A 115,097-nucleotide genomic window follows, 5' to 3' on the forward strand; every position below is an offset into this window, starting at 1 on the left:
TCTCCATGTCGACCAACCAGCCGTTACTCGCTTTCCAGAGCAGCGGGCAGCGCATTCTGGCGCTGTACTTCCCACATCTTTCGACCGACAGGATCGCCCGAAAGCGGTGGGGCCTCTCGTGGCGTTCGAAAGGGCGTCCTGAGGCGGCTCCGATCGTCTGCTCTGGTCGCTCCGACAATACGATGCGGCTGACGGCGCTGGACGAGAAGGCGGAGAAACTCGGCCTCAAGAAGGGTCTCGGCGTCGCCGAAGCCCGCGCCATCCACCCGATCATCGATGTCGTGGAAGAAGATGCGCCAGCCGACAAACGCCTGCTCGAGGCCGTCGCCGACTGGTGTGACCGCTATACGCCTCTGGTCGCTCTCGACGGCAAGGACGGGCTCTTCCTCGACATAACCGGCTGCTCGCATCTCTTCGGTGGCGAGCGGGCGATGCTGAAGGATATCCTGTCGCGCCTTGCCGGCATGGGCTTCGATATCCGCGGCGCGATTTCCTCGTCACCGGGACTATCCTGGGCCGTCAGCCGTTTCGGCGAAGGCGGTGTGATTGCGGAGGACGAGGCGGAAGCGGTTCTCGAGCCCCTGCCGGTCACGGCGCTGCGGCTGGATGTATCTGTCATAGAGGCATTGCAAAAGCTCGGCCTGCGCTATGTCGGCGATCTCATGCAGGCGCCGCGCGCGCCGCTCACCCGCCGCTTTGGCGGCAGTGTTCTTTTGCGGCTCGATCAGGCATTGGGACACGATGAAGAACCGGTCTCTCCCCGTCTGCCGGTCGCCAGCCTGTCGGCCGAGCGCCGGCTTGTTGATCCCATTACCGCCGAAGAAGAGATCATTTCTCTTGCCAGCCAGGTCGCGCATTGTCTGAAGCCCTCCTTTGAAACCCAGGGCGTCGGAGGCCGGGTCTTCGAGCTGGTCCTGTTCCGGGTGGATGGATGCGTCTTTCGAATTGCGGCCGGGGCGTCCCGGCCTTTGCGGGATCCGCAGCGTATTGCCGGTCTGTTTTCCGAACGCCTGACAGCAATCCATGAGGATATCGATGCGGGATACGGTTTCGAAATCCTGCGGATCAATGTTCTCCGGCATGAGAACTTCCATAATATTCAGGACGATTTTGAAGGGGGCAGGCAATCACAGGTCTCGCTTGCCGTCTTCGTCGATAAGGTATCGGCCCGTCTCGGCGAGGAATGCCTGACCCGTTTTGAATTGCGCGAAAGCCATATCCCGGAGCGGGCAACCTTTGCCGTTCCGGCCATTCAAGTCCTCGACAGAGCGCCGGTGGAGGTAACGCCACCCACGGCAAAGAGCGAGCGGCCTGCTCGCCTGCTTCCGGCGCCTGAATTGATGGAAGCGTTTGCCGCCGAGGTTCCGGATGGCGCGCCGGCACATTTCCGCTGGCGACGCATCCGTCACCGTGTCCTGAAGAGCGAAGGGCCGGAGCGGATCGCCATGGAGTGGTGGATCGATGGCGTCGGCGCCAAGGAGCGCGACTATTTCAGCGTCGAGGACGAGCAGGGCTATCGTTTCTGGATCTATCGCGAAGGTCACTATGGGCCGGATACCCCGCAATGGTTCATGCATGGAATTTTCGCATGAACCCGGCCTTCTTCGAGATAGGAGCGAAAACCAACTTCTCCTTTCTGGAGGGTGCCTCCAAGCCTGAGGAGATCGTCACCCAGGCGGCCCTTCTCGGTCTCTCCGGCATCGGGATCGCCGACAGAAATTCCGTGGCCGGCGTCGTGCGCGCCTATGCCCAGACGAAGGTCCTCCGCGGCAAGTATGAGCGAAAGCTGGCGGGCCGGTTGGAAAAGGGAGAGGAGGAAGAAGAGATACTGGATCCCGTGCCGTTTCAGCCGGGAGCGCGGCTCGTCTTCTGCGATCAGACGCCTGAGATTCTGGCTTATCCGAAAGACCGAAAGGGCTGGGGTCATCTCTGCCGATTGCTGAGTGCCGGAAATCTGAAGGAGGGTGCGGTAAAGGGGACCTGTCTTCTGGAGGAAGCGGATCTCATGGAATGGGGCGATGACATTATGCTTGCTGTCGTGCCCGATCCCAAGCTCATCAAGGATAGCGATCGGCGTGGCGTCTTCCTGGATTGTCTCCGCCGCCTCAAGGACCGCTTCCGTTCCAATCTCTTTTTGGCATTGACCCCATCCTACAACGGTCACGATGCGCTGACATTTGCGGCCTTTGCCAATATGGCGGCAGACATCGGCGTGCCGCTGATGGCGACCAATCAGCCGCTCTACCACGCAAGAACACGCAGGCCGCTATCCGATGTGGTGACGTCCATACGCGAGCATGTATCGATCCCCCGGGCTGGTTTTCTTCTGGCGCCGAATGCGGAACGCTATCTCAAGGAAGGCCGGGAAATGGCGCGGCTCTTCAGGAACTACCCGGAGGCGATTGAGAATACCGGCCATTTTTTTGCTCAGCTGAAATTCTCCCTGGACGAGATCAGTCACAACTATCCGGAGGAGAACGCGTCCGGCGAAACGGCTTATGAGACACTCGACCGGCTGACGCGGGCCGGTGCGGTGAAGCGGTATCATCCCGGTGAAGTTCCGAAGAAGATCCAGGATCAGATCGACTATGAACTCGATCTGGTCAGGCAGAAAAACTATGCATCCTATTTCCTGACGGTTCATCGGATCGTCCAGCATGCGCGCTACGACAAGAAGATACTCTGCCAAGGGCGTGGCTCGGCAGCCAACTCCGTCATCTGCTATTGCCTTGAGATAACCGAAGTCGATCCTGCAAAAAGTACCTTGCTCTTCGACCGGTTCATTTCCATGGACCGCGATGAGCCGCCGGATATCGATGTCGACTTTGAGCATGACCGGCGCGAGGAAGTCATCCAGTTCATCTACGAGACCTACGGCATCAATCATGCCGGCCTCACGGCAGGGGTGACCACCTACCGGACGCGCTCGGCGGGGCGCGAAGTGGCCAAGGCCTTCGGTCTTTCCGAAGATATTCAGTCGGCGATCGGCAGTCTGGTCTGGGGATGGTCGGACGATAGCCTGTCCGAGCGCGAGGCACGGGCGGCGGGTCTCGACATGTTCGATCCGATGACGAGAAACGTGCTGCAATATGCGTCCGAGCTCCTCTCCTTTCCGCGGCACCTGACGCAACATGTCGGTGGCTTCGTCATCACCCGCGACCGGCTCGACGAAATCGTGCCGATCATGAAGACGGCGATGCCTGGCCGCTACATGATCGAGTGGGACAAGGATGATCTGGATAATGTCCGGATCCTGAAAGTCGATGTTCTCGCACTCGGTATGCTGACCTGTCTGCGCAAGGCTTTTGCGCTGCTCGAGGATCACTATGGGGTCCGCAAGACGCTGGCCGATCTCGGCAACAGGGAGCATGGCGAAGAGGGGCGGCCTGTCTATGCGATGATGTGCCGGGCCGATACGCTTGGCGTCTTCCAGATCGAAAGCCGGGCGCAGATGAGCATGCTGCCGCGTCTCAGGCCCGACCGGTTCTATGATCTTGTTATCGAGGTGGCGATCGTGCGCCCAGGCCCGATCCAGGGCAACATGGTGCATCCCTATCTGAAGCGGCGAGAACAGTTCAAAAGCGGCGCCAAGATCGACTACCCGAGCCCGGAACTGGAATCCGTGCTGGAGAGAACACTTGGCGTTCCGCTCTTCCAGGAACAGGCAATGCAGATCGCCATCACGGCGGCAGGCTTCAAACCGGCCGAGGCCGACAAGCTGCGGCGCGCCATGGCGACTTTCAAGCGAACGGGCACGATCGGAAATTTCGAAAGCCGTTTTATCGAGGGGATGGTCGCCAAGGAATATGACCGCGAGTTCGCCCAGCAGTGTTTCAATCAAATCAAGGGTTTCGGCGAGTATGGCTTTCCGGAAAGCCACGCGGCTTCCTTCGCGCTGCTCGTCTATGCCTCATCCTGGATGAAGGCCTATTATCCCGACGTTTTCTGTGCGGCGATGCTGAACTCGCAGCCCATGGGTTTCTATGCGCCGGCGCAGCTGGTGCGCGACGCGCGTGAGCATGGCGTCGAGATCCGCGAGGTCGATATCAACAGTTCGGATTGGGACTGCCTGCTGGAGAAGGCGACCTTCGATAAGAGCAAGGTCGATTTCCGGCATGCCGGGATGCGCGATGTCATCCAATCAAAGCGCGCTGTTCGGCTCGGTTTCCGGCAGGTGAAGGGGCTCTCGGAAGAAAGCATGCGGCGACTGGTTGACATGCGCGAAGGCGGTTATCGCTCGATCCACGATCTCTGGCTGCGCTCCGGCCTCAAGAAGTCCGATATCGAAAGACTGGCCGATGCCGATGTCTTCGGCTCCATCGGGCTTTCCCGGCGCGAGGCTCTATGGGCTGTGCGAGCTCTGGATGTGCAGAGTGCGGCCGAGAAGCTGCCGCTATTCGAATGTGCGGGTAAGGATGACCTGCAGATCGAGCCGCAGACGCAGCTGCCGGAAATGCTGCCCGGTGAGCAGGTGATCGAGGATTATCGCTATCTTTCGCTGTCGCTGAAAGCGCACCCTGTCTCGTTCCTGCGTGAGGACTTCCGCAGGGCCGGCATAACCCGCAATGTCGATCTGCTGCAGGTCGCCAATGGCAGGCGGGTGACGATTGCCGGGCTTGTCCTGGTCCGGCAGCGGCCGGGTTCGGCCAAGGGTGTCATCTTCATGACCCTAGAAGACGAAACCGGTGTCGCCAATGCGATCGTCTGGCCGGCGGTGTTCGAAAAATATCGCTCCATCGTCATGGGCGCCCGGCTGGTGAAAATCCGCGGCAAGCTGCAAAGCCACAGCGGCGTGATCCACACGGTTGTCGAGCATATCGAGGACATGACCCCGGCGCTGGGCATTCTCCAGCAGGAAGCGCGGCGGTTCGGGGCGAGCGACCGCTCGGACGAAGCCATGCGGCCAACGGTCGATCACCGGCAGAAGAAGATCATGACGGCGCTGGAACGTGCAGGTCTGGAGAAACGCATGGCCGGAGAGAAGAGCGATACGGAAGTGGCAGAAACCGTGAAAGTGATGCCGAGAGGGCGCAATTTCCATTGATCCCGCGAAAATGCAGTAAGATCAGATCGATAGGTTTTACCGTGCAGGGTGCTCACCTTGATGTGAGCATGCCCGGGCATCTGGTGATGTTTTTTCATCTCGATTTTTTCTTGACACTCACCATCTTCTTTAGCAGAAAACACGATAGTGAATGTCATGTTTGGAATGATGACGTGCTGGTTTGCAGCTGCAATTATATAACCGACAAGGAAATCCGTGAGGTTATCAACAGCCTTCTCGATGAGGACTGTTGGCAGCTGATCGTTCCTGCGAAGGTCTATCATGCCATGGAGAAGCGCGGCCGTTGCTGCGGTTGCTTCCCCAACGTCGTCGATATCATCATCCAGACCACTGAAGACTATCATGCCCGTCGCCACTCGACGGAAGCCGAAATATTTGATTTCATGTCCCGCCTAAAAGAATTCCATGAGGAAAACAGGAGAGCGGACATTGAAAGGCGACAAAAAAGTCATCGAGCGGCTTAACGAGGCGCTGTTTCTCGAACTCGGTGCAGTCAATCAGTATTGGGTCCACTACCGCCTTCTCGAAGATTGGGGCTACACCAAGCTTGCGAAGAAGGAACGCGCTGAATCCATCGAAGAGATGCACCACGCCGACCGTCTCGTCGCCCGCATCATCTTCCTTGAAGGCCATCCGAACCTGCAGACGCTGGCGCCACTGCGCATCGGCCAGAACGTCAAGGAAGTCCTGGAAGCCGATCTTGCCGGCGAATATGACGCCCGCACGGCTTACAAGAAATCCCGCGATATCTGTCACGATGCCGGAGACTACGTGTCCATGAAGCTGTTCGAAGAGCTGCTGATGGACGAGGAAGGCCATATCGACTTCCTGGAAACGCAGCTCGAGCTGCTGGAGAAGATCGGCGAAGCCAAGTATGGCCAGCTGAATGCCGATCCCGCCAACGAGGCGGAAGGTCACTAAGATCAAACAAAACGGCCGCGAAAGCGGCCGTTTTCATATCCTGCTTTGGGTGCCCATCCGCCGCCGTCGTAGACCGCGTCTCTTATGGAGACATACCGCTGAGGCAACACGGCAGCGGTTACGCCGGTAGTTTGGTCTCTGGCTCTGTGATCACCCTGCCCACGGAGCGTGATCGACGACCTTGAACGTGGCGATCCGCTTGCCGTCTCAGTCCGCCGCCTTCAGCCCGGCGAGATGCGAGAACTCAGCGACAACCTGGTCGTAGACGGCGCGCTTGAATGGCACGATGAGGCCGGGTAGCTCGGCCATCGGCTTCCATTCCCAGGCGTCGAATTCGGGCTCGTGGTCGCCGGGTGGCGGGTTGATGGCGATCTCGTTTTCGTTGCCTTCGAAGCGGAAGGCGAACCAGCGTTGCGTCTGGCCGCGGAACTTGCCCTTCAGGCCGATGCCGATCAGCTGCGGCGGCAGGTCGTAGTTGATCCAGTCCTTCGCTTCGGCAAGCAGAGACACGGTCTTCATACCGGTCTCTTCGTAGAGCTCGCGATAGGCAGCCTCCAGCGGGTCCTCGCCCTTGTCGATGCCGCCCTGCGGCATCTGCCAAAGCTGCGGCGAGCCATCATATTCGGAATTGCCGACCGGGATGCGGCGGCCGGCCCAAACCAGTCCTTCGCGGTTCAAGATCATCACGCCCACGCAGGGGCGGTAGGGCAGGTCTTCAGCCTTTACAGGCGCCTTGGTCATTGCATGTCCTCAGGGCTTTTGCGGGTCGTTGGCAAGCGCCGCGACTCCGACGATCTCGATGCCGCGCATGGCCGCTTCTTCGCTCCACTTGGAGATGGCGTCAATGCTCTCGTCGAAGGCCGAGGCGACGCCGATCGCCTGGCCGTTGCGCTTGGCGATCCGTTCCAGCTCGTCGAGCTTCTGCATGATGGCGTTGACGTCGAGCTGGTTGTCCAGCTGCAGGTCGGCGAAGGCATAGGGCAGCTCGGTGCCCTTGGCGACAGCCTCGGTCTTCGACTGTGCCGAGGAGCCGTCGTCGAGGAAGAGCAGCCCGCGCTTGCCGATATCGCGCATCACCGGCTCCATAGCGTCGGGGTTCGACAGGAAGCGGCCGCCGAGATAGTTCATGACGCCGGTGTAGTTGGTGATCTCGCCCATCGCCTTGTGCAGGTTCTCGATATTCTTGGCCAGCGGTTTCGAGGTCAGCAGCGTTTCCGGGCCCGGATCGTTTGCCGGATAATCGAAGGGCTCCAGCGGCACCTGCATCAGGATTTCGTGGCCGCCGCGGCGGGCCTCCTGCATCCAGCGCTGCAGGCTGTTGCCGCTGGCGGCGAAGGCAAAGGTGATCTCTTCCGGCAGTTCCTTAATGGCGCGCTGCGTGCCCGTCTGGCTGAGGCCAAGGCCGCTGACGACGATGGCGATGCGGGTGCCGCGGGCGCCGGACCACGGGCGTGCGTACTGGTCCATCGGGCGGCGTCCATCAGGACCGACGATCGGCAGACGTCCGAAGGGAGAGTCTTCCAGCAGCTTGTCGTTCGGCATCGCCGCCATGCGCGGATCCTGGCCGATCTGCGTCGCGTCGACCAGCGCCGGACCATTGCCGTCGCGCGGGCGCGGACTGTATTTGGTGACGACAGAGCCGTCGCCCGTCACCATCGTCTCGACATTGGCGCCTGAATGCGGATCGGAGCGTGTCATGCCGCTGGCAGGCTGCTTGTCTGGTGCGGGGGGCGTCTGGGCGGTATCCGTCGGTACGCCGGAAGAGCCTGTACCGGCGACCGGCGGTGCGGGCTGCTTCTGCAGGCCGTCGTCGCGCATTGCTGTGTAAAGCGAGAAGCCGCCGATGGCGATCAGGCAAAGGCTGGCGGCGACCCGGCCGATGCGCAGGATGCCTGGCCTCCTCGGGCCAGATTTACGCTTCTGGCCAAGCGGTGCATGCAAATCCGTTCCCAATTTCCTCGCCCGCCCCAAACCGGGAAACAGTCAGAATCATCAGGCCGGATGTTACTCCGGCCTGATGCAATCTCGAAATTACTTTGCGGAAACCGCCTTTTCCGGGTTCGGCGGGAAGGCCGGATCGGTCTTCTTGCCGCGGAGCAGGTCCAGCGCATAGTTGAGCTGGACGTCGTCCTTCGGATCCGGCGGGACGTAGGCAACAGAGCCGGAGCCTTCGTCTGTCTCACTCTGGCCCTTGATGTGGCCGCGCAGGCTGGATTCGCCCTCGGTCACCATCTTGCCCTTCAGATCGTCCGGAAGCGGCTCGTCGACCTTGATGTCAGGCGTGATGCCGGTGCCCTGGATCGAGCGGCCCGACGGCGTGTAATAGAGCGCCGTCGTCAGGCGCAGGGCGCCGTTTTCGCCGAGCGGGATGATCGTCTGAACCGAGCCCTTGCCGAACGAGCGGGTGCCGAGCACCGTTGCGCGGCGCAGATCCTGCAGAGCGCCGGCGACGATTTCCGAAGCGGAAGCCGAGCCGCCGTTGATCAGCACGATCACCGGCTTGCCGTCGGTCAGGTCACCAGGGCCGGCGTTCCAGCGGCGGGTTTCATCCGGATTGCGGCCGCGGGTGGAAACCACTTCGCCGCGCTCCAGCAACGCGTCGGAAACCTTGATTGCCTGGTCGAGCAGACCGCCCGGATTGAGGCGCAGGTCGAGGACGTAGCCCTTCAGCTTGTCGGCCGGAACGGTTGCCTTGATCTTGGTGATTGCCTTTTCGAGATCCGGATAGGTCTTCTCGGTGAAGGAGATGACGCGCAGGTAGCCAACATCGTCCTCGACGCGAGACTTCACGGCCTGCACGGCCACGACGTCACGGACGATCGTCAGTTCGATCGGCTTGTCGGCGCCCTTGCGGATAAGCGTCAGCTTGATCGGCGTGTTGATGGCGCCGCGCATCTTTTCGACGGCGTCTTCCAGCTTCAGGCCGCGGACCGACTGGCCGTCGATCTCGGAGATGTAGTCGCCGGCGAGAACGCCGGCCTTGGCTGCCGGGGTGTCGTCGATCGGGGTGATGACCTTGACGAGCTCGTCTTCCATGGTGACTTCGATGCCGAGACCGCCGAATTCACCCTTGGTTTGGGTGCTCATGTCCTCGGCGTCCTTGGCATTCATGTAGCTGGAATGCGGGTCGAGGGAGGAAAGCATGCCGTTGATGGCATTTTCGACGAGCTTGTTCTCGTCCGGCGGCGTCACGTACTGGGCGCGCACACGTTCGAAAACATCACCGAATACCGAGAGCTCCTTGTAGGTGGATGCTCCCGCCGCCTCGGCGGGCACGCCTGCCGAATAGATGACGCTCATCGCGGTCGCACCCATCAATGCGCCGACCAGAACAAGAGAAGCCCTACGAATCATTGCGTGCCTTTCCAGTGTCTTTGACGGTCCACCACGGCCGGGAATCGACCGGTTTACCGTCTTTTCGAAATTCAATGTAAAGCGTTGGAAGGTTTGTTTCCAGCGCCAATGCTGTCGCGCTTGCCACTCTTTTTGCGCCCATTGCCGCAAGCGGTTCACCGGCGAAAACGAACTTGCCCTGGCGGGTGCTGATCGTGTCCATCCCCGATAGAACCAGGTGGTAACCGTCGCCCGTATCAAGAATGATCATCTGGCCATAGCTGCGGAAGGCGCCGGCATAAACCACCAGTCCGTCCGCCGGTGCGGTGACCACCGAATCCGGGTTGGTCGCCAGCGTCATGCCCATGGCCTCGTGCCCGGTGCCGTCGGCATCGCCGAACTGACGCAGAATATCGCCCGCCACGGGCAGCTCCAGCTTCGCCTTCAATTCTCCGAACGGATATGCGGGCGCAATGCGGTTTTTATCGGGCACACCGCTGTCTGCCAGGGCCTTCGCCTGGGCCCTTTGTTCATCGGTCAGGAGCTTGCGATTTTCCTCTTCGCGGCGGGCCGCCTCGGCGGCGTCGCGGACGGAAGAGATTTCCGATTCCATCGATGCGACGAGGCCTTCGAGCGTCGTCGCCTTGCCGGCGAGCTCCTCGGAATGCTTCTTTTCGGCCTCCAGCTCGGCAGCGTTGCTGCGGCTCAGCTTGTCGTTTTCAGCGAGCAGCAGATCCATGCGCCGCTCTTCCTCGATGCCGTTGGTCATCGTTGCCGTCAGGTCGGCGCGTTCCTTGGTGCTGGCTGCCTGCAAGGCGGCCAGATTGGTCAGGTCAGCAGCTAACTTATCGGTTTCCTTGCGCATTCCCGGCACGACAGCGCCGAGCAGAATGGCGCTGCGGACGGATGCGAGAGCGTCATCGGGGGTCACCAGAAGCGCTGGCGGCGGGTTGCGGCCCATGCGCTGCAGTGCTGCCAGCACTTCGGCGAGCAGGCTGCGGCGGTCATGCAGCGAGCGGCGAATGCCGTCTTCCTTGACGCCGAGATCGGCGAGCTTCTTCTCGCTGTCGAGGATCTGCTTTTCCAGCGTCTTGCGGCGGGCGGCGGAATCGATCAGCGCCTGGCGAATGGTCGTGCTGCTCTTGTCGAGATCGGCGATGCTCTTCTCAAGCTCGTTCACTTTGTCTGACGAAAGATTGATCGTCTTCGAGAGAGCATCGAGCTGGGCGCGGGTCTCGTCACGCTTCTTGGCGAGTTCTGCGGCCGGATCCGGCGGCGGCGCTTCTGCGGCTTGAGGTGTTGCAGGTGGTGCGGCAGGCGCAGGCGTGGCCTGATCACCGCTCTGAGCGGGTGCATCCTGCGCTTTCGATGGAAGCGGCAAAAGGGAAGGCACGGCTGCCGCGGTAAGACCCGCCGCAAGAAGAGGCAAAATCAGGCTCGTTCGCTTGCGGGCGCGTCGTGTCATGCGTGTTCGGGGCAACTCTCAAAATCGCGCGGAGACTAAGCTGATTTGGCAGCTTTGACCAGAAAGATCGCAGCGGCGGAATACACGGCTGCGTGAGGCTCAGACCCGGTGGTAGGGGTGGCCGGAGAGGATGGTCACGGCGCGGTAGAGCTGTTCGGCGATCAGAGTGCGGACGATCTGGTGCGGCCAGGTCATCTTGCCGAGGCAAAGCGTCATGTCGGCGCGGTCGTAGAGAGCGGGATCGAGGCCGTCGGCGCCGCCGATCGCGATCGTCAGGTCGCGTTTGCCGTTGTCGCGGTAAGTGCCGAGCGTGCTTGCGAAGGCCTCGCTGTCGAGCGCCTTTCCGCGCTCGTCGAGCAGGATGAGGATGCCGCCATCCGGAAGCGTCTTCAGTAGCATTGCCGCTTCCTCGCGCTTGCGGGTCTCGGCATTGGAGGCGCGGCTTTCGGCGACTTCGGCAACGCGAGAAAATTCGAGACCTACCGCCGGGCCAGCCTTGGCAAAGCGGTCGAAATAGCGGGCCGCAAGATCCTTCTCCGGGCCGGATTTGAGCCGCCCCACGGCAAAAAGGCCTATGCGCATATCATCCGCTCCTGTTCAGCGCCCTTTAAGAACGCAAAACCGGCCTACTGAGGCCGGTGTCCATTGTTTCCGGCCTTGCTGCATGCCGTATGTCAGGCGCCGGATGAAGGCCGGGTGCCTGTTAGTGGCGCGTTTCTTCGTCCATATCCGGAGCGGCCCACATCTTTTCGATGTTGTAGAACTCGCGGATTTCGGGGCGGAAAACGTGCACGATGATATCGCCGGTATCGATCAGAATCCAATCGCCACCTTCCTGTCCCTCGACACGCGCGGCACCGAAGCCGTCGTCCTTCAGGTCGGAGAGGAGGTGGTCGGCAATCGCCATGACATGGCGGTTCGATCGCCCGGAGACAACGACCATGTAGTCGCCCAGCGCAGATTTCCCAGCAATGTCGATGGTGGCGATATCTTCAGCTTTCGAGTCCTCGAGGCTGGCGAGGACGGCTTGCAGGGCGCGGGCAGCGGCATCGGCGCCACGTTCCGGGCTCTTCGGGATAACGGCAAGCGTTCTTCCCTTGGCGTGTACTGTTGTCAGTGCTTTCCCTTTCCTGGAATAACAGACATGCACATCAACTGATTTGGGTCGTCCAAATCATAGTTAAGATAGGCATCAAACCATTAATCTTTCAAGACACAGGCCCGGTTTCGTCGCGCGAAGACTTGCGCTGGCGATCAACAATTATGACAGGCCGCAGTCGATGGCGGCGGTGTACAGCGGCAAAGGCCCGGCGTAAAGTGCCGCCATTGTTTTAGAAAATGCGGATTACATGCCCGAGCTCGCCAAGAACAATCTCATTCCGGTGCTCCGTATCAGCTTCCCGCACGAGGATCGCCTCGGCCGCGGCAAGATGGAACTCCTCGAGCATATTCGCGAAACAGGATCGATTTCGGCGGCGGGCAGGGCGATGGACATGTCCTATCGCCGCGCCTGGCTGTTGGTCAGCGACATGAACCGGATGTTCAAGCAGCCGGTCGTCGAATCGCAGCGGGGTGGCCAGAAGGGTGGCGGCGCGGCGTTGACGCCGTTCGGCGAGGAGCTGCTCGCCTGCTTCCGCCGGATGGAAGCGACAGTGCGCACGACCCTTGCCAGCGAGCTCGCCTGGCTCGAAGACAACCGCAGCCCTGCCGATGGCGGGCAGCGCTGATCACGGCTGCAGCGCCACCGTCTTGATGATGGCGTAGACGGGCTTGCCCGGCGCCAATGCCAGTCTCTCGACCGAGAGCGCGGTGATGCGCGACAGCACGATATCGCCACCGCAATCCACCTGGATCTCGACCGTTCCGTCGTCGGCCGGCGCCAGATCGCGGATGCTGCCTTCGAGGATGTTGAGGGCGCTGAGGCCCTCCGGCTTTTGGGTCGCGAGCATGACGTCACGGGCCGGGATGAGGATGCGCACGCGCTTGCCGGGCTGGACCGCTGTTCCGGGGAGCTGCAGCTGCGCGGTTTTCAGCGCCACGGTGGCGAGCCGGTGGAGGGTATCGACACTTTCGACCGTTCCTTCCAGCAATGCGCCGGCCTCGCGCCGCCCCTCTTCCGTCGATGGCTTGCTCAAGACATCGACGGCACTGCCGATCGCGTCCACCCTGCCGTCGCGCATGACGACGACCTGACTTGCGAGGCGTGCCACTTCGGCGATGGAATGGCTGACATAGACGATCGGGATCTGCGTCTCGTCACGCAGCCGTTCGAGATAGGGCAGGATTTCGGCCTTGCGCGCGTCGTCGAGCGCGGCCAGCGGCTCATCCATCACTAGCAGGCGCGGGGACGAAAGCAGGGCCCGGCCGATGGCAACGCGCTGTCTTTCGCCGCCAGAAAGCTTCGCCGGGCTGCGGCCAAGCAATGGCTCGATGCCGAGCATGTCAATCACCCGGTCGAAATCACCGGCCCCGCCTGTCTTCGGCGCGAACCACCGGCCGTAGGTCAGGTTGCTGCGAACGCTCAGGTGCGGAAAGAGCCGCGCTTCCTGGAAAACGTAGCCGAAGCGGCGGCGATGGCGGGGGACAAAAATGCCCTTTGCGGTATCGGTCAACGGCTCACCGTCGAGCAGCACCTTGCCGTCTTCGGGCCGGGTCAATCCGGCGATGATGCGGATCATCGAGGTCTTGCCCGAGCCGGAGCGGCCGAACAAGGCGGTGACGCCGCTTTCGGACGTGAAGGCGCCGTCGAGGCGGAAGGACCCGAGGCGATGTCTGGCTTCGACGGTCAGCGTCATTCCGGATCGATCCTCCGGCCGGCAAGATAGGCCATGAATTCGGAGGCCAGCAGGGCCGCCATCGAAATGACGACTGCCACCATCGTCAGCCTGAAGGCGCCCGCATCGCCGCCCGGTACCTGGGTGAAAGTGTAGATGGCGGCCGACAGTGTCTGCGTCTCGCCCGGGATGTTGGAGACGAAGGTGATGGTCGCGCCGAATTCGCCCATCGCTTTTGCGAAGGAGAGGATCATGCCTGCGATGATGCCGGGAAGTGTCAGCGGCAGAGTGACGGTGAGGAAGACCCAGAGGGGGCTGGCGCCCAGCGTTCCCGCGGCTTCCTCGAGCTTGCGGTCGACGGCCTCGATCGACAGGCGGATGCTGCGGACCATCAGCGGAAAGCCCATGACGGCACAGGCAAGCGCGGCACCGGTCCAGCGGAAGGAGAAGACGATGCCGAGATACTGGTCGAGCATGCTGCCGATCGGCCCGCGGCGGCCAAACAGGACGAGTAGCAGGAAACCGGTGACGACAGGCGGAAGAATAAGCGGCAAATGGATGATGCCGTTCAGCAGCGACTTGCCATAGAAGCGTCCGCGGGCCAGCAGTAGGGCGGCGCCAATGCCGAATGGCAGGCTTGCCACCATCGCCACGGCGGAGACGCGCAGGCTCAGCATGATGGCGGTCCACTCTTCGGCGCTGAGGCCAAGGGCATCCAAGATCGCGGTTCTCCAAAAAAATAGAAGGCTCGCTGATGTGCGAGCCTTCACGCTAAGCTGCAGAATGAAATTCCGCAATCATTTCAGTTTGATCACTTCAGGATCGTGAAGCCCTGCGCCGTGAAGAAGGGAGCTGCCTTGTCGGACTTCAGGAAGTCGAGATAGGCAGCCGCATCGGCATTCTTGCTCTCGGCGAGAAGCGCGACCGGGTAGATGATCGGCGGATGGGAATCGGCCGGGAAGGTGCCGACGATCGCGACGCCCTTATCGGCGGCTGCGTCGGTCTGGTAGACGATGCCGTAGGGCGCTTCGCCGCGGGAAACGAGGGCCAGCGCGGCGCGGACGCTTTCGGCAAAGGCTGCCTTCGGCTCCACGGCCTTCCAGATGCCGAGCTTGTCGAGCGCGGTCTGGCCGTATTTGCCTGCCGGGACCGACTTCGGCTCGCCCATGGCAAGCTTGCCGTCGCCGATCAGGCCGGCGAGATCGAAGCCCTGCTTGATGTCGACAGGCTTGGCCTTGTCCTTGGCGGCAACCAGAACCAGGCGGTTGCCGAGCAGGTTGGAGCGCGTGTCGTCCTTGATCAGCTTCTTGCCGGCGACATAGTCCATCCAGTTGAGGTCGGCGGAGATGAAGACGTCGGCAGGTGCCGCATTCTCGATCTGCTTTGCCAGCGCGCCACTTGCTGCGTAGGAAACGACGGCTTCCTTGCCGCTCTCCTTTGCCCAGGCCGCATTGGCGGCGTCGAGCGCATCCTTGAGGCTGGCTGCGGCAAAAACGGTGACCTTCTCGGCGGCTGCGGCCGGCTGCGGTAGGGTGCCGAGGCCGATAAAGCCTGCCGAAATCGCGGCAATAGCCAGTTTCATCCAATGGCGACGGTTTTGCATGTCATTCACTCCCCAGTTCGAAATATCGAAGGGAATATATCGATCTGCTGCTGCTTTGCTAGCGATATATTTGGCGGGACATATTGCGGAAGCGCTATAGATTATCTGCCAAAGTATTGCCACAAATGACGAAGCAACCGCGACATTTTCTCGCGATGATTGTATCTATTCTGCCGGAATCCCTTGGAAACCAAAGTAAAATCGAGTCCACTGCGGGTTGATCTTGCCGAAACTGTTTTATCTGCTGTTTAATGACGGTAGAAATATGCGGGAATCGCTATGGAATTAACAAGCATAGAGGATCGGCAGTTTTGATGAACTCGGCGACACGGAAATTCATCTTTCACGACTTGCAGACGATCGAGGGATACATTGATCCCCCGGATGCACTGGTGTTCCTCTCGTTGTTGCAAAGTCAAAATAGCAAGAGCCTTGCCGGCGGCATTGCAGAGATCGGCGTGTTCTACGGGCGCTCATATTACCTCTTCCGCAAAATCTGCGGTCCGGAGCAGAAGGTCGTGGCGATCGATCTCTTCGATCTCGGCCAGACCGATGACGGCGCCTCGCCGCAATATGGCCGTTTCCTCGAGAATGGCCGGCGTCTCGGACTTGCTGTGGATGAGGAGCTGGTCATCAAGGGCGATAGCACCCGGCTTTCGGCCGACGAGATCAGTGCCAAGGCGGGCGAAATCCGATTCTTCAGCATCGATGGCGGGCATATGCTGCCGCATGTCGTGGCCGACAGCCGGCTGGCGAAGGATTGCCTGGCGCCGCATGGCGTGATCGCCTTCGACGACACCTTCAATCCCGCATGGCCGGAGGTCACGGTGGGGGTCGCCGACTTCTTGCGTGAGAACGGTGCGGAGTTCTCGGCCTTCTGCATGACCAAGTACAAGACCTATGTCTGCCGCCGCGACCATCACCAGTTCTATTACGATGTCATCGCCAAGGCGCCGGACCTGACTGCTTTCGACCATGTCGAAACGGAATTCCTGGGGTCCAAAGTTGCAAGGCTCCACAATCCAATCAGCAGGCGAATGGTCTATGAATTGATGATCCGGTCAGGAATGAGCGCCTTTTCCGAACGGGTCTACCGATAGCCCGTTCGGATTGCCGCAAAAAGCAGCATCATCATGCGAAGTATTTAGCCTAGCCTTGCGCATGATGCATTGCTGCAATGCGATATGCGATCTTCACGTTTCGATCGATTATGGTAAAACATACTCATCGAAACGGCCACTCCTCCTCCCAGGCCGTTCGATATGGATCGGCAACACTCCTCCTCCCAGTTGTCGATCAAGTTTATGAAGCCCGACGGATCCTCCCCCGTCGGGCTTTTCATTTCTCCACACTTCCAGAATTCGTTTATTCGGCAGCCTTGCGGATTGCCGTCGAGCTCAAGGCAGAGCGCGGTCCGTGGATGAAGGTCCAGGCGGGCGCCGGCTTCTTCCAGAGCGCCCTTGCGTCATCCTCATCGATACGCGCAAAGGCGAAGGTCTTGGCCATTTTCGAAGAGAGATAGGAGAGCGTCGAGCCGGGCCGGTCGATCACGGCGATCGGGAAGGTGCGGGCGATATCCTGCCACTTCTGCCATTTGTGGAAGGTTTCCAGGCTGTCGGCGCCCATGATCCAGACGAAGTGGACATGCGGATTGCGCGCCTTTACGCGCGCCAGCGTATTGGCCGTGTAGCTGATGCCGATCGACTGCTCGAAGGCCGTCACCTTGATATGCGGATCGGTAGCGATTGCCTCGCTAAGTGCGATCCGCTCGGCGAGCGGCGCCAGATGATTGCGGCTCTTCAGCGGATTGCCGGGTGTCACCATCCACCAGAGCTGATCGAGGCCCAGGCGGCGGATGGCGATCTCGGCCACCAGTGCGTGGCCCTGGTGCGGCGGGTTGAACGATCCGCCGAAAAGACCGACGACCATGCCGCGCTCGGTGTGCGGCATGCGAAGATAGCGCCGGTCGATCTCTTCTGGGATCACGTCAGGGCCGCGTCTGTCCGGTACCGCGAACGCGGTATTTGAAGGAGGTGAGCTGCTCGACGCCGACTGGGCCGCGGGCATGCATCTTGCCGGTGGCGATGCCGATTTCCGCCCCCATGCCGAACTCACCGCCATCGGCAAACTGGGTCGAGGCGTTGTGCAGCAGGATGGCCGAGTCGATCTCGGTGAAGAAGCGCTCAACGACGGCAGGATCCTCGGCGATCACGGCTTCGGTATGGTTCGACGAATAGGTCTGGATGTGCTTGATCGCGCCCGAGATACCATCGACGAGTGCAACCGAAATGACGGCATCGAGATATTCCGTCGACCAGTCTTCTTCGGTCGCTGGCTTGATGCCCGGAGCGGCCTCGAGGACATCGGCGGAGCCACGGATTTCGCAGCCGGCGGCAGCAAGCCCATCGAGAAGCGGCTTCAGATGCGTTTCAGCGACCGCGCGGTCGACCAGCAGCGTCTCGACAGCGCCGCAGACGCCGGTGCGGCGCATCTTGGCGTTGACAATGATCTCCTTGGCCATGCCGAGATCGGCAGACTTGTCGACATAGATATGGCAGAGGCCTTCGAGATGGGCGAAGACCGGGACGCGGGCTTCGTTCTGTACGCGGGCGACAAGGCTCTTGCCGCCACGCGGCACGATGACGTCGATCGCGCCTTCAAGGCCGCGCAGCATGGCACCGACCGCCGCACGGTCGGTCACCGGAACCAGCTGGATCGCATGCTCGGGCAGACCGGCTTTCTTCAAGCCCTCGACCAGGCAGGCATGGATCGCCTGCGAGGAACGGCGCGAATCCGAGCCGCAGCGCAGGATTACCGCATTGCCGGCCTTCAGGCACAGCGCGCCGGCATCTGCCGTCACGTTCGGGCGGCTTTCGAAGATAACGCCGATGACGCCGAGCGGCGTGCGGGTGCGCTGGATCTTCAGGCCATTCGGCCGGTCCCAGGCGGCGATGACTTCGCCGACCGGATCCTTGAGTTCGGCAATCGTGCGGATGCCCTCGGCCATTTCGGCGACGCGCTTGTCGTTCAGCGTCAGGCGGTCGACGAAGGAAGCCAGCAGGCTGCCACCTTCGACATCCTTCAGGTCCTTGGCGTTTTCGGCGAGGATATGGGCCTTGTTGCGCAGGATCGCATCGGCCATGGCGTTCAGCGCCTTGTTCTTGCTTTCGGTGGAGGCAAAGCCCAACGGTCGTGCTGCAGCCTTTGCCTTGCGGCCGATGTCGTTCATCAGCACATCAATGTCGGGGCCTTGCACAACTGTATCAAGCATAGCTTGCGTCCTTCTTCTGCCTTTCCGATTTCGAACTTATCTGCGCCGTCATCACCATGTCGTCACGGTGGATCATGGCGGCGCGGCCGGGATAACCGAGAATCTTCTCGATCTCTGCGGACTTGCGGCCGGCGATCTGGCGGGCCTCGTCGGCGTCGTAGCTCGCGAGACCACGGGCAATCTCGCGGCCGGAGGGGCCGATAATCGCAACTGTATCGCCGCGGCTGAAGACGCCGTTGATCTTGCGCACGCCCGCGGGAAGCAGGCTCTTGCCGGCCCCGAGCGCCGTCATCGCGCCCTCGTCGATATGGAGCTCGCCGGCGGGCTGCAGCTGACCGGCAATCCAGGTCTTGCGGGCGGTCACGGGCGTTCCAGATGGCGCAAACCAGGAAGAGCGGGCGCCATTGGCGATGGCCGATAGCGGGCTATCCGTCTTGCCCGAGGCAATGATCATGGCGCAGCCGGAGGTCGTCGCGATCTTGCCGGCGTCGATCTTGGTGCGCATGCCGCCGCGCGACAGCTCGGAGGCGGCACCACCGGCCATCGCTTCGATCTCGGGGGTGATTTCGGCGATCGTCTCCAGGAATTTCGCATCCGGGTCGAAATGCGGCGGCGCCGTATAGAGGCCGTCGATATCCGAAAGCAGGATCAGCAGGTCGGCGCCGGTCATCGTTGCGACGCGTGCGGCCAGGCGATCATTGTCGCCATAGCGGATTTCGCTGGTGGCAACCGTGTCATTCTCGTTGATGATCGGCACGGCGCCGATCTTCAAGAGCTGGTTGATGGTGGCGCGGGCGTTGAGATAGCGGCGGCGCTCTTCGGTATCGCCGAGTGTCAGCAGGATCTGCCCGGCGACGATCTCGTCGCGCGACAGGCTTTCCGACCAGGCGCGTGCCAGCGAAATCTGGCCGACGGCGGCGGCGGCCTGGCTTTCTTCCAGCTTCAGGGCGCCGGAGGGAAGATCGAGAACCGAGCGGCCGAGGGCGATAGCACCGGAGGAAACCACGAGAACATCGGCGCCCTTGGCCTTCAGCGCCGCGATATCGGCGCACATGGCATCGAGCCAAGCCTTCTTCAGGCCCGTCTTGCGGTCGACGAGCAGTGCAGAGCCGATCTTGATGACGATGCGGCGATAGCGGTCGAGCGGCTTACGCGTTGTCATCCACTTCGCCTTCTTCATCGGATGCCATATCGCGGTGACGAAGCTTCGGCGTCTTGGCGATCTTTTCAGACGAGCCGGCATTGGCCTCGGTGATGATCTCGCGCAAAGCACGCAGCACCTCGGTCATGCCCTTGCCGGTCGCCGCCGAAATCTGGAACGGGGTGCGGCCGCAGGCCTTGGCAAGTTCCTTGGTCTTCTTCTTCAGCGTTTCGTCGTCAAGCACGTCGATCTGCGACAGCGCGACGATCTCGACCTTTTCGCCGAGTTCCTCACCATAGGCTTCGAGCTCGTAGCGGACGGTCTTGTAGGCTTTGCCGACCTTCTCTTCCTGCGCGGAAACAAGATGCAGAAGAACGCGAGTGCGCTCGACATGGCCGAGGAAGCGGTCACCGATGCCGACGCCTTCGTGGGCGCCCTCGATAAGGCCCGGAATGTCGGCGAGAATGAATTCTTGGCCGTCCACGGTGGCAACGCCGAGGTTCGGATGCAGCGTGGTGAAGGGATAGTTGGCGATCTTCGGGCGGGCGCGGGTGACCGAGGCCAGGAAGGTGGACTTGCCGGCATTCGGCATACCGACGAGACCGGCGTCAGCAATCAGCTTCAGCCGCATCCAGATGGTCTTTTCCTCGCCCTCGAGGCCGGGATTGGCCCAATCGGGCGCCTGGTTCGTCGAAGACTTGAAATGCGCGTTGCCGAAGCCGCCGTTGCCGCCGGCTGCAATGCGGAAGCGCTGACCTTCCTCGGTGAGATCGCAGATCAGTGTTTCGCGGTCTTCTTCGAAAATCTGCGTGCCGACCGGCACCTTGAGCGTGACGTCGCCGCCATTGGCGCCGGTCCGGTTGCGGCCCATGCCGTGCGTGCCGATCTGCGCCTTGAAGTGCTGCTGATAGCGGAAGTCGATCAGGGTATTGAGCCCGTTGACGGCCTCGGCCCAGACATCGCCACCGCGTCCGCCATCGCCGCCATCGGGGCCGCCGAACTCAATGAACTTCTCGCGCCGGAACGAGACGCTGCCCGCGCCACCGTCTCCAGACTTGATATAGACCTTTGCTTCGTCGAGAAATTTCATTTTACTTCCAGTACCGGTGGCTATTAACGCGCCCCATTCGCCGCTTTCGATATAGGCGGTTCATGCGGAGGTCAAAGAATATCGTGAAGTTTGCGAGCTATAACATACAGTACGGCTTCGGTCTTGATGGGATTTACGACCTGGGACGCATTGCGGAGAGCCTCGAGGGTGCTGACGTCATCGCCCTGCAGGAGGTGACCCGAGGCTACGAGAAGAACGATTTTGCCGACATGCCGGCCGATCTGGCGGCCTTCTTTCCCGACTATTTCTGGGTCTATGGCGCGCCGTGCGATCTGCATGTTGCGGCCGGCGAGGGCGGCTTTCCGCAGCGTGGCACGCGCTTCCAGTTCGGCAACATGATCCTGTCGCGTTTTCCGATCCTGTCGACGCGAACGATCCTGTTGCCGCGCAGCCGCACGGTCTCCAAGCTCAACCTGCAGCGCGGCGCGACCGAGGCGTTGATCGATATTCCCGGCCGGCCGCTGCGCGTCTATTCCGTGCATCTCGACCATGTCTGGGTCGACGAGCGCATTGCCCAGATCCGCCATCTCAACGAGCGGATCAATGCGTTCCGCCTTGAAGGCGGGTCGGTCAGCGGAGCGGCGGAGATCGGTCTGGAGGAGTTGCCTCTGCCGGAGGATTACGTCGTCATGGGCGATTTCAACATGGTGCCGGAATCGCCGGAATATTGTGCTTTCGCCGGTGCCAGGGACGGCTACTACGGCCGCACGCCGCGCGTCGGCACGCCGGTCGATGCGCTTGCGGCGCTCGATGGTTATCATCCGGGAAGCTATAGCTGGATGGATCCTGGGGATCACGGAAAGCGCATGCATCTCGATTATTGTTTCGTCAGCGGCGGATTGGCAGGCAGCCTGAGAGGCGCCCATATCGATACGGAGTCTGTCGGTTCCGATCATTTCCCCATCTGGGCCGAGATCGAAATCTAGAAACGCCGCGGCGCAACCGCGGCGTTTCCTTCATGTTTCAGGCGGCCCTGGCAGCCTGCAGTGCGCCGGGCTGGAGAACGGTTTCGACATGCGCCACCATGGTGTTACGGGCGAAACTGTAGATCTCCGAGCAGCCGGTCATGCGGAAGCCGAGCTTTTCCTGCAGCCGGAGCGATGCCGGATTGTCGGCAAACACGCCGGAATGAACAGGCATGTCGGGCATCCGCCGCGAGAACCGCTCCAGAACGGCTTCGACAGCCTCGCTCATGTAGCCGCGCCGCCAGTAGTAGCGGTTCAGCCAGTAGCCGAGGTGCCAGCGGCCATGACGAAGCTCGACGGAAACCATGCCGATATGGGCATCGTCACCGTTGGTGATCGCCAGGTTCCAGCCCGGCAGGGCGCCTGAAGTGACCGGAACCAGCCAGTCCAGAGCATCCTGCCGGTGATAGGGTGCCGGGACGCGCGAAAGCATGCGCGTCACGGCAAAGTCGGACAGCGTTTCCGCCATGGCATCGGCATCGCTCAGCCGGTGAGGGCGCAGCGACAGTCTTGCCGTGCCGATAACCGGGGCGGGCCCCGGCGTCATCGGTTGGACCTTCGGCCGGTCGAGCAGGGCAGCACTCATGACAGGGCCCCCCAGCTTCTCAGCGACATCCAGGTCTTCCGGTCCAGCCGGTACCATTCGACAGGTACGTTGGAGCCGAGCGCCAGCGATGCGGCAAGGCCGGATCCCTGGAATTGGAAGCCGCACTTCTGGATGACCCGCCGCGAGGCGATGTTCATCACCCGGCAACGGGCATCAATCTGGTCGATGTTTTCCCTGGTGCGCAAAACCATGTCGACCAGCGCGTGGCACGCTTCCGTCGTGTAGCCTTGACCCCAAAAGGGTTCGCCGAGCCAGTAGCCGATCTCGACGGTGCGGCCATCGGCATGCGGCTCGACACCGCAGCAACCGATAAACGCGCCGTTTTCAGCTTTGGTAATCGCATAGACGCACTTGCCGATCTCGCCATTCTTCGTGCGACGCACGAAGTCAGCGGCATCATTGGCGGTATACGGGTGCGGCATGCGCGATACCATTGTGGCGACTTTGGCGTTGTTGGCGAGATGGGAAAGGGCGTCAATGTCTTCCTCGTGCGGCGCGCGCATGACGAGCCGTTCCGATAACAAGACAGGGCAATCAGTCCTTAACCGCTCCGGCCTCAGCCGTTCCTTGGGAGACCTCTGGTCTTCCCGGGTAGACCGTGATTGGTCGACCCTGATCAGTTCGCCTTGCATGTTCAGTCCTCCTTATGGACAAAGAAAAAGGGGAGATGGCGCCCCATCTCCCCTGTTTTCTGGACTGAACCTGATACGCTCAGCCGGGTCGATGAGACGCCGGCTGTTTTAGAGCGCTACCGGCTTATTCCGCTGCTTCGGCTTTCGGCATTACAGATACGTACACGCGACCATTGGCCTTCGTTCGGTAGTCTACATTGCCTGCCGTAAGCGCAAAAATGGTGTGATCCTTGCCGAGGCCGACATTGGCGCCCGGATGCCACTGCGTACCGCGCTGACGCACGATAATGTTGCCTGCGATGACGGCTTCGCCGCCGAACTTCTTCACGCCAAGGCGCTTAGACTGAGAGTCGCGACCGTTGCGCGACGAACCGCCAGCTTTTTTGTGTGCCATTGGATTTCTCCTTTAAACCTTGTTGCCCGAAACCGATTACTTGGCTGCCAGGATGTCCGTGATACGGACAACCGTGTGATGCTGGCGATGACCGCGCGAGCGCTTCGAGTTCTGACGGCGGCGCTTCTTGAAGGCGATGACCTTCTTGCCACGGTTCTGCTCGACCACTTCGGCCTTTACCGATGCGCCCTTGACGAAGGGTGCGCCGATCGCCGCATCGGCGCCTTCGCCGATGACGAGTACTTCGGTGAATTCAATGGAGTCGCCAGCGGATGCTTCAAGCTTCTCGATGGTCAGCACGTCGTTTGCTGCCACACGGTACTGCTTACCGCCGGTCTTGATGACTGCGAACATTGTTTAATCCTTTCATGTTCGATCCAGCTCTCCCCGCAAGATGCAGGTGGCCGTCTTTTTATCAGTCTGTGTTAAGCAGGGATTTCAGGACGGATGCCCCAAACTCTGTCTGCCGGTGAAGCCCCACGCGGGCGCGGGGCGGACAAGGCACGGACTTTTCCACGCCTATTGCGGACGCGGGATAGACGAGTGTCAAAAATCTGTCAAGGCAGAAGGATGAAAAAGCTTCGCAATTTCGTCTTGCCAGTCCGTGATTCTATCGTTATGAGACAGCCCGCGCCCAACAGCGCCAACCAAAACTGCGGAGAGGTGGCAGAGTGGTTGAATGTACCGCACTCGAAATGCGGCGTGCCTGCAAGGGTACCGTGGGTTCAAATCCCACCCTCTCCGCCATTCATCTTCCAAGCATAGTTCTTGCCGGGTTCGACATTTCGGCACAGCGCTCGCCACCCGAGCTAAGCCTTCCTATACCTCTTTTGCTGCTCTGCAGCATCTCTCGGTCAGTCCCCCTTTTTCTTGCCGTTTATCTCCTCTAGGTTCCTGTCATCCGATACGGCAACAAAGGTGGTGCATGGCAGGTGAAACTGTTCTCGTGGTCGGCGGAGCCGGCTATATCGGCTCGCATACGTGCCTCGATCTGGCGAACAAGGGGTATAAACCCGTCGTTTTCGACAATTTCTCGAATGGTCATCGGGAATTCGTCAAATGGGGGCCGGCCGAGGAAGGGGATATCAGGGACCGGGCGCGGCTCGACGAGGTGCTGGTGAAGCACAAGCCTTCGGCGATCCTGCATTTCGCGGCGCTGATCGAGGTCGGCGAATCGGTCAAGGATCCCGTTGCCTTCTATGAGAACAATGTGGTTGGGACGCTGACGCTGCTGTCGGCGGCGCAGGCGGCCGGGATCAATGCCTTCGTGTTTTCCTCGACCTGCGCGACCTATGGCTTGCCACAGAGCGTGCCGCTCGATGAACAGCACCGGCAGGTGCCGATCAATCCCTATGGACGGACGAAATATATCGTCGAGCAGGCGCTGGCCGATTATGACCAGTATAAGGGCCTGCGTTCGGTGATTCTGCGCTATTTCAATGCGGCCGGGGCCGATTTCGAGGGCCGGATCGGCGAGTGGCATGATCCGGAAACGCATGCGATCCCGCTGGCGATTGATGCAGCACTCGGCCGCCGCCAAGGCTTCAAGGTGTTCGGCAGCGACTATGAGACGCGCGACGGCACCTGCGTACGCGACTATATTCATGTGCTGGATCTTGCCGACGCCCATGTGCGCGCGGTCGAATATCTGCTGCGCGGTGGTGATTCGGTGGCGCTCAATCTCGGCACCGGTACTGGCACGACCGTGAAGGAGCTGCTCGGGGCGATCGAGGATGTGTCGAACCGGCCGTTCCCGGTCGAATATATCGGTCGCCGCGAGGGTGATTCGCATACGCTGGTTGCCAATAACGACAAGGCGCGCGATGTGCTCGGCTGGGTGCCGCAATATGATCTGTCGCAGATCATAAGCTCAGCCTGGAACTGGCATTCGCGTACCAACCAGCACTGAGGCAGCCTTGAGCAGACGTCCGAACGTTCTCCTGATCACCGCGGATCAATGGCGCGGTGATTGCCTTTCCGCAGTCGGCCATCCCACTGTGCTGACGCCTGGTGTCGATGCGCTCGCCGGCGAGGGCGTGCTGTTTCGCAACCATTATGCCGGGGCGGCGCCCTGCTCGCCGGCGCGGGCCACGCTTTACACTGGCCTCTATCAGATGAACCACCGGGTCTGCCGGAACGGGTCGCCGCTCGACCGTCGTTTCGACAATCTGGCGCTGATGGCGCGGCGGGCGGGCTATGACCCGACGCTGTTCGGCTATACCGATACGGCGCCCGATCCGCGGGCGCTTCAGAGCGGCGATCCGCATCTGACCAGTTATGAAGGGCTGCTGCCGGGTTTCACGGCACGGCAGTTGTTGCCGGAGCACGAAAAGCAGTGGCTGTCCTGGCTCCGGTCGCGCGGGCATGCCGGGGCGGTGAACCGCGATATCCATATTCCGGCCGGCGCACAGGCGGGTGAAATATCGGCCAGCAGCCCGGCCTATTCAAAAGACGAGACGCAGACGGCCTTTCTGGCGGGTGAATTCATTCGCTGGCTCGGCGAGCAGGAGGATGCCTGGTTTGCGCATGTCTCTTTTCTCCGCCCGCATCCGCCGTTTTCGGTGCCGGAGCCCTATGGCGCGATGTTCCAGCCCGGTGACGGGCCGGCCTTCGCGCGTGCCTCTTCCGCTGAAGCGGAGATGGAGGCGCATCCCTATCTCGCCTATGCGATGCCGAGGAGCGGCAAGGGCAGCTTCATCCATGGCGCCAGAGGCCCGGTCAACGATTGGGATGCCGAGGATTTCGCGGCGATCCGGGCGATCTACTATGGGATGATTGCCGAGGTTGATGCGCAGCTCGGGCGGATCTGGCAGGCGCTGAAAGATGTGGGGACCTGGGACGACACGATCGTCATCTTCACCTCCGACCATGCCGAGATGATGGGCGACCACTGGATGCTGGGGAAGGGCGGCTTCTTCGACGGCAGCTATCACATCCCGCTTGTCATCCGCGATCCGCGCGCCGGGCAAAAAGGCGCGACCGTCAGCCAGTTCACCAGCGCTGCCGATATCTTCCCGACGCTTTGCGAAACGCTTGGCATGAGCGCAGAGAACGGGCTCGATGGCCATTCGCTGCGCGCGCTTGTCGATGGTGCGGATGCCGGTCAGTGGCGGGATGCGGCCTTCTGGGAATTCGACTTCCGGGAGATCGCCAGCGGTGATGCCGAGGCGCATTTCGGGCTAAGGCCCAATCAGTGCAATCTCGCGGTCATCCGCGACGAACAGTTCAAATATGTGCATTTCGCGGCGCTGCCGCCGCTGCTCTTCGATCTAAAGGCTGATCCGATGGAGATGCGGAACCTTGCTGCCGATCCCGCGCATGCAGGAACGCGGCTTGCCTATGCGGAAAAGCTGCTGTCGCTCAGGGCGCGTCACCTCGATCAGACGCTTGCCTATACCGAACTGACAGAAAAAGGGCCGGTGTCTTACCGGCCCTGAAGCGTTCAGCCGAAATTGCCGAGATAGTCCATCTTGCCGACCGGGGCGCCCTGGTTGCGCAGGATGGCGTGTGCCATGCCGATGTGGAAATAGAAGTTCGGCAGCACAAACGTGGCGAGATATTCGTCGCCGCTGAGGGTCACTGTCTTGCCCGCTCTGCCGCCGATCTGGCGGGTTACCTCGGTTTTCTCGGCGCCATCGAGCATGTCAGGCGTAACAGTTGCCAGATAGGCTTCTGCCTTGGCGATGCGCTCCCGCAGTTCGGCCACGGTCGTTTCGTTGTCTTCGAATTTCGGCGCGTCGGTCGAGGTCAGACGGGTGATGCCGAACTTCGCGGTATCGGTAGCGCGTTGAAACTGTCCGGCGAGCGACAACATGTCAGGCGCCAGTCTCGCGTTCACCAAGATACTGGAATCGATCCCCTTTTCCGTCGCGTAGGCTTCCGCCTTGTCGAGATAGGTGGAAAGCGTTTTCAATCCGCGCTGAAAGACCGGAACGGTCAGCCGGTACATGGAAACAGACATTGAAATCTCCTTTGGGCAATGAGTTCAGCAGGCCGCTGAAGGCGCTTATCTAGGCGCGCCGCATGACGATTGCATCGTCGCACGCTGCGGCTGCCAGACTTTTTTTGGCGAGGGTCCTTTCGCCATTGCTTTAAAAAGAGTTGACGTCCCGTCCGGAAAATGGAATGAATATTCCGTCGGGCAAATTTTACGGTTTGTTTGTTCCGTTTTTGACGGAGCCGCCTCACGGGAGTGGCGGTACATTGGAATTACGGCTTTTGGGCTGGGCCCGAAGTTCCGGCGTGAGGAGGGTGCTGCCGGACACCGCTTTGTGGAGGAAATAAAATGAAAAAGTTTATCCTGGGCACCGCTATGGCGCTTGTCATGTCGACGGCCGCTCACGCTGCAAATGTCGGCGTGTCGATGGCAAAGTTCGACGACAACTTCCTGACCGTTCTTCGCAACGGCATGGTTGACTACTCGAAGACGCTGAGCGGCGTGACGCTGCAGGTCGAAGACGCGCAGAACGACGTCGCCAAGCAGCAGAGCCAGATCCAGAACTTCATCGCTTCCAAGGTCGATGCGATCATCGTCAACCCTGTCGATACCGATGCGACGGCTGCCATGTCGAAGCTCGCTGCCGATGCTGGTATCCCGCTTGTTTACGTCAACCGCCAGCCGGTGAACATCGATACGCTGCCTGACAACCAGGCCTTCGTCGCTTCCAACGAACAGGAATCTGGCACGCTGGAAACCAAGGAAGTCTGCCGTCTTCTCGGTGGCAAGGGCAAGGCCGTGGTCATCATGGGCGAGCTTTCGAACCAGGCTGCCCGCATGCGTACCCAGGACGTTCATGACGTCGTGAAGACCGACGAATGCAAGGGCATTGAAATCGTCGAAGAGCAGACGGCAAACTGGGATCGTACCCAGGGCTCCGACCTCGTCAGCAACTGGCTGTCCAGCGGTCTCGAGTTCAACGCCGTCATCTCCAACAACGACGAAATGGCGATCGGCGCGATCCAGGCTCTCAAGGCCGCCGGCAAGGACATGAAGGACTACGTGATCGGTGGCGTTGATGCCACGCAGGACGCATTGGTTGCAATGCAGGCAGGCGATCTCGATGTGACCGTGTTCCAGGACGCCGCCGGTCAGGGCAAGGGCTCGCTCGATGCGGCTCTGAAGCTCGCCAAGGGCGAAAAGATCGACAAGAAGGTCTACATCCCCTTCCAGCTCGTAACTCCTGAAAACGTCAAGGACTTCGTCACCAAGAACTAAGGTGACTGTCGCGGATGCGGGCGGCTTGCCCGCATCCAACTCCTCTGCCGTATCCGGAGAAATGAAGATGGCTGTGAGCCCGTCCACCATGGCTGCCGTGCGCGCCAGCGGGGCCGTTCCGAATGCGGAATACCTGCTGAGCGCCGAAGGTGTGCGCAAGGAATTTCCAGGCGTCGTGGCGCTTGACGATGTCCAGTTCCGTCTGAAGCGCGGCTCCGTCCATGCGCTGATGGGCGAGAACGGCGCCGGTAAATCCACCCTTATGAAGATCCTTGCCGGCATCTACACGCCCGACAAGGGCGAGGTGCGGCTGAAGGGTATCGAGATCCAGCTCAAGTCGCCGCTCGACGCGCTGGAAAACGGTATCGCCATGATCCATCAGGAACTGAACCTGATGCCGTTCATGACAGTTGCCGAAAACATCTGGATCCGCCGCGAGCCGAAGAACCGGCTCGGTTTCGTCGATCATCGCGAAATGTACCGGCTGACCGAAGATCTTTTCAAGCGGCTGAATATCGACCTTGATCCCGAGATCGAAGTTCGCCATCTCTCCGTCGCCAGCCGGCAGATGGTTGAGATCGCCAAGGCGGTTTCCTACAATTCAGATGTCCTGATCATGGACGAGCCGACATCGGCGCTGACCGAGCGTGAGGTTGCGCATCTCTTCCAGATCATTCGCGATCTGCGCGCCCAGGGCATCGGTATCGTCTACATCACCCACAAGATGAACGAGCTCTTCGAGATCGCCGACGAATTCTCGGTGTTCCGCGACGGCAAGTATATCGGCACTCATGCATCGACCGATGTGACGCGCGACGACATCATTCGTATGATGGTTGGCCGCGAGATCACCCAGATGTTCCCGAAGGAAGAAGTCCCGATCGGCGACGTCGTGCTTTCGGTCAAGAATCTCACATTGAAGCGCGTCTTCCACGACGTCTCCTTCGACGTGCGTGCAGGCGAGATTCTCGGTGTTGCCGGTCTCGTCGGCTCGGGTCGTTCGAACGTCGCCGAAACGCTCTTCGGTGTTACGCCGGCGAGCTCAGGCACGATCGAGCTGTTTGGCAAGAAGGTGGATATCAGTTCCCCGGCCGTGGCGATCCAGAACGGCATGGCCTTCCTGACGGAAGACCGCAAGGATACGGGCTGTCTGCTCATTCTCGATGTGCTCGAGAACATGCAGATCGCCGTGCTGCACGACCAGTTCGTCAAGGGCGGTTTCGTCCAGGAGCGCGCGATCGAGGCGACCTGTGAGGAGATGGCGCGCAAGCTGCGCGTCAAGACGCCCAATCTCAACGAGCGGGTCGAAAACCTTTCGGGCGGCAATCAGCAGAAGGTGCTGATCGGCCGCTGGCTGCTGACCAATCCGAAGATCCTCATTCTGGACGAACCGACGCGTGGTATCGACGTCGGCGCCAAGGCGGAGATCCACCGGCTGGTCACGGAAATGGCGCGCACCGGCGTGGCGGTGATCATGATATCATCGGAAATGCCCGAGGTGCTCGGCATGAGCGATCGTGTCATGGTCATGCATGAAGGCCGAGTGACCGGATTCCTCAATCGCGACGAAGCAACACAGGTGAAGGTGATGGAGCTTGCCGCGCAGTGATCGCGCCGCCGCTCCAACCATCAAGGGAGGTTTGACATGAACACAGAGGCAGCCGAGGGCCAGGCCCCGCTCGTGACACGGGCACGCCGCCGCCGGATACCGCCGGAACTCAGCATCTTCCTGGTGCTGATCGGCATCGCGCTCGTCTATGAAATCCTCGGCTGGATCTTCATCGGACAGAGCTTCCTGATGAACCCGCAGCGCTTGACGATCATGATCCTGCAGGTGTCGGTCATCGGCATCATCTCGGTGGGCGTGACGCAGGTCATCATCACCGGCGGTATTGATCTCTCGTCGGGTTCGGTGGTCGGCATGACGGCGATGATCGCGGCGAGTTTTGCCCAGGCCTCCACCTGGCCGCGCGCGCTCTATCCTGGTCTGACCGACATGCCGTTCTTCGTGCCGATTGGCATCGGCCTGCTGATCGGCCTTCTGGCCGGCTATATCAACGGCCAGCTGATCGCCAAGACGAAGATTCCGCCCTTCATCGCCACGCTCGGCATGATGGTCTCGGCGCGCGGTATTTCGAAGTGGTACACCAAGGGGCAGCCGGTTTCCGGCCTGACCGACCAGTTCAATTTCATCGGCACCGGCATCTGGCCTGTCATCGTCTTCCTCGTCGTCGCGCTGATCTTCCACATCGCCCTGCGCTACACCCGCTATGGCAAGTTCACCTATGCGATCGGCGCCAACATGCAGGCGGCGCGTGTCTCGGGTATCAATATCGAGGCGCACCTCATCAAGGTCTATGCGATCGCCGGTCTGCTCGCCGGTCTCGCAGGTGTCGTCACCGCAGCCCGCGCACAGACGGCGCAGGCAGGCATGGGTGTGATGTATGAACTTGATGCGATCGCTGCGGCTGTCATCGGCGGCACGTCGCTAACGGGTGGCGTCGGACGCATCACCGGTACTGTGATCGGCACGATCATCCTGGGTGTGATGACCTCGGGCTTCACCTTCCTCAGGGTGGACGCCTACTATCAGGAGATCGTCAAGGGCGTGATCATCGTCGCTGCCGTCGTCGTCGACGTCTACAGGCAGAAGAAACGCGCCAAGCACTGAAACATGAAAAAATGACGGGGCCTCAGGGCCCCGTTTTCATGTTTGCGGCTTCTTTCGGCAGTGCCGCAAATTTCTAAAAAAGGGGCTGGTCTATTTTTCCAGCCTTTCTATTGTTGTCGCTTGATATTTGCCCGGAAGGGTAGAGCAGGAAGACAGATGCAGCTCGTATTCGATGGCCACAACGACGTTCTCCTCAGGCTTTGGACACATGAAAGGGATGGCGCCGATCCGGTTGCCGAATTTCTGAACGGAACGACGCAAGGCCATATCGATGCGCCGCGCGCGCGTCAGGGCGGCCTCGCCGGCGGTCTCTGCGCCATCTACATTCCCTCCGGCGATCTCGTCTTCGCCGACCCTGACGAGAACGGCCACTACGAGACGCCGCTTGCCGCACCGCTCGACCGTCTTCCCTCGCTTGGCATTGCCACCGAGATGGCGGCAATCGCGCTTCGCCTGGATACGGCCGGCGCATGGCGGCTGTGCCGAAGTGTCAAGGATATCCGCAAGGCGATGGCAGAGGGCATCTTTGCCGCCGTCATGCATATGGAAGGCTGCGAGGCGATCGGTGCTGACCTGGCGGCGCTCGAGGTTTTCCATGCTGCGGGTCTGCGCTCGCTTGGGCCTGTCTGGAGCCGCCACAATGTCTTCGGGCATGGCGTCCCCTTCGCATTTCCGAAAAACCCGGATACCGCTCCCGGCCTGACGGATGCCGGTTTCGAGCTTGTGCGCGAGTGCAATCGTCTCGGCATCATGATCGACCTGTCGCACATCACCGAAAAGGGCTTCTGGGATGTCGCCAAGACCAGCGATCAGCCTCTGGTCGCCACCCATTCCAACGCCCATGCGCTGACGCCGGTGGCGCGAAACCTCACCGACAAGCAGCTCGATGCGATCAAGGAATGCAACGGGCTGGTCGGCCTGAACTATGCGACGGCGATGCTGCGCGCCGACGGCCGCTCGGATGGCGAGACGCCGCTTTCCGACATGATCCGCCACGTCAACCACCTCGTGGACCGCGTCGGCATCGATTGCGTCGCGCTCGGATCCGACTTCGACGGGGCGACGATTCCCGACGAAATCGGCGATGCTGCTGGCAACCAGAAGCTGATTGCCGCTCTCCGGGACAGTGGATATGGTGAAAGCGATCTCAAAAAACTTGCCAGCGAGAACTGGCTGAGAATCCTGGCTTCGGCGTGGAGGGAGAAGGACGTCTAAGGCCTGAAAACTGCTTTGTAATCAATCAAAAACAGGGGAACAGAACCAATGATGATTACCAAAATCAACCGCAGCTTCCGCGCACTTTCCGCCGGTGCCGCACTCTCGCTTCTCATGATGGCCGCACCCGCAGCCTTCGCTGAAACGCCGAAGGATACGCTGGTCGAAGGCTTCGCCATCGACGACATCATCACCATGGATCCGGGCGAAGCATTCGAGCTCTCGACGGCAGAAGTGACCAGCAACACTTACAGCCTGCTGGTTCGCCTCGACATGGCCGACACCTCGAAGGTGAAGGGCGATCTCGCCGAAAGCTGGACCGTTTCCGACGACGGCCTGACCTATACGTTCAAGCTGAAGCCGGGCCTGAAGTTCGCTTCCGGCAATCCCGTCACCGCCGAAGACGTTGCCTGGTCGTTCGAACGCGCCGTCAAGCTCGACAAGAGCCCGGCCTTCATTCTGACCCAGTTCGGCCTGACCGGCGACAACGTCACCGAAAAGGCAAAGGCTGCCGACCCGAACACCTTCGTCTTCACCGTCGACAAGCCCTACGCGCCAAGCTTCGTGCTGAACTGCCTGACGGCGACCGTCGCCTCGGTCGTCGACAAGAAGCTGGTCCTGGATCATGTGAAGCCGGTGACCGTCGACGCGGACCACAAGTATGACAACGACTTCGGCAACGAATGGCTGAAGACCGGCTATGCCGGCTCGGGCGCCTTCAAGCTGCGCGAATGGCGCGCCAACGAAGTCGTCGTCATGGAGCGCAACGACAACTATTACGGCGACAAGCCGAAGCTGAACCGTGTCATCTACCGCTACATGAAGGAAAGCTCGGCGCAGCGTCTGGCGCTTGAGGCCGGCGATATCGATATCGCCCGCAACCTTGAGCCGGGCGATCTCGATGCCGTGTCGAAGAATGCCGATCTGGCAACGACCGACGCACCGAAGAGCACGATCTATTACGTCAGTCTCAACCTGAAGAACGAGAACCTGAAGAAGCCTGAAGTTCAGCAGGCCTTCAAATATCTCGTCGATTACGACGCGATTGGCGCGACGCTGATCAAGGGCATCGGCGAAGTCCACCAGACCTTCCTGCCGAAGGGCCAGCTCGGCGCTCTCGACGAGAACCCCTTCAAGCTCGACGTCGCCAAGGCGAAGGAACTGCTTGCCAAGGCAGGCCTGAAGGACGGCTTCTCCGTCACCATGGATGTGCGCAACACGCAGCCGGTCACCGGCATTGCCGAATCCATGCAGCAGACGCTGGCGCAGGCCGGCGTGAAGCTGGAGATCATCCCGGGCGACGGCAAGCAGACGCTGACCAAATATCGCGCCCGCACGCACGACATGTATATCGGCCAGTGGGGCTCGGACTATTTCGACCCGAACTCCAATGCCGATACCTTCACGGCGAACCCGGATAATTCCGACGCCGGCACCAACAAGACGCTCGCCTGGCGCAACACGTTCGAGGCGCCCGAGCTCGACAAGGAAGCCAAGGCCGCTCTGCTTGAGCGTGACGGCGCCAAGCGCGCTGCCATGTACCAGGACATTCAGAAGAAGTACCTGGAAAACAGCCCCTTCGTCTTCATCTTCCAGCAGATCGAAGTGGCCGGCTATCGCAAGAGCCTGAAGGACTTCAAACTCGGCCCGAGCTTCGACACCAACTATGTCGGTCCGATTGCCAAGGAATAGTCCGGTAGGATTGGTTCGTTGAGCATTACCGAAACCAAGACGGAGGCGCGGCCCGCGAAGGGCCGTGCCATTCCGCTTGCCAAGGCGATCGGGCGTTTCCTGATCGCTGCGGTGACCACCTATCTCGGCCTGCTGGCCGTCACCTTTTTCATCGGCCGCGTGGTGCCGATCGATCCGGTTCTCGCCATTCTCGGCGACCGGGCGCCAACCCATGTCGTCGAGCGCGTGCGCCGCGAAATGGGCTTCGACCTGCCGCTCTACGAGCAGTTCTACATCTATCTCAAGGGCATCCTGTCGGGCGATTTCGGCAATTCGGTCCTGACCACAAACCCCGTGATGACCGATATCCGCCGCGCCTTCCCGGCGACGATCGAGCTCGCCACCTGCGGCACGATCATCGGCGCCGTCATCGGTATTCCGCTCGGCGTTCTCGCCGCCGTCCGCCGCGGTAGCCTCGCCGACCAGGTGGTGCGTGTCATCGGCCTCGTCGGCTATTCGGTGCCGATCTTCTGGCTGGCGCTGATTTCGCTGGTCATCTTCTATGCGAAGCTGCGATGGGTGGCCTTCCCGGGCCGTATCGATATCGTCTTCGAATATACGTTCACGCCGATCACCGGCTTCTATCTGCTCGACAGCGCCTGGCAGGGGCAGTGGGACGTCTTCTATGATGTCTTCCGCCACATCATCCTGCCGGCATCGCTGCTCGGATATTTCTCGCTTGCTTATATCAGCCGCATGACCCGCAGCTTCATGCTGAACGAGCTCAGCCAGGAATATATCGTCGCAGCGCGCGCCAAGGGCCTGTCGGAAACGCGGGTGATATGGGGCCATGCGCTGCGCAATGCCGCTGTGCCGCTGGTGACCGTGATCGCGCTTTCCTATGCCGGCTTGCTGGAGGGCTCGGTGCTGACGGAGACGGTGTTCTCCTGGCCCGGCATCGGCCTCTACATCACCAATTCGCTGCAGAGCGCCGATATGAACGCCGTACTTGGCGGCACGATCGTCATCGGCACGGTCTTCATCGGCATCAACCTTCTGTCCGACCTTCTCTACCGGACACTCGATCCAAGGACGCGAAGCCGATGACGGTTCCGGTCAACCAGACACGTCCCCTGAGCCGCCGCGAATGGCTGCTTTCCGATCGCCCGCAATCGCGCATGCAGGCACGTCTCGGGCGCGCCTATGTTACCTGGCGGCAGTTTACGGCAAACAGGCTTGCCGTCGTCGGCCTGGCGATCATCATCGCCCTGCTGTTCGTGGCCGCCTTTGCCGATCTGCTGGCAACGCATTCGCCCGTTATCGGCGATCTCAAGAATGCGCGGCTGCTGCCGCCCGGCAGCGAAGGCTATCTGCTCGGCACCGACGATCAGGGACGCGATATCTATTCGCGTCTGATCTATGGCTCGCGGCTCACACTCTTCGTCGTCGTTCTCGTCGCCATCATCTCCGCGCCGATCGGGCTGATCGTCGGCACGGTCTCCGGTTATGCCGGCGGCTGGGTCGATGCGACGCTGATGCGCATCACCGATATTTTTCTGGCCTTCCCGAAGCTGGTTCTGGCGCTTGCTTTCGTCGCAGCACTCGGGCCCGGTATTCAGAACGCCGTCATCGCAATCGCCATCACCTCCTGGCCGCCCTATGCCCGTATCGCTCGGGCTGAAACGCTGACAGTGCGGCGGTCGGACTACATCTCGGCGGTGAAGCTGATGGGCGCCTCGCCTATCCGCATCGTCATCCGCCATGTCATGCCGCTCTGCATTTCATCGCTGATCGTGCGCGTGACGCTCGATATGGCCGGCATCATCCTGACGGCTGCCGGTCTCGGCTTCCTCGGGCTCGGCGCCCAGCCGCCGCTGCCGGAATGGGGCGCGATGATCGCCTCGGGACGCCGCTTCATTCTCGACCAGTGGTGGGTCGCAGCCATGCCTGGGATCGCCATCCTGATCGTCAGCCTCGGCTTCAACCTGCTCGGCGACGGCCTGCGCGATGCGCTCGATCCGAAGGAGAGCGGCCAATGACCGAACTTCTCGACGTCAAGAACCTGCGCGTCAGCTATCCGACCCGCACCGGCGTGATCGAGGCCGTGCGCGGCGTATCCTTCACGCTCGGCAAGGAACGTCTCGGCATCGTCGGCGAATCCGGTTCCGGCAAGTCGCAGACGGGCCGGGCGATCATGGGGCTGACACCGAAACACGCCATCGTCAGCGCCGACACGCTCAACTTCAACGGCATCGATCTGCTGACCGCTTCGCCCAAGCAGCGGCGCCTGCTGCGCGGCAAGCGTATTGCCATGGTTTTGCAGGATCCGAAATATTCGCTCGATCCGGTCATGTCGATCGGCCGGCAAATCTGCGAGACGCTTCAGACCCATGAGAAGGTCGGGCGCTCGGAAGCCAAGGAGCGGGCGCTCGCCATGCTGGAGGCGGTGCAGATCCGCGATCCCAAGCGCGTCTTCGATCTTTATCCGCACGAAGTCTCGGGCGGCATGGGCCAGCGCGCGATGATCGCCATGATGCTGATCGCCGGACCCGAACTGTTGATCGCAGACGAGCCGACCTCGGCGCTCGACGTCACCGTTCAGCTCGACGTGCTGAAGATCATGGACAAGCTCGTCTCCGAGCGCGGCATGGGCCTGATCTTCGTGTCGCATGACCTGCGCCTCGTCTCCTCCTTCTGCGACCGCGTCATCGTCATGTATGCGGGCAAGATCGTCGAGGAGTTGAAGGCGTCGGAACTGAAGAACGCGCAGCATCCCTATACGCAGGGTCTGCTGAGCTGCATGCCGCAGATCGGCGAGGACCGCCATCCGCTGCCGGTTCTCGACCGCAAGCCGGAGTGGGCCGCATGAGTGCTGCACTTTCCGTCGAAAAACTCGGCGTCGTCTATGACGATTTCCATGCGCTGAAGGATGTCAGCATCGAGGTGGCCACCGGCGAATCCTTCGGGCTGGTCGGTGAATCCGGATCCGGCAAGTCGACCCTGTTGCGCGCCGTTGCAGGGCTCGCGCCCGTCAGTTCCGGCACCATCCGCATTCACGGCGAGGCGCTGCAGGGCGCAAAACGCAGCAAGGCTTTCTATCGCAGCGTCCAGATGGTGTTTCAGGACCCCTACGGCTCGCTTCACCCGCGCCAGACGATCGACCGACTGCTGCTCGAGCCGCTCGCCATCCACGGCATCGGCGACAGCGAGAGGCGTATCGAGCAGGCGCTCGATGAAGTCGGCCTCGGAAACGGTTTCCGCTTCCGCTATCCGCATCAGCTTTCCGGCGGCCAGCGACAGCGCGTGGCGATCGCCCGGGCGCTGATCGTCGAACCTTCGGTGCTGCTGCTGGATGAGCCGACCTCGGCGCTCGATGCTTCGGTGCAGGCCGAAGTGCTCAATCTGCTGGAGCAGATCCGCCGCGACCGCAAGCTGACATTCGTGATGGTGAGCCACGATCTCGGCGTCGTCACTCATATGTGCGAGCGCCTCGCCGTGATGCGCGGCGGTGCCGTTGTCGAGCGGTTGAGCTCGGCTGAGCTCGCCCGGGCCGATGTCCAGGAAGAATACACCCGCAATCTGATGGTCGCGAGCAAGGGTTTCGTCAAAGCCTGAAGCGCAGCCTTTTCAAGCATTTGAAAAGGCTGCCTCGACGCACCTATTAAGGTTAACGTAGCGTTAAAAGACGACCATTCGACTAGACTATTGACAGGCCCGTCCCATCTGTCATGATCCCGTTAACGATTGTTAGTTTTCGTGATCATGGAGGTAAGGGATGTTCTTTCTCGGTGGCATGACCATGGGATATCTCGAGCCGCCGGCCGCAAAAGCCGAGCGCGCCGAACCACCAGTCGTTAGCATTCCCGCCGAAAAGGACCGCCGCCTCATCGATATCTCCGCTGCTGCACAGCGTGAGGAAAACGCGATCGAACGGTCGTTGATCTGGGCCTGGCGCACTCTCTGCTGAGCTTTCTTCCGGCACCGGTGAGATTTTCTACCCGGCTGCCTCTGGAAGGAATTTTATCTCTACCTACCTGATAGGGAATATAAGAATAAAGATGTGAGGCATGACGCCCGCATCAAAGAGAACAGACGGAGGCAACACATGGCAGACCTGGGTATATCGCATACTCACGCGAACCATTATGGTTCCGTGCCGGCAAAGAAGCCGCTCTCCATGCGCGGCAAACTGCAGCTGGGCATCAATGCAGCATTGCTGGCGGCAGCTTTCGCATTCGTTGCTGCACTCGTATTCGGCCTGATCGGCTGATCTGGCGCACCGGCGCTGGCCGGTGCCTTTTCCTTCGGAACAATGTGCCATTCGCGGCATTCTCCAGTAACGCATTCAGCGCAAGGAGAATGGGCGTGAAGGGCGTGTTGCTCTGGCTCATCGGCAATTCCGATCCCAGTCATCATCCTTCTCTACCTGTGCCACGCGGTCTAGCGTTCCCAGTTAGGAGTAGAGGACGATGGCAAATACCGCCGTACTAAAGCCGAAATCACGCGACGTCTCGGTCAAGACCGGACTGTCCGACAAATATTGCGCCGACATGGCCAACAGCCTGTCGGCGATCCTGGCCAGCACCTATCATCTGGTCATCAAGAGCCACATCTATCACTGGAATGTCGTCGGCCCGCTGTTCAAGCCGCTGCACGAGTTGACCGAAGAGCACTACAACACGCTCTTCGAGGCGACAGATATTGTCGCCGAACGCATCCGCGCGCTTGGCCATCTGGCGCCCGCTCATATCGGCGACGCCGCCAAGTTTGCTCCGTCGAACCGCGATTTCAGCCAGCTGACGGCCGAAGACATGGTGCTCGATCTGATTGCCGATCACGAGGCGGCCTGCCGCGCCATGCGCGAAGCCGGTACTTCTGCCGATGAGAACGGCGACTTGGTGACGACGGATATGCTGACCGATCGCCTGACCTTTCACGAGAAGGCTCTTTGGATGCTCAAGGCGATCATCGCAAAGTAGGCGCGGGCGCGGGTTGCGCCTTACCGCCGCTGCAAGGGCGCATGGATGATGACCATGCGCCTTTTCTTTTGCAACTCGTTGATCCCAAAAGATTTTATTGACCAGCATGGAACCTTGATCCTCTGCGCTCGTTTATCCCGCAGCAAACCAAAGGAGATGGGCATGCTTTATTACGCTCTCGTATTTCTCGTCGTCGCCCTGATCGCCGGCCTGCTCGGCTTCGGCGGTATTGCCGGTGCTTCGGCTTCCATTGCGCAGGTGTTGTTCTTCCTGTTCCTGGTGCTCTTCGTCGTTTCGCTTTTCATGCGCCTGATGCGCCGCTGAGGCGCGACAGGCCATCCTTATCGGCGATGAAATCCGGTGCCCGGGCGGCGCCGGATTTTTCATGTCGCCGACGCCAATTCTTCGCTCTTGACTTGAATTATCAGGTTGGTGTCCAACTTTGACGAAATGGCTTTGCGGGAGGGACAACATGCACCGCCATGACCGTCACGGTTGCACGCGAAAGCGAGACTTAAACCGTTTCGTACCGAAAAATCGGCTGCCCTAGTATCTTTGCGCAACAGTGCCTTGCCGTTCATGCGGCAGTCATATTTGCCGGTGCAAAAGGCTAGCCAAAATTACCATAACTTCGTTTGGATCCAGAACCGAACCCATGTCAATTTCCAATCCGTCTCCGAGCCCGTCGCGCGATTCCGAAGTGAAGCAGATCGATCATAACGACTCGATCCGTTCGACTTACCTCTCCATCGAAGACATCAAGGCGATGGGCGAAGCAGTCGCCCGCAGCGGGGCGGATTCGCTTCCTGCCTTCGCGCCTTTCGACTTCTTCGCGCGGCACAAGGAGAACGAGAAGGAGATCCTGCGGGTCTACCGGACGACGGCTGCGGATGTGGAATCGGGCGAGACGATCACGCCCGCCGCCGAATGGCTGCTGGATAACCACTACATCGTCGAAGAGGCGATCCAGGAAGTCCGCCGCGACTTTCCGCGCCGTTTCTACCGCGAACTGCCGACCGTCAATGTCGGCGGCACGCAGGTGCCGCGCACGCTCGTGCTCGCCTGGCTCTATGTCGCTCACACCCACAGCACGGTCTCGCAGGAAAGCCTGACGGCGCTGGTCGATGGGTTCCAGCAGGTCGAGACGCTAAAGATCGGCGAGCTCTGGGCGGTGCCGTCGCTGGTGCGCTACGTGCTGGTCGAAAACCTCCGCCGCATCTCGAGCCGCGTCGAGCGCAGCCGGCGCATGCGCCGCCGCGCCAACGAGGCTGCCGACGAGCTCGTGCGTCTCGCCGATCCGGCCAAGGCTGCCGAATATCTGAAGTCGCTGGAGACGCTGGCCGAGGACAATACCTTCTCGACGCAGTTCCTCTACCGCATGCGTGACGGCTCGCAATCCTCAAGCCTGGCGATTGCCTGGCTGGACGACCGCCTTGCCTCGCTTGGCCGCGATACCGAAGAAGCGACGATGGCGGAGCACAGCCGCCTGTCCTCCGGCAACGTGACGATGGGCAACATCATCCGCAGCCTGCGCGAGATCGACGATACCGAATGGTCCGTCTGGGTCGAGCAGGTCAGCCATGTCGACAAGCTGCTCTGGGACAAGTCGGATTACGGCATTCTCGATTCCGGCTCGCGCAACAAGTATCGAAAGCAGATCGAAAAGCTCGCCAAGCGCTCGCCGCTGACCGAAATGGAAGTGGCGCAGCTGGCTCTCGACATGACGGCGGAGGCCAAGGCTTCCGACGAGCCGCAACCGCATGAGCCGAATGTCGGCGGGTTCCTGGCCGGCATGCATCGGCCGAAGTTCGAGGCGCGGGCCAATTACCGCCCGACGCTCGTCCAGCATTTCGTCCGCACTGTCCGCAAGTTCAACTGGCTGTCGATCGCCGTGCCCGTGGCGCTTTTGACGATCCTGGCGATGGTCATCGTCGGCAAGTTCATGGCGAATGCCGGTATGAGCCCGGCGGAGATCATCGTTCTCCTGATCATGTTTTCGCTGCCAGCTTCGGAAGGGGCGACGGGTCTTTTCAATACCGTGCTATCCTTCTTCGTGACGCCGTCGCGTCTCGTCGGCTACGAGTTCAAGGAAGGCATTCCAGAAGACGCGCGCACGCTCGTTGTCGTTCCCTGCCTGATTTCCAACCGCGACAGCGTCGATGAGCTCGTCCGCAACCTCGAGGTCCACTACCTCGCGAACCCGCGCGGTGAGATCTATTATTCGCTGCTCAGCGACTGGCCGGACAGCCAGGTCGAGGAAACCGCCAACGATCTCGAAGTGCTGGACTATGCCCGCCGCGAGATTGCGAACCTCTCGGCCCGCTACGCCTTCGATGGCAAGACGCGCTTCTACCTGCTGCACCGCCGCCGCCTCTACAATCCGGCCGAAGGCGCATGGATGGGCTGGGAGCGCAAGCGCGGCAAGCTGCATGAGCTGAACATGCTGCTGCGCGGCGACAGCGATACGACCTATCTGCCGGGCGCCAACATCGTTCCTGAAAACGTCCAGTATGTCATGACGCTCGATGCCGACACGCGCCTGATGCGCGATGCGGTCACCAAGCTCGTCGGCAAGCTCTACCATCCGATCAACCGTCCAGTTCTCAACCCGAAGACCGGCCGCGTCGAAAGCGGCTACGGCGTTCTGCAGCCGCGCGTCACGCCGTCGCTGACGACGGGCAAGGATGCCTCGGTCTTCCAGCGCGTCTTCTCGATCAACCGCGGTCTCGACCCCTATGTCTTCACGGTTTCCGACGTCTATCAGGACCTCGCAGGCGAAGGCACGTTCACGGGCAAGGGTCTCTATCACGTCGATGCCTTCGAGGCGTCGCTGAAGGGCCGTATCGACGAGAACTCGGTTCTCAGCCACGACCTTCTCGAAGGCTCCATGGCGCGCTGCGCGCTCGTCACCGATCTGGAACTCGTTGAAGACTTCCCGATCCGCTACGAAGTCGAAACCTCGCGTCAGCACCGCTGGGCGCGCGGCGACTGGCAGCTGCTGCCTTACATGTTCAATCCGAAATACGGCGTCACCGCGCTCGGCCGCTGGAAGATGTTCGACAACCTGCGCCGCTCGCTGACGCCGATCGCTTGGTTCTTCGCATCGGTTCTCGGCTGGTATTTCATGGGCCCGCTCGGCGCGCTCGTCTGGCAGATCCTGCTGATCTTCTGCCTTTTCGTTGCGCCGACCCTGTCGCTCATCAACGGCATCATTCCGCGCACCAGCGATATCGTCGCGCGCGCTCATCTTTACACTGTCTGGTCGGATATCCGGGCTGCCAACGCCCAGGTCGCGCTGCGTATTGTCTTTATCGCCGATACCGCCTGCATGATGGCCGATGCCATTGGCCGTTCGCTCTACCGCCTGTTCGTCAGCCACAAGCTGATGCTGCAATGGCGCACCGCCGCCAGCGTTCAGGCTGGCAAGCAGGGCACGATCAGCTCCTACTACAAGGCGATGTGGCATGCTCCGGTTCTGGCCGTGCTCGCCCTCGCCTTCGCCGCACTGTCGGGCGACAGCGCCTTCCTCGTCGGCATTCCCTTCGCCGTTCTCTGGATCCTCTCGCCGCTCGTTGCCTATTATGTGAGCCAGTCGGCGGAGACCGAAGACCGGCTCGAAGTGGCCGAGAAGGACTCGATCGAGCTCCGCAAGATCGCCCGCCGCACCTGGCGCTATTTCGACACGTTCACGACGGCCGAGCAGAACCATCTGCCGCCCGACAACGTGCAGGAAACGCCGCATGTGATCGTCGCGACCCGTACGTCGCCGACCAATATCGGCGTCTATCTTCTCTCGGTCGTCTCAGGCCGCCAGTTCGGCTGGTTCTCCTTCGAGGAGACGATTGACCGGCTGGAGAAGACGATCGCCACCATCGACAAGATGGAGAAGTACCGTGGTCACCTCTACAACTGGTATCACACCGATACGCTGCAGACGCTTGGCCCGCGCTACGTCTCGGCCGTCGATAGCGGTAACCTTGCCGGTCACCTGATTGCCGTCTCATCCGCCTGCCGCAACTGGGCGGAAGCGCCGTCGGCACATATGCAGGGCAATCTCGATGGCGTCGGCGATACCGCCGGCATTCTCGGCGAAGTGCTGGCCGATTTGCCTGACGATCGCAAGACCGTGCGTCCGCTGCGCCGTCGTCTGGAAGAGCGCATCATCGGCTTCCAGAACGCCCTTGCCGCCGTCAAGCGCGAGCATGAGTTTGCCTCGATCCGCGTCATCAACCTTGCGGTTCTCGCACGCGATATCCAGAAGCTCGCCGCCAACCTCGACCACGAAGTCAAATCATCGCTGAGCGGCGAGCTGACCCGCTGGGCCGAGCAGCTGGTGAAGGTCTGCGAAGCGCATATTTCCGACAGCACCTACGATCTTTCGAATATCGATCCGCTGCGTCCGCGCCTGATCGCTCTCCGCGACAAGGCTCGCGACCTTGCTTTCTCGATGGACTTCTCGTTCCTGTTCCGTCCGGAGCGCCGTCTTCTGTCGATCGGCTACCGCGTCGAAAGCGGCGAGCTCGACCAGGCCTGCTACGACCTCCTGGCATCGGAATGCCGCCTGACTTCGCTCTTCGGTATCGCCAAGGGCGACCTGCCGACGGAGCACTGGTACCGCCTGGGACGTCAGGTCGTTCCGGTGGGTTCGCGCGGCGCGCTGGTCTCCTGGTCCGGCTCGATGTTCGAATACCTGATGCCACCGCTCGTCATGCAGGAGCGCGGTGGCGGTATTCTCAACCAGACCAACAATCTCGTCATCGTCGAGCAGATGAATTACGGCCGCAAGCTGGGCGTTCCGTGGGGTATTTCGGAAGCGGCATTCAATGCCCGCGACCATAACATGAACTACCAGTACACCAATTTCGGTGTACCGACGCTCGGTCTGAAGCGTGGTCTCGGCCACAACGCCGTCATCGCGCCTTACGCATCGATCCTGGCTAGCCAGTATGATCCGAAGGCAGCCCTCGAAAATCTCGAGCGCCTGCGTGGTCTCGGCGCGCTCGGCAAGTACGGCTTCCATGACGCTGTCGACTTCACGCCGACCCGCGTTCCGGAAGGCAAGAAGTGCGCGGTGGTCTATAACTACTATGCCCACCACCATGGCATGTCGATTGCGGCAGTTGCCAACGTCGCCTTCAACGGCCACCTGCGCGAGCTCTTCCACTCCGATCCGGTGATCGAGGCCGCCGAACTGCTGCTGCAGGAAAAGGCGCCGCGCGACATTCCGGTGATGAGCGGCAAGCACGAGTCGGATACGCCTGCCAGCATCCAGGACGACCTGCTGCGCCCGGAACTGCGCAAGATCGCGGATCCGCTGTCGCGCGACCGCGAACTGGTGTTCCTGTCGAACGGCCACTATTCGATGATGCTGACGGCGACCGGCGCCGGCTATGCCCGCTGGAACGGCCAGTCCGTGACCCGCTGGAAGCCCGATCCGACCGAAGACCGTTGGGGCAGCTTCATCTTCCTGCGCGATACCGCCACTAACGAATGGTGGTCGGCGACCGCGGAGCCGAAGAGCGTCGAAGGCGAAAAGGTCAATGTACTCTTCGCCGATGAAAAGGCGGAGTTCACCAAGATCGTCGGCGATCTGACGAGCGAAGTCGAATGCATCGTCGCCACCGAGCACGATGCCGAAGGCCGCCGTCTGACGCTGCTCAACATGGGCACCGAAGACCGGTTCATCGAGGTCACCTCCTATATGGAGCCGGTGATCACCACCGATGATACGGACAACGCCCATCCGGCCTTCGCCCGCATGTTCGTGAAAACCGATTTCGGCAAGCGCGGCGACGTCATCCGCGCCGAGCGCAACAAGCGCGATCCGAATGAAGCGAACATGAGCATCGCGCATCTGATCGTCGACAGCGCCGGTCCGCAGCGCCAGACCGAATTCGAAACCGATCGTCGCAAGTTCCTCGGCCGTGGCCGCAGCCTTGCCGATGCGGCTGCATTCGATCCGGGCGCGACGCTGTCCGGCAGCGAAGGCTTCACGCTCGATCCGATCCTGTCGTTGCGCCGCACGGTTCGCGTGCCGGCCGGCAAGAAGGTTATCGTGATCTTCTGGACCATCGCTGCGCCGAGCCGCGACGACGTGGACAAGGCCGTCGAGCGCTATCGTCACGCCGATGCCTTCCAGCACGAGCTGGTGCAGGCATGGACGCGCACGCAGGTGCAGATGCGCCATGTCGGCGTCACCTCGCAGCAGGCTGCCGCCTTCCAGCATCTTGGCCGTCATCTCGTCTATCCGGATATGGATATGCGCTCCGACGCCTCGGTTCAGGCCGGCATGGCCTCGCAGTCGTCGCTCTGGCCGCTGGCGATTTCAGGCGACTTCCCGATCTTCATGCTGCGCATCAACGACGATATGGATCTCGACATCGTTCGCGAAGCGCTGCTGGCGCAGGAATATCTGCGTTCGCGCGGCGTCACCGCCGATCTCGTGATCATGAACGAGCGCGCCTCCTCCTATGCCCAGGACATGCAGCACGCTGTCGACCAGATGTGCGAAAACGTCCGCCGCATGGGCCAGGCCGACGGTCTGCGCCAGCATATCTTTGCCGTGCGCAAGGATCTGATGGAGGAAACGACCTATCACGCGCTGATGGCCGCTGCCCGCGTCACCTTCCATGCGAAGAACGGCAAGGTACTCGATCAGATCAACCGCGCCATCGCGCTCCGCTCGCCCTCCAAGGAAGAGCAGGAAGAGATGCAGAAGGCTGCCGAGCGCAGCAAGATGACGGCAACGAAGCGTATCGCGCCGGTCATCAAGCCGCGGCCCGTGCCTGCTGAAATCGAAGAGCAGGGCGACCTCGACTTCTGGAACGGCTTTGGCGGCTTTGCCCGCGACGGCCGCGAGTATGTCGTTCGCCTCGCCGGCGGCACGGCAACGCCGCAGCCGTGGATCAACGTGATCTCGAACGACAAGTTCGGCTTCCACGTTTCGGCCGAAGGCGCAGGCTTCACCTGGTCGGTCAACTCGCGCGACTATCAGCTGACCAGCTGGTCGAACGACGCCGTCGTCAACCGTTCGGGCGAAGCGATCTATGTCGCCGATCTCGACAATAATGACATCCTGACGCCTTATGCCGGTCTGTCGCAGCGTGCCGATGCTCGTTTCGAAACCCGTCATGGTCTCGGCTACTCGGTCTTCTCCAGCGAGCAGAACGATATCGCCATGGAGGTTACCCAGACCGTCCATCGCGAAAAGCCGGTGAAGATGCAGCGCGTTCGCCTGCGCAACAACGGCACCGGCGCCCGCAAGCTCAGGCTCTACGGCTATGTCGAGTGGGTGCTCGGCAACAATCCGCAGCGCACCGTTCCCTTCATCCTGTCTTCGGCGGATGAGGAAACCGGAACGCTGTTTGCCGGCAACCAGTACAGCATCGACTTCTCGAACCGGGTAGCCTTCTTCGCCGCCAGCGAGAAGCCGTCGAGCTTCGGCACCAGCCGGCGCGAGTTCATCGGCAAGGCCGGTACGATCCAGGCACCGCAGGCGCTGAAGCCTTCCATGCCGCTCTCCGGTTCGACCGAGCTCGATGGCGATCCGGCCGCTGTGCTGGCAATCGACATCACGCTGGCACCGGGTGAAGCACGCGACGTCACCTTCTTCATGGGCGATACCGCGTCCAGGGATGAGGCGGCAGCGCTTGCCAAGGAGATCCGTTCGGCCAGCATCGAGGATGCCGTTCAGGCAAACCGCGACTTCTGGCAGGGCTTTACCGGCAAGGTGCAGATTACGACTCCCGACCAGGGCATGAACAATCTCATCAACGCCTGGCTGCCTTATCAGAGCCTCGGCTGCCGTATCATGGCGCGTTCGGCCTTCTATCAGGCAAGTGGTGCCTTCGGCTTCCGCGACCAGCTGCAGGATACCCTGGCTTTCGTGCTGCAAGAGCCTTCGCTGGCCCGCAACCAGATCGTCAACGCCGCCTCGCGGCAGTTCCGTGAAGGTGACGTCCAGCATTGGTGGCTGCCGGGAACGGGGGCGGGCGTCCGCACGCTGATCTCGGATGACGTCGTCTGGCTTGCTTACGGTATCCACCACTATTGCAGCGTCACCGGCGACAAGACCGTGCTCGACGAGCAACTGCCGTTCCTCGAGGGTCCGGCGCTGCTCGAAGGACAGCACGACTCGTTCTACAAGCCCGAGATTTCCGAGGACAAGGCGAGCATCTACGAACATGCCGCTCTCGCCCTCGATCTGGCGATCAAGCGGACCGGCTCGAACGGCATGCCGCTGATCCTCGGTGGCGACTGGAACGACGGCATGAACCGCGTCGGCATCCATGGACAGGGCACGAGCGTCTGGCTCGGCTGGTTCCTCGCCGGTGCGCTTCGCTCCTTCACGCCTTACGCCGAAGAACGCGGCGACAAGGCGCGCGTCGAGCGCTGGACCAAGCATCTCGGCGAGCTGAAGACGGCTCTCGAAAGCGCTGGCTGGGATGGCGGCTACTATCGCCGCGGCACGTTCGACGACGGCAGCCTGCTGGGCTCGAAGGAAAGCCTGGAATGCCAGATCGATTCGATTGCGCAGTCGTGGAGCGTGCTCTCGGGCGAAGGCAATCCTGATCATGCCAAAACGGCGATGGATGCGGTTCTGAGCCGTCTCGTCGATCGCGACACGCGCATCATCCGGCTGTTCACCCCGCCTTTCGCGACCTCGGCCAAGGATCCGGGCTATATCAAGGCCTATCCTCCGGGTGTTCGCGAGAACGGCGGCCAGTACACGCATGCTGCGACCTGGGTGGTCATGGCGCTGGCAGAGATGAACCGCGGCGACGATGCGCTGGCCTGCTTCGATCTGCTCAACCCGATCACGCATTCGCGCGACAAGAGTTCTGCCGAGCACTATCGCGTCGAGCCCTATACGATCGCTGCCGACGTCTATGGCGAAGGCGCTCTCAAGGGACGCGGCGGCTGGACCTGGTATACGGGATCGGCCGGCTGGCTCTATCGCGCCGCCGTCGAAGGCATCCTCGGAATCCGGCTTAAGGATGGGCGTCTGTTCGTTCGTCCGGCACTGCCGAGCAGCTGGGATGGCTTCTCTGCAGAGGTCGAACATTCCGGCGTGAAATACCGCATTTCGGTCTCAAAATCGTCCCAACCCGGCGGCTACAGTCTGGCTATCAACGGCAACGACATCGCCAATCCCTCTGAGGGATATCCGGTCGGATAGCAGCATTCCTCAAGCTCACACTCCGGCGATTCGTTGCGGCCAAAAGGGAAACCTTTTGGCCGCAACTGCGTTTGCAAATCGGAACCAGGAGAGACATTCATGGCGACTACGCCGGAAAAGACGATCGGCGCTGAGCGCGTGTCACCGTCCGCGGCCCGGCCGCAACGCGATACAAGACTGGATGTATTGCGCGGGCTGGCCCTCATCACGATCTTCATCAATCACGTCCCCGGGCAGATTTTCGAGTATGTGACGACGAAGAATTTCGGCTTCTCCGACGCTGCCGAAGCCTTCGTGCTGATCTCGGGTATCGCCGTCGGCCTCGCCTATGGATCGGGCTTCAAGTTCGGCCGCAGGCTGGAGATGGCGAAGAAGGCCGTGAAGCGTGCCTTTACGCTCTATCTCGCCCATATGATCACCACCTTCATCACGCTGGCGCTTTTCATCTGCGGCGCCTGGCTGTTCCATAGGCCGGGGCTGCTGGTGGAGATCAATATCCTGGCGGTGCTGACCAATCTGAAGGAAGGCATTCCGGCGCTGCTGCTGCTTGGCCACCAGATTGGCTACAACAACATCCTGCCGATGTATGGCGCGTTGATGCTGATGGTGCCGATCATCCTGCTGCTGAACTCCTGGCATCCTCTGCTGGCGCTCACCGTCTCGGGCACCGTATGGTTCGTCTCGGGCATCTACCAGATTGCGCCGCATAACATGATCATTGCCGACTACTGGTTCCTGAACCCGCTGTCGTGGCAGTTCATCTTCACGATCGGCATCGTCGGCATGATGCATGTGAAGCGTGGCGGAAGGTTGCCGCGCCATCCTGTGCTGTTCATGCTGGCGTCGGGCTATGTGGCGCTGTCGTTTGCCTGGGTCGTCGGTCATCTCTGGGATCTCGGTAATGCGCTGGCGGCGCTTGGCCTGCCTGCGGTCCTCACCGGCTTCGACAAGACCTTCCTGTCGCTGCCGCGTCTGCTGCATGTGCTGGCGCTGACCTATCTGGTCATCAACATCCCGGCCCTGTCGCATCTGCTGCGCCGTCCGGCTGATCATCCGCTGACGATCCTTGGCCGCCACTCGCTGAACATCTTCGTTGCCGGCACGATCCTCGCCATGGCGGGTCAGGTTCTGCTATACGTCACCAATCGCGACCAGTTCATCGGCCCGATGTTCGTGATCGCCGGTCTCTCGGCCCAGTTCGCCTATGCCTACCATCTGGAGCGCAAGCGCCTGGATGCGAAGGTCAAGCCGGTGATGGCGCGCACGGCGGTGCCGGTCGCCATCCGGGTCGGCGATCGCCGGAAATAAGCTGTAGGGATCGATGTGATGCTAATGGCCGGCGGGGCTCTCTCCGCCGGCTATTTTTTATGCTCGAGAATGTTGATGAGGCGGCCGAAGGGATCGCGGACATAGAAGCGGCGGACGCCCCACGGCTCGTCGGCGGGGCCATAGACGATCTCGAAGTCTGCCTTCCTGATGTCTTCAAGCACGGCCTCGACATCATCCACCTCGATGGAGAGATCGGGCACTTCGGTACCGGAGCCGCCCTCGCTGGCGATGCTGACCTGCACCTGCATGGCAGTGGCATTGCCGTAGGTGACGATCCAGCCGTGATCCATCAGCAGATCGAGCCCCAGGATGTCGCCGTAGAAGCGCTGCGCCAGCGACAGGTCACCGGCGGCGATGTTGGTGATGATGCGGCGAACGGCCAAGCTGTTTCCTCCGGCGCCAAATGCGCGGAGCCGATGCTAGCGGCTTTCACCATGCGATTGAAGCATTGGGAGTGCCTGGCATCGCTTGCGTGATGCCTGTGGTCGCCGGCCGGTCATGTGAGGCACTGAGCTAGCTCTTGCGAACTGCTCAGAGTGCTAGATCGCGTAATCACCCCGTTGACGGCGAAGCAGTGGTATTGGAAGCGAGCCTTAGGCCAAGAAGCACACAAACCAGAGCGCAAAAGAAAAGGCCGGAAGGTGATCCTTCCGGCCTTTGGCATTTCGTTGCGGCTCTCGCCTTAAGCAGCTTCGGTGGCGTGTGCCTTGCGGACTTCGTCGTCCGTCAGGATGCCGCTGGCGCGGAGCAGGGCGGCGAAGCGGCCGTTGCTCTGGCTGAGCTCGTCGAAGCTACCCTGCTCGACGATCCGGCCATTGTCGAGGAACAGCACCTTGTCGGCCTCGCGGACCGTCGACAGACGGTGGGCGATGATGAAGGTGGTGCGGTTCTGGCGCAGGTTGTCGATGGCGGCCTTCACGCGGTTTTCGGTTTCGACGTCGAGCGCGCTGGTCGCCTCGTCGAGCACGAGGATCGGCGCGTCCTTCAGGATGGCGCGGGCGATCGCGATACGCTGACGCTCACCACCGGAGAGACGGTTGCCGCGCTCGCCGACATGCGTGTCGTACTGGTCTTCGCGCGTCTCGATGAAGTCGGCAGCTGCAGCAGCTTCCGCTGCCTGGCGCATTTCTTCTTCACTGGCGCCCTCGCGGCCGAGGCGGATGTTGTCACTGATCGAACGGTTCAGCAGACCGGCATCCTGGAACACGGTTGCGATGAAGCGGCGCAGTGACTTGCGGGTCACCTTGGTGATGTCATGGCCATCGACGAGGATCTGGCCGCTGTCGGGGTCGTAGACGCGCTGCAGCAGGTTGACGAGCGTCGTCTTGCCGGCGCCGGTCGGGCCGACGATCGCGATCGTCTGGCCGGCCTTGGCCTTGAAGTTGACGTTGTGCAGACCCTGCGACGAGTTGCCGAAGCCGAAGGAGACGTCGCGGAATTCGACTTCGCCCTTGACGTCCTTGATGTCGGCATTGCCGGCAGGCTCTTCACGGTCACGAACGGAGTCTTCGAGGACGTAGAAGTCTTCGAGCTTCGAGCGGGCTTCAAAGATCTGCGTGGCGAACTGGCGCATCTGGTCGAGACGCGAGATCAGCAGGTTGGCAAAGCCGATGAAGGCAATGACGTCACCGATCTTGATTTCGCCAGCCTGCACCAGCAGCGTGCCGATGACGAGGATGACCATCATGGCGATCGTGGAAGCCATGCGGTTCAGCGCGCCGGCAATAGCCCACCAGTCGAGAACCGGATACTGGGCCTGCAGCAGGCGATCGGTAAAGCCCTTCAGAGCCTTGGTTTCAGCTTCGATACGGTTGTAGCTGTGCAGCACCGAAACGTTGCTGATCGAGTCGCTGACATGCGAAAAGACGGTGTGGTAGTGGTTTTCGACCGAAGCCTGACCATCCTTCGTGCGGCTCATGACAACACGGCCGATCGCCCAGTAGGCTGCGCCGAGCACCAACAGAACGATCGACAGGCGATAGTCCATCGAGATGGCGGTCGGGATCAGCAGGCCGATCGCGACAGCCGTCGCAAGGTGGTTGCGCATGAACTCGAGCCAGAGGCCGAACAGCGTCTCGCAGGCGCGCAGCAGCGTATGCAGCGCGTTGGACGTGCCACGCTGATGATGCCAGGAGAGCGGCATGGAAATGATGCGGCCGAAGGCTTCGGTCAGAAGCGTGGCGCGCCGGCCATGCGCCAGCCTGTCAGCCTCGCGGGCGACAAGCACGAAGGCGATGGTGTTGAAGACGGCGAAACCGGCCCACATGAACAGGATCGGCTTCACTTCGCCCTTGCCGGAGATGGCATCGATAATGCGGCCGAAGAGGATTGGTTCCGCGATGGTAATGGCTGCCAGAACAATGTTGGCAACGACCACCAGGGATACGCGGAGCTTGTAGGCGCCAAGGTAGCGCAAAGCTCTTGCATAGACCTTGAATAGCGACACAGCAGTACCTCTTTTGTGCATCTGCAAAACGGGATGCTGCGACGCTACTAAAATCTACCTGAACCGGCGATTAACACCGCGTTCACGCACCGCTTTTTTCGACATTGTGACAGCAGGGTGCGACGAGATGACATCGGTTGAAAACTGTTCAATGGACAACAGTCGTGACAATTTTCACTTGCATTTGGAAGGTCATACGTCACACCATAAAGCATACGGGTTAAAATGATTAAACCGAAGACCGTTGAGATGCCGGCTGCGTTTTTTGCCGGTCGACGGCCCTCAACCGCACGCCCTTTTCGGGCAGGGGGCATTTGTGAATATTCATTCGTTGATTCAATTGCTTGTCGTTATCGAAGAATGCAAGAAGATCGAACGTGTGGTCGAGGAGCTTGAGAATGTTCTGCATTCCTATGGCTTTGAATATTTCGTTCTTCTGCGTCACCCGAAGCGCAGCGTCGATCCCTGGGGCGCCGTGCTCGCCGGCGACTGGCCGGAGAAATGGACGCAGGTTTATGCAACCAAGAAATATTTCCTGATCGATCCGACCGTTCGTTATCTCGGACAGACGAGCCGCCCCTTCCGCTGGCAGGAAGCGCTCGCCGCCTATCGCCGAGACCCGCATCAGCGCCGGATGGAGCAGATGATGAACGATGCTGCCCAGCATGGACTGAGCGATGGCTATGTGCTTCCGGTCCATGGCCGCAGCGGTCTGCTCGGCAGCCTCAGCATCGGCGGCGTGCCCGTCGATCTGTCTCCGGTGGAACTTTCGCTGTTTTGCACCGTGACGCACAAGGCCTTCTGGCGGCTATTGGAATTGCGGGGCGAGGCGGAGGCTTTGGACAGCCCGACGCTGATGGAAACGCCGCTGACACGGCGCGAACTGGAGATCCTGCATTATCTCGCCGACGGCATGACCTCGATCGAGATCAGCAAGTTGCTGAGCATCTCCAACCACACCGTCGACTGGTACATGAACGGAATTCAGGACAAACTGAAGGCCAAAAACCGCCAGCAGGCCGTCGCTTTGGCCTTTAGATACGGCTTAATTACCTGATGGCGGAGAAATTCTATTTCGTGGCGGCAAGGGAAATTGAACTTTCTGTAACAGCACGTTAAGAATTCTCTTCGCGGGTGCAGCATTGCCCGCGTCCCGTGCTTTGAGGAGAGTGCATTGCCCATATCCAAGATTCTTGTCGCCAACCGCTCCGAAATTGCCATCCGCGTGTTCCGCGCGGCCAACGAGCTCGGGATAAAAACGGTCGCGATATGGGCAGAGGAAGACAAACTCGCGCTGCACCGCTTCAAGGCGGACGAAAGCTACCAGGTCGGCCGCGGGCCGCATCTTGAGCGTGATCTCGGTCCGATCGAAAGCTACCTGTCGATCGACGAAGTGATCCGCGTTGCCAAGCTGTCCGGCGCCGATGCGATCCATCCGGGCTACGGCCTGCTGTCGGAGAGCCCCGAATTCGTCGATGCCTGCAACAAGGCGGGCATCACCTTCATCGGTCCGCGGGCCGATACGATGCGCCAGCTCGGCAACAAGGTTGCAGCGCGCAATCTGGCGATCTCCGTCGGTGTGCCGGTTGTTCCGGCAACCGAGCCGCTTCCCGACGACATGAAGGAAGTTGCCCGCATGGCCGAGGAGATCGGCTATCCGGTGATGCTGAAGGCATCCTGGGGCGGCGGTGGCCGCGGTATGCGCGCGATCCGCGATCCGAAGGATCTCGCCCGCGAAGTGACCGAAGCCAAGCGCGAAGCGATGGCCGCCTTCGGCAAGGACGAGGTCTATCTCGAGAAGCTCGTCGAACGCGCCCGCCACGTCGAAAGCCAGATTCTTGGCGATACGCATGGCAATGTCGTGCATCTCTTCGAGCGCGACTGCTCCATCCAGCGCCGTAACCAGAAGGTCGTCGAGCGCGCGCCGGCACCTTATCTCAGCGAAGCGCAGCGCCAGGAGCTCGCCGCCTACTCGCTGAAGATCGCCGAGGCGACCAACTATGTCGGCGCCGGCACCGTCGAATATCTGATGGATGCCGATACCGGCAAATTCTACTTCATCGAAGTCAATCCGCGCATCCAGGTCGAGCACACCGTCACCGAAGTCGTCACCGGCATCGATATCGTCAAGGCGCAGATCCACATCCTCGACGGCTTTGCGATCGGCACGCCTGAGTCCGGCGTGCCCAAGCAGGCCGATATCCGCCTCAACGGTCACGCGCTGCAGTGCCGCATCACCACCGAGGATCCGGAGCATAACTTCATTCCGGACTATGGACGTATCACCGCCTACCGCTCGGCATCGGGCTTCGGCATCCGCCTCGATGGCGGCACGTCCTATTCGGGCGCGATCATCACCCGCTATTACGATCCGCTGCTCGTCAAGGTAACGGCCTGGGCGCCGAACCCGTCGGAAGCGATCTCGCGCATGGACCGCGCGCTGCGCGAATTCCGTATCCGCGGCGTCGCCACCAACCTGACCTTCCTGGAAGCGATCATCACGCATCCGAAGTTCCGCGATAACAGCTACACGACGCGATTCATCGACTCGACGCCGGAGCTTTTCCAGCAGGTGAAACGCCAGGACCGCGCCACCAAGCTTCTGACCTATCTCGCCGATGTCACTGTCAACGGCCATCCGGAAGCCAAGGACCGGCCGAAGCCGTCTGCCGATATCGCAGAGCCGGTCGTTCCCTATATCGAAGGCGGCAAGGTGCCGGATGGCACCAAGCAGCTGCTCGACAAGCTGGGCCCGAAGAAGTTCGGCGAATGGATGCGCAACGAGAAGCGCGTGCTGATGACCGACACGACGATGCGTGACGGCCACCAGTCGCTGCTGGCAACGCGCATGCGCACCTATGACATTGCCCGGATCGCCAGCACCTATGCCCAGGCGCTGCCGAACCTCTTGTCGCTGGAATGCTGGGGTGGCGCGACCTTCGACGTCTCCATGCGCTTCCTGACGGAGGATCCCTGGGAGCGTCTGTCGCAGGTGCGCGAAGCCGCGCCGAACCTGCTTCTGCAGATGCTGCTGCGCGGCGCCAACGGCGTCGGCTACAAGAATTACCCTGACAATGTCGTCAAATACTTCGTCCGTCAGGCGGCTGCCGGCGGTATTGACCTCTTCCGCGTTTTCGACTGCCTGAACTGGGTCGAGAACATGCGCGTCTCGATGGATGCGGTCGCCGAAGAGAACAAGCTTTGCGAAGCGGCGATCTGCTACACCGGCGACATCCTGAACTCGGCGCGCCCGAAATACGATCTGAAGTATTACACGGATCTCGCCGTGCAGCTGGAAAAGGCCGGTGCGCATATCATCGCGCTGAAGGATATGGCGGGCCTCCTGAAGCCGGCCGCTGCCAAGGTTCTGTTCAAGGCGCTGCGCGAAGCGACCAGCCTGCCGATCCACTTCCACACGCATGATACGTCGGGTATCGCGGCTGCGACCGTTCTTGCGGCTGTCGATGCCGGCGTCGATGCTGTCGATGCGGCGATGGATGCGCTGTCGGGCAATACCTCGCAGCCCTGCCTCGGCTCGATCGTCGAAGCGCTGCGCGGCTCCGAGCGCGATCCGGGCCTCGACCCGGAATGGATCCGCCGCATCTCCTTCTATTGGGAAGCGGTGCGCCACCAGTACGCGGCCTTCGAGAGCGATCTCAAGGGTCCGGCATCCGAAGTCTATCTGCACGAGATGCCCGGCGGCCAGTTTACCAACCTCAAGGAACAGGCCCGCTCGCTCGGTCTTGAGACCCGCTGGCACAAGGTGGCGCAGGCCTATGCCGATGCCAACCAGATGTTCGGCGATATCGTCAAGGTGACGCCGTCCTCCAAGGTCGTCGGCGACATGGCGCTGATGATGGTGAGCCAGGACCTGACGGTCGCCGATGTCATCAATCCGGACAAGGAAGTCTCCTTCCCGGAATCGGTCGTTTCGATGCTGAAGGGCGACCTCGGTCAGCCGCCGTCGGGCTGGCCGGAAGCGCTGCAGAAGAAGGCGCTGAAGGGCGATGCACCCTATACGGTGCGCCCGGGCTCGCTGCTTGAAGACGCCGATCTCGATGCCGAGCGCAAGGCGATCGAAACCAAGCTGGAGCGCGAGGTCACCGACTTCGAATTCGCTTCCTACCTGATGTATCCGAAGGTCTTCACCGACTTCGCCTTTGCATCGGATACCTACGGCCCGGTCTCGGTTCTGCCGACGCCTGCCTATTTCTACGGTCTGGCCGATGGCGAGGAGCTGTTTGCCGATATCGAAAAGGGCAAGACGCTTGTCATCGTCAATCAGGCGATGAGCGGTACCGACAGCCAGGGCATGGTCACCGTGTTCTTCGAGCTGAATGGCCAGCCGCGCCGCATCAAGGTGCCGGATCGCGCCCATGGCGCATCGGGTGCCGCCGCCCGCCGCAAGGCGGAGCCGGGCAACGCCGCGCATGTCGGCGCGCCGATGCCGGGTGTCATCTCCCGCGTCTTCGTCTCGCCCGGCCAGGCGATCAATGCCGGCGACGTCCTCGTCTCGATCGAGGCGATGAAGATGGAAACGGCGATCCACGCCGAGAAGGACGGCACGATTGCCGAAGTGCTCGTCAAGGCCGGCGATCAGATCGATGCCAAGGACCTGTTGGTCACCTACTCGGCCTAAAGATTTGAGGGGCGGGCCTCAGGCCCGCCCTTTTCATTTGAAGAGTGCGGCCGCCTAGATATCGTAGGTATGGGCGGCGTTGATCGTCGAGATGAAGCGCTTGGTGCGCTCGCGTTCTGGTGCCGTGAAGATCGATCTGGCGCTGCCGGTCTCGACCACGCTTCCGGCTTCCAGGAAGACGACGTTGTTGGCGATCTTCGAGGCAAGGCGCAGGTCATGCGTTGCCATCACCATCGTCGTGCCTTCGCTGGCGAGCTTGCCGAGAACGTCGACGACTTCGGCAGACAGTTCCGGATCGAGCGCCGAGGTCGGCTCGTCGCAGAGCAGGACGCGAGGCGAAGGGGCGAGGGCGCGGGCAATGGCGACGCGCTGCTGCTGGCCGCCCGAGAGCGTTGCCGGCCAGGCGTCGGCCTTATGCGCCATGCCGACCTTGGTGAGCAGCTCCATGGCGCGTTCGCGGGACTTTTCCTTCGGCCAGCGCAGAACCGTGACGAGGCCTTCCATGACGTTTTCGATCGCGGTCTGATGCGGGAAGAGCTGGAAGTTCTGGAAGACCATGCCAGTCTGGCGGCGGATGCGCTGGATGGCCTGCCAGCCGGTCTTCTTGCCCGGCGCGAAGTCGAGCTTCTCGTCGCCGATACGGATTGCGCCCGCAGTCGGGATCTCAAGCAGGTTGATGCAGCGCAGCAGGGTGCTCTTGCCGCCGCCGGAAGGGCCGACGAGCGCGGTGACGCTACCTTCGGGAATGCTGATGCTGATATCCTTGAGGATGACGGCGTCGCCGAAGCGCTTTTCGATGTTGGAGAGCTCGATCACGAATTTGCCTCCAGCGTGCCGCCATAGCGGGCGAAGCGGCGTTCAAGCCTGACCTGCAGTGCCGAAAGCACCGAACTCAGGACGAGATAGATGAGAGCCGCCTCGATATAGAGGATCAGCGGTTCATAGGTCGTGGCGACGATGCGCTGGGCGGCCTGGAAGAGCTCGGGCACGGTAATCGCCGCTGCGAGCGAGGTATCCTTGACCAGCGAGATGAAGGTGTTCGACAGCGGCGGCACCGCGACGCGGGCAGCCTGCGGCAGGATGGTGCGGGTCATCGCCTGGCGCCAGTTCATGCCGATCGAATAGGCTGCTTCCCACTGGCCTTTCGGGACCGATGAGATGACGGCGCGGATGATTTCGGAGCTGTAGGCGCCGATATTCAGCGTGAAGCCGATCAGAGCTGCCGGGAATGCATCGAGGAGAATGCCGATGCTCGGAAGGCCGTAGAAAATGACGAAGAGCTGGACGAGCAGCGGCGTGCCGCGAATGATCCAGACATAGAAGCGGGCGATCGCCCTGAATGGCGCCGGGCCGAACAGCCGGGCAACGGCGGTCAGCAACCCGAGGGCAAGCCCGAAGACAAAGGAAAGAAGCGTCAGCGGAATGGTGAACTTGATGCCGCCCCACAGGAGCGTCGGCAGCGATTCCACCATCAATTGGAGCCAGTGCGGCACGGGTATTCCCTCTCACGGGTTATGCGTTGACGTGGAATACCCCTCCCCAACCCCTCCCCACAAGGGGGAGGAGCTCGGAGGAAGCGCCGTTCAGGCATAAATCCACCCTATCCGCCTTGGCCTTGGTGCTCGTTTCGAGAAGCGGCCAATAAAAAGCCCCTCCTGCTTGTGGGGGAGGGGCTGGGGAAGGGTCTGCTCTAGTAGCCAGACTTACTTGGAAACGTCCTGACCGAAATACTTGTCGGCGATCTTCTTGTAGGTACCGTCGGCCTTGATATCGACCAGGGCCTTGTTGATCGCTTCAAGCAGTTCCGGCTCACCCTTGCGGATGATGATGCCGGAGTAGTCGGCATTTTCCTGCTGGGCTACGATCTTCACCGGAGCGTCAGGCTTGTGCTTCTTGAAGTCGAGGAAGGAGAGGCTGTCGTTGACGGTCGCGTCGGCGCGCTTGGTCAGAACGAGCTGGATCGACTGGTCGAAACCGTCGGTACCGACGAGTTCTGCGCCGGCCTGTTCAGCAAGCTTGCCGAAGTTGCTGGTCAGCGACTGTGCGGACTTCTTGCCCTTGAGGTCGGCGAAGGACTTGATGCTGTCGTCGTCCGAGCGGGCGATCAGCACGGCCTTGGATGCGATGTAGGGCTCGGAGAAGTCGTACTTCTGCTTGCGGGCGTCGGTGATGCCGACCTGGTTGATGACGGTGTCGTAGCGGTTGGCATCGAGACCGGCGATCAGGCCGTCCCACTTGCCTTCGACGAACTCGGCCTTGACGCCGAGCTTTGTAGCGACGGCTTCGCCGATTTCGACGTCGAAGCCGACGAGCTTGTTGCTGTCGTCATGGTAGGTGAAGGGCGCGTAGGTGCCTTCCGTGCCGATCTTCAGGACGCCAGCCGACTTGATGGCGGCGAGGTTTTCGCCAGCGTGAGCTGCGAAGGCTGCTGCGGAGATCAGGGCTGCGGCGGCAATGGTCTTCAGGATTTTCATTTTTCTGTTCCGTAAAGGGAGGAAATTCAATGCTGCATAGATCGCAGAAAATAGGGCGTGGCGAAGCGTAGAAAACTGCAAAGAAAATCGGCAACTGCGAATATTTTTCTCATTTGCCGCGTTTTTGGCGCGGCTTGTTTCAGAGCGTCAATAAACGTGTGCCGGCCGCGCTATTGCACGCCTGCGATTATATGTTTATGCACGTTTCTATCTGTTTGTGCCGATTCTTGTCTGGAGCAAGGATGAACGTGAACGAAATGTTGCTGCGCGAGCGGCAGGGACTGATTTCGGTGAAGCTGGAGACGCATGGGCGCGTGCTGGCGGCGGAACTTGCGAGCGAATTCGGCGTCTCCGAAGATACGATCCGCCGGGATTTGCGCGAGATGGCAGCAGCCGGGCTTTGCGAGCGCGTCTATGGTGGCGCCCTGCCAGTTTCGCCGGCGGGCGGCAGCCTGAAGCAGCGGATGAGCGTTGCTTTCGAGCGCAAGCAATCGCTGGCGCAGGCCGCAGTGTCGCAGATCAAAGCGGGATCGACCGTGTTCTTCGATGCCGGCAGCACCAACTTGGCGATCGCCAATGCGCTTTCGCAGGACATGGCTCTGACCGCGGCGACCAATGCCCCGGCGATTGCCGCGGCTCTGCTCGACAAGGCCGGTGTCAACGTCATCCTGATCGGCGGCCAGATCGACCGCCAGGTCGGCGGGGCGCTTGGCGCCAAGGCGCTGCGCGACATGGAGCAGTTGTCACCCGATCTCTGCGTGCTCGGCGCCTGCGGCGTCGATCTGGAAGCCGGTGTCACAACCTTCGGATTCGAGGATGCCGAGTTCAAGCGGTTTGCGGCTTCGAAGAGCCGCCGGGTTCTGGTGGCGGCGACATCGGAGAAATTCGGCACCGCTGCGCCTCACAGCGTTCTGCCGGTCGCTCACTGCGAATGCCTTGTCGTCGAGCATGATGCCGACGAGACCCTGCTTGCCGCCTATCGCGAGCGGGGGTGCCGGACCGTGCAGGCGGCGGCGAACTGAATATGGAACGGCCTGCTGGCATGCAGGCGGTAATGGGATGAGACGGGATAATGGATAATCAACTACATGCCGCTGCTCAGGCGCAGCGCGGTTTCTTCCCGAAGAGCCGGATCGCGGTTTCGCTGCTGTTTCTCATGAACGGCTTTCTGGTCGGCTGCTGGGCGCCGAAGATTCCGGAATTTGCGGAACGGCTTGCGATCACCAAGTTCGAGCTTGGGCTGATGATTCTGGTCTTCGGTCTGGGATCGCTGACGATGATGCCGATCGCGGGGGCGAAGATCGCCAAGCATGGTTCGCGCGTCGTGACACTGGCGATGGCCGTTTGCCTGCTGCCGATCCTGCTCGCCCTGACGGTGGCGCCGAATGTCATCACCGGCGGTATCGCGCTCTTCCTGTTCGGCGGCTTCGTCGGCGCCATGGACGTCGCGATGAATGCCAATGCGGTTGCTGTCGAGAAGTCGATGCGCCGGGCGATCATGTCGTCCTGCCATGCTTTCTGGAGCCTCGGTGGCCTGATCGGCTCGGGGCTTGGCGGTCTCTTGATCTCCAAGATCGGCGTGCTCGGCCATGCGGGTCTTGCGACCGTGCTTGCCATCGCTTTCCTCTCGGTAGCCTGGCCGATGGTGCTTTCCGATCCGCCGCATCCGGATGAGAAAAAGGAAAAGACCCGTCTGCCGATGGTGCCGCTGCCCTGGCTGCTCGGCCTGATGGCGCTGTTCTCGATGGTTCCGGAAGGTGCGGTTCTCGATTGGGGCGCGCTCTACCTGCGCCAGGAAATGGGTGCTTCCGTCGCGCTCTCCGGCTTCGGCTTTGCCGCCTTCTCGCTGACCATGGCCGCCATGCGCTTTGCCGGTGATATGGTGCGCGACCGTTTCGGTGGTGTGAAGACGCTGCGGGTCTGCACGCTGTTTGCGATCACGGGCATGCTGATTGCCGGTTTTGCGCCGAGCGCCGAGCTCGCTATTGTCGGCTTCGCCTTCTGCGGCATCGGCATTTCCAACATGGTGCCGATCGCCTTCTCGGCGGCCGGCAACGTGCCGGGGCTGAAGCCGGGGATCGGCATCTCCGTCGTCACCACCATGGGCTATTCGGGCATGCTGGTGGCGCCCTCGGCTATCGGCTTCGTTGCCGAGCATGTCGGCTTCTCGACGGTGTTCCTGGCGCTGCCAGTGCTGCTCGTCGTCGTGCTGATCTTTTCGAAACTGGCACGCTATGCCGACGGTGCTTCGGGTGGCGGCCACTGAGGCCGCCAAGCAAAAGTGAAGCGCGGGGCGGTTGACAAGGCGGCGGGCATGATCCACCTGAAAGGCACGATTTCCAAAGGGTTCAAGAGCTCTATCCATGTCTTCAGCTACGGATTTTGATCCGAAACCGCGCCGCGCCTCGGTTGCCGTCAATGTCGGCGGCGTCATTGTCGGGGGCGGCGCGCCCGTCGTCGTCCAGTCGATGACCAACACCGATACCGCCGATATCGATGCGACGGTCGCCCAGGTTGCCGCGCTCTTCAAGGCCGGTTCGGAAATGGTGCGCATCACCGTTGATCGCGACGAGAGCGCCGCTGCCGTTCCGAAGATCCGCGAGCGCCTGCTGCGGCTCGGCATGGACGTGCCGCTGATCGGCGACTTCCACTATATCGGTCACAAGCTGCTTGCCGATCATCCTGCCTGTGCCGAGGCGCTGGCGAAATACCGCATCAATCCGGGCAATGTCGGCTTCAAGGACAAGAAGGACAAGCAGTTCGCCGAGATCATCGAGATGGCGATCCGCTACGACAAGCCGGTTCGCATCGGCGTCAACTGGGGTTCGCTCGATCAGGATCTGCTGACGGCGCTGATGGACCAGAATGCCGAGGCGGGTTCGCCGCTTTCTGCCCGCCAGGTCACCCGCGAGGCGATCGTTCAATCAGCGCTGATCTCCGCCAATCTCGCCGAAGAGATCGGCCTGCCGCGTAACCGCATCATCCTGTCCGCCAAGGTCAGCCAGGTTCAGGACCTGATCGCTGTCTATTCGATGCTGTCGGAGCGCTCCGATCATGCGCTTCATCTCGGCCTCACCGAGGCGGGCATGGGCTCGAAGGGCATCGTCGCCTCGTCGGCGGCCATGGGCTATGTGCTGCAGCACGGTATCGGCGATACGATCCGCGTGTCGCTGACGCCGGAGCCGAATGGCGACCGGACGCGCGAAGTGCAGGTGGCACAAGAGCTCCTGCAGGTCATGGGCTTCCGGCAGTTCATTCCTGTCGTTGCTGCCTGCCCCGGCTGCGGCCGCACGACGTCGACGGTCTTCCAGGAACTGGCGCAGAACATCCAGAACGACATCCGCAAGAACATGCCGGTCTGGCGTGAGAAATATCCGGGAGTCGAGGCACTGAACGTCGCGGTCATGGGCTGTATCGTCAACGGTCCGGGCGAGAGCAAGCATGCCGATATCGGCATCTCGCTGCCCGGCACCGGCGAAACGCCGGCCGCCCCTGTCTTCATCGATGGCCAGAAGGCGCTGACGCTGCGCGGTCCGAACATCGCTGCGGATTTCGAGGCGCTGGTGACCGATTACATCGAGAAGCGTTTCGGCCAGAAGACGGCCGCCGAATAGCCGCTAGATGCGGCTGGTCAGCAGCTTAAGCCCCGCGAAGCAATAGAAGGCGGACATTGCGCCTTCTATCCAGCGGCGGAGGCTGTTGTAGATCCTGAGCGCGTGCGGCGTCGAAAACAGCACCGCATACCCCATGAAGATCGCAAAGCCCGTCGTCAGGCAGATGGCGACGATGAGCACGGCCACCGAGCCCGGTGCGCCCTGCGGCATGCCGAGCGCGATGATGGCGAGCCAGGCAAAGATCGCCTTCGGATTGGTGACGTGGATACCGTAACCCTTCAGCAGCAGGGCACGCGTCGAAAGCGGCTGCACATCCTTCGCCTGCGCAAGCTCGTTGCCTGCACGCATCGCCTTGAACGCCCTGTAGGCGAGATAGAGCAGATAGAGCCCGCCGAAGACCTTCAGGATCTCCAGAGCGATCGCGTAAGTATGCAGCAACGTCGCGAGGCCAAGCGCTGCAGCGCAGGCCCAGGTAAACGACCCCCCAAAAATCCCCACACCGATCGTCATCCCCGCCTTACGACCCTGCGTCATCGACGTCGCGACGATCGCCAGGATGGCGGGGCCGGGGCTGATGACCGCAATCACATAGGCGATGTAGGCGGGCATGATGGACGGGAGATAGGATAGCGTGTCGTGCATGGGGGCTGCTCTTTGGCGGGAAAGCCTGAACCTGTCAGAGTTTTTGTCTGCTGTCACGCCGTCTCGAGATCATTCTCGGCGAGAGCCTCATCGGCCGCCGAAAGGTAGGCGACACGGCAGAGGTAGGCGCCGGACCTGCCGGGCGCACTCCATTAGCTCTTGCGGTTGGCGACGAAGCGCGCGGTGGCGGACAGCGTCGCTGCGGCGTCGCCGTAGGGCTCGAGCAGCGCCGTCGCGTCTTCGACGTGGCGGCGCAGTTCCGTTTCGGCCCATTCGATGCCGTTGAGGGCGACCAGCGTGCCCTTGCCGCGGCCGGCGTCCTTGCCTGTCGCCTTGCCCATGGTCTCGGCATCAGAGGTGATGTCGAGCAGGTCGTCGGCAAGCTGGAACGCCAGGCCGATCTTCTCGCCGAATGCTCGCAGACGCGTGCGGTCTTCCTCGCTCGCGCCGGCAACGATGGCACCGGCTTCGCAAGCGAAGCGAATGAGTGCGCCGGTTTTCATAGCCTGCAATGTAATGATGCCGGAGGCATTGGGTGCTGCCTTTTCGGCGGCGAGATCCAGCGCCTGGCCGCCGGCCATGCCGCCCAGACCCGCGCCCCGGGCGAGCGCCAGGATCAGCGCGGTCTTTCGGGCGTCCGGCAGGGCGGTTTCAGGTGCGGCGATGATGTCGAAGGCGTAGGTCAGCAGGCTGTCGCCGGCAAGGATCGCCGTGGCCTCGTCAAAGGCGATATGGACGGTGGGCTTGCCGCGGCGCAGATCATCGTCGTCCATGGCAGGCAGGTCGTCATGGACCAGCGAATAGCAGTGCACGCATTCCAGTGCGGCGCCGACGCGCAGCGCCGCCTGGCGGTCGCCGCCGAGAAGCAATGCGCTCTCAACGACTAGAAAAGGCCGCAGGCGCTTGCCGCCGTTGAGCACGGCGTAATGCATGGCCGAGCGCAGGCTTTCGGGCCTGGCGATCTCGTCGGCCAGAACCGGCTTCGCAAGCAGCGCCTCGAGCAACGCTTCGATCTCTCGGGCGTTGATTTTCAACCGTTCGTCAAATGCAGCGGGGCTCTGGCTCATGGCCGCTGTTTGGCATGAGCAAAGCCCGAGGCGCAACGGAATTGTAGATGACACGTCCAAGATTCCTTTGTGCTCTGGCCTTGGCCCTGCGCAAACGGTAAGGAGAACCAAGGGAACAGGTCTGGGCCAAACGTTGGACATCGCGCCGGAGAGAGAGGAAAGCATCGCCATGCCGGCTCATCGGCGGATGTATGCGTGGCTGCGCGGCCGCTCCTTGCTGGCGCGCATCGTGCTTGGCATCTTGGCGCTCTGCGTGCTGCCCTATGCGCTGATCTTTCTCTATCTCATTCCTTTCATCCATCCGGTCTCGACGCTGATGCTGCGCGATCTCGTGCTGTTGCGCGGCTATGATCGGCAATGGGTGTCGCTGGACGATATCTCGCCGGCGCTGGTGCAGTCGGTGATGATGTCGGAAGACGGGCAATATTGCTTTCACGGCGGGGTCGACTGGGGTGAAATGCGAATGCTGATCGAGGATACGCTCGACGGTGCCTCGACACGCGGCGGCAGCACGATCCCGATGCAGACGGCGAAGAACCTGTTTCTCTGGAATAGCCGTTCCTTCGTGCGCAAGGGGCTGGAACTTCCTCTGGCGGTTGCCTCGGATTTCGTCTGGACCAAGCGGCGGCTGATGGAGATCTATCTCAACATCGCCGAATGGGGCCCGGGCATCTACGGCATCGAGGCGGCGGCGCGCTATCACTTCAAGGTTCCGGCTTCCAAGCTGTCGCGACGCCAGGCGGCGTTGCTCGCCGTTTCACTGCCGAACCCGATCGACCGCAATGCCGGCAAGCCCGGCCGCGGCTTGCGGCGGCTGGCAGCGGTGATCGAGCGCCGCGCGCAGGGCGCCGGCGACTACATCAAATGCATTTATGATTGAGCCCTGAACAATTCATTGGTGAGCTAAGCCCGCGGCCGGTAGAGAGAAGGCCCCACACAGCGGATGGATCGGACCATGGACAAGCTCACCCTCTATATCGGCAACAAGAACTATTCGTCCTGGTCGCTGCGGCCATGGATCGCCATGGAGGCGACCGGCATTCCCTTCGAGGAAGTCGTCGTGCCCTTCGATTTCGAGGCCGGCAATCCGCGCTTCAGGGAATTCTCGCCGACCGGCCGCGTGCCGGTGCTGCATCATGGCAGCGTCCGCGTCTGGGAATCGCTGTCGATCATCGAATATGTCGCCGAGCTCCATCCTGAAGCCGGTCTGTGGCCGAAGGACCGGGCAAGGCGGGCGGTCGCGCGCTCGGTATCGATGGAGATGCTCTCCGGCTTCCGCGCGATCCGCAATGCCTGCCCGATGAATATCCGCCGTCCGAAGGGCAAGATCGCGCTTGCGGATGGCGTCATGGCCGACGTCGTGCGCATCGAGACGATCTTCCGCGACTTGCGGGAGCAATCCGGCGGCCCCTTCCTGTTCGGCGGCTTTTCGGCTGCCGATGCGATGTTTGCGCCCGTCATCAATCGCTTCGATGTTTATGACCTCGTGACATCGAGCGAGACGCTGAGCTATATGGCCGCGGTGAAGGCGCATCCGGGCTGGGTGAAGTGGGAGGAGGCTGCTCGCGCCGAGCCCTGGATCGTCCCTCACGACGAGGTTTGAGACCGGAATCAAAGGATTCTCAAAAAATGCGTTTGGGGACTGGTCAAGGCCATCCAAGGCATGTATAAGCGCGCAAAATTTCCGAAATCGCGACATGTCCGTTTCGGCCGCCAGTCTGGCCGGGAATGTGTTGCCTGTGAAGTGGAGTACGAGAAATGGCTGTACCGAAGAGAAAAACGAGCCCGTCCAAGCGCGGTATGCGCCGTTCTGCAGACGCACTGAAGGCTCCGACCTACGTTGAAGACAAGAACTCCGGCGAACTGCGCCGTCCGCACCATATCGATCTGAAGACCGGTATGTATCGCGGCCGTCAGGTTCTGACGCCGAAGGAAAGCGCATAAGCTTTCCTGCTTCTGGTTTTCCCAGATCGAAGAGACCGGCCGCGCGCCGGTCTTTTTGCGTTTGCGCATGATTATATTCGCAAATGTCTTGAAGTGGCACGGTCATCTACGGCAGTATTCTACCGATCGAGGGAGAATAGACCGACATGCTCGCTGCAATGCCGCTGATGATCATTCCTTTTATTCTTTACAATATAGCAATGCTCGGACTGATGGGAAGCGGCGGCATACCCGCGCTTCAGCATGACATCATCGTTCTCTCGATGATTTCAGGAGCGATCTGGAGCATGGCGCTCGGCGATCTCTTCATCGTCGTGGCGCTCGTCATTCTCTTCGTCGAGATATTGAAGGCGACCCGCAATGGCTCGGGCAGCCTGGTCAATCACATGCTGTCGATGCTGGTGTTCATTGCCTTCCTGGTCGAGTTTCTTCTCGTCCAGGATGCAGCAACGCAGGTCTTCTTCATTCTGATGACGGTGGCGTTGATCGATGTGATCGGCGGCTTCGCCGTGTCTATCCGGACGGCGGGCCGCGATGTTTCGATCGGTCTCTAGGGCCTAGAGCTCAGAGATTGTCGAGCTTGTTCTGAAGCGCGCGCAGCTGTTCCTTCAGCTCGTCGATATCCTTGGCTTCGGCCTTCTTCGTCTCCTTGGCGGGAGGCGTCATGAAGGGCGAGAACATCTGCATTGCCTGCTGGAACATCTCGGTATTGCGGCGAACCTGATCCTCGACCATCTGCATCGGAAGCTGCAGGTTCTTGCCGAGCGGCGTTTCGCCGAAGGCGCGTGTCACCTGCTCGCGCATCTGCGACTGCTGCTCGGTGAAAGCCTTCATCGAGTGCTCGAGAAAGCTCGGAACGACCATCTGCATCTGGTCGCCGTAGTAAGTGATCAGCTGGCGGAGGAAGGAGATCGGCAACAGCGTGTTGCCGGTCTTCGATTCCTGTTCGAAAATAATCTGGGTCAATACCGAGTGGGTGATGTCATCGCCGGTCTTGGCATCCTGGACCGTGAAGTCCTCGCCCTTCTTCACCATCTCTGCCAGGTCTTCCAGCGTCACATAGGTGCTGGTGCCCGTATTGTAGAGTCGGCGGTTGGCGTATTTCTTGATGACTATCTGACCCTCATTCTTCGCCATATCAGTCTCCTGAACCCCGTCTGATTATGTGGAATTTCCTCCAATATCGAATGTAGACGCAAAAGAACGCCGGTGACAATCTCTTTGTGCGATGCGGCAACCCCTTTTATTAGCGGCATAATTCCGCTCTTCGTAAGTGCGGCCTAAAATTGCTCTGTGACAGTCTTGCCGTTTGACTCGGGCTAAAAGCTTTGCCAGTTTCGCCTTATATAGAGTGGTGAAAAAGCGAGGAGGCTTCCCATGAGCAACACATCCATCGTCATCGCCAGCGCGGCCCGTACAGCGGTCGGCTCGTTTAACGGCGCATTCGCCACTGTCCCCGCGCATGAACTCGGAGCGACCGCGATCAAGGGCGCGCTGGAGCGCGCCGGCGTCGATGGTGCCGAAGTCGACGAGGTCATTCTTGGCCAGGTGCTGCAGGCAGGCGAAGGGCAGAACCCGGCGCGCCAGGCAGCCATGAAGGCAGGCGTTCCCAAGGAAGCGACGGCCTGGGCCGTCAACCAGCTCTGCGGCTCGGGCCTGCGCGCCGTCGCGCTCGGCATGCAGCAGATCGCGCTTGGCGATGCCAAGATCATCGTGGCTGGCGGTCAGGAATCGATGTCCATGGCGCCGCATGCCGCGCATCTGCGCGGTGGCACGAAGATGGGCGACATGAAGATGATCGACACGATGATCAAGGACGGCCTGACCGACGCTTTCTACGGCTACCACATGGGGATTACCGCCGAAAATATCGCTCGCCAGTGGCAGCTTTCGCGTGACGATCAGGACCAGTTTGCCGTGTCCTCGCAGAACAAGGCGGAAGCAGCGCAGAAGGCCGGCCGCTTCAAGGATGAGATCGTGCCCTTCACCATTCAGGGCCGCAAGGGCGATACGATCGTCGATGCCGACGAATATATCCGCCACGGTGCAACGATGGAGGCGATGGGCAAGCTGCGCCCGGCCTTCGACAAGGACGGTTCGGTAACCGCAGGCAATGCCTCGGGCCTGAACGATGGTGCAGCCGCTGCCGTGCTGATGAGCGAAGCGGAGGCTTCGCGCCGCGGCATCCAGCCGCTCGTGCGTATCGTTTCCTGGGCAACGGCCGGCGTCGATCCGCAGGTCATGGGCACAGGCCCGATCCCGGCATCGCGCAAGGCGCTGGAGAAAGCCGGCTGGTCGGTCGGCGATCTCGATCTCGTCGAGGCCAACGAGGCCTTCGCGGCGCAGGCCTGCGCCGTGAACAAGGATCTCGGCTGGGATCCGGCGATCGTCAATGTCAATGGCGGCGCAATCGCCATCGGTCATCCGATCGGCGCGTCCGGCGCGCGCGTTCTCAACACGCTGGTTTTCGAAATGAAGCGCCGCGGCGCCAAGAAAGGTCTGGCAACACTCTGCATCGGCGGCGGCATGGGCGTCGCGATGTGCCTCGAAGCACTTTAAATAGCATGCGATCCATGCCTTAATGGCTTGCGATTGAAAGTGAAAACAAAGGGGAGCGAAGCATGAGCAGAGTGGCTTTGGTCACCGGTGGCACACGTGGCATCGGTGCAGCGATTTCGATGGCGCTCAAGAACGCCGGCTACAAGGTGGCGGCGAACTATGCCGGTAACGACGAGAAGGCGCAGGCCTTCCACGGTGTAACAGGCGTTCCCGTCTTCAAGTGGGATGTTTCGGACTATGTTGCTTGCGGCGAAGGCATTGCCAAGGTGGAGGCGGAGCTCGGCCCGGTCGAGGTTCTCGTCAACAACGCCGGCATTACCCGCGACGCGATGTTTCACAAGATGACCCCGCAGCAGTGGCACGAGGTCATCAACACCAATCTCACCGGCCTCTTCAACATGACACATCATGTCTGGGGCGGCATGCGCGACCGCAGTTTCGGCCGCGTCGTCAACATTTCCTCGATCAACGGCCAGAAGGGCCAGATGGGGCAGGCGAATTATTCGGCCGCCAAGGCTGGCGATCTCGGCTTCACCAAGGCGCTGGCTCAGGAAGGTGCTGCGAAGAACATCACCGTCAACGCCATCTGCCCCGGTTACATCGGCACGGAAATGGTGCTCGCAGTGCCGGAGAAGGTTCTGAACGAGCGGATCATTCCGCAGATCCCGGTGGGCCGCCTTGGCGAGCCCGAAGAGATCGCGCGCTGCGTGGTGTTCCTGGCATCTGATGATGCGGGCTTCATCACCGGCTCGACCCTGACCGCGAATGGCGGCCAGTTCTTCGTCTGACGGCTAGCTGCCGCTGCGGTGATGGCCGTGGCTGCCGTAGTTGTTCGGAAAGTTGCCGGCGTCATAGGGATTGGCGCTGGCGCTGAAGGTTGCGACGGCAACGATTGCCGCGGCGATGACGATAATCTTGCGCATGGATAAATCTCCATTGTTCCCCGCCTCATTGGGCTGGGGTGTGAGGTCTTGCGAGTTGTTGAGCTCTGATCAGCGGGACGACGGGTGACGCTTCGCCTTGACTGGGACTTTCTGCATGGCAGCGCCACGATCACGGATGGCGGCGAGCGCTGTTGCCAAAGAGATTGCTGCGATCAGGGTGACGGCAGCGGAAGACAGAATGAGCTGAGCCATCGGACATTCCTTTCTGGCCGGAAAAAGCCGGCTCGTTGATAGGAATGTGGGGAGTGTCTTGGCGGTTCGCCAGATCGGCTTTGGGAACCGAGCGTCAACGCGGCGTTGACGAGGAGCACAAATAAAAACGGGCGCCGAAGCGCCCGTTGGCCTTATTCCGATCTTAACGGCAGCGTGCCCGGTAGGGGCCACGAGAATCGCGGTACCAGCAAAGACCGTTACCTGCGTACTGGCCTTGGTAATAGCGGCCAGCATAGCGACCATTGCGCTGATCGACAGAGTTGCCGACTGCAGCACCAACCAGGCCGCCTGCAACGGCGCCGACGGCTGCGCCGCCCCAGCTGTTGGAAACCGCACCGCCAATAAGGGCGCCAGAGCCAGCGCCGATGGCGGTGCCCTGCTCAGTTGCCGTGCACGATGCGAGCGCACCTACGAGTGCTGCAACGAGAACAACTTTCTTCATCATGACTTACAACTCCCCAGTTACATGGCCTTTAGATGCGGCCCATCAGGACAAGGATAATGATAATAACGAGAACTAGCCCTAAACCGCCAGAAGGTCCATAGCCCCAGCCGCGGCTATAACCCCAATTCGGCAGTGCGCCGATCAAAAGCAGAATAAGGATAATGAGAAGTATCGTGCTAAGCATGTTTTCCGGTCCTTCAACTCACGCCGAGTTTCGAATGGACAATAAACACGCGTCCCGGGTTTTTGTTCCCGGCTAAACTTATTTATGTACGTGAACGGATTTCGCCTTATTTGCGATTGCAGATTTTATATTGAACGAAAAGATAATAACGCGGAAGCTAGGAAAAAGTTCCGTGCCTCGCTCTGTTTTTTAACAGGCAGTAAAATTGCGCCGGAAAACGTTAATGCGATCGGCCGCTACGAAAAAATATTTACGCGAGGCTTTCCGCATATAGTCGCTTGCCGCATCCGGCATCAACATCTAGCGGCGAACAAAGCACGAAACCTCGGAGGTCGGTGATTCGTCTGTGATTCGTTCCGGCTTTGGCCCGAAGGTTAATTTTCGCGGATTTTGCAAATTTCTTTGTCGGGCAATTGACAGGCGATTCTCCGTTAATGGGCCGTGGGCCCGGGTCAAAGTGCCTCCTGAACCGCCGGATTCAGCATCTAGTGGGAAAAACTGATTCAAAACCAATACTTAGCCGTGAACAAAAGCTGAATCAGCGCGAGTCAGCGATTCGTCGCCGATTCGTTCTCAAGCTGTTCCGAATCTAAAAACAGAGGCTTAGCGGCGGTCCTTGAATCAAAATAGCAGCGCATATCGGCGGCCCGGCTCTTGCGTTTGCTGGCCCGCCTGTCCATGTGTTGTCTGCCGACTTGACCCTGAGGCTCCCCCGCCTCACTTGCATGGACCATGACACAGAATTCGCAGCCCATGATCCTGAGCGGACGCGGCGTTACCGCGGTGCTCGGACCGACCAATACAGGCAAGACGCATTATGCCATCGAGCGCATGGTCGCGCACGGCACCGGTGTGATCGGTCTGCCGCTGCGCCTCCTGGCGCGCGAGGTCTATACGCGGCTGGTTGAAAAGGTCGGTGCGCATAATGTTGCGCTGGTGACAGGCGAAGAGAAGATTTCGCCGCCGAATGCCCGCTTCTCCGTCTGCACCGTCGAGGCGATGCCGCGGGAGACCAAGGCCGCCTTCGTCGCGATCGACGAAGTTCAGCTCGCCGGCGATCTCGAACGCGGGCATATCTTTACCGACCGCATCCTGCATCTCCGCGGCCGCGACGAGACGCTGCTTCTCGGCGCCGGGACGATCCGTCCGATCCTGCAGCAACTGTTGCCGGGGATCACCGTCGTCGAGCGGCCTCGCCTGTCGCAACTCCTCTACGCCGGGCAGAAGAAGATTACCCGGCTGCCGCAGCGCTCGGCCATCGTCGCCTTCTCGGCTGACGAGGTCTATGCGATCGCCGAACTGATCCGCCGTCAGCGCGGTGGTGCTGCAGTCGTTCTCGGGGCGCTCAGCCCGCGCACCCGCAATGCCCAGGTGGCGCTCTATCAGGCGGGCGACGTTGAATATCTGGTGGCGACCGATGCGATTGGCATGGGTCTGAACCTCGATGTCGATCATGTCGCCTTTGCGCAGGACCGGAAATTCGACGGCTACCAGTTCCGCAATCTCAATCCGGCCGAGCTCGGCCAGATCGCCGGCCGCGCCGGCCGCCATGTCCGGGATGGCACCTTCGGGGTCACCGGTCAGGTCGCGCCGTTTGACGATGAGCTGGTGCAGAGGATCGAGTCGCACGAGTTCGACAACGTCAAGGTTCTGCAGTGGCGGACCAAGGAACTGGATTTCACATCGATACAATCGCTGCGGGCAAGTCTCGAAAAACCGCCGAGCGTCCAGGGTCTGACACGGGCGCTGCCGGCTGTCGATCAGCAGGCGTTGGAGCATCTTTCACGATATCCGGAAATTATTGACCTTGCGACAAAGCCCGAAAGGGTTGAAAAGCTCTGGGAGGCTTGTGCGCTGCCCGATTACCGGCGCATTGCACCGGCCCAGCATGCCGATCTGATCTCGACGCTCTTTTCCGATCTTGTGCGCTATGGCACGGTTAACGAGGATTTCCTCGCGGAGCAGGTGCACCGTGCGGACCGCACGGACGGTGAAATCGACACGCTTTCGGCGCGAATCGCGCAGATAAGAACCTGGACCTACGTGTCGAACCGGCCCGGCTGGCTTGCCGATCCGACACACTGGCAGGAAAAGACGCGGGAAATCGAAGATCGATTGTCCGATGCGTTACATGAAAGGTTGACGAAACGCTTTGTTGATCGCAGGACATCTGTGCTCATGAAGCGCCTGAGAGAGAATGCGATGCTGGAAGCTGAAATCAGTGTGAATGGTGATGTCTTTGTGGAGGGGCATCATGTGGGTCAGTTGAGCGGATTCCGCTTTACGCCCGTCGGTGGGACGGATGGACCGGACGCCAAGGCCGTACAGGCTGCTTCACAGAAGGCGCTTGCTCTGGAATTCGAAGCGCGCGCAGCGCGCATGCATGCCGCTGGCAATGGCGATCTGGCGATCAGCGCCGATGGCCTGATCCGCTGGCTCGGCGATCCCGTTGCCCGGCTGTCCGGCAGCGACCATGTGATGCGTCCGCGGGTGATCCTGCTTGCCGACGAGCAGCTGACCGGCAATGCGCGCGATCACGTCGCCGCCCGCGTCGAGCGCTTCGTCAATCATCACATCAGCACGGTTTTGAAGCCGCTCGACGATCTGTCGCGCGCCGAAGACCTGCAGGGTCTTGCCAAGGGTCTGGCGTTCCAGCTCGTCGAAAATCTCGGCGTTCTGTTCCGCCGCGACGTTGCCGACGACGTCAAGTCGCTGGATCAGGATGGCCGTGCCTCGATGCGCCGCTATGGCGTGCGTTTCGGCGCTTATCACATCTTCGTCCCGGCACTCCTGAAGCCGGCTCCGGCCGAGCTCATCACGTTGCTCTGGGCACTCAAGAACGACGGCCTCGACAAGCCGGGTTACGGCGACCTCATTCCGGTGCTTGCCGCCGGACGCACGTCTGTCGTCACCGATCCGAGCTTCGAGCGCACTTTCTACAAGCTTGCCGGTTTCCGGTTCCTCGGAAAGCGCGCCGTCCGTATCGACATCCTCGAGCGGCTTGCCGACATCATCCGTCCGCTGCTGCAGTGGAAGCCGGGTCAGGCAAACCGTCCCGAAGGCGCTTATGACGGCCGCCGTTTCACGACGACGACTGCGATGCTGTCGATCCTCGGTGCGACGCTTGAAGACATGGAAGAGATCCTCAAGGGTCTCGGCTATCGCGCCGACGCCGTGAAGGCTGAGGAAGCGGCTGCTCATCTGGCTGTGCAGGACGCTTCGGCGGCACCTGCTGCAGCCGCCGAGCCGGCAGCAGAAGATGCTTCCGAGAAGGCCGATCACGACGACGCCGACCAGGCTGACGAAGCAACGGCTGAAACGCCGGCTGCCGAAGCGGCACCGGTCACGGTCGAGGCCGCTGCCGAGGCTGCTCCGGCCGCCGCAGACGGCGAACCCACCGAGCCGAAGCCGGTTCTCCTGTGGCGCCTTGGCGGCCGCAACGACAACCAGCGTCAGGCCCGCAATCATGGCGGCGAACGCCGTGGCGGTGGCAACAACGAGCGTCCGCAGGGCAACCGCCGTCATGGTGGTGGCGAAGGCGGCGAGAACCGTGAAGGCCGCGACAACCGCGACGGCAACCGCCAGCAGCGTGGCCGCGACGGCGGTAAGCCGCATCAGGGCCGTGGCGACCGCAACGACCAGCGTGGCGATCGTCAGGACCGTGGTGACCGCAAAGATCGCAACGACCGTAACAACAACCGCGGCGGCGCCCAGCCGCTGCGCTTCGAGGCCAAGCCGCCGCGCAAGGAAAAGCCGATCGATCCGGATTCACCTTTCGCAAAGCTCGCTGCCTTGAAGGAGCAGATGAAGAAGTAACCGATGGGCGGGGAGACACAGCCAGCAAGCGGTTCGCGTCAGCGTCTCGATAAATGGCTGTTCTTCACGCGCATGGTGAAATCCCGCTCCCTGGCGCAAAGCCATATCCAATCGGGACACGTTCGCATCAATGGCGAACGTGTTTCCCAGCCCAGCCAGACCGTGAAAATCGGCGACCGTATCGAGCTGCAGCTCGAGCGGCGTGACGTCGTCCTATTGGTCAAGCAGCCCGGCGAGCGGCGTGGCCCGTTTGAGGAAGCGAAGCTGCTTTACGAAGACCTGACGCCGCCTGCGGATGAGACCAAACGCCTCACCCCTTACGAGCAGGCGATCCGCGCAGCGGGCGCAGGGCGGCCCACGAAGAAAGAGCGCCGTGCAATCGACAAGCTCCAGTCGGGCGAGGATTAGAAAACTCTATCCAAACCGGCCGCTTTTGAAGATCGATTATCCTTGAAATCGGCCTGTAAAGCCGGTACGTCACATCAACTCGCCGGATAGCGTTCTAGCCTCCCAAGCCAGTACACGCTGCCCCTCCGGCTCAGGGAAAGACGCGACGTTCCAGGTTGGTCTGCCCCGCTCGCGTGAAATCCTGGAGTTCTTCATGACCTATGTCGTGACCGACAATTGCATTCGCTGCAAATATACCGACTGCGTGGAAGTCTGCCCGGTCGATTGCTTCTATGAGGGCGAGAATTTCCTCGTCATCCACCCTGATGAATGCATCGATTGCGGCGTTTGCGAGCCGGAATGTCCTGCCGAGGCGATCAAGCCGGATACCGAGCCGGGTCTCGACAAGTGGCTCAAGATCAACGCCGAATATGCCAGCATCTGGCCCAACATCACCGTCAAGAAGGACTCGATGCCCGAGGCCAAGGAGATGGATGGCGAGACCGGCAAATTCGAGAAGTACTTCTCCGAAAAGCCCGGCTCAGGCGACTGAGGCCAAGCTGCTGAAATCCGCTTGAAATCGGGTTCAGATGGCGCTTAAACGTTTCAAGTGATGCTTCTCTAATATGTGAGCCATGTGTTGCCCGCATGACTCACACGCACCAAATTATTGATTTCCTCATATTTTTGTGATAGGTTCTGAACACTGACCCATTTGAGGCACGAAGCGTGCCCAAAACCATCACGAAAGCAAATAAAATCCGTACGCGGTTCCCGTGACATATCAACATCTTGAGCTGTCCGATCGTTGATCGCGCGCATGAATTTCTTTTGCTTCTGTCTGGTGGGACCAGAGTGAAGTCACCCGACGGTAATCAACCGTCTCATCCGGGCCTGACTGACCCGGCTCCGGCCGCCGCCGGAAGCGTAACAGGGAGTTTTTGATTAGAATGACGACCCAGCAGAAAAAACCTTCAGCAGCTCGCCACGGCTTCAAGACCGGTGAATCGATCGTCTACCCCGCTCATGGGGTCGGTACCATCAGCGCTATCGAAGAGCAAGAAGTTGCCGGCATGAAGCTTGAACTTTTCGTAATCGATTTCGAAAAGGACAAGATGCGCCTGAAGGTTCCGGTCGCAAAAGCGATGAGCATCGGCATGCGCAAGCTGTCGGAGACCGATTTCGTTGAGCGTGCGCTCAAGGTTGTCCAGGGCAAGGCACGCGTCAAGCGCACCATGTGGTCGCGCCGTGCGCAGGAATACGATGCCAAGATCAATTCGGGCGACCTGATTTCGATCGCGGAAGTCGTACGCGACCTCTACCGCGCCGAAAACCAGCCGGAGCAGTCCTATTCCGAGCGTCAGCTCTATGAAGCTGCCCTCGACCGCATGGCCCGTGAAATCGCCGCCGTCAACAAAATGTCGGAAACCGAAGCCGTCCGCCTCGTCGAGACCAACCTGAACAAGGGTCCGAAGCGCGGCAAGGCCATCGAAGAAGACGACTCTCAGGACGAAGCCGCATAATAGCGCTTTGTTTTTCCTTGCAAAAAACCCGGCCTTCGAGCCGGGTTTTTTATTGGAACTTTTTCCGTGCTGACGCGTTTAAACCTCGTAAGTGCGGACAAAAGCTAGGTGAACCCACCGATCGTCCGCTGTTGTAAACGTTCGATGAGGAGTGGGTCATGACTTCCACATATTGCCAGAGCGGCAACGTGAAGAAACAGATCCTGCTTTACCGTCTGACCGGTACTTGATGAAGAGATAGGGCCTCGTCCTGAAAAGTCCAGGAGCGGGGCCTTTTGCATTCGAGAGCTGAATTTGATCCGGACGGCGACGTTCCGGAAACGAACCTTCATTGTTTTGTTTTGGGCGCGAGGCCTGATTTTAGGAGACCGATATGAAGAACATGTCTGCAGACCGGCGCATGATCAAAATAGCGATGGCGGCTCCCTATCTCGCCCGCGAGGAAGAACATGAACTGGCGATCCGCTGGAAGGACAATGAAGACCGCGGTGCGCGCAACCAGATCGCCATGGCGCATATGCGCCTCGTCATCTCGATGGCCGGCAAGTTCCGCAATTTCGGTCTGCCGATGAGCGATCTCGTGCAGGAGGGCTATGTCGGTCTCCTGGAAGCCGCTGCCCGTTTCGAGCCGGAGCGTGAAGTTCGTTTCTCCACTTATGCCAGCTGGTGGATCCGTGCGTCGATCCAGGATTATATCCTGCGCAACTGGTCGATCGTCCGCGGCGGTACGAGTTCCGCGCAGAAAGCGCTTTTCTTCAATCTTCGCCGCCTTCGCGCCAAGCTTGCCCGCGGCGATACGCAGCTGACCCTGCAATCCATTCATCAGGAAATCGCCGCAGCCCTCGGCGTCAGCCTTGCCGACGTCCAGACGATGGATGCGCGGCTTTCCAGCAACGATGCTTCGCTGCAGGCGCCGTCTGTCTCCGGCGACGCCGACAGTGCCGAGAAGATGGATTTCCTCGTCAGCGACGATCCTCTGCCCGATGAGCAGGTCTCCAACATGATTGATGGCGAGCGCCGCCGCGTCTGGCTCGCCTCAGCGCTGACGCATCTCAACGAGCGCGAGATGAAGATCATCAGCGCCCGCCGTCTCGCTGAGGATGGAGCGACGCTCGAAGAGCTCGGCGCCGATCTCGGAATTTCCAAGGAGCGTGTGCGCCAGATCGAAAGCCGGGCGATGGAGAAGCTCCGCAGCGCGCTCGTGAGCGCCGACCCGCACATGGCCGCCTACGCCTGAACGTTCTTACTCCCAGCAGCACAGACTGGCCCGGTTCATCCGGGCCTTTTTTATTCGGCGATGATTTTGACGCGATCGCCGGGGGCGACGGTGGCGCCTGTCGGCAGTGCATTGATGAGCTTGAAGAGATCGAGCTTGCGATCGGTGCCCATCATGCGGGCGGCAAGCGTCGTGATGTTGTCGCCCGGGCGGACGGTGACGACGCGGATGCGCAGCGGCTTCAGCGACGACATCTCATCCGGGGTCATGCGGCGGAAGCTGGCGCGCAGGACATCTGCCGTCTGCTGCAGGGCTGTGCTGCCCTTAGGAACGGCGGTCAGGAACCGGAAGATCTGCTGATTGTTGCGGATGACCGTGACGTCGAAATCCCAGCGGTCGGCACTGGCGCGGGCGGTTGCCGCTTCCATGCCGTTGATCGTCGTCGCCTGTATCGTCGAGGGATCGAGGCCGGTGACCCAGCCGCTCGAGATATAGTTGGTCAGGCTCTGGTTGTTGCTGTCGGCCACGCCATCGAAACGGATGGCGATATCGCCGGGGCCGGTCGCCATGACGGCTTCGACCTTGTTGTCGATGGTGAAATCGGGCGGCACGTCGAAGCGGATGCCGAGACCGCCATGCAGGAAGGTCTGGCCACGCACATAGCCCTCTTCCGGGCTGTCGCCGTAGAGAAGGCCGTCGATGCCGTCGAGATAGTAATCGCGGCCCTTGTCGCCGACCTTGCCTTCCTGACCGAAGGCGCGGGCGTGGTCGCGGGCCAACTCGATACGCTGCGCGGAATTCGGGTGGCTCGACAGGAAGTCCAGGCTCTGGTCGGCATCCGGATCGGCCGACATGAAGCGGCTGTATGCGGCCATGCTGTCGAGGAAGCGGCCAGCAGCATAGGGGTCGTAACCGGCTTCGCCGAGCATACGTACACCGATGACGTCGGCCTGCAGCTCCTGCTGGCGGGAGAAGGCGGCGAGGCGCAGCTTGCCGCGGGCGAGAGCCTGCTTGCCGGCGATATCGCTGGAGAGAACTTCGGCAACAACGCGGCTGGCGATGACTTCGGCTTCTTCGCGCTTCTGGCGCTCGATGCCGTGATTGGCCGTCACATGGCCCATCTCGTGCGAGAGCACGGCGGCAACCTCGGAGGCGTCGTTGGCAAGCGCCAGCAGGCCGCGCGTCACGTAGAGATAGCCGCCCGGCAGCGCGAAGGCGTTGATCGCTGGCGAATTCAGGATGGTGATGCGGTAGGACTGGCTCGGATTTTCCGAGACGGCCGTCAGCGCGCCGGCAATGCGGGCAACGAGGCGTTCGGTCTTGGCGTCCTTGTATTCACCGCCATAGCTCGCGACGATGCGCGGGTGTTCGCGGGCGCCCATCGCGGCGCGCGGATCGTTCTTCTGCACTTCATCGACGATCTGCGGATTGGACGAGGGCGAGACGGTCGGCTGGTAGGATTGCTCGATGATCGACTGGCAGCTGTTAAGCGCGACTGCGGCAGCAGTCAGCAGCAACGCATGCCGTCCCCGGTGGCGCAAAGCGGAAAGCATAGTCCTGGAGGGCGCGGGTCTCGTCCACGTCTTCATGCTGTCCAGTCTGGCTCTCCGAGTCATCTTGCTTTTCAGCCGGTTCGCCGCTTTATCGATCCGGCCACTTCCAACGGGGTTCAACAGGCGCCCATCCTGGCTCTCGCAGTGCACAACGGATGGATACAGGTCATTGCTGTAGCTGATTTCCGCATCGATTGCATAGCGAGACTCTGCTTAATTGTGGCGCCGTTGTAATTTAGCAAGCTTGGCGTGGTTAAGGAGTTCTTTCGCTCGGATGAAATTGTGGCGAAAGTGCCATCGCGCCCTGCAGATTCGTCAACCGCGCAGAAATTGCCGCAATGCGGGCATATCTTTTCGCGCGAGATATTCATCGATCGGCGCGGCAAGCGCGATCGCGCCATGGTCGATGAAGACCCCGTAGCTGGCAATGCGGCGGACTTCGTCCGGGTCATGCGAGACGACGATCACGGTGCTGCCGGTTTCGCGCTGCATCGTCGTCAGAAGCTCCGCCATGCCGCTGCGCAAACCGGGATCGAGAGCGGCGAAGGGCTCATCCAGAAGCAGGATCGGCCGATTGCGGACGAGGGCGCGGGCGAAGGCGGCGCGTTGACGTTCGCCGCCGGACAGTGTCGCCGGAAGCCGCTTCTCGAAAGCTGCAAGTCCGACCTGCGCCAGCGCCGCCGAGATGCGGCTGCGGTCCGCCTGCGTGAGCTTCAGGGCCGGATTGATGCCCAGCCCGATATTGGTGAAGATATCGAGATGGGCGAAGAGATTGTTGTCCTGGAAGACGAGCGAGACCGGCCGCTCCGACGGATGGACGCCGCTGGCGTCCCTGCCATCAAGCAGCACCTGGCCACTCTCCGGTATCTCGAAGCCTGCCAGCAGATTGAGGAAGGTCGATTTTCCGGCGCCAGAGGGGCCCGTCACGGCGATGATCTGGCCCCCGGGCAGTGCGCAATCGAAGTGAAAAGCATGGCTGCCGAGCGCCAGGCGGACGTTCTGCATGGCAATATCAGCGGCCGTCATCGGCACCATGTCCTCGCACCTGGCGGGATGTTCCGGCAATTGTCAGCAACAGGCATATCACGCCGAGGATCAGCGCAAAGCCATCGGCATCATTGGTCCTGTAGCTTCCCATGCGGCTATAGACCAGCCACGGCAGGGTGATGAAACCATCGGACCCAAAAAGAGCAACGGCGCCGAGATCGCCGAGCGACAGCGCCATGGCGAAAGACAGGGCGGTCAGGAACGGCTTCCGCAGCCCCGGCCAATCGATAAGCCGCAGCCGCGCCATGCCGGCGATCCCGAGGCTCGCCGATAGCCGCGCCGTACGGCGCTGATGGACGAGATAGGCCGGTTCTAGCACGCGCATGACGAAGGGCAGCGCCATCAGCATGTTGATCAAGACGACGAGGGCAGGCGCGAAAATTTCTGCATCTCCGAACGGTCGCAGGGTCATGAACCATCCTGTGGCAAGCACGACCGGCGGGGCCAATAGCACCATTGAAGATGCGCCGCCCATCGTGGCGAAGAAGGCGCGGTTGCCACGGCCGGACTGCTTGCTGGTGGCTATGGTCTGGCGGGCGCGGATCAGGGCTGCCGATACCAGCAGCGCCAGTGTGGCGGCGGAGATGGATATACCGAAGCTCATCGCCGCGGCCTGCCAGAAGACGGGCTCACCGAGCAGTTTCGGCAGGTCGGCTTTCAGGCCGGCGACGACGACCGAGAGAAGTGGCGACAGGAGAAAGGCTGTGATGGCGATCAATAGCAGGCTGTCCAATAGCTTCGCTATGGGCTTCCTGCCGTCGAAGCGCAGTGCCCGGTGCCCTGCTGTCAGCCCCTCGTCCAGGCTCGCGGGCAGGAGCGACATGGCGGCGAGGACGAGGCCGGTCAGCGCGATCTGCAGCAAGGAAAGTGCGACGGCGCGGCCGGGATCGAAATCGAAGCGAAGCGACTGGTAGATCGCGACCTCGACCGTCGTTGCCGCAGGACCGCCGCCGAGGGTCAGCACCAGCGTGAAGCTCGTGGCGCAGAGCATGAAGATCAGTCCGGCGACGCCGGGGATCAGGCCGCGGATGGCCGGCCATTCGATGAAACGGAAGATGGCGCGCGGACGCATGCCGAGATTGCCCGCCATCAGCCAGTATTCAGAGGGCAGCCGTTCAAGACCGGCAAGCATCAGCCGGCAGGCCAGCGGCAGGTTGAAGAAGACGTGGGCAAGCAGGATGCCGGTTAGGCCATAGATGCTGACAGGTTCGGCAAGGCCGAGTTTCGTCAGCGCGCTGTTGAGCAGGCCCTGCCTGCCCCAGATGCCGATCAAGCCGAGCGCGCCGATCAGAACGGGCAGTCCCATGGGCACCGCCATTAGGCGGATGATCCAGATGCGGCCGGGAAATTGCAGCTGGCGGGCGAGCGACCGCGCGACAGGGATCGCCAGGAAAACCGATAGCAGCGTGGAGAGGACCGCCTGCAGCAGCGTGAAGCGCAGGACGCGGAGGATATAGGGATCGGAAATGATCCCGGCAAAGGCAGCGCCCCCGCCGGAGGCGGCAAGCGAAACGGCAGCGATACCGATGAAAAGCAGGATGGCGGCGAGCGCAATTGCGCCGCCCGCCAATGCATTTCGCCGTTCCGCCGCCGTCTGCAGCATTAGTTCATGCTCATCGCCGCAAGCCACTCGTCGATCCAGGCCTTGCGGTTCTTGGCGACCTCATCCGGCGACATCAGGAAAGTCTTGGAGGGATTGACGAGCTTGCCGAAAGCATCCGGCAGGGGCGTCGAGGTCGCCGAGACCGGCATCATCCAGTTGTTGGTCGGGATCGTGTCCTGGAAGCCGGGGGTGACCATGAACTTCAGGAAGTCGCGGGCAAGATCCTTGTCCGGCGCGTTCTTCAGCAGGCCGGCGACTTCGATCTGGATGTAGTGTCCCTCGGAGAAGGCGGCGGCCTGATAGCGGTCGGCGTTTTCAGCGACCATGTGGTAGGCCGGGGACGTCGTATAGGAGAGCACCATCGGCGCCTCGCCCTTGGTGAACAGGCCATAGGCCTCCGACCAGCCGGGCGTGACCGTCAGGATGCGGTTCTTGAGCTTAGCCCAGGCTTCCGGCGCCTTGTCGCCGTAAACGGACTTCACCCAAAGCAGCAGGCCGAGACCAGGCGTAGACGTGCGCGGATCCTCGATGACGATCTTCTGCGACGGGTCGCCGTCAACCAGTTCCTGCATGCTTTTCGGCGGGTTCTTTACCGTCTGCGTGTCGTAGATGATGGCGAAGTGGCCGTAGTCATAGGGAACGAAGACATCGTCCTTGAAATCGCCGGGCACCTTCAAAGCGCTGGTATCGACGCCGCTGGCGTCGAACAGGCCGGTATCCTTGGCCTCGGTGATCAGGTTGGTGTCGATGCCGAGCACGACGTCGGCCTTCGTCGAGGCACCCTCGAGCTTGAGGCGCGAGAGAAGGGCGACGCCATCGGCGACGCTGACGAAATTGACGGTGCAGGCGCAGGTCTTCTCGAAGGCTTCCTTGACCTTGGGGCCGGGGCCCCATTCGGAGGTGAAGCTTTCGTAGGTATAGACCGTCAGCGTCTTGTCTGCAGCCTGGGCCGGAGCGATGGCTGAGGTAACGGCGAGAAGCGCCGTGGCGAAAAGTGCGATCAATGGTTTGCGGCCGGGCATGGCGCGCCTCCTCCTATACAAGTTGTTTCACGGGAAAAGGGCGGTGCCTGGTGTCACGCGCGCATCTAATCCCTCCGCCGGTGTTAACCGGATCAGGTTCCGCGGGTTGGCTTGAAGCCTCTCAGCCAGCTGTCCTTGCGGACACGGGCACCCCGTTAGAGCGTTCGCAGATGTATAGTGGTGACGGCTTTATGACAAGGGCGAAGCTCGCCCTTGCCGGTCACTCCGCAGCTTCGGCTGCGGCCGCAGAATTCTTGGCTTCGCCATGGCGCGGCAGCTGTACGGGTTTCAGCGAAAGGGCGGCGATCAGCCCGATCAGTGCAAAAGCGCAGGAGGTCATGAACAGCGGCGTGAAGGCGGCCGAATACGCATTCTCTACCGCCTGACGGCTGGCTTCTGGCAGTGCCGCCATCATCTTCGGGGTCAGCTGCTCGATATCGGTCACGCCGGGGATGGAGACGCCGACCTTTGCCAGCTGCGAGCCGATGATCGCGCCGTAGATGGAGATGGCGATCGAGGCGCCGCCCATGCGCGACAGCGTCACCGAACCCGTTGCAGCACCGACGTCACGGGCCGGAGCCGCGTTCTGAACGCCGATGATCGGCACCTGCTGTGCAAGCCCGATGCCGATGCCGTGCAGAGCCATCAGCAGGCCGATGATGGGCAGAGGGGTACCCGCATGAACCTGCGTCAGCAACGCGAAAGCGATGGCGCTGCAGGAGAGGCTGGCGATGGCGAAGGGCTTGTAGCGGCCGGTGCGCGAGATGGTGCGGCCGGCAAACAACGAACCGCAGACAAGGCCGCCGGTCAGCATGATGAAGAGCAGGCCGGCATGCGAGGGCGAGAGGCCGGTTGTCGTCTGCAGGAACAGCGCGAAATAGTTGGCCATGCCGATGGCGATGCCGCCGCCGGTGATCGACATGATCAAGAGCAGCGGGAAAGTCGGATTGCGGAACAGCGACAGCGGCACGATCGGTTCGGCGGCGCGGCGCTCGACGAAGACCCAGGCGATGGCGCAGACAACGCCTGCGGCAATGATGCCGAGGCTCTGCGGTGCAAGGAGCGAACCGAAAAGCTCACTGCCATCGGCCATCAGCACGATGCTGGTGGTGGTCATCGCCAAGAGCAGCGCGCCGGCGTAGTCGATCTTCGGGCGGCGATGCGGTTTGCGGTAGGGCAGCATCAGCGCCAGGCCGATGAGCACGACGAAACCGATGGGGACATTGACAAGAAAGATCGAGCGCCAGCCGAACAGATCGCTCATCATGCCGCCAAGAACGGGGCCGATGGCGCTGGAGGCCATCAGCACGAGGCTGGAATAGCTCTGGTAGCGGGCGCGTTCGCGCGGTTCGAAAAGGTCGGCATTGACGGCGAAGATCGACACCATGATGCCGCCGCCGCCGAGGCCCTGCAGCACGCGGGCGGCAATCAGCGTGTTCATCGAGATGGCCAGACCGCAGACAGCCGAGCCGACGGTGAAGATCGCGATCGCCGTCATCATCACATATTTGCGGCCGAAGAGGTCGCCGAGCTTGCCATAGACGGGCATCACGGCGCTGAGCGACAGGAGATAGGCCGAGCCGATCCAGCCGAAGCGCTCGAGATGGCCGAATTCGCCCACGATCGTCGGCAGCGCCGTCGAGACAATCTGATTGTCCAGCGTTGCCATGAACATCGCGGTCATCAGAAACAGGAAGAGAATAAGCCTGCGGCGGGGATCCGTCACGAGCGGCTGGGAGGCAAGCTGCATATCCATGAAGACAGTTCCGATCTTGATCGCCAATTTATGTGACAAAAGCATATAAATGTCAATGACACTTGAATGACGCAGGCATGTTTCCTTCCCGCAAGCCTTCTGTTATGCTCGCCGCATGAACGAGAAACCCGCCCGAATTCACGAGCTCGATCCCCTGCCGCTGGAAAGCGAAAGCGTCTTGAGCATCGGCCAGAGCATGACCCGCATGAAGCTCATGACGGGCCGCAGGCTGATCGGGCGTCTTGCGATCCAGAGCGTCGCGCCGGATCTCGAACTGTCGCATCTCGACGTGCTTGATGCCGTACGCCGCGCGCAGCCGGCGGAGGAAGTGACGGTCGGGACGATCGCGGAGATGCTGCGCATCGATCCGTCACGCGCCAGCCGCGTGGTTGCCGACATGGTCAGCCGCAACATTCTTCGCCGCGCGGCATCGCAGGCCGATGCGCGCAGGATCGTCGTGGTTATGACACCCATCGGGCAGCGGCTGCTTGCCGAAATCCGTGCGCAGAAGATGGCGCTGATCGGCGAAATCCTCGACGGATGGAGCGAAAAGGACGTCGATGCTTTCGCGGCGCTCTATGAACGCTTCATCGATGGCTATGAAAAAGCCTTCGAACGGCGCGACAAGGGTACGCCCGGCTGAACCCTGCCCCTTTCCCTCGACCCCTGCTTTGCGCTATGGGCAATGCCCATGACGGAAACCACCTTCACCATCCTGCTTGGCGGCGAGCTCACGCCGACGGAACGGCTGCGCAGCGCCGTTGCCGGTAGCCGCTTCATCGCGGCCGATGGCGGCATGCGGCATGCGGCCGAGCTCGGCGTCGTGCCGGAGCTCTGGGTGGGCGATTTCGATTCCACGGCGCCTGATCTCGAAGGCGCCTTTCCCGATGTGCCGAAGCAGCCCTACCCGGCCGCCAAAGCCTCGACGGATGGCGAGATCGCCGTGTCTGAAGCCATTGCGCGTGGGGCAAAGCGCTTGATCCTAGCCGGTGCCCTGGCGGGCGAGCGCTCCGACCATGCGCTTCAGCATCTGCTTTACGCCGTCAGCCTGGCAGAAGAGGGTTTCGACCTGCTGCTCACCTCCGGGGTGGAGGAAGCGGTTCCGCTTCTTGCCGGAACCATCGAGCTTGACCTGCCGAAGAACAGCCTGTTTTCAGTCCCCGGGTTCAGCGAACTGCGCGGGCTCTTCATCGAGAACGCCCGCTATCCGCTCTCGGATTTCCATTTGCCCTTCGGCTCATCGCGTACCATTTCCAATGTGGCGGAAGGCAAGGTTCGTTTCACGCTTGGCAGCGGCCGGGCGATCGTCCTTGCCCGCCCTTATGATCTTTCCGGAGTCTGATTCTTGGCGCCTCCCATTCTCAAACTGGACGACATCTTCCTGAGCTTCGGCGGCACGCCGTTGCTGGCGGGCGCAAGCCTGCAGGTGGAGCCCGGCGACAAGATCTGCCTCGTCGGCCGCAATGGTTCCGGCAAGTCGACACTGCTGAAGATCGCGGCCGGCATCGCCGAAGCGCAATCCGGCGAGGTGTTCCGCCATCCGTCGTCGACGGTGCGCTATCTGGAGCAGGCGCCCGATTTCGTCGGCTTCTCGACTGTGCAGGCCTATGCCGAAGCCGGGCTCGGGCCGGGCGACGATCCCTATCGCGTCACCTATCTGCTGTCGCATCTCGGCCTGACTGGGGAGGAGGACCCGAAGAACCTCTCGGGCGGTGAAGCCCGCCGCGCGGCCCTTGCCCGCGTCATGGCGCCGGAACCGGATATCCTGCTGCTCGACGAGCCCACCAACCATCTCGACCTGCCGACCATCGAATGGCTGGAAGGCGAGCTTCAGAAGACGCGGAGCGCCCTGGTTCTGATCTCGCACGACCGCCGGTTCCTAGAGAAGGTCTCGACGGCGACCGTCTGGCTCGACCGCGGAACATCGCGGCGGCTCGATCGCGGCTTCGGGCATTTCGAAGCCTGGCGCGATCAGGTTCTCGAAGCCGAAGAGCTGGAGCAGCACAAGCTCGGCAAGGCGATCGAGCGCGAAGAGCACTGGCTGCGCTACGGCGTCACCGCGCGCCGCAAGCGCAACATGCGCCGTCTCGGCGAATTGCAGACGATGCGCTCGCAATATCGCGGCCACAAGGGTCCGCAGGGGACTGTGCAGGCCACGGTTTCGGATGCACAGGAATCCGGCAAGCTTGTCATCGAAGCCGAGAAGATCACGAAGACTTACGGCGACCGGCCGATCGTCGCGCCGTTCTCGATCCGTGTCCATCGCGGCGATTGCATCGGTCTCGTCGGTCCAAATGGCGCCGGCAAGACGACGCTTTTGAAGATGCTGACGGGGCAACTGTCGCCGGATACCGGTACGGTGAAGCTCGGAACCAATCTCGAGATCGCCACGCTGGACCAGAAGCGCGAAGACCTCAATCCCGAGGACACACTTGCCAATTACCTGACCGATGGCCGTGGCGAGAACCTGCTCGTCAATGGCGAGCAGCGGCATGTCACGGGCTACATGAAGGAATTCCTGTTCCAGCCGGAGCAGGCGCGTACGCCGATCAAGAATCTCTCCGGCGGCGAACGTGCGCGTCTTATGCTGGCGCGGATTCTATCGCGGCCGACGAACCTCTTGATCCTCGACGAACCGACCAACGACCTGGATATCGAAACGCTCGACCTGTTGCAGGAAATCGTTGCCGGCTTTCCGGGCACGGTCATTCTCGTCAGCCACGATCGTGATTTCCTGGACCGCACCGTGACGTCAACGATCGCGCCTGCCGTTCCGGATGCGCCCGATGGCCGCTGGATCGAATATGCCGGTGGCTATTCCGACATGATGGCGCAGCGCAAAGGGGCGCTGGAGGAGCGGCGTAAGGCGGAGAAGGCTGCCGAGAAGGCAAAGGCGGAGGCTTCGCCTGCTGCCGAGGCGCCGAAGGGCAAAGGCAAGCTTTCCTTCAAGCAGAAATTCGCGCTGGAAAATCTGCCAAAGGAAATGGCAAAGGCCGAGGCCCAGATCGCCAATCGCGAAGAGAAGATGGCCGATCCCAACCTCTTCACCAAGGATCGCAAGACCTTCGACAAGCTTGCTGCCGAGATGGAAAAGCTGCGCGACAGTCTGACCAAGATGGAAGAGGAATGGCTTGAGCTCGAAATGCTGAGGGAAGAGCTCGAAGGCTGAGTTTCACGTTTCCTTGATTCGCCGGTGTCCCGGTGCGGCTCTACATTCCGCTCCGGCAGCCGGGGATATGCCTGCTATCGTGGCGACAAGGAATAGTCATATGTCTCGCAAGCTTTCTTCCGCATTTCTGACGGCGCTCGCCGCCGCAGCCATCACCTTTTCAGCCGTTCAGTCCAGCCAGGCCGACGATACGCAGCGCGTTCGCATCCGGGGGGTCGTCGAGAGCCTCAATGGCGACGTGCTGACGATCAAGACCCGCGACGGCAGCGATCAGTCGATCGCCATGCAATCCGGTTTCAAGGTCGGCGGCATCCAGCGGGCATCCGTCGACGATATCAAGCCGGGCGATTTCGTCGGTGTCGGCTCGATGCCGAAGGGCAGCGGCCCGAACGATGCGCTGCAGGTGATGATTTTCCCGGCCTCGATGAAGGGCACCGGCGAGGGCAATCGCCCCTGGGATGCCAAGCCGAATACCGAGATGACCAATGCGACGGTCAGCACCTCCGTCAAGGCGGTCAACGGCAAGACGATCACGCTCACCTATCAGGGCAAGGAAAAGACGATCGCCATTCCCGATGGCACGCAGATCGTCACCATCGCGTCGGCTACCAAGGATGATCTGAAGCCGGGTGCCGCCGTCATCGTCACGGCCGAGAAGGCTGCCGATGGCAGCGTTTCGTCCAAGCAGGTTTCCGTCGGCCTCAGCGGCGTCCAGCCGATGTGATGATTGCTAGAGCACCGGAGCCGCCGCCGGGCGGCCGGTGCCGGCTTTCGGCGGCGCGGGTTCTTCGGTCTTGGAAGCGATCGCTTCCAGATGCAGCACCCGCGGCTTCAGCACTTCCATATAGGTCTCGGAGCGGCCGATATAGATCATCGCCGTATCCGGCAGCGCCGTCAGCAGGTTGGTCAGCGTCGCCTGCCATTCCGGTTCGAGACCTTCGAGCACTTCGTCGAATACGACCCAGCGCGGCCGCACCAGCAGAAGCCGGGCAAAGCCGATGGCCTTCTGCTCGTCGGAATCCAGCACCTTGTCCCAGCGCGCACGCGTATCGAGACGGCCGATGAGCTGACGCAGCCCGGCCTTCTCCATCGCAGCCTCGATATCCTCGTTCTTGTACGAACCGGCAGGTTCGGGGAAGCAGAGCGCCTCGCGCAGCGTGCCGCCGGGGATATAGGCGACCTGCGGGATGAACAGCATGTCGTCGGATGGCGGCAGGCCCATCGTGCCGCTGCCGCAGGGCCACAGACCGGCCATTGCCTGGAACAGCAGCTTGCGATTGACGTTGTGATCGCCGTTGATCATCACCTTCTCGCCGGCCTTCAGCGTGACGTCAGGCTCGTGCACACGGAAGCCGCCGCACTGGTCGACTTCTTCGCCGAGCTTTGCGGCGATCGTCACATTCTTCATCACAAGCCTGTCGGCTGCGGTATCCTCATAGGCGATGACATTCTTCGGGTTCATCGCGTCATCCATGTGCTGAAGCGCATGGCGGAAATCGGTGACGCGGTTCAGCGTTGCGCGCCATTCGGCGATCGGGCCGAAATTGGCGACATACCAGCGCAGCGCCGTATTGACCTGGTTGAAGGCGCCGACCGACATCATCAGCTCACCGAAGGTCAGGCCGCCGGAGAAATAGGCGGGGGCAGCGACGATGATCGGGATGACGATGACCAGCCAGCCATAGCCGGCAGAGACCCAGGTGAGATTGGTATTCGCCATCGTCAGCCGCTTCAGGACGGCGAGAACGGTGCTGATATCGATATTGATGCGCTGGCGCTCGTTTTCCTCGCCCTTGGCAACGGTGATCGCCGGCATATTCTCGTTGGCATGCATCAGCGAGAAACGCAGTTCGGCTTCCTTCGAGAAGCGCTCCGCGTTGATCGGCACCAGCTTGCGGCCGACGATCTGGCTGAGGATCGATGCCGAGGCAGCATAGAAGACCGCGGCCCAGACCATGTAGCCGGGGATGGCGAAGGAATAGGTGCTGAAGTGGAAGACGAAGCCGCTCGACAGTTCCCAGAGAACGCCGATGAAGCTGACGAGCAGGATGGTGGACTGAATGAGCCCGAGAACGAGGCCGGTGGTGCTTTCCGCCAGGTTTCGGGCGTCTTCATGCAAGCGCTGGTCGGGATTGACGCCGATCAGGCCGCTCGAGGCCAGCCGAAGGGCTCGCTTGCGCTTCAGCCACTGGTCGACGAGATCGCGTGTCAGGCCCTCGCGCATGTAGAGCGCGGTCATCTGGTTCAGCCATGCCTGACCGACATTGAGCAGCAGGAGAGAGCCGGCGATCAGGCCGAAGACCTGCAGCTGGTGGAAGAATTCGGTGACATCGCGCCGCTGCAGCGAATCGTAGAAGGGTGCGTTCCAGCGGTTCAGGACCACCTGGCCATAAGCCGTCGCCAGGATGACGGCGAGCAGAATCGCCGCGAGCGACAGGATCTTGCCGCGCACCTTGGAGGCCCAGAAAGCCTGAAACATCAATTTAAGGCGGTAGCCGAGGCTCAGGTCATATCCGACCCGGTCTTGCCGCTGACCGCCAGCCGCGCCTTTGGCGTCGTCCGTCATCACGCATTCCCGTACAGCATCGCCCCTGATTAACATGGTAGCGCGCACTGTCCATCAACAGATTCTACCAGTCATTAATGCGTGAGTTACCTTGCGCCAAGGCGCCGCATGCGAATCCTCATTGATTCGCGCCGCTGTCAGCGCTATCTAGAAGACCTCGTGGTGATTTGGCCGGCCGGCTTGCAGCCACGTTAAATAAGTCGCTAAAGGGCCGCGTGCGGACCGGTAGCGATTCTTTCGTTGCCGGTTTTTTATTTGCCGGTTGTTCTGTTCGATCGAGTGAATGCGATGCCCATCAAGATTCCTGACACGCTCCCCGCTTTCGAAACCCTCGTTCAGGAGGGGGTTCGGGTGATGACCGAAACGATGGCTATCCGCCAGGATATCCGTCCGCTGCAGATCGGGCTTCTCAATCTCATGCCGAACAAGATCAAGACCGAGGTGCAGATGGCGCGCCTCGTCGGCGCCTCGCCGCTGCAGGTCGAGTTCTCGCTGGTGCGCATCGGCAATCACAAGGCCAAGAACACCTCCGAAGACCATCTGCTCGCCTTCTACCAGACCTGGGAAGAAGTGAAGCACCGCAAATTCGACGGTTTCATCATCACCGGCGCGCCGATCGAGCTGATGCCCTATGAAGACGTCACCTATTGGAAGGAGATGCAGGACATCTTCGAATGGACGCGCACCAACGTGCATTCGACGATGAATGTCTGCTGGGGCGCGATGGCGGCCATCTACCATTTCCATGGGGTGCCGAAGCATGAGCTCGGCGAAAAGGCCTTCGGCGTCTATCGCCACAAGAATCTGAAACCCTCTTCCGTCTATCTCAATGGTTTCTCCGACAATTTCGAAATCCCGGTCTCCCGCTGGACCGAGGTTCGCCGTGCCGATATCGAAAAGGCATCGGGTCTGGAAATCCTGATGGAATCGAACGAGATGGGCGTCTGCCTCGTTCAGGAAGAAGCGGCCAAGCGGCTCTATATCTTCAATCACGTCGAATATGACTCGACGTCACTGTCTGACGAGTATTTCCGCGACGTGAATGCCGGCGTGCCGATCAAGATGCCGCATAACTATTTCCCGCATAACGATCCAGCCCTTCAGCCGCAGAACCGCTGGCGCAGCCACGCGCATCTGCTCTTCGGCAACTGGATCAATGAAATCTACCAGACGACGCCCTACGAGCTCAGCGAGATCGGGACGAAAATCTGAGGGTTTATCAATCTGTTGACGTTGCGCCGCTGGCCTTGATGCCGCGGCGCTTCTTTTTTGCCTTTGGCAGTTGCGGTTCGCGGAAAATGGGGGCAGGTTCGCTGCCGGAAAGCGAACAGATTTCAGGACGATGGATAGATGGCTGAACAGCTGAAGCGGGAAGTTTTCGGAACGACGAAGGATGGTGAGACCGTCTATCGCGTCGAGATCAAGGGCGGCGGTCTGACGGCCAAGATCATGACCTGGGGCGCGGTCATTCAGGATCTGCGGCTCGACGGCCATGAGGCTCCGCTGCTGCTCGGCTTCGACAATTTCGCCGACTATCCGGCCTATTCCTCCTATTTCGGTGCGACGCCCGGCCGCTGTGCCAACCGCATCGGCGGCGGCAAGTTCACGCTCGATGGCAAGGCTTATCAGCTGGAGCTCAACGAGAAGGGTGTCTCGCATCTGCATGGCGGCAGCGACAATATCGCCAAGCGCAACTGGACGATCGTCGAGCATGATGTCGATCGCGTCGTGCTGAAGATCGTCGATCCCGATGGCCGCGCCGGCTATCCCGGCAATTGCACGATCCAGGCGACATACCGGGTCCATGGCAACGGCGAGTTCTCGATCGTCTATGAATCGACCTCGGATCAGCCGACGCTCGCCAATGTCTGCCAGCACGCCTATTTCAATCTCGACGGCCGCGACGATGCACTCGGCCACGACATCATGATCGCCGCCGACCATTATCTGCCGACCGACGAGCGGCAGATCCCGACCGGCGAGCTGCGCCCGGTCGACGGCACCACCTTCGATTTCCGCGAAATGACCTCGATGAAGCGTTTCGAGGGCTCCGAGCAGGCGCTCTACGACCATAATTTCTGCCTGTCGAAGGACCGTGTCGCCAAGCGCTCGGTCGTCCTGGCGCGCAGCGTCAATTCCGGCGTGTCGCTGGAAGTACGCACGACCGAGCCCGGCGTGCAGTTCTATGCCGGCTTCAAGCTCAATGTCGCGGTGCCGGGTCTCGATGGCCGCAAGTATGGCCCGTTTGCCGGTTTCTGCCTGGAAACGCAGGTCTGGCCCGATGCGATCAATCACGAGGGCTTCCCCAGTGCCGTGCTGCGGCCGGGTGAGGTGCTGCGTCAGGAAACGGACTACATCTTCAGCAAGAGCTGAGCCGCTTCGCCATCGCCATTTTCGAAACCCTCGTGACCCCGTCACGAGGGTTTTGTGTTTTCGGCGTAGATTCATCTTGAAGAGTGGTTCTAAATAGGTTCTAATCACTTTCCATGGATAGAACCAGTCTAATAGCAGAGCTGAATGCGCGCGGGCTGCGCGACGAGGCGTCCACCGGCCCGCTTTACAAGCGGCTGGCGCTGGCCTTGACCGGTCTCATTCAGGAAGGACTCCTGAAGCCCGGCGCGGCATTGCCCGGCGAACGTGATCTTGCCGAAGCGCTGAAGCTCGGCCGTGTCACCGTCAGAACCGCCTATCGCGACCTGATGTCATCGGGTGCGCTGGAATCGCGCCATGGCAGCGGCACGTTCGTCTCGGCGCGGGTCGAACGCATGGAGCAGCCGCTCTGGCGTCTCTCCTCCTTCTCGGCCGATATGCGCTCGCGCGGGCGTTCGCCCGCTGCAAAAATTCTGTCGAGACAGATCAACCAGCCCTCGCCGGAAGAATCCTTTCTCCTAGGTCTCAGTCAGGACGAGCCGGTGCTGCGGCTTGACCGACTGCGCCTGGCCGATGGCCTGCCGCTCGCCATCGAGCGCGCCGTCGTTCCGGTGAAGTTCGTCGGCGAGCATGCCGGTGGCGAGGGATCGCTTTACGATGCGCTGGCTGCCAGCGGACACAAGCCGGTGCGGGCGCTGCAGCGTCTGACGGCGGTGACGCTCGACCCTTCTTCGGCCGCGATGCTGAACGTCAAGGCCGGTGCGCCTGCGCTGCTGATCGAGCGGATTTCCCGCCTCGAAGACCAACGCGTCGTTGAATATACCCGCTCGCACTATCGTGGCGATGCATATGATTTTGTTGCAGAATTGAGAATTGGAGATGAGCTATGAGTGAGAACAAGTCGCTGATGTTGCAGGAGGCGGGTCAATCGCCGGACGTGGTGGCGACCCTCCTCGAAAAGGAAAAGCCGGCATTCGCGGAGATCGCCAAGCTGTTCTCTTCGGCCCGGCCGAGCGTGGTGACGACGGCAGCGCGCGGGTCCTCCGACCACGCGGCGACCTTCTTCAAATATCTTTTCGAGATCAGCTGCGGCGTACCGGTCGCTTCGGTCGGTCCGTCGATCGCTTCGGTCTATGGCGCGCCGCTGCATCTGAAGGGTGGCATTCACTTCACGGTTTCGCAGTCGGGCGCCAGCCCTGACATCGTCGCCCTGCAGGAAGCAGCCAAGAAGGGTGGCGCAACGACGATCGCCGTCGTCAACGTCACCGACAGCCCGCTCGGCAATCAGGCCGATATCGTGCTTGGCCTGAATGCCGGACCCGAGAAGAGCGTCGCCGCGACCAAGTCGTTCATCGCTTCCGTTGCCGCACTGGCTGGTGTTACCGCTGCAATCGGCGGCAAGGCCGATCTGCAGGCTGCCCTGCAGAAGCTTCCGGAGGCGCTGTCTGCGACTTCCGGCATCGATACTGCCGCTGCCGAAGACGTGCTCTTCAACGCGAGCTCGCTCTATACGGCAGGCCGCGGTCCGGCTTTCGCGATTGCGCTCGAAGCTGCGCTCAAGGCCAAGGAAACCTCCGGCCTGCATGCCGAGGCTTTTTCGCTCGCCGAGCTGATGCACGGCCCGATGCGCCTCGTGCAGCCGGGCTTCCCGATCGTCGCCTTCGCGCCTGATGATGCTGCCTATGCCAATAACGTCCAGGCGCTGGAGCGCCTGCAGAAGCTTGGCGCGACGACGGTTCCGTTCTCGGCGCAGCCGCTTGCCGGCGTCAATCTGCGTGTGCCGACGACCGGCAACGGTCTGCTCGATCCGCTTGTCTCGCTGCTCGTCTACTATCGCCTGATCGAGTCTGTTACCCGCCGCAAGGGTTTCGATCCTGACAAGCCGGCAAACCTGCTCAAGGTCACGGAGACCGTCTGATGTCCCGGAAGATTTTCACCGGCGCGCGCATCTTCGATGGCGAGCGCTTTCATGACGAGCGGGCGCTCATCGTTTCCGATGGGCGCATCGAGACGATCGCTGCGCTCAACGATCTGCCCGAAGGCGAGCGGGTCGTGCTCGACGGCGGCGTTCTCTCCGCCGGGTTCATCGACGCGCAGGTAAATGGCGGCGGCGGCCGGATGCTGAATGACGAGCCGTCGGCCGGCTCGATGTATATCATCGCCGACGGTCACCGCCGTTACGGTACGACCGCCCTGCTGCCGACGCTGATCACCGATACCGCCGATGCGACCAAAGCGGCGATCGAGGCAGCCAAGGAAGCCGTGAAGACCAACCGCGGTGTCGCTGGTCTGCATCTGGAAGGCCCGCATCTGGCGCCGGCGCGCAAGGGCGCGCATCTCGCGTCGCTGATGCGTCCCGTCGAAGACAGCGACGTCAAGGCGTTCATCGCGGCACGCGAGGCGATCGGTACGCTGCTGGTGACCATGGCGGCGGAGCAGGTTTCCGTGAAGCAGGTGCGGGAACTCGCCGAAGCAGGCGTCACCGTCAGCATCGGTCATTCCGATTGCACCAGCGAGCAGGCCGAGGAACGCTTCGATGCCGGCGCCCGCGGCGTCACGCATCTCTTCAATGCCATGAGCCAGATGGGCCATCGCGCACCTGGCCTCGTCGGCGCGGCGATCGATCATCCGGCGACCTGGTGCGGCGTGATTGCGGATGGTCACCATGTCGATCCGAAGGCCCTGCGCACGGCGCTTCGCGCCAAGCGCGGCGAGGGCAAGCTGTTTCTGGTCAGCGATGCGATGTCGCTTGTCGGTTCCGACAAGGACAGCTTCACGCTGAATGGCCGCACGGTCCATCGCGAGAGCGGCAGCTTCTGCTCCAAGGTGGTTCTGGCCGACGGCACGCTGGCCGGCTCGGATGTCGATATGGCCTCCAGCATCCGCTACTGCACGACCTATCTCGACCTGACGCTGGCGGAAGCACTGAGGATGGCGACACTCTATCCGGCCCGCTTCCTGCGCCTCGAAGGCTACGGACAGCTTCTGCCGGGATACCGCGCCGATGTGGTTCACCTCAACGACAAGACCGAAGTGACAGCGGCCTGGATCTCCGGCGAGAGGAAGTAGCGATGACGGCGATTACCGACGCCTATTTCTCCAACCTGATCGCTCGTCTCGGCAAGCTGCAGTCCGCTCTTGACGATCCGATGCAACAGGCTGCGGCGGCTATTCTGGAGGCGGCACGCCATGACCGGCGCGTCTATGTCTTCGGTACCGGCCATTCGCATATGCTGGCCGAAGAGGTCCATTACCGCGCAGGTGGTCTCGCCGTTACCGTGCCCGTTCTCGTCGGTTCGGCAATGCTGCATGAGGGGGCTGTCATCAGCTCGGTCTACGAGCGGACGCAGGGTCTGGTGCGACCGGTTCTGGAGCGCTACGGCATGCAATCCGGCGACGTGATCATCATCGCGTCGAACTCGGGCGTGAATGCGGCACCGATAGAGGCGGCGGACTACGGCCATGAGATCGGCGCCAAGGTGATCGCCATAACCTCGGTCGAGTATTCGAGCGCCATCGCCAATGGCCGACGCCGCCTGGCCGACGTTGCCGATATCGTCCTCGACAATGGCTTGCCACCCGGCGATGCCGTGATCGAGATCGAAGGCAGCGGGCTGAAGGTCGGGCCGGTGTCGACGGCGATCGGCGTGACGGTTCTGAATGCCATCTTCGCCGAGGTCGCCTCCGAGCTCGCGAAAGCCGGCGATGCGCCTGTCTATCTGAGTGCCAACATGCCAGGTGCCACCGATGTCAATCAGCGGCTGGTCAAGCGCTACCGGCCGCGCAATCCGCATCTCTGAAACGAAAAAAGCCGGCGTCTCCGCCGGCTTTTTTGTTCGGTCCCTGAGGGCCAATCAGTTCTTGGCGCGCTCGACGTAGGAATTGTCTTCCGTCGCGATGACGACGCGGGTGCCGGCATCGATATGCGGCGGAACCATCGTGCGAACGCCGTTCGAGAGCATTGCCGGCTTGTAGGAAGAAGAAGCCGTCTGGCCCTTGACGACCGGCTCGGTCTCGGTGATCTCCAGCGTGACGTGACGCGGCAGCTCGAGCGCCAGCGGGATGCCTTCGTGAATCGACAGGATGCAGGTCATGCCTTCCTGCAGATAGGCCTTCTGGTCACCCATCGTTTCGACATCGACGACGACCTGATCATAGGTCTGCGGGTTCATGAAGTGGAAGCCTTCGCCGTCTTCATAGAGGAACTGGAAGTTGACGTCTTCGACGAAAGCGCGCTCGACCTGTTCGGTCGTGCGCCAACGCTCGGACACCTTCACGCCATCGACGATGCGGCGCATGTCGACCTGCGTGACCGGCGTGCCCTTTCCCGGGTGGAAGTTGTTGGCAGTGAGAACGACGTAGAGCTTGCCTTCCACTTCGAGAACGTTGCCCTTGCGGACGGAGGAGGCGATGACCTTGACCATAAGACTTCCTTGTAACTCAGGCTTCGGCGTCGTAGAGGACTGTCGCAATAGCCCCGGAGACGCGATTGATTTTCCTTTGGGGCGGCAACTAACGTAAAATCCGGTGAAAAGCCAGCCCTCGCGTTGGTCCTTGCAGTGAAGAAGCGGAGAATGACCCTGACGAGCGCCAAAGCCTCGCCCTGGTGGACGCCTGATATTCATGCGGATCGCCGCCCGTTCCTGATCGGGCGCAATGCGATCCAGGCGGCTCTGCGTCTTTACTTTGCCAAGGAAGACTTCATCGAAGTCGATACATCGGCTTTACAGGTCTCCCCCGGCAACGAGGCGCATCTTCATGCCTTCGCGACCGAAGCGCTGACGACCGACGGGCGGTCCGCACCCTTCTATCTGCACACTTCGCCGGAATTTGCCTGCAAGAAGCTGCTCTCGGCCGGCGAGCAGCGCATTGCCTGTTTCGCGCATGTCTATCGCAACCGCGAGCGCGGGCCGCTGCACCACCCTGAATTCACCATGCTGGAATGGTACCGGGCGGGCGAGAGCTACGAGACGCTGATGATGGACTGCGTGCGGATGGCCGCACTCGCCGCCGAGACCGTCAAGGCATCCAAGCTCACCTATCGCGGCGCCGAGGCCGATCCCTTTGCCGGGCCGGAGCGGATTTCCGTTGCCGAGGCTTTCGATCGCTACGCCGGGATCGATCTGCTCGCCTCCGTCGCTGCCGATGGTTCGACGGATCGCGAGCATCTGGCGGCCGAACTGCGCCGCAATGGCCTGCGCGTTGCCGAAGACGATGGCTGGGCCGATCTCTTCAGCCGGGCGCTGGTCGAAAAGATCGAGCCGCATCTCGGCTTCGGCCGTATCACCATTCTCGACGAATATCCGGTTTCGGAAGCTGCTCTGGCGCGGCCCTCGGCTGGCGATCCCAGGGTTGCCGAGCGCTTTGAGGTCTATGCCTGCGGAGTCGAGCTCGCCAATGGTTTCGGCGAGCTGACCAACGCCGCAGAACAGCGCCGCCGTTTCGAGATCGAGATGGCCGAGAAAGCGCGCATCTATGGTGAGCGCTATCCGCTGGACGAGGATTTTCTCGACGCGTTGCAGATCATGCCGGAGGCAAGCGGTATCGCGCTCGGCTTCGACCGGCTGGCGATGCTGGCGACGGGTGCCACGCGCATCGATCAGGTGCTCTGGGCGCCTGTCGCGGAGTATGGCCGATGAATATCGTCCGGCCGATCAAGAGCGTCGATGACCTGTCGAGCGCCGGCCTGATCGCCGAGGGCGACCGGCTGGCCCTCGAAGAGGTCGCGGCCCGCTATGCGATCGCGCTGACGCCTTCGGTCGCGGCGTTGATCGATCGCGATGATCCGGCCGATCCGATCGCGCGCCAGTTCGTGCCTGTCGGCGACGAATTGCGGATCTTGCCGGAAGAGCGCGCCGACCCGATCGGCGATATCGCGCATAGCCCTGTCGAGGGCATCGTCCATCGCTATCCGGATCGCGTGCTGCTGAAGGCCGTGCATGTCTGCCCGGTCTATTGCCGCTTCTGCTTCCGCCGCGAAATGGTCGGCCCTCAGGGGCTGGGCACGCTGGAGCCGGAGGCGATGAAGGCCGCCTTCGATTACATCCGCCAGCACGATGAAATCTGGGAAGTCATTCTGACGGGTGGCGATCCGCTGATCCTGTCGCCGCGGCGCCTCGAAGAGATCATGCGGGAACTGGCGACGATCGATCACGTCAAGATCGTCCGTTTCCATACCCGCGTTCCGGTCGTCGAGCCGCGCAAGATCGATGCGGCGCTGATTGCGGCGCTGAAGGCGAGTGGCAAGACTGTCTATGTCGCGCTGCATGCGAACCATCCGCGTGAATTCACCGACGAGGCCCGCGCTGCCTGCGCCCGCCTCGTCGATGCCGGGATCGTCATGATCAGCCAGTCGGTGCTGCTGAAGGGTGTCAACGACGATCCGGCCGTGCTTGCCGACCTGATGAAGCGGTTCGTCGAGAACCGCATCAAGCCCTACTACCTGCATCATCCGGATCTTGCCCCGGGCACCAGTCATTTCCGGCTGTCGATCGAAGAAGGGCAGAAGATCGTCGCCGCCTTGCGCGGGCGCATCTCTGGGCTCTGCCAGCCGGCCTATATTCTCGATATCCCCGGCGGTCACGGCAAGACGGTGGTCTCGGAGAACGGGTTGCGCAAGACGGCGGATGGCTGCTTTTCGGTCTCCGATTATCGTGGCGGCGAGCACGTCTATCCGCCGGTGGGTTGACGGTTTTGCGTTTCATTTCTGCACTGCAGGCTTGAACGCCAATTTCGGGTATTTCGGCAGATCGTTGCCGCAAATTACTGAAATCAAATATAAAACATCGATCGCTTTCGAATATCCGATAAAACTTTAAGTATGAACCTTGCTCATATTTAACCAGACCAATTAGCGGAATGTTGTTTTTTCCGGCCTAAAAGAACGCTCATGATTTAGGCGATGACTGCCTGCTCAGGATCATGACAATCTTGGAGATGCTAGGATGAACACGACAATCCGCGACCTTATAGCCAAGTTCGGCAAGCTTCCGGTGGCGGTCGACCAGATCGCCGATGATGCCGATCTCTATGCGGCGGGTCTTACGTCCTTCGCCTCCGTGCAGTTGATGCTGGGCATCGAAGAAGCCTTCGACATCGAGTTTCCCGACAATCTGCTCAACCGCAAATCCTTCGCCAGCATTTCGGCGATCGAGAAGACCGTCGATCAGATCAAGGATAGCCGGAAGGTCGCCTGATGAACTTCCAGGTCAAGATTGCCGAAGAGAGTTTTGCGGCACGGGCCGCACGCGTCGCAGAGATCGCTGCCAAGCACGCCGATACGGTCGATGCGGAAGGCCGCTTCCCGCGCGAAGCTGTCAATGCGATGAAGGCTGAGCGGTTGCTTGGCATCCAGGTCCCCCGCCATCTCGGTGGCGAGGGTGCGACGACGACCGAAATCGCCGAACTCTGCTCCATTCTTGGCCAGGCTTGCGCCGCAAGCGCCATGGTCTTCGCCATGCATCACATCAAGCTTTCGAGCCTGGTGGAACACGGCACCGAAAGCGAATGGCACGCAGGCTTCATGCAGCGGCTTGCTGCCGAACAGTTGCTGATCGCCTCGGCGACGACGGAAGGCGGCATCGGCGGCAACCTGCGCAACAGCATCTGCGCCATCGAGGTCAGCGGCGGTATCTGCCGCCTCGAAAAGGACGCGACCGTCATTTCTTACGGCTCGCATGCCGATGCGATCCTGATTACCTCGCGCAGCAATCCGGAAGCCGCCTCCTCCGACCAGGTTCTGACGGCCTTCACCAAAGATCAGTACACGATCGAGCGGACCCATGTCTGGAACACGCTCGGCATGCGCGGCACCTGCTCGGACGGTTTCCTGTTCAAGGGCGAGGCGCCGGCGGTCCAGATCCTGCCGAAGCCGTTTGCCGAGATTGCGGCGCAGTCGATGCTTGCCTCCTCGCACCTCCTCTGGAGCGGCGTCTGGTATGGTATCGCCGTCGATGCTGTCTCGCGCGCTCAATCTTTCGTGCGCGCTGCTGCGCGCAAATCTCCCGGCGCCCCGCCCCCAGGTGCGCTGCGGCTCGCGGAAGTCTCAAACCTTCTGCAGATGGTCAAGTCCAATGTCGTTGCGGGCCTCAAGGCCTATGAGGACGCCAAGGCCGATCCCGACAAGCTGTCGTCGATGGGCTTTGCCGTTGCCATGAACAACGTGAAGATCGCCTCGTCGGAAACGATCCTGGAGATTGTCAACCACGTCATGCTGATCTGCGGGATCATGGGCTACAAGAACGGCACGCCCTTTAGCGTCGGCCGCCATCTGCGAGACGCGCATTCCGCGCAGCTGATGATTTCCAATGACCGCATCCTCGGCAATACGTCGAGCATGCTTCTCGTCCACAAGCAGGACACTAGCCTACTGGGGTGACTCACATGGATATGCAGACCTCGTTTCTGGACCGGCTTTTCGAATCCGGCCTGCTGATCGATACCGGCGTTGATGGTCTTTACGGCCGCAGCGGCCAGTTCGAAGACGTGATCACCGCCTTCGAGCGGCTGATCGACAAGTTCGGTGGCGCCGATGGCGCGGAGGCCATGCGCTTCCCGCCGGGCATGAACCGGGCGATCTTCGAAAAGAGCGGTTACATGAAGAGCTTCCCGCAGCTCGCGGGCACCGTGCACAGCTTCTGCGGCGCAGAGCTCGACCACATGAACCTGCTGCAATGCATGGAAGTCGGCGACGACTGGACCAAGGGCCAGGAAGCCACCGAAATCGTGCTGACGCCGGCAGCCTGCTATCCGCTTTATCCGACGATCGCCAAGCGCGGCAATCTGCCGGCCAATGGCGGTCTCTACGATCTACAGTCCTATTGCTTCCGTCACGAGCCTTCCAAGGATCCGGCACGCCAGCAGCTGTTCCGCATGCGCGAATATGTCTGCATGGGCACGGAAGCCAACGTGACGGAATTCCGCCAGCGCTGGATGGATCGCGGCGTTGAGATGATGAAGCAGGTCGGCCTCGACGTCGTCATCGACGTTGCCAACGATCCGTTCTTCGGCCGTGCCGGCAAGATGATGGTCAACAACCAGCGCGACCAGAACCTGAAATTCGAGCTCTTGATCCCGATCACGTCGACCGCCAATCCAACGGCCTGTATGAGCTTCAACTATCATCAGGATTCGTTTGGTCTGAAGTGGGGCCTAAACCTCGAAGACGGCAGCGTCGCGCATACGGCATGCGTCGGCTTCGGTCTTGAACGCATCGCGCTCGCGCTCTTCCATCACCACGGTCTCGACGTGAAGGAATGGCCCGAAAACGTTCGCAAGGCGCTCTGGGGCTGAGATCTCGGATGAACGCCGTTTTTCCAGCCATCCGTCCCGATGGCTACGCCAGGCATGCGCTCCATTCCAGTGAGCGCATGTGGCCTGAAACCAATTGCTACATCGATCTCTGGATCGAAGTGCTGAACGCGCTTCGCCTGCCGCCGGAAGCCATGCTCGGCTTCACGATGACGCAGGATTTCGAAGGCGACCAGTTCACCTTCTTCAAGGTGCCGCTCGAAGATCTCGAAGCGCTGTTCGGTATCCGCGTCAGCGAGCTGGCGATTTTCGATGCGGTGGAAGGCCATATCCAGACGCAGATCGGCCGCGGCCGTCTCTGCCTGATCGAGATGGATTCCTATTTCATGCCCGATACGCAGGGTACTGCCTATCGCACCGAACACGGCAAGACGACGGTGGCAATCAACCGCCTGGACATGGCGGCCAAGCGCGTCGAATACTTCCACAATGCCGGCTTCTTCTCGCTCGAAGGCGAGGACTTCGACGGGCTGTTCCAGCTGCATCTGACGGAAGCCGATGCGCCGTTCCTGCCCTATACGGAATTTGCGAAATTTCCGGCGATGCTTCCCGGCGATGCCGATATCCGCAAGGTTTCCGGCGAGCTATTCCGCAAGCATTTTGCGCGCCGCCCTTCCACAAATCCGATCCGGGCCTTCGCTTCGGTTTTCCCGCGGCAGGTCGAGGCGGTTGCCGAGCGTCCCTTCGGCTTCTTCCACAAATATGCGTTCAACACCCTGCGCCAGTTCGGCGCCAATTTCGAGCTCGCAGCCGATCATCTTGCCTGGCTGGCACCCGGCCGCTTCGCCGGTGCCGAAGCTAGCGCGAGGCAAATTTCCGAGACGGCGAAATCGGTGCAGTTCCAGCTGGCGCGCGCCGTCACCCGCAAGAAATTCGAGCCGTTGCAGACCGCGCTTGATCCGGCTGCCGATGCATGGGATTCCATGATGGCTTCGATTTCCGAGCGGTTGTGACACCGGAGAGTTGAGCATGCGGGGGAGGTTGGCAAGCGTCGCGGCAGAGGAAGTTCTGCTTTCGGAAGGATGGAACCTCGTTCTGACCGAGCCGGATGCTTATGCGACGCCGCATGATATCCCGCCGACATCGCAGTTCATCGCCGCACCCGTGCCGGGTACGGTGGCAGCCGCGCTTGAAAAGGCGGGACTGTTTGACCGCGAAAATCCGCAGCCGCTGAACACCCGCGATGCCTGGTATGTCTGCCGCCTGTTCGATGCCGGGCCGGGCGACTGGATTTTGCGCCTCGAAGGGCTGGCGACGCTCTGCCATGTCTTCGTCAACGGCAAGGAAATGCTGTTTTCGGAGAGCATGTTCACCGCGCACGAGATTCCGGTGACGCTGACTGGCGGCGACGAGCTCGCACTCTGCTTCCGCGCCCTGGCACCGAAGCTTGCCGAACCCGGACCGCGGGCCCGCTGGCGCCCGCAGATGATCACGCCTGCCGGCCTCAAGAATGTCCGAACCACCGTGCTCGGCCACATGCCCAGCTGGTGCCCTGAAATTCATGCCGTCGGCCCCTGGCGGGCGATCTCGCTGGTGCGCGGCGGCCCGGTCTCGATCGACAATGTCTCGATCCGCACGGTTCTTGACGAGGATGGCATCGGGCGCCTCAGCGTGTCGCTTTATTGCGATGCCGAGGAGCCGGTGCTGCAGCTGCGCTGCGGCGAGCATGAAGCGTCCTTCGAGGAGGTTGGCGACAACCATTATTCGGCGATCCTGAAGATCCCCGACGTGACGCCCTGGTGGCCGCATACGCATGGCACGCCGTATCTCTATGAGCTGACGCTTGTCTCCGACGGGATCGCATATCCGCTCGACAAGACCGGTTTCCGGCGGATCGAGTTGGATCGGAGTGTCGATGGCGATGGTTTTGGTCTTGTCATCAACAGCGAGCGGGTGTTCTGCCGCGGCGCGGTCTGGACGACGGCTGACATCGTGCGGCTGCCTGGAGATCGCAGCGCCTACGAGCCGTTCCTGCGGCTTGCGGCGGAAGCCGGTATGAACATGATCCGCATCGGCGGCACGATGGCCTACGAGACGCCGGAGTTTTTCGCGCTGTGCGACGAGCTCGGCCTGCTCGTCTGGCAGGACTTCATGTTCGCCAATTTCGACTATCCGCGAAACGACAAGGCTTTTGCCGGTCATGTCCATACCGAGGTCGAAGGATTCCTGCATGGCGTTCAGGCGTCGCCGTCGCTCGCCGTGCTCTGCGGCGGCAGCGAGGTCCACCAGCAGGCGGCAATGCTCGGCCTGCCGCGCGAATTCTGGGGCGGTCCTGTGACCGACGAGGTGATACCGGCAATTGCCTCGCGCCTGCGGCCCGACGTGCCCTATGTGCCGAATTCGCCCTATGGCGGCGCGATGCCGTTTTCGCCGAATGCAGGGGTGACGCACTATTACGGTGTCGGCGCCTATATGCGCCCGCTTGAGGATGCCCGCCGGGCGGATGTGCGGTTTGCCGCCGAGAGCCTCGCCTTTGCACATGTTCCGCAGCAATCGACGCTGCAGCGGCATCTCGATGTTCCTGCCGTCCACAGCCCGCTCTGGAAGGCGCGTGTGCCCCGCGATCGCGGCGCTTCCTGGGATTTCGAGGATGTCCGTGATTTCTATCTCGGCCTTCTCTACGACACCGACCCGGCAAGCCTTCGCCGCGAGAACCCGGAGCGCTATCTCGAGCTCTCCCGCGCCGTCACCGGAGAGGTGCTGACCGAGACCTTTGCCGAATGGCGCCGCACCGGTTCGCGCTGCGACGGTGCGCTTGTCTGGACACTGCAGGACCTGCTCCCCGGCCCGGGCTGGGGCGTGATCGATTCCACGGGTGAGCCCAAGCCGGTCTGGCATGCGATGCGCCGTGCCTTCCAGCCGCTGCAGGTGCTGCTGACCGACGAAGGCACCAACGGGCTCGACATTCACGTCGTCAACGAGACGGCGGACGATCTAGCGGCCGAGCTCGAGATCATCTGCTTCCGTGACGGCCGGCAGCAGGCGGCGAGCGGTAGCCACAGCCTGGCGCTTGCTGCGCGCAGCAAACAGAAGATCGCCGCGACCGAGCTTTTCGGCGCATTCTTCGACACGACCTACGCCTTCCGCTTTGGGCCGCCGTCGCATGACGTCACGGTCGCGCGGCTTCGCGCCGTCGATGGCGAATTGCTGGGCGAAGCGTTTCATTTCCCGCTCGGGCGCGCCAAGGCCTGCCATGACGCCAGCATCGACGTCAGGCTCGTCGAGGACGCGGGCCGTTGGGCGGTCGATCTGACGACCGATCGCCTTGCGCAGTCGGTGCATGTCGAAGCCGCCGGTTACCGTCCGTCGGACGACTGGTTCCATCTCGCGCCGGGCATCCAGCGGCGCATTCGTTTGACGCCGATGACGGCAGATGCGGGCGAGCCTCAGGGCGAGGTGCTCTGCGCCGGAAACATGCGCCGCTTTGCCTTCAGCGCCGGTGGTTAAGGACAAGATGTCGATCCGATCGCTTTACCGTGCCTTTCGCTCCCATGTTCTGCAGCGGCTGATCCCGAAATCGCGTGTTGCGTTCGATCCCGCGCGTCCGGTCGAAGTCGCCGGCTATCTCTCGATGATGGCAGGTGTGGGCGAGTCGGCGCGGCTCTGTGCCGACGCCCTGGTCTCGGCGGGACGGACGATTTCGCTGCGCGATGTCAGCACCCATGCCGGCGAGGGATCGTCGGTCGAGTGGACGGCGGCTTCGCAGTCTTCGGCCAAGCCCGGCACCCGCATCTGGCACCTCAATCCGCCGATGCTGCCGCGCGCCGTGCTCAGCACCGGTCTCGGCGAATTCGCGCGTGCTTACAATATCGGCTATTGGGCCTGGGAACTGGAAGTCGTTCCCGCCGAATGGCGTAACGGTGCGCGTTATGTGAATGCCGTTTTCGTGCCATCGGAATTTACCCGCAAGGCGATCGCGCCGTTGACGTCGGCGCCCGTCATCGTGGTGGCGCATCCGGTGACCGAGAAGCCCGCTGCCGACGGCATGCGCGCGAAATTCGGGATCGAGGACGATGCTTTCCTTGTCAGCTTCATCTTCAGTGCGGGATCGTCGATCAACCGGAAGAACCCGCAGGCGGTGATCGACGCCTTCAAGATCTTCCAAACGCGCTGCCCAAAGGCATTCCTGCTGATGAAGGGCAGTGGCGATCCGGCGAAGGATGCCGGATTGGCCGCGCTTTATCGCTCCGCCGAGGGCAATAGCCGGATTCGGATCGTCACCGACAAGCTGGCAAGCAGCGAGATCAACGGACTGATCCGCGATTCCGACGCCTACATCTCGCTGCACCGCTCGGAAGGCTTCGGTCTCACCGTTGCCGAGGCGATCATCCACAATACGCCTGTCGTGAGCACGGGCTGGTCGGGCACAGTGGATTTCTGCGATCCGGACAACACCTGGAACGTCGCGCCGTCGCTGATACCGGTTGTCGATACGCATCCGGAATTTGCGGCGCTGACCGGCGCTGTCTGGGCCGATCCATCGCCTGAAATCGCCGCCGGATATCTGGAACAGATTTATGCCGATCCGGAAACCGCCAAGGCGAAAGCGGCGTGGGCGAAGCGTTTCCTGATCGCCTATCTCGAGGCCAATACCTACGAGAAAGCGCTGCAAACACTGGCGAGCGCTGACCGTTAACCGAAAACTTCGGGCCTTATTTAACGGTTTCACTTTAGGAATGGCTGAGAAAGCAACGGAACGGGACTGATGTCGAACGGGATCATAGCAAACTCGGTGATGAACGCTGCGGCCGGCATGCTGCTGCTTGCCACCGGCTTCGCCTCGTCGATCATCACCGCGCGCCTGCTCGGCCCCGAGGCGAACGGCATCGTCGCCTTCTCGCTGTGGCTCGTCGTCACCGGCGCTTCGATTGCCGAACTCGGCTCCAGCATCACGCTACTGAAAACTCTGCCGCAGCTCAGCGCCCAGGGTTATGACAGCAGGAGGCGCATGGGCTTTGCGTCGATCCTCGTCACCTTAATGGTATTTTCGACGGTGGTGCTGCTCGGGCTCTACGCGATCTTCTTCCTGTCGTCGGAGGAGATGCATTGGGCCGAAACCGCTCCGTCAGTGGCACTCGTTACCGGCGCGCTGTTCTTCATTCAGGCGATCGGCTCCTTCGTCAAATTCTACCTGATCGGCGAAAAGCGGCTCGGAGACTTCTTCAAGCTGACGGTTGGCGTGTCGATCCTGCAGCTCGGCGGTGTTGCCATTGGTGCCGTCCTGCATGGCGTCGAGGGGGTGCTGATCGGTTATGCGCTCGGCCAGCTGGTGTTCTTCGTCGCGACCATGCCGATCCTCTTCGCCAAGCGGGACAAATGCGGTATCGCCTTCGGCGCGCTGGCCTCGTCCTCGGTGATCATCTCGACGCAGTTCCTGATCGATTCCGTCTTCATCAACCGCCTCGAACTGCTGTTCCTGCAGCAGTTCTGGTCGGTGGAGATGGTCGGCTATTATGCGATCGGCCTGTCGGTCGCCAATATCGCCCTGCAGCTGCCGATCCAGATGACCGGGAGCTTGTTGCCCTATTATTCCGAGCAGCGCCACAGCAGCAAGGATGCCACGCTTCCCGTCGAAGTCTTCGCCGCCGTCACTCGCAGCATGGCCTATATCATCCTGCCGATGAGCTTCGGGCTTGCCGCCATCTCGGGCGTGCTCGTCGTCAGCGTCTTCGGTGAGGCCTTCCGTCCGAGCGGTCCCGTCGTCATGCTGCTGGCGCTCGCCGCACCCGCCTACACCTTCATGCAGATCCTCAGCCTCTACCTCCTGTCGATGGACCGGGTGCGCGATCGCCTGAAGACCAGTGTGATTGGTGGCCTTGTGATGGTAGGCGGTTGTTTACTCCTGGTGCCTAGTTTTGCGGCGGAAGGTGCGGCACTCGTCCGCATCGGCGTTTTTGTCGTGATGTGCGTGATCATGATCAAACAGACCGGATTTGGCAGTCAGCTGTCGACCCTCTATGTCAGCCTCGCGAAGGTGACGGCTGCCGCAGTCCTCTGCGCGCTGGCAGCGCTTGCCGTGCTTGAGGTCTTCCATAATCCGGTTGGGCTGGTTCTCGCGATAATCGCCGGTGGCATTGCCTATCTGCTGGCGCTGAAGTTCCTCAAGGTCATTCCGCGGCAGGATGCGCTGGTCATCCGCTCGATCCTCGGCAAGGTTCCCTGGGCATTGCGTGGCCCCGCGCTGAAGGCCGCACAGTTCATCGCGCCGCTGCCACCTGAAAAGGACGGCGAAGCTTCTGCCGCAGCGGTTCAGGAACCTGCGGAAGGTGCCGGCCGCAGCGCTGCATTTCCGGTTGCCTTCGACGGAACGATCGGGCTGTTCATGCCCGAGAATCCTGCCGTCACCAAGCGTTCCTCGGCTGTGCTCTTCGTCAGCCCCTGGGGCTTCGAGGAAATGTGCAGCCGCAAGTTTTATCGCGTGGCCGCCGAGCATCTTTCGGATATCGGCGTTCCCAGCCTGCGTTTCGACTATCTCGGAACCGGCGATGCGCTCGATTTCGGCAGCGAGCCGGCGACGCTGGCAAGCTGGGAGAAATCGATCCGCGCAGCGGCAGAGGAGCTGAAGTCGCTCAGCGGCTGCGACCAGATCATTCTGGCAGCTCAGGGCATCGGCGCAGCACTCGTGCAGCGCATCGGCGCGACGATACCGGGTGTCAGCGGCGTCGCGCTTCTGGCTCCCGTATTGAGCGGTCGCGGGTATCTCCGCGAACTCAACATGTGGGCGAAGATCATTCACGCCGATCTCGGCCTCAGCAAGGAACACGCGCCCGCCGATCAGGTGACGATCGCCGGTCTGTTCATGCCGGAAGCGATCGCCGCCGAAATCCGCAAGCTCAATCTGACCACTCCGGAAAGCATTGCCGCGGCCAAGTATGTTCTCTTCGAACACCCGTCGCGCGCCGGCGATTCCGCCTTTGCCGAAGCCTTGCGAGCCCTTGGCGCCAGCGTCGATGAGAAGGTGTTCGAAGGCTACGAGGAACTGGCGACCAATCCACTGTTTGCCAAGACGCCGATGGCCGTCGTCGCTGAACTTGCCCGCTGGATCGAAGCGAACACCGTTCCCGATGCCACTGCCGCCAACTCGGTCGTTCCAGCCGAAAACCAGATCCTGCGCGGTGACGGTTTCGAGGAGATACCGGTTCGCTTCGGCGATCATCATCATCTCGTCGGCGTTCTCAGCCGCCCGATCGGTGAGTCCCAGGGCAATTCGGTGATGTTCCTGACCACCGCCTATGACCGTCATGCCGGCTGGGGCCGCACGATCGTCGATATGGCGCGTGATCTCGCCCGCCAGGGTGTCACGTCGCTGCGCTTCGATTCAGCCAATGTCGGCGACAGCGTTCCGCGCCCGGATGCGCCCGATCAGATCCTCTATTCAGCCACCCAGATCGAAGACGCCGTCTCGGCGCTCGATCTTCTGGAGGCGCATGTGCCGGGGCCGGTCATGGTCGCCGGGCGCTGCAGCGGCGGCTATGTCGCTTTCCGCGCCGGGATTGCCGACGAGCGCCTGAAGGCGGTCGTCTCGATCAATCCCTTCGTCTATTACTGGGACCCGGCGGTCCAGGTTGCCAAGGAGCACGTCGTTTCGGTGCCGCGCAGCGTCGATGACTACAGCCAGCGCCTGATGAATATCGAAACTCTGAAACGGCTGTTCCGCGGCCAGGTCGACGTGAAGGCCGCGTTCCAGAATTTCTTCATCGCCGTCGGCCGCCGCGTCTCCTACCGCTTCGCGCCGCTGATCGAGCTTCTGCCGCACAAGGGTCATGTCGCCCGCGAGGTGAAGCATGCCTTCGCCTCCTTCGGTAAGCGTAATGTGCCGCTGACGCTGATCTACAGCGAAGCCGATGTCGGCCTCGATCACATGTATTTCCACTTCGGCCCGGGTGGCCGCAAGCTGCAGCGCTATCCGAATGTGCGCCTCGTCATGCTTCAGGACGCCGACCATAACCTGACGCCGCTGGAATCGCGCCGGATCGTTCTGGAAGAGATCGCCAAGCTGGCGAAGGCTTAGGCCGCGCCGACTCTGAAAGCCGGGATGTCGAGCGACCGGTAGAGGTCGATATAGAGCCCGGCGACATGATCCCAGGAATAGGGGCGAGCTGCCACTATCAGCGCTTCACGCATGGCAGACGGATTTGCAGAGATCGCATCGAATGCCGCGCCGATCGCATCGGCTGCTGTCCCGGCGTCGCTGAAATCCGTGATCGTCACCGGTGCCTGACGCTCTGCGAGGGCGCGGTAGGCGGCATTACCGTTTAGAACGGGATAGAGCCCGGCGCTCATGGCCTCTAGTGCGACGAGGCCGAAGCCTTCGTATTCCGAGGCGGAGGCGAAGAGCGAGGCGCCCGAGATCAGTGCCCGGATGGCCTCGTTGTCGATGCCGACATGCAGGCCGACCGATTGGGCGAGATTGCGCGAGGCGATCTCGGCGCGCAGATCGCCGGCCTTGAGATCGGATTCGGAGCCGACGATATCCAGATGCCAGCCGGGGTCGCGAGCTGTCAGCATTTGCATCGCGTCGAGGAGATGATCCAGACGCTTGTTTACCGAGAAGCGGCCGATGGTGACGATCCGGCGAAGCGGGGTGCGCGATGCGCTAGCGGCGAACTTGCCGATATCGACGCCGTTCTCGATCAGCACGGTATTCGGGGCGATCTGCGAGAACTGGGCGATATCCGAGGTGCTGCAGCCAATGACGCGGCGATAGTTCATCGCCGACAGCCGCGTCAGCGTCTGGAACCAGACCTTCTTCAGTGCCGCATATTTCTGCGTATGGAAGAAGCCGCCATGGGTGGTCACGACCATCGGCTTTCGATGCAGGATCCGGCCGATCGCCAGCGCATCGAAGAAGAAGTCGATGGCGTGAACATGCACGAGATCAGCATCGCCGAGATGGCGGAAGACCTGTGGGGCGATCGGGTAGCGCGTGCTGCCGGACCAGGGAATGCGGACGACCTCGATACCGTCGATGGTTTCGCGCGGCGGCAGCTTGCGGTCGCGGGCCGTGAAGAGCGTATCGAGTGTCACGACGCGGACGCGGAAGCCGCGTCTTGCGGTCTCACGCGCCAGATTGGCGACGACGTCTTCGAGACCGCCGCGGTTCGGCAGGAACTGGCGCACGACATGGACGATCAGCGGCGCGTTTGCCCTCTGCGCATTCGTGGTCATGCCTGCCGTTGCTTCCAAAGCGATACTCCTGACCCCGCGCGGCCATATAGCCGGACGAAATACCCGATCGCCTTAAGGCCGGGTTTACGGTGCGGCGCGCGGCTGGAAATCTTGCGAAGACGGTTAATCGCCAGAGGGCTCAGAAAGCCTTGAAGGTCAGTGTCGTCAGCGAGCGGACGATGCCTGGGATATTGGCGATGTTGTCGTTGATGAACTTGCCGATATCCTGGCCTTCTTCGATGTAGACCTTCAGCAGCAGATCGTAATCGCCGCTGGTCGAATAGAGCTCAGAAACACGTTCCGTCTGGTAGATGGCGTCGGCGACTTCGTAGGTCTTGCCGGGGGCGCACTGGAGCTGGACGAAAATGGGCTTCATGGGACTTTCCTGCGGATCGGATGCTGTTGCCGCGCATAATGCGCGAAAGCTCTCCCCGGATGCAAGCTCAAGACTTGGCTTCTGCCTCGATCCATTCGCGAAAGGCGGCAAGCGGCGCGTAATCGGCGCGCTCGGAGGGATAGGCGAGATAGTAGCAGTCGCGGCTTTCGATCTCCCGGTCGATCGCGGCGACGAGATCTCCGCGCTTCAGTTCGTCCTGGATCAGGAAGGTCGGCAGCAAGGCGACGCCGAGTCCGGCGACCGCGGCCTGCGCGGCGGTGGCGAACTGGTCGAACAGCATGCCGTGAAGGCTCTGGAAGGCGACGCCATTTTCGACAAACCAGATCTCCCAGGCGTCCGGCCGTGTCGTCAGATGCAGCAGCGGCAGGTCCAGCAGGTGTTCGGGCTTGCTGATCGCATGCTCCGCGAGAAACTGCGGGCTGCAGGCCGGAACGGTCTTCTCCGACATCAGAAAGGTCAGCTCGGCACCCGGCCAGTGCGGGTGGCCGAAATGGATCGCGGCATCAATGGCATCGAGACGGAAATCGAAGGAGGAGAGCCGGGTAACGAGATTGATCGTGACGCCCGGGTTGTTGCGCAGGAAGCCCCCCAGCCGCGGCGCCAGCCAGCGTGTACCGAAGGTCGGCAGGATCGCCAGATTGAGCGTGCCGCCATGCGGGTTGGCCCGCAGGTTCAAAGAGGCGCTGGAAATGCGGCGTAGTGCTTCCCGGATTTCTCGTGCGTAGCTGTCTCCCGCCAAGGTCAGCCTGACTGTCTGGCGTTCGCGCAGGAACAGCTCGACGCCGAGCTGTTCTTCGAGTGCCTTGATCTGCCGGCTGACGGCGCTCTGGGTGAGGTCCAGCTCGCGAGCTGCAGCGGTGACACTGCCGGTGCGCGCTACCGCTTCGAAGGCGGCAAGCAAGGAGATCGATGGCAGAAAACGGCGTGATGCGAGCATATCTCATTCCATTTCAGAATGACCTGTTTCCGAAACGTCGATATTCACTCCAATAAGCGCTTTGTAAAGAATGGTTTGCCGCAATTTTGGAATGAACTGGCGCTGCGAAAGCCCTGCCGTCAGACGCTTTCGCAGGCCGTCCGGTAGCGGTAGATTAACCGCGATTTTGCCTTGGGATGGAACAACCGATGTTGAATGATCCGCGCTCGCACGGGCTCTGGGAAAAGACCGCTCCGCAACCGCCTGTCACCGCGCCGCTTCAGGGCGCAGTCGAGGCTGATGTGGTGATCGTCGGCGGCGGCTATACCGGCATCTCCTCCGGCCTGCATCTGGCGGAAGCCGGGACGAAGGTCGTTCTGCTCGAAGCCAAGGAGATCGGCTTCGGCGGTGCCGGCCGCAATGTCGGCCTGATCAATGCCGGCATGTGGGTGATGCCCGATGATCTTCCCGGCGTTCTCGGCGAGGTCTATGGCGAGCGGCTGCTCGATATGCTCGGCAATGCGCCGCGTCTGGTCATGGAACTGATCGACAAGCATAGGATCGCCTGCGAGCTCGAAAAGAACGGCACGCTGCATTGCGCCGTCGGCGCCGAGGGCCTCAAGGAGATCGAGGACCGGGCGGAGCAATGGGGCAGGCGCGGTGCGCCGGTAACCTTGCTCGACGCGGCGGAAACCGCCCGCCGGATCGGCAGCGACGCCTATGCGGGAGCGCTGCTCGATATGCGCGCCGGCACGCTGCAGCCGCTGGCCTATGCGCGCGGACTGGCGCATGCTGCGGTCAAGGCCGGCGTCTCGATGCACACGGCAAGTCCGGTGACCGCCACCGAGCGCAAGGGCGCCAAATGGGTGGTGAAGACGGAAAAAGGTTCGGTGACCGCCGACTGGATCATCGTCGCCACCGATGCCTATAGCACCGGTCCCTGGGAGGCCGTTCGCAACGAGCAGGTTCATCTCCCCTATTTCAATCTCGCCACCACGCCGCTCAGCGACAATCTGCGCAAGTCGATCCTGCCCGGCCGCGAAGGCGTGTGGGATACCAAGGAGATTCTGTCGTCCTTCCGCATGGACCAGGCCGGCCGCCTCGTCTTCGGCAGCGTCGGGGCGCTGCGCAATACCGGTATTTCGGTCCACAAGAACTGGGCGAAGCGCTCGCTGCGGAAACTCTTCCCGCAGATCGGCGAGGTCGAGTTCGAATGCGAGTGGTACGGCAAGATCGGCATGACCGACAATGCTCTGCCGCGCTTCCACAAGTTTGCCGAAAATGTCGTCGGTTTTTCGGGCTATAATGGCCGCGGCATTGCGCCGGGCACGGTCTTCGGGCGTACGCTGGCGCAGCATATTCTCGGCCAGATCAGCGAAGCCGAGCTGCCGCTGCCGCTGACCGACCCACGCGAGCCGGGGTTCCGGGCAATCAAGGAAATGTGGTACGAAGCCGGCGCCCAGGTTGCCCACTTCGCCGATGCACGTTTTTAAGAACAAGAAGGTTGGAAACACATGACCATCGCTAGCCTCGATCTCGCAGCCGAAACGAAGAAGCTGCTTTCCGAACTCGGCGTTGACGCCGCCCGCTATGCCGGCGGCACGCTGCGCGTCACCTCGCCCGTCACGGGCAAGGAAATCGGTGCGCTGAAGGAAGATACCGTTGCCGACGCCAAGAAGGCGATCGATGCAGCACATAAGGCCTTTGCCGAATGGCGTGCCGTTCCGGCGCCGAAGCGCGGCGAGCTCGTCCGCTTGCTCGGAGAAGAGCTGCGCGCCGCCAAGGGCGCGCTTGGCCGTCTCGTCTCGATCGAAGTCGGCAAGATCACGTCCGAAGGTCTCGGCGAAGTTCAGGAAATGATCGACATCTGCGATTTCGCGGTGGGTCTCTCCCGCCAGCTTTACGGCCTGACGATCGCCACCGAGCGCTCCGAGCACCGCATGATGGAAAGCTGGCATCCGCTCGGCGTCGTTGGCATCATCTCGGCCTTCAACTTCCCGGTCGCCGTCTGGTCGTGGAATGCAGCGCTGGCGCTGGTCTGTGGCAACGCAACGGTCTGGAAGCCGTCCGAAAAGACGCCGCTGACGGCGCTTGCGACGCAGGCACTGTTCGAGCGGGCGCTGAAGCGCTTCGTCGCCGAAGGCGGCAAGGCGCCGGCAAATCTCTCGACCCTGCTGATCGGCGGCCGCGATGTCGGCGAAGCCCTCGTCGACCATCCCAAGGTGCCGCTGGTTTCGGCGACCGGTTCGACGGCGATGGGCCGCGCCGTCGGTCCGCGCCTGTCACAGCGTTTCGCCCGCGCCATCCTCGAACTCGGCGGCAACAATGCCGCGATCATCTGCCCGACGGCCGATCTCGACCTGACGCTGCGCGGCGTCGCCTTTTCCGCCATGGGCACGGCCGGTCAGCGCTGCACCACGCTGCGCCGCCTCTTCGTGCATGACAGCGTCTACGATAAGCTCGTTCCGCGTCTACAGAAAGCCTATGGCTCGGTCACCATCGGCAATCCGCTGGAAAGTGGCACGCTGGTCGGCCCGCTGATCAACAAGGCGGCCTTCGACAAGATGC

102 protein-coding genes, 1 tRNA gene and 2 riboswitches (2 of these 105 running past the window's edge) are annotated in these 115,097 nt (G+C 61.4%); of the genes, 63 read left to right on the forward strand and 40 right to left on the reverse strand.

Annotated features, from left to right (window positions below; translation table 11 throughout):
* From ACQZ5H_RS20165 to bfr, 5 genes are all read left to right on the forward strand, one after another.
* Positions 1-142 carry the final stretch of an ImuA family protein gene (locus tag ACQZ5H_RS20165; RefSeq protein WP_449098865.1) on the forward strand. 794 nt of this gene lie to the left of the window's left edge, so 142 of the gene's 936 nt are visible here — the last part of the coding sequence; its start codon lies beyond the left edge, outside the window; it ends in the stop codon at positions 140-142.
* 40 nt (positions 143-182) lie between these two features.
* Positions 183-1,592 carry a Y-family DNA polymerase gene (locus ACQZ5H_RS20170; RefSeq protein ID WP_449098972.1) on the forward strand — a complete coding sequence of 470 codons (1,410 nt, stop codon included), beginning with the start codon at positions 183-185 and terminating at the stop codon, positions 1,590-1,592.
* Positions 1,589-5,044 (forward strand): error-prone DNA polymerase, encoded by a 3,456-nt coding sequence (locus tag ACQZ5H_RS20175; protein ID WP_449098866.1) that lies wholly within the window; start codon positions 1,589-1,591, stop codon positions 5,042-5,044. Before ACQZ5H_RS20170 ends, ACQZ5H_RS20175 begins: the two co-directional genes overlap by 4 nt.
* A 68-nt stretch (positions 5,045-5,112) precedes the next feature.
* Entirely contained in the window at positions 5,113-5,529 is a 417-nt protein-coding gene (locus tag ACQZ5H_RS20180; protein WP_449098867.1) for a (2Fe-2S)-binding protein, read from the forward strand.
* Positions 5,495-5,986 (forward strand): bacterioferritin, encoded by a 492-nt coding sequence (bfr, locus tag ACQZ5H_RS20185; RefSeq protein WP_130283029.1) that lies wholly within the window; start codon positions 5,495-5,497, stop codon positions 5,984-5,986. Before ACQZ5H_RS20180 ends, bfr begins: the two co-directional genes overlap by 35 nt.
* Positions 5,987-6,193: 207 nt before the next feature.
* Here bfr and ACQZ5H_RS20190 read toward each other — a convergent pair whose 3' ends face one another.
* The 6 genes from ACQZ5H_RS20190 to rsfS all read right to left on the reverse strand — a co-directional run bounded on the left by ACQZ5H_RS20190 (position 6,194) and on the right by rsfS (position 11,934).
* Positions 6,194-6,727: an RNA pyrophosphohydrolase gene (locus ACQZ5H_RS20190; protein ID WP_449098868.1), complete on the reverse strand. Its 534-nt coding sequence runs from the start codon at positions 6,725-6,727 to the stop codon at positions 6,194-6,196.
* A 9-nt stretch (positions 6,728-6,736) separates the two neighbouring features.
* Positions 6,737-7,939, reverse strand: coding sequence for a divergent polysaccharide deacetylase family protein (locus ACQZ5H_RS20195; RefSeq protein ID WP_449098869.1), 1,203 nt, complete (start codon positions 7,937-7,939; stop codon positions 6,737-6,739).
* A 78-nt stretch (positions 7,940-8,017) separates the two neighbouring features.
* Positions 8,018-9,340, reverse strand: coding sequence for a S41 family peptidase (locus tag ACQZ5H_RS20200; RefSeq protein WP_112718143.1), 1,323 nt, complete (start codon positions 9,338-9,340; stop codon positions 8,018-8,020).
* The gene (locus ACQZ5H_RS20205; protein WP_449098973.1) at positions 9,330-10,754 is read right to left on the reverse strand and encodes a murein hydrolase activator EnvC family protein; all 1,425 of its coding nucleotides are present in this window, start codon (positions 10,752-10,754) and stop codon (positions 9,330-9,332) included. Before ACQZ5H_RS20205 ends, ACQZ5H_RS20200 begins: the two co-directional genes overlap by 11 nt.
* A 129-nt stretch (positions 10,755-10,883) precedes the next feature.
* Positions 10,884-11,366 carry a 23S rRNA (pseudouridine(1915)-N(3))-methyltransferase RlmH gene (rlmH, locus tag ACQZ5H_RS20210; RefSeq protein WP_130283035.1) on the reverse strand — a complete coding sequence of 161 codons (483 nt, stop codon included), beginning with the start codon at positions 11,364-11,366 and terminating at the stop codon, positions 10,884-10,886.
* A 121-nt stretch (positions 11,367-11,487) separates the two neighbouring features.
* Entirely contained in the window at positions 11,488-11,934 is a 447-nt protein-coding gene (gene rsfS, locus ACQZ5H_RS20215; protein ID WP_112718147.1) for a ribosome silencing factor, read from the reverse strand.
* Positions 11,935-12,133: 199 nt separating this feature from the next.
* Here rsfS and ACQZ5H_RS20220 point away from each other — a divergent pair, with 199 nt between their 5' ends.
* Positions 12,134-12,511 (forward strand): winged helix-turn-helix domain-containing protein, encoded by a 378-nt coding sequence (locus tag ACQZ5H_RS20220; RefSeq protein ID WP_130283037.1) that lies wholly within the window; start codon positions 12,134-12,136, stop codon positions 12,509-12,511.
* Here the strand turns inward: ACQZ5H_RS20220 and modC are convergent, their stop codons facing one another.
* The 3 genes from modC to modA form a co-directional block, all read right to left on the reverse strand.
* On the reverse strand, positions 12,512-13,579 hold the full coding sequence (modC, locus tag ACQZ5H_RS20225) for a molybdenum ABC transporter ATP-binding protein (RefSeq protein WP_449098870.1): 1,068 nt from the start codon (positions 13,577-13,579) through the stop codon (positions 12,512-12,514).
* On the reverse strand, positions 13,576-14,277 hold the full coding sequence (gene modB, locus ACQZ5H_RS20230; protein ID WP_413710553.1) for a molybdate ABC transporter permease subunit: 702 nt from the start codon (positions 14,275-14,277) through the stop codon (positions 13,576-13,578). Before modB ends, modC begins: the two co-directional genes overlap by 4 nt.
* Positions 14,278-14,369: 92 nt before the next feature.
* Positions 14,370-15,161, reverse strand: coding sequence for a molybdate ABC transporter substrate-binding protein (modA, locus tag ACQZ5H_RS20235; protein ID WP_130283043.1), 792 nt, complete (start codon positions 15,159-15,161; stop codon positions 14,370-14,372).
* A 314-nt stretch (positions 15,162-15,475) separates the two neighbouring features.
* Between modA and ACQZ5H_RS20240 the strand changes: the two genes are divergently transcribed.
* On the forward strand, positions 15,476-16,261 hold the full coding sequence (locus ACQZ5H_RS20240; RefSeq protein WP_449098871.1) for a class I SAM-dependent methyltransferase: 786 nt from the start codon (positions 15,476-15,478) through the stop codon (positions 16,259-16,261).
* 265 nt (positions 16,262-16,526) lie between these two features.
* Here ACQZ5H_RS20240 and ACQZ5H_RS20245 read toward each other — a convergent pair whose 3' ends face one another.
* The 4 genes from ACQZ5H_RS20245 to obgE are packed head-to-tail and all read right to left on the reverse strand — an operon-like array spanning position 16,527 to position 20,663.
* Positions 16,527-17,111 (reverse strand): nicotinate-nucleotide adenylyltransferase, encoded by a 585-nt coding sequence (locus ACQZ5H_RS20245; protein WP_210341129.1) that lies wholly within the window; start codon positions 17,109-17,111, stop codon positions 16,527-16,529.
* Positions 17,112-17,148: 37 nt separating this feature from the next.
* Positions 17,149-18,432: a glutamate-5-semialdehyde dehydrogenase gene (locus ACQZ5H_RS20250; protein WP_449098872.1), complete on the reverse strand. Its 1,284-nt coding sequence runs from the start codon at positions 18,430-18,432 to the stop codon at positions 17,149-17,151.
* Entirely contained in the window at positions 18,425-19,594 is a 1,170-nt protein-coding gene (gene proB, locus ACQZ5H_RS20255; protein ID WP_199627993.1) for a glutamate 5-kinase, read from the reverse strand. The genes ACQZ5H_RS20250 and proB overlap by 8 nt, the downstream gene beginning before the upstream one ends.
* The gene (obgE, locus tag ACQZ5H_RS20260) at positions 19,581-20,663 is read right to left on the reverse strand and encodes a GTPase ObgE (RefSeq protein ID WP_199627992.1); all 1,083 of its coding nucleotides are present in this window, start codon (positions 20,661-20,663) and stop codon (positions 19,581-19,583) included. The genes proB and obgE overlap by 14 nt, the downstream gene beginning before the upstream one ends.
* A gap of 83 nt (positions 20,664-20,746) precedes the next feature.
* On the opposite strand from obgE, the gene ACQZ5H_RS20265 reads away from it, so the two are divergent.
* On the forward strand, positions 20,747-21,610 hold the full coding sequence (locus ACQZ5H_RS20265; RefSeq protein ID WP_449098873.1) for an endonuclease/exonuclease/phosphatase family protein: 864 nt from the start codon (positions 20,747-20,749) through the stop codon (positions 21,608-21,610).
* Between the two features lie 37 nt (positions 21,611-21,647).
* Here ACQZ5H_RS20265 and ACQZ5H_RS20270 read toward each other — a convergent pair whose 3' ends face one another.
* The 4 genes from ACQZ5H_RS20270 to rplU form a co-directional block, all read right to left on the reverse strand.
* Positions 21,648-22,235, reverse strand: coding sequence for a GNAT family N-acetyltransferase (locus tag ACQZ5H_RS20270; protein WP_449098874.1), 588 nt, complete (start codon positions 22,233-22,235; stop codon positions 21,648-21,650).
* Positions 22,232-22,888, reverse strand: a complete 657-nt coding sequence (locus ACQZ5H_RS20275; RefSeq protein WP_449098875.1) for a GNAT family N-acetyltransferase — start codon at positions 22,886-22,888, stop codon at positions 22,232-22,234. Before ACQZ5H_RS20275 ends, ACQZ5H_RS20270 begins: the two co-directional genes overlap by 4 nt.
* A gap of 124 nt (positions 22,889-23,012) precedes the next feature.
* Entirely contained in the window at positions 23,013-23,282 is a 270-nt protein-coding gene (gene rpmA / locus ACQZ5H_RS20280) for a 50S ribosomal protein L27 (protein ID WP_112718171.1), read from the reverse strand.
* A gap of 36 nt (positions 23,283-23,318) precedes the next feature.
* Complete coding sequence (rplU, locus tag ACQZ5H_RS20285) at positions 23,319-23,636, reverse strand: 50S ribosomal protein L21 (protein ID WP_112385937.1); 318 nt, start codon at positions 23,634-23,636, stop codon at positions 23,319-23,321.
* 303 nt (positions 23,637-23,939) lie between these two features.
* On the opposite strand from rplU, the gene ACQZ5H_RS20290 reads away from it, so the two are divergent.
* The 3 genes from ACQZ5H_RS20290 to ACQZ5H_RS20300 all read left to right on the forward strand — a co-directional run bounded on the left by ACQZ5H_RS20290 (position 23,940) and on the right by ACQZ5H_RS20300 (position 26,719).
* Positions 23,940-24,029 (forward strand) — tRNA-Ser (locus tag ACQZ5H_RS20290).
* Positions 24,030-24,207: 178 nt separating this feature from the next.
* Positions 24,208-25,191, forward strand: coding sequence for a UDP-glucose 4-epimerase GalE (galE, locus tag ACQZ5H_RS20295; RefSeq protein WP_449098876.1), 984 nt, complete (start codon positions 24,208-24,210; stop codon positions 25,189-25,191).
* Complete coding sequence (locus ACQZ5H_RS20300) at positions 25,169-26,719, forward strand: alkaline phosphatase family protein (protein WP_449098974.1); 1,551 nt, start codon at positions 25,169-25,171, stop codon at positions 26,717-26,719. The genes galE and ACQZ5H_RS20300 overlap by 23 nt, the downstream gene beginning before the upstream one ends.
* Positions 26,720-26,724: 5 nt before the next feature.
* Here ACQZ5H_RS20300 and ACQZ5H_RS20305 read toward each other — a convergent pair whose 3' ends face one another.
* Positions 26,725-27,243: a DUF1993 domain-containing protein gene (locus ACQZ5H_RS20305; RefSeq protein ID WP_449098877.1), complete on the reverse strand. Its 519-nt coding sequence runs from the start codon at positions 27,241-27,243 to the stop codon at positions 26,725-26,727.
* Between the two features lie 324 nt (positions 27,244-27,567).
* Here ACQZ5H_RS20305 and ACQZ5H_RS20310 point away from each other — a divergent pair, with 324 nt between their 5' ends.
* The 15 genes from ACQZ5H_RS20310 (at position 27,568) to ACQZ5H_RS20380 (ending at position 49,519) form a co-directional block, all read left to right on the forward strand.
* Entirely contained in the window at positions 27,568-28,497 is a 930-nt protein-coding gene (locus ACQZ5H_RS20310) for a sugar ABC transporter substrate-binding protein (protein ID WP_449098878.1), read from the forward strand.
* Between the two features lie 67 nt (positions 28,498-28,564).
* Positions 28,565-30,106 (forward strand): sugar ABC transporter ATP-binding protein, encoded by a 1,542-nt coding sequence (locus ACQZ5H_RS20315; protein ID WP_112718481.1) that lies wholly within the window; start codon positions 28,565-28,567, stop codon positions 30,104-30,106.
* Between the two features lie 36 nt (positions 30,107-30,142).
* Positions 30,143-31,168, forward strand: coding sequence for an ABC transporter permease (locus ACQZ5H_RS20320; RefSeq protein WP_112718181.1), 1,026 nt, complete (start codon positions 30,143-30,145; stop codon positions 31,166-31,168).
* 156 nt (positions 31,169-31,324) lie between these two features.
* A complete protein-coding gene (locus ACQZ5H_RS20325) occupies positions 31,325-32,383 on the forward strand; it encodes a dipeptidase (protein WP_449098879.1) in 1,059 nt (352 codons plus the stop codon).
* A gap of 48 nt (positions 32,384-32,431) precedes the next feature.
* On the forward strand, positions 32,432-34,075 hold the full coding sequence (locus ACQZ5H_RS20330) for an ABC transporter substrate-binding protein (RefSeq protein WP_130283063.1): 1,644 nt from the start codon (positions 32,432-32,434) through the stop codon (positions 34,073-34,075).
* A gap of 18 nt (positions 34,076-34,093) precedes the next feature.
* Entirely contained in the window at positions 34,094-35,161 is a 1,068-nt protein-coding gene (locus ACQZ5H_RS20335) for an ABC transporter permease (RefSeq protein WP_199627985.1), read from the forward strand.
* Positions 35,158-36,093, forward strand: a complete 936-nt coding sequence (locus ACQZ5H_RS20340; protein WP_449098880.1) for an ABC transporter permease — start codon at positions 35,158-35,160, stop codon at positions 36,091-36,093. Before ACQZ5H_RS20335 ends, ACQZ5H_RS20340 begins: the two co-directional genes overlap by 4 nt.
* Positions 36,090-36,923: an ABC transporter ATP-binding protein gene (locus tag ACQZ5H_RS20345; protein WP_449098881.1), complete on the forward strand. Its 834-nt coding sequence runs from the start codon at positions 36,090-36,092 to the stop codon at positions 36,921-36,923. The genes ACQZ5H_RS20340 and ACQZ5H_RS20345 overlap by 4 nt, the downstream gene beginning before the upstream one ends.
* Positions 36,920-37,669, forward strand: a complete 750-nt coding sequence (locus ACQZ5H_RS20350; protein WP_449098882.1) for an ABC transporter ATP-binding protein — start codon at positions 36,920-36,922, stop codon at positions 37,667-37,669. Before ACQZ5H_RS20345 ends, ACQZ5H_RS20350 begins: the two co-directional genes overlap by 4 nt.
* A 160-nt stretch (positions 37,670-37,829) precedes the next feature.
* Positions 37,830-38,021, forward strand: a complete 192-nt coding sequence (locus tag ACQZ5H_RS20355; RefSeq protein WP_112718195.1) for a hypothetical protein — start codon at positions 37,830-37,832, stop codon at positions 38,019-38,021.
* 138 nt (positions 38,022-38,159) lie between these two features.
* Positions 38,160-38,324, forward strand: coding sequence for a hypothetical protein (locus ACQZ5H_RS20360; RefSeq protein WP_165402741.1), 165 nt, complete (start codon positions 38,160-38,162; stop codon positions 38,322-38,324).
* Between the two features lie 199 nt (positions 38,325-38,523).
* Entirely contained in the window at positions 38,524-39,033 is a 510-nt protein-coding gene (locus ACQZ5H_RS20365; RefSeq protein ID WP_130283073.1) for a Dps family protein, read from the forward strand.
* A 162-nt stretch (positions 39,034-39,195) separates the two neighbouring features.
* The gene (locus ACQZ5H_RS20370; protein ID WP_112386069.1) at positions 39,196-39,357 is read left to right on the forward strand and encodes a DUF1328 domain-containing protein; all 162 of its coding nucleotides are present in this window, start codon (positions 39,196-39,198) and stop codon (positions 39,355-39,357) included.
* Positions 39,358-39,688: 331 nt separating this feature from the next.
* The gene (locus ACQZ5H_RS20375; RefSeq protein ID WP_449098883.1) at positions 39,689-48,211 is read left to right on the forward strand and encodes a GH36-type glycosyl hydrolase domain-containing protein; all 8,523 of its coding nucleotides are present in this window, start codon (positions 39,689-39,691) and stop codon (positions 48,209-48,211) included.
* A 99-nt stretch (positions 48,212-48,310) separates the two neighbouring features.
* Positions 48,311-49,519 carry an OpgC family protein gene (locus ACQZ5H_RS20380; protein WP_449098884.1) on the forward strand — a complete coding sequence of 403 codons (1,209 nt, stop codon included), beginning with the start codon at positions 48,311-48,313 and terminating at the stop codon, positions 49,517-49,519.
* A 50-nt stretch (positions 49,520-49,569) separates the two neighbouring features.
* Here the strand turns inward: ACQZ5H_RS20380 and ACQZ5H_RS20385 are convergent, their stop codons facing one another.
* On the reverse strand, positions 49,570-49,923 hold the full coding sequence (locus tag ACQZ5H_RS20385) for a VOC family protein (protein WP_449098885.1): 354 nt from the start codon (positions 49,921-49,923) through the stop codon (positions 49,570-49,572).
* 299 nt (positions 49,924-50,222) lie between these two features.
* The gene (locus tag ACQZ5H_RS20390; RefSeq protein WP_130283081.1) at positions 50,223-51,986 is read right to left on the reverse strand and encodes a glucan ABC transporter ATP-binding protein/ permease; all 1,764 of its coding nucleotides are present in this window, start codon (positions 51,984-51,986) and stop codon (positions 50,223-50,225) included.
* A gap of 316 nt (positions 51,987-52,302) precedes the next feature.
* On the opposite strand from ACQZ5H_RS20390, the gene ACQZ5H_RS20395 reads away from it, so the two are divergent.
* On the forward strand, positions 52,303-53,043 hold the full coding sequence (locus ACQZ5H_RS20395; protein ID WP_112718209.1) for a LuxR family transcriptional regulator: 741 nt from the start codon (positions 52,303-52,305) through the stop codon (positions 53,041-53,043).
* 117 nt (positions 53,044-53,160) lie between these two features.
* Entirely contained in the window at positions 53,161-56,625 is a 3,465-nt protein-coding gene (gene pyc / locus ACQZ5H_RS20400) for a pyruvate carboxylase (protein ID WP_449098886.1), read from the forward strand.
* A gap of 54 nt (positions 56,626-56,679) precedes the next feature.
* Here pyc and ACQZ5H_RS20405 read toward each other — a convergent pair whose 3' ends face one another.
* The 3 genes from ACQZ5H_RS20405 to ACQZ5H_RS20415 all read right to left on the reverse strand — a co-directional run bounded on the left by ACQZ5H_RS20405 (position 56,680) and on the right by ACQZ5H_RS20415 (position 59,099).
* Complete coding sequence (locus ACQZ5H_RS20405; RefSeq protein ID WP_203429947.1) at positions 56,680-57,441, reverse strand: amino acid ABC transporter ATP-binding protein; 762 nt, start codon at positions 57,439-57,441, stop codon at positions 56,680-56,682.
* Entirely contained in the window at positions 57,438-58,118 is a 681-nt protein-coding gene (locus ACQZ5H_RS20410) for an amino acid ABC transporter permease (RefSeq protein WP_199627960.1), read from the reverse strand. Before ACQZ5H_RS20410 ends, ACQZ5H_RS20405 begins: the two co-directional genes overlap by 4 nt.
* Positions 58,119-58,328: 210 nt before the next feature.
* On the reverse strand, positions 58,329-59,099 hold the full coding sequence (locus ACQZ5H_RS20415) for an amino acid ABC transporter substrate-binding protein (RefSeq protein WP_449098887.1): 771 nt from the start codon (positions 59,097-59,099) through the stop codon (positions 58,329-58,331).
* Between the two features lie 248 nt (positions 59,100-59,347).
* Between ACQZ5H_RS20415 and ACQZ5H_RS20420 the strand changes: the two genes are divergently transcribed.
* The 3 genes from ACQZ5H_RS20420 (at position 59,348) to ispG (ending at position 62,713) form a co-directional block, all read left to right on the forward strand.
* The gene (locus ACQZ5H_RS20420; RefSeq protein ID WP_449098975.1) at positions 59,348-60,121 is read left to right on the forward strand and encodes a DeoR/GlpR family DNA-binding transcription regulator; all 774 of its coding nucleotides are present in this window, start codon (positions 59,348-59,350) and stop codon (positions 60,119-60,121) included.
* Positions 60,122-60,171: 50 nt separating this feature from the next.
* Positions 60,172-61,365, forward strand: a complete 1,194-nt coding sequence (locus tag ACQZ5H_RS20425) for an MFS transporter (protein WP_449098888.1) — start codon at positions 60,172-60,174, stop codon at positions 61,363-61,365.
* A gap of 97 nt (positions 61,366-61,462) precedes the next feature.
* Positions 61,463-62,713 (forward strand): flavodoxin-dependent (E)-4-hydroxy-3-methylbut-2-enyl-diphosphate synthase, encoded by a 1,251-nt coding sequence (gene ispG, locus ACQZ5H_RS20430; RefSeq protein ID WP_449098889.1) that lies wholly within the window; start codon positions 61,463-61,465, stop codon positions 62,711-62,713.
* Between the two features lie 3 nt (positions 62,714-62,716).
* On the opposite strand, the gene ACQZ5H_RS20435 is transcribed toward ispG, so the two are convergent.
* Both ACQZ5H_RS20435 and ACQZ5H_RS20440 read right to left on the reverse strand, forming a co-directional pair.
* Positions 62,717-63,355 carry a LysE family translocator gene (locus ACQZ5H_RS20435; protein ID WP_449098890.1) on the reverse strand — a complete coding sequence of 213 codons (639 nt, stop codon included), beginning with the start codon at positions 63,353-63,355 and terminating at the stop codon, positions 62,717-62,719.
* Positions 63,356-63,507: 152 nt separating this feature from the next.
* Positions 63,508-64,422, reverse strand: a complete 915-nt coding sequence (locus tag ACQZ5H_RS20440) for a polyprenyl synthetase family protein (RefSeq protein ID WP_449098891.1) — start codon at positions 64,420-64,422, stop codon at positions 63,508-63,510.
* Positions 64,423-64,555: 133 nt separating this feature from the next.
* Here ACQZ5H_RS20440 and mtgA point away from each other — a divergent pair, with 133 nt between their 5' ends.
* From mtgA to ACQZ5H_RS20460, 4 genes are all read left to right on the forward strand, one after another.
* The gene (gene mtgA / locus ACQZ5H_RS20445; RefSeq protein WP_199627954.1) at positions 64,556-65,302 is read left to right on the forward strand and encodes a monofunctional biosynthetic peptidoglycan transglycosylase; all 747 of its coding nucleotides are present in this window, start codon (positions 64,556-64,558) and stop codon (positions 65,300-65,302) included.
* Between the two features lie 75 nt (positions 65,303-65,377).
* The gene (locus tag ACQZ5H_RS20450) at positions 65,378-66,025 is read left to right on the forward strand and encodes a glutathione S-transferase family protein (RefSeq protein WP_449098892.1); all 648 of its coding nucleotides are present in this window, start codon (positions 65,378-65,380) and stop codon (positions 66,023-66,025) included.
* Between the two features lie 155 nt (positions 66,026-66,180).
* On the forward strand, positions 66,181-66,366 hold the full coding sequence (gene rpmF, locus ACQZ5H_RS20455; RefSeq protein WP_003543812.1) for a 50S ribosomal protein L32: 186 nt from the start codon (positions 66,181-66,183) through the stop codon (positions 66,364-66,366).
* Between the two features lie 146 nt (positions 66,367-66,512).
* Positions 66,513-66,920, forward strand: coding sequence for a hypothetical protein (locus ACQZ5H_RS20460; RefSeq protein WP_449098893.1), 408 nt, complete (start codon positions 66,513-66,515; stop codon positions 66,918-66,920).
* A 10-nt stretch (positions 66,921-66,930) separates the two neighbouring features.
* On the opposite strand, the gene phaR is transcribed toward ACQZ5H_RS20460, so the two are convergent.
* Positions 66,931-67,503, reverse strand: a complete 573-nt coding sequence (gene phaR / locus ACQZ5H_RS20465; protein ID WP_112718235.1) for a polyhydroxyalkanoate synthesis repressor PhaR — start codon at positions 67,501-67,503, stop codon at positions 66,931-66,933.
* A gap of 240 nt (positions 67,504-67,743) precedes the next feature.
* Here phaR and ACQZ5H_RS20470 point away from each other — a divergent pair, with 240 nt between their 5' ends.
* Positions 67,744-68,925 carry an acetyl-CoA C-acetyltransferase gene (locus tag ACQZ5H_RS20470; RefSeq protein ID WP_130283106.1) on the forward strand — a complete coding sequence of 394 codons (1,182 nt, stop codon included), beginning with the start codon at positions 67,744-67,746 and terminating at the stop codon, positions 68,923-68,925.
* A gap of 62 nt (positions 68,926-68,987) precedes the next feature.
* On the forward strand, positions 68,988-69,713 hold the full coding sequence (phbB, locus tag ACQZ5H_RS20475) for a beta-ketoacyl-ACP reductase (protein WP_112718239.1): 726 nt from the start codon (positions 68,988-68,990) through the stop codon (positions 69,711-69,713).
* Positions 69,714-69,716: 3 nt separating this feature from the next.
* Here the strand turns inward: phbB and ACQZ5H_RS20480 are convergent, their stop codons facing one another.
* The 4 genes from ACQZ5H_RS20480 to ACQZ5H_RS20495 all read right to left on the reverse strand — a co-directional run bounded on the left by ACQZ5H_RS20480 (position 69,717) and on the right by ACQZ5H_RS20495 (position 70,711).
* Entirely contained in the window at positions 69,717-69,848 is a 132-nt protein-coding gene (locus tag ACQZ5H_RS20480; protein ID WP_413710525.1) for a hypothetical protein, read from the reverse strand.
* A gap of 69 nt (positions 69,849-69,917) precedes the next feature.
* Positions 69,918-70,061 (reverse strand): hypothetical protein, encoded by a 144-nt coding sequence (locus tag ACQZ5H_RS20485; protein WP_449098894.1) that lies wholly within the window; start codon positions 70,059-70,061, stop codon positions 69,918-69,920.
* Between the two features lie 163 nt (positions 70,062-70,224).
* Complete coding sequence (locus ACQZ5H_RS20490; protein WP_112718241.1) at positions 70,225-70,527, reverse strand: YMGG-like glycine zipper-containing protein; 303 nt, start codon at positions 70,525-70,527, stop codon at positions 70,225-70,227.
* 28 nt (positions 70,528-70,555) lie between these two features.
* Positions 70,556-70,711 carry a DUF3309 family protein gene (locus ACQZ5H_RS20495; RefSeq protein WP_112718243.1) on the reverse strand — a complete coding sequence of 52 codons (156 nt, stop codon included), beginning with the start codon at positions 70,709-70,711 and terminating at the stop codon, positions 70,556-70,558.
* A gap of 732 nt (positions 70,712-71,443) precedes the next feature.
* Here ACQZ5H_RS20495 and ACQZ5H_RS20500 point away from each other — a divergent pair.
* From ACQZ5H_RS20500 to ACQZ5H_RS20520, 5 genes are all read left to right on the forward strand, one after another.
* Positions 71,444-74,527: a helicase-related protein gene (locus ACQZ5H_RS20500; RefSeq protein ID WP_449098895.1), complete on the forward strand. Its 3,084-nt coding sequence runs from the start codon at positions 71,444-71,446 to the stop codon at positions 74,525-74,527.
* 3 nt (positions 74,528-74,530) lie between these two features.
* Positions 74,531-74,935, forward strand: a complete 405-nt coding sequence (locus ACQZ5H_RS20505) for an RNA-binding S4 domain-containing protein (protein WP_449098896.1) — start codon at positions 74,531-74,533, stop codon at positions 74,933-74,935.
* A 193-nt stretch (positions 74,936-75,128) separates the two neighbouring features.
* Positions 75,129-75,467, forward strand: coding sequence for a ferredoxin FdxA (fdxA, locus tag ACQZ5H_RS20510; protein WP_112718251.1), 339 nt, complete (start codon positions 75,129-75,131; stop codon positions 75,465-75,467).
* 397 nt (positions 75,468-75,864) lie between these two features.
* Complete coding sequence (locus ACQZ5H_RS20515; protein WP_112718253.1) at positions 75,865-76,437, forward strand: CarD family transcriptional regulator; 573 nt, start codon at positions 75,865-75,867, stop codon at positions 76,435-76,437.
* A gap of 373 nt (positions 76,438-76,810) precedes the next feature.
* A complete protein-coding gene (locus ACQZ5H_RS20520) occupies positions 76,811-77,674 on the forward strand; it encodes an RNA polymerase factor sigma-32 (RefSeq protein WP_112718255.1) in 864 nt (287 codons plus the stop codon).
* Positions 77,675-77,724: 50 nt separating this feature from the next.
* Here the strand turns inward: ACQZ5H_RS20520 and ACQZ5H_RS20525 are convergent, their stop codons facing one another.
* The 5 genes from ACQZ5H_RS20525 to ACQZ5H_RS20545 all read right to left on the reverse strand — a co-directional run bounded on the left by ACQZ5H_RS20525 (position 77,725) and on the right by ACQZ5H_RS20545 (position 84,634).
* On the reverse strand, positions 77,725-79,269 hold the full coding sequence (locus ACQZ5H_RS20525; RefSeq protein ID WP_112718257.1) for a M48 family metalloprotease: 1,545 nt from the start codon (positions 79,267-79,269) through the stop codon (positions 77,725-77,727).
* Positions 79,270-79,521: 252 nt separating this feature from the next.
* Positions 79,522-80,232 carry a thiamine ABC transporter ATP-binding protein gene (locus ACQZ5H_RS20530; protein WP_449098897.1) on the reverse strand — a complete coding sequence of 237 codons (711 nt, stop codon included), beginning with the start codon at positions 80,230-80,232 and terminating at the stop codon, positions 79,522-79,524.
* Complete coding sequence (thiP, locus tag ACQZ5H_RS20535) at positions 80,219-81,856, reverse strand: thiamine/thiamine pyrophosphate ABC transporter permease ThiP (protein ID WP_449098898.1); 1,638 nt, start codon at positions 81,854-81,856, stop codon at positions 80,219-80,221. Before thiP ends, ACQZ5H_RS20530 begins: the two co-directional genes overlap by 14 nt.
* A complete protein-coding gene (gene thiB, locus ACQZ5H_RS20540; RefSeq protein WP_449098899.1) occupies positions 81,856-82,878 on the reverse strand; it encodes a thiamine ABC transporter substrate binding subunit in 1,023 nt (340 codons plus the stop codon). Before thiB ends, thiP begins: the two co-directional genes overlap by 1 nt.
* A 52-nt stretch (positions 82,879-82,930) precedes the next feature.
* Positions 82,931-83,043, reverse strand: a riboswitch (TPP riboswitch).
* 55 nt (positions 83,044-83,098) lie between these two features.
* Positions 83,099-84,634 (reverse strand): MDR family MFS transporter, encoded by a 1,536-nt coding sequence (locus tag ACQZ5H_RS20545; RefSeq protein WP_449098900.1) that lies wholly within the window; start codon positions 84,632-84,634, stop codon positions 83,099-83,101.
* 115 nt (positions 84,635-84,749) lie between these two features.
* Here ACQZ5H_RS20545 and ACQZ5H_RS20550 point away from each other — a divergent pair, with 115 nt between their 5' ends.
* The 4 genes from ACQZ5H_RS20550 to ACQZ5H_RS20565 all read left to right on the forward strand — a co-directional run bounded on the left by ACQZ5H_RS20550 (position 84,750) and on the right by ACQZ5H_RS20565 (position 88,527).
* A complete protein-coding gene (locus tag ACQZ5H_RS20550) occupies positions 84,750-85,277 on the forward strand; it encodes a MarR family winged helix-turn-helix transcriptional regulator (protein ID WP_449098901.1) in 528 nt (175 codons plus the stop codon).
* A 42-nt stretch (positions 85,278-85,319) separates the two neighbouring features.
* Complete coding sequence (locus ACQZ5H_RS20555; protein WP_449098902.1) at positions 85,320-85,976, forward strand: thiamine diphosphokinase; 657 nt, start codon at positions 85,320-85,322, stop codon at positions 85,974-85,976.
* 3 nt (positions 85,977-85,979) lie between these two features.
* Entirely contained in the window at positions 85,980-87,803 is a 1,824-nt protein-coding gene (locus ACQZ5H_RS20560; RefSeq protein WP_449098903.1) for an ABC-F family ATP-binding cassette domain-containing protein, read from the forward strand.
* 100 nt (positions 87,804-87,903) lie between these two features.
* Entirely contained in the window at positions 87,904-88,527 is a 624-nt protein-coding gene (locus ACQZ5H_RS20565) for a hypothetical protein (RefSeq protein WP_449098904.1), read from the forward strand.
* Positions 88,528-88,533: 6 nt separating this feature from the next.
* On the opposite strand, the gene ACQZ5H_RS20570 is transcribed toward ACQZ5H_RS20565, so the two are convergent.
* A complete protein-coding gene (locus tag ACQZ5H_RS20570; RefSeq protein WP_449098905.1) occupies positions 88,534-90,369 on the reverse strand; it encodes an ABC transporter ATP-binding protein/permease in 1,836 nt (611 codons plus the stop codon).
* 149 nt (positions 90,370-90,518) lie between these two features.
* Positions 90,519-90,596: riboswitch (SAM riboswitch) on the forward strand.
* 61 nt (positions 90,597-90,657) lie between these two features.
* Here ACQZ5H_RS20570 and metA point away from each other — a divergent pair.
* From metA to ACQZ5H_RS20600, 6 genes are all read left to right on the forward strand, one after another.
* Positions 90,658-91,581: a homoserine O-acetyltransferase MetA gene (gene metA, locus ACQZ5H_RS20575; RefSeq protein WP_130283128.1), complete on the forward strand. Its 924-nt coding sequence runs from the start codon at positions 90,658-90,660 to the stop codon at positions 91,579-91,581.
* A gap of 138 nt (positions 91,582-91,719) precedes the next feature.
* The gene (locus tag ACQZ5H_RS20580; RefSeq protein ID WP_449098906.1) at positions 91,720-92,742 is read left to right on the forward strand and encodes an aldose epimerase family protein; all 1,023 of its coding nucleotides are present in this window, start codon (positions 91,720-91,722) and stop codon (positions 92,740-92,742) included.
* A 113-nt stretch (positions 92,743-92,855) separates the two neighbouring features.
* On the forward strand, positions 92,856-93,629 hold the full coding sequence (locus ACQZ5H_RS20585; RefSeq protein ID WP_112718277.1) for a GntR family transcriptional regulator: 774 nt from the start codon (positions 92,856-92,858) through the stop codon (positions 93,627-93,629).
* Positions 93,626-94,657, forward strand: coding sequence for an SIS domain-containing protein (locus ACQZ5H_RS20590; RefSeq protein WP_112718279.1), 1,032 nt, complete (start codon positions 93,626-93,628; stop codon positions 94,655-94,657). Before ACQZ5H_RS20585 ends, ACQZ5H_RS20590 begins: the two co-directional genes overlap by 4 nt.
* Entirely contained in the window at positions 94,657-95,808 is a 1,152-nt protein-coding gene (nagA, locus tag ACQZ5H_RS20595) for an N-acetylglucosamine-6-phosphate deacetylase (RefSeq protein WP_449098907.1), read from the forward strand. The genes ACQZ5H_RS20590 and nagA overlap by 1 nt, the downstream gene beginning before the upstream one ends.
* A 2-nt stretch (positions 95,809-95,810) precedes the next feature.
* Positions 95,811-96,539, forward strand: coding sequence for an SIS domain-containing protein (locus ACQZ5H_RS20600; protein WP_449098908.1), 729 nt, complete (start codon positions 95,811-95,813; stop codon positions 96,537-96,539).
* Between the two features lie 54 nt (positions 96,540-96,593).
* Here the strand turns inward: ACQZ5H_RS20600 and efp are convergent, their stop codons facing one another.
* Positions 96,594-97,163, reverse strand: a complete 570-nt coding sequence (efp, locus tag ACQZ5H_RS20605; RefSeq protein ID WP_112718285.1) for an elongation factor P — start codon at positions 97,161-97,163, stop codon at positions 96,594-96,596.
* Between the two features lie 150 nt (positions 97,164-97,313).
* Here efp and epmA point away from each other — a divergent pair, with 150 nt between their 5' ends.
* The 9 genes from epmA (at position 97,314) to ACQZ5H_RS20650 (ending at position 110,059) form a co-directional block, all read left to right on the forward strand.
* Positions 97,314-98,378 carry an EF-P lysine aminoacylase EpmA gene (epmA, locus tag ACQZ5H_RS20610; protein WP_449098909.1) on the forward strand — a complete coding sequence of 355 codons (1,065 nt, stop codon included), beginning with the start codon at positions 97,314-97,316 and terminating at the stop codon, positions 98,376-98,378.
* Complete coding sequence (locus ACQZ5H_RS20615) at positions 98,375-99,427, forward strand: lysine-2,3-aminomutase-like protein (protein ID WP_449098910.1); 1,053 nt, start codon at positions 98,375-98,377, stop codon at positions 99,425-99,427. The genes epmA and ACQZ5H_RS20615 overlap by 4 nt, the downstream gene beginning before the upstream one ends.
* A gap of 256 nt (positions 99,428-99,683) precedes the next feature.
* A complete protein-coding gene (locus tag ACQZ5H_RS20620) occupies positions 99,684-99,935 on the forward strand; it encodes an acyl carrier protein (RefSeq protein WP_112718291.1) in 252 nt (83 codons plus the stop codon).
* Positions 99,935-101,116, forward strand: coding sequence for an acyl-CoA dehydrogenase family protein (locus ACQZ5H_RS20625; RefSeq protein ID WP_449098911.1), 1,182 nt, complete (start codon positions 99,935-99,937; stop codon positions 101,114-101,116). Before ACQZ5H_RS20620 ends, ACQZ5H_RS20625 begins: the two co-directional genes overlap by 1 nt.
* A gap of 5 nt (positions 101,117-101,121) precedes the next feature.
* On the forward strand, positions 101,122-102,030 hold the full coding sequence (locus tag ACQZ5H_RS20630) for an amino acid--[acyl-carrier-protein] ligase (protein WP_199627932.1): 909 nt from the start codon (positions 101,122-101,124) through the stop codon (positions 102,028-102,030).
* Between the two features lie 8 nt (positions 102,031-102,038).
* Positions 102,039-103,001 carry a DUF1839 family protein gene (locus ACQZ5H_RS20635; RefSeq protein ID WP_449098912.1) on the forward strand — a complete coding sequence of 321 codons (963 nt, stop codon included), beginning with the start codon at positions 102,039-102,041 and terminating at the stop codon, positions 102,999-103,001.
* Between the two features lie 16 nt (positions 103,002-103,017).
* Complete coding sequence (locus ACQZ5H_RS20640; RefSeq protein WP_449098913.1) at positions 103,018-105,495, forward strand: glycoside hydrolase family 2 protein; 2,478 nt, start codon at positions 103,018-103,020, stop codon at positions 105,493-105,495.
* A 13-nt stretch (positions 105,496-105,508) separates the two neighbouring features.
* Positions 105,509-106,684, forward strand: a complete 1,176-nt coding sequence (locus ACQZ5H_RS20645) for a glycosyltransferase family 4 protein (protein ID WP_449098976.1) — start codon at positions 105,509-105,511, stop codon at positions 106,682-106,684.
* 69 nt (positions 106,685-106,753) lie between these two features.
* Complete coding sequence (locus ACQZ5H_RS20650) at positions 106,754-110,059, forward strand: oligosaccharide flippase family protein (RefSeq protein WP_449098914.1); 3,306 nt, start codon at positions 106,754-106,756, stop codon at positions 110,057-110,059.
* On the opposite strand, the gene ACQZ5H_RS20655 is transcribed toward ACQZ5H_RS20650, so the two are convergent.
* The 3 genes from ACQZ5H_RS20655 to ACQZ5H_RS20665 form a co-directional block, all read right to left on the reverse strand.
* Positions 110,056-111,216, reverse strand: a complete 1,161-nt coding sequence (locus ACQZ5H_RS20655; RefSeq protein ID WP_449098915.1) for a glycosyltransferase family 4 protein — start codon at positions 111,214-111,216, stop codon at positions 110,056-110,058. The genes ACQZ5H_RS20650 and ACQZ5H_RS20655 overlap by 4 nt on opposite strands.
* A gap of 139 nt (positions 111,217-111,355) precedes the next feature.
* Positions 111,356-111,592, reverse strand: a complete 237-nt coding sequence (locus ACQZ5H_RS20660; RefSeq protein WP_016556708.1) for an Lrp/AsnC ligand binding domain-containing protein — start codon at positions 111,590-111,592, stop codon at positions 111,356-111,358.
* Between the two features lie 67 nt (positions 111,593-111,659).
* Positions 111,660-112,550: a LysR family transcriptional regulator gene (locus ACQZ5H_RS20665; RefSeq protein WP_449098916.1), complete on the reverse strand. Its 891-nt coding sequence runs from the start codon at positions 112,548-112,550 to the stop codon at positions 111,660-111,662.
* A 188-nt stretch (positions 112,551-112,738) separates the two neighbouring features.
* On the opposite strand from ACQZ5H_RS20665, the gene ACQZ5H_RS20670 reads away from it, so the two are divergent.
* Both ACQZ5H_RS20670 and amaB read left to right on the forward strand, forming a co-directional pair.
* Positions 112,739-114,022: an NAD(P)/FAD-dependent oxidoreductase gene (locus tag ACQZ5H_RS20670; protein WP_449098917.1), complete on the forward strand. Its 1,284-nt coding sequence runs from the start codon at positions 112,739-112,741 to the stop codon at positions 114,020-114,022.
* Between the two features lie 21 nt (positions 114,023-114,043).
* Positions 114,044-115,097: the 5' portion of an L-piperidine-6-carboxylate dehydrogenase gene (gene amaB, locus ACQZ5H_RS20675; protein WP_449098918.1), read on the forward strand. The gene runs 485 nt beyond the window's last position; only the first 1,054 of its 1,539 coding nucleotides appear in the window; it begins with the start codon at positions 114,044-114,046; its stop codon lies beyond the right edge, outside the window.

The sequence above is a fragment of the Rhizobium sp. 21-4511-3d genome (assembly GCF_053522545.1).

Bases quoted from the DNA above. Each gene is read 5' to 3' on its own strand.
- ispG (WP_449098889.1), top strand. From the start codon at position 61,463: ATGTCTTCAGCTACGGATTTTGATCCGAAACCGCGCCGCGCCTCGGTT.
- ACQZ5H_RS20655 (WP_449098915.1), bottom strand. From the start codon at position 111,216: ATGACCACGAATGCGCAGAGGGCAAACGCGCCGCTGATCGTCCATGTC.
- ACQZ5H_RS20480 (WP_413710525.1), bottom strand. From the start codon at position 69,848: ATGCGCAAGATTATCGTCATCGCCGCGGCAATCGTTGCCGTCGCAACC.
- ACQZ5H_RS20495 (WP_112718243.1), bottom strand. From the start codon at position 70,711: ATGCTTAGCACGATACTTCTCATTATCCTTATTCTGCTTTTGATCGGC.
- ACQZ5H_RS20180 (WP_449098867.1), top strand. From the start codon at position 5,113: ATGCCCGGGCATCTGGTGATGTTTTTTCATCTCGATTTTTTCTTGACA.
- ACQZ5H_RS20525 (WP_112718257.1), bottom strand. From the start codon at position 79,269: ATGACTCGGAGAGCCAGACTGGACAGCATGAAGACGTGGACGAGACCC.
- ACQZ5H_RS20670 (WP_449098917.1), top strand. From the start codon at position 112,739: ATGTTGAATGATCCGCGCTCGCACGGGCTCTGGGAAAAGACCGCTCCG.
- ACQZ5H_RS20380 (WP_449098884.1), top strand. From the start codon at position 48,311: ATGGCGACTACGCCGGAAAAGACGATCGGCGCTGAGCGCGTGTCACCG.
- ACQZ5H_RS20545 (WP_449098900.1), bottom strand. From the start codon at position 84,634: ATGGATATGCAGCTTGCCTCCCAGCCGCTCGTGACGGATCCCCGCCGC.
- ACQZ5H_RS20360 (WP_165402741.1), top strand. From the start codon at position 38,160: ATGGCAGACCTGGGTATATCGCATACTCACGCGAACCATTATGGTTCC.
- ACQZ5H_RS20320 (WP_112718181.1), top strand. From the start codon at position 30,143: ATGAACACAGAGGCAGCCGAGGGCCAGGCCCCGCTCGTGACACGGGCA.
- ACQZ5H_RS20245 (WP_210341129.1), bottom strand. From the start codon at position 17,111: ATGCCGCACACCGAGCGCGGCATGGTCGTCGGTCTTTTCGGCGGATCG.
- ACQZ5H_RS20515 (WP_112718253.1), top strand. From the start codon at position 75,865: ATGACGACCCAGCAGAAAAAACCTTCAGCAGCTCGCCACGGCTTCAAG.
- ACQZ5H_RS20200 (WP_112718143.1), bottom strand. From the start codon at position 9,340: ATGATTCGTAGGGCTTCTCTTGTTCTGGTCGGCGCATTGATGGGTGCG.
- ACQZ5H_RS20470 (WP_130283106.1), top strand. From the start codon at position 67,744: ATGAGCAACACATCCATCGTCATCGCCAGCGCGGCCCGTACAGCGGTC.
- ACQZ5H_RS20620 (WP_112718291.1), top strand. From the start codon at position 99,684: ATGAACACGACAATCCGCGACCTTATAGCCAAGTTCGGCAAGCTTCCG.
- ACQZ5H_RS20490 (WP_112718241.1), bottom strand. From the start codon at position 70,527: ATGATGAAGAAAGTTGTTCTCGTTGCAGCACTCGTAGGTGCGCTCGCA.
- ACQZ5H_RS20580 (WP_449098906.1), top strand. From the start codon at position 91,720: ATGGCTGAACAGCTGAAGCGGGAAGTTTTCGGAACGACGAAGGATGGT.
- ACQZ5H_RS20440 (WP_449098891.1), bottom strand. From the start codon at position 64,422: ATGAGCCAGAGCCCCGCTGCATTTGACGAACGGTTGAAAATCAACGCC.
- ACQZ5H_RS20590 (WP_112718279.1), top strand. From the start codon at position 93,626: ATGAGTGAGAACAAGTCGCTGATGTTGCAGGAGGCGGGTCAATCGCCG.
- ACQZ5H_RS20220 (WP_130283037.1), top strand. From the start codon at position 12,134: ATGCCCGAGCTCGCCAAGAACAATCTCATTCCGGTGCTCCGTATCAGC.
- ACQZ5H_RS20485 (WP_449098894.1), bottom strand. From the start codon at position 70,061: ATGGCTCAGCTCATTCTGTCTTCCGCTGCCGTCACCCTGATCGCAGCA.
- metA (WP_130283128.1), top strand. From the start codon at position 90,658: ATGCCCATCAAGATTCCTGACACGCTCCCCGCTTTCGAAACCCTCGTT.
- thiB (WP_449098899.1), bottom strand. From the start codon at position 82,878: ATGCCCGGCCGCAAACCATTGATCGCACTTTTCGCCACGGCGCTTCTC.
- ACQZ5H_RS20665 (WP_449098916.1), bottom strand. From the start codon at position 112,550: ATGCTCGCATCACGCCGTTTTCTGCCATCGATCTCCTTGCTTGCCGCC.
- ACQZ5H_RS20305 (WP_449098877.1), bottom strand. From the start codon at position 27,243: ATGTCTGTTTCCATGTACCGGCTGACCGTTCCGGTCTTTCAGCGCGGA.
- ACQZ5H_RS20550 (WP_449098901.1), top strand. From the start codon at position 84,750: ATGAACGAGAAACCCGCCCGAATTCACGAGCTCGATCCCCTGCCGCTG.
- ACQZ5H_RS20325 (WP_449098879.1), top strand. From the start codon at position 31,325: ATGCAGCTCGTATTCGATGGCCACAACGACGTTCTCCTCAGGCTTTGG.
- ACQZ5H_RS20460 (WP_449098893.1), top strand. From the start codon at position 66,513: ATGCTCGCTGCAATGCCGCTGATGATCATTCCTTTTATTCTTTACAAT.
- efp (WP_112718285.1), bottom strand. From the start codon at position 97,163: ATGGTCAAGGTCATCGCCTCCTCCGTCCGCAAGGGCAACGTTCTCGAA.
- ACQZ5H_RS20170 (WP_449098972.1), top strand. From the start codon at position 183: ATGCGGCTGACGGCGCTGGACGAGAAGGCGGAGAAACTCGGCCTCAAG.
- fdxA (WP_112718251.1), top strand. From the start codon at position 75,129: ATGACCTATGTCGTGACCGACAATTGCATTCGCTGCAAATATACCGAC.
- thiP (WP_449098898.1), bottom strand. From the start codon at position 81,856: ATGCTGCAGACGGCGGCGGAACGGCGAAATGCATTGGCGGGCGGCGCA.
- ACQZ5H_RS20660 (WP_016556708.1), bottom strand. From the start codon at position 111,592: ATGAAGCCCATTTTCGTCCAGCTCCAGTGCGCCCCCGGCAAGACCTAC.
- ACQZ5H_RS20240 (WP_449098871.1), top strand. From the start codon at position 15,476: ATGAACTCGGCGACACGGAAATTCATCTTTCACGACTTGCAGACGATC.
- ACQZ5H_RS20275 (WP_449098875.1), bottom strand. From the start codon at position 22,888: ATGCAAGGCGAACTGATCAGGGTCGACCAATCACGGTCTACCCGGGAA.
- ACQZ5H_RS20555 (WP_449098902.1), top strand. From the start codon at position 85,320: ATGCCCATGACGGAAACCACCTTCACCATCCTGCTTGGCGGCGAGCTC.
- ACQZ5H_RS20530 (WP_449098897.1), bottom strand. From the start codon at position 80,232: ATGACGGCCGCTGATATTGCCATGCAGAACGTCCGCCTGGCGCTCGGC.
- ACQZ5H_RS20190 (WP_449098868.1), bottom strand. From the start codon at position 6,727: ATGACCAAGGCGCCTGTAAAGGCTGAAGACCTGCCCTACCGCCCCTGC.
- phaR (WP_112718235.1), bottom strand. From the start codon at position 67,503: ATGGCGAAGAATGAGGGTCAGATAGTCATCAAGAAATACGCCAACCGC.
- rpmA (WP_112718171.1), bottom strand. From the start codon at position 23,282: ATGGCACACAAAAAAGCTGGCGGTTCGTCGCGCAACGGTCGCGACTCT.
- obgE (WP_199627992.1), bottom strand. From the start codon at position 20,663: ATGAAATTTCTCGACGAAGCAAAGGTCTATATCAAGTCTGGAGACGGT.
- rlmH (WP_130283035.1), bottom strand. From the start codon at position 11,366: ATGCGCATAGGCCTTTTTGCCGTGGGGCGGCTCAAATCCGGCCCGGAG.
- ACQZ5H_RS20435 (WP_449098890.1), bottom strand. From the start codon at position 63,355: ATGCACGACACGCTATCCTATCTCCCGTCCATCATGCCCGCCTACATC.
- ACQZ5H_RS20625 (WP_449098911.1), top strand. From the start codon at position 99,935: ATGAACTTCCAGGTCAAGATTGCCGAAGAGAGTTTTGCGGCACGGGCC.
- ACQZ5H_RS20315 (WP_112718481.1), top strand. From the start codon at position 28,565: ATGGCTGTGAGCCCGTCCACCATGGCTGCCGTGCGCGCCAGCGGGGCC.
- epmA (WP_449098909.1), top strand. From the start codon at position 97,314: ATGACCCTGACGAGCGCCAAAGCCTCGCCCTGGTGGACGCCTGATATT.
- ACQZ5H_RS20500 (WP_449098895.1), top strand. From the start codon at position 71,444: ATGACACAGAATTCGCAGCCCATGATCCTGAGCGGACGCGGCGTTACC.
- ACQZ5H_RS20640 (WP_449098913.1), top strand. From the start codon at position 103,018: ATGCGGGGGAGGTTGGCAAGCGTCGCGGCAGAGGAAGTTCTGCTTTCG.
- ACQZ5H_RS20450 (WP_449098892.1), top strand. From the start codon at position 65,378: ATGGACAAGCTCACCCTCTATATCGGCAACAAGAACTATTCGTCCTGG.
- nagA (WP_449098907.1), top strand. From the start codon at position 94,657: ATGTCCCGGAAGATTTTCACCGGCGCGCGCATCTTCGATGGCGAGCGC.
- ACQZ5H_RS20350 (WP_449098882.1), top strand. From the start codon at position 36,920: ATGAGTGCTGCACTTTCCGTCGAAAAACTCGGCGTCGTCTATGACGAT.
- ACQZ5H_RS20355 (WP_112718195.1), top strand. From the start codon at position 37,830: ATGTTCTTTCTCGGTGGCATGACCATGGGATATCTCGAGCCGCCGGCC.
- ACQZ5H_RS20635 (WP_449098912.1), top strand. From the start codon at position 102,039: ATGAACGCCGTTTTTCCAGCCATCCGTCCCGATGGCTACGCCAGGCAT.
- ACQZ5H_RS20650 (WP_449098914.1), top strand. From the start codon at position 106,754: ATGTCGAACGGGATCATAGCAAACTCGGTGATGAACGCTGCGGCCGGC.
- ACQZ5H_RS20425 (WP_449098888.1), top strand. From the start codon at position 60,172: ATGGATAATCAACTACATGCCGCTGCTCAGGCGCAGCGCGGTTTCTTC.
- ACQZ5H_RS20330 (WP_130283063.1), top strand. From the start codon at position 32,432: ATGATGATTACCAAAATCAACCGCAGCTTCCGCGCACTTTCCGCCGGT.
- phbB (WP_112718239.1), top strand. From the start codon at position 68,988: ATGAGCAGAGTGGCTTTGGTCACCGGTGGCACACGTGGCATCGGTGCA.
- ACQZ5H_RS20565 (WP_449098904.1), top strand. From the start codon at position 87,904: ATGTCTCGCAAGCTTTCTTCCGCATTTCTGACGGCGCTCGCCGCCGCA.
- ACQZ5H_RS20375 (WP_449098883.1), top strand. From the start codon at position 39,689: ATGTCAATTTCCAATCCGTCTCCGAGCCCGTCGCGCGATTCCGAAGTG.
- modC (WP_449098870.1), bottom strand. From the start codon at position 13,579: ATGACGCTGACCGTCGAAGCCAGACATCGCCTCGGGTCCTTCCGCCTC.
- modA (WP_130283043.1), bottom strand. From the start codon at position 15,161: ATGCAAAACCGTCGCCATTGGATGAAACTGGCTATTGCCGCGATTTCG.
- ACQZ5H_RS20585 (WP_112718277.1), top strand. From the start codon at position 92,856: ATGGATAGAACCAGTCTAATAGCAGAGCTGAATGCGCGCGGGCTGCGC.
- ACQZ5H_RS20630 (WP_199627932.1), top strand. From the start codon at position 101,122: ATGGATATGCAGACCTCGTTTCTGGACCGGCTTTTCGAATCCGGCCTG.
- ACQZ5H_RS20340 (WP_449098880.1), top strand. From the start codon at position 35,158: ATGACGGTTCCGGTCAACCAGACACGTCCCCTGAGCCGCCGCGAATGG.
- ACQZ5H_RS20505 (WP_449098896.1), top strand. From the start codon at position 74,531: ATGGGCGGGGAGACACAGCCAGCAAGCGGTTCGCGTCAGCGTCTCGAT.
- ACQZ5H_RS20175 (WP_449098866.1), top strand. From the start codon at position 1,589: ATGAACCCGGCCTTCTTCGAGATAGGAGCGAAAACCAACTTCTCCTTT.
- ACQZ5H_RS20570 (WP_449098905.1), bottom strand. From the start codon at position 90,369: ATGACGGACGACGCCAAAGGCGCGGCTGGCGGTCAGCGGCAAGACCGG.
- ACQZ5H_RS20370 (WP_112386069.1), top strand. From the start codon at position 39,196: ATGCTTTATTACGCTCTCGTATTTCTCGTCGTCGCCCTGATCGCCGGC.
- proB (WP_199627993.1), bottom strand. From the start codon at position 19,594: ATGACAACGCGTAAGCCGCTCGACCGCTATCGCCGCATCGTCATCAAG.
- ACQZ5H_RS20250 (WP_449098872.1), bottom strand. From the start codon at position 18,432: ATGCTTGATACAGTTGTGCAAGGCCCCGACATTGATGTGCTGATGAAC.
- ACQZ5H_RS20415 (WP_449098887.1), bottom strand. From the start codon at position 59,099: ATGAAAATCCTGAAGACCATTGCCGCCGCAGCCCTGATCTCCGCAGCA.
- ACQZ5H_RS20600 (WP_449098908.1), top strand. From the start codon at position 95,811: ATGACGGCGATTACCGACGCCTATTTCTCCAACCTGATCGCTCGTCTC.
- rplU (WP_112385937.1), bottom strand. From the start codon at position 23,636: ATGTTCGCAGTCATCAAGACCGGCGGTAAGCAGTACCGTGTGGCAGCA.
- ACQZ5H_RS20365 (WP_130283073.1), top strand. From the start codon at position 38,524: ATGGCAAATACCGCCGTACTAAAGCCGAAATCACGCGACGTCTCGGTC.
- galE (WP_449098876.1), top strand. From the start codon at position 24,208: ATGGCAGGTGAAACTGTTCTCGTGGTCGGCGGAGCCGGCTATATCGGC.
- ACQZ5H_RS20345 (WP_449098881.1), top strand. From the start codon at position 36,090: ATGACCGAACTTCTCGACGTCAAGAACCTGCGCGTCAGCTATCCGACC.
- ACQZ5H_RS20270 (WP_449098874.1), bottom strand. From the start codon at position 22,235: ATGAGTGCTGCCCTGCTCGACCGGCCGAAGGTCCAACCGATGACGCCG.
- ACQZ5H_RS20310 (WP_449098878.1), top strand. From the start codon at position 27,568: ATGAAAAAGTTTATCCTGGGCACCGCTATGGCGCTTGTCATGTCGACG.
- ACQZ5H_RS20520 (WP_112718255.1), top strand. From the start codon at position 76,811: ATGAAGAACATGTCTGCAGACCGGCGCATGATCAAAATAGCGATGGCG.
- rpmF (WP_003543812.1), top strand. From the start codon at position 66,181: ATGGCTGTACCGAAGAGAAAAACGAGCCCGTCCAAGCGCGGTATGCGC.
- ACQZ5H_RS20615 (WP_449098910.1), top strand. From the start codon at position 98,375: ATGAATATCGTCCGGCCGATCAAGAGCGTCGATGACCTGTCGAGCGCC.